The organism is Mesorhizobium sp. ESP7-2, assembly GCF_020164715.1.
GTDB lineage: Bacteria > Pseudomonadota > Alphaproteobacteria > Rhizobiales > Rhizobiaceae > Mesorhizobium.
The window spans coordinates 1-95,188 of record NZ_JAIUGQ010000026.1 but is presented as its reverse complement, the minus strand read 5'-3'; the positions used below and the strand labels follow the sequence as shown (position 1 = coordinate 95,188).

Genomic DNA, 95,188 nt, shown 5'->3' with positions numbered 1-95,188 from the left:
GCAATCAACGACAGGCAGTCGATCAAACTGAGGCGCAAAAAGGCCGGATGGAGCCCCGACTACCTCGCCTCAATCCTGGGTCAACTTCCCCGTTAACCTGGATTCGCAGCCCTGGGCCGCTGCAGGCCGCTGCAGCGGCGGAACATCAAGGGGAATGCGAAGTTTGGGCCTCCAATCAGGAGGATCTTCAATGCCTAGCTATCACTTTCACGTCGATGATGGCGCCCTGGTTCCGGATGTAGAGGGGACGGAATTGCCCGACTTGCATACCGCGCGAACTGAGGCGGTTAGAGCAATGGGCACCATGCTGGCTGACTTGGGCGGCGACCTAGTTGGAGGTGGTCACACGTGGATGATGCATGTAACCGACGCTGCAAACGTGCTGCTTTTCAGTCTGACCTTCTCCTCGATCGTGCCCGCAGGCAAGGTGACGTTTCTGCCAGAGGATCAGGTGTCAGTCGCCCCAGTGCCGGGTGACCTTTGATGTTCCGGATTTCAGGCTAGGAAAAGAACCCGCTCGCGAGGAACGATCGCCGCCTTCCGAACATTCGAGGTGGTCCGCGAACGTTCCGCAAAAAGACGGTACCAATTCAGACCAACTTCGCCCGCTTTATCATTTCTTAATGACTCCAGATGCGCGCAGAGTCATGGTCCAGCATCCAAGGCACATTTGAGGGAGAAAAGGGAGCCATGCTGTTTCCTGGCCAAGTCGTCATGCCCGACGAAGTGGAGATGCTTGCCCGCGTCTGCCGAACCTCCTGCGAAGAGCGGGGAATCCCGCCCAGCAGCCCGCAGGCACGGACACTCGCATCCCACGTCCTAAAGCTTTTCATGAACGGCCTTACCTGTGAGGAAGAGCTTCTAAGCGTCGAGCGAAACCGCATGAACCGTCAGGTTCACATTGACGCTTTGAAGCAGGCGTCTGCGCACCAGTACGTCGGTGCCGATCGCTAGACACACGTCGTCTTTGTCCAAAGTCACTGCTGGTCTCTGTGGTAGGAAATTTCTTTGTAACCCGTTTACAAGTGGGTATCGAGGAAGTTTTCGCGCAGATTGCACGCAATGACAGCCAGGGCTCAAAGTTGGGAGCGCAGCCTGCTGGCCAGCCAGTCCGAAATTTTTTCCCGCAGGGGACGCGCTTCCCATTCGGCCAGGGTGATCTGCCGGGACCGCCCAAGATCCTGGTCGAACAAGTCGATCTGCGTTCTTGCAAAATCCCTGCCGTAGACGTTCAGACTGGCTTCGTCGTTCAGCCGCAAGGAGCGTTCGTCCAGATTGGTGGAACCAAAGCTCGCCCAGACGTCGTCAACAATCAGCAGCTTTGGATGATACATGGTGGGCTGAAACTCGTAGATCCGCACACCCGCCCTAAGCAAGTCGCCCCAGAAATAGCGCGAGCCTTTTCGAACCAGAGGCACGTCGGTCAGCGCATTGGGAACAATCACATCGACCGACACGCCTCGCGTCCTCGCGTCCAGGATCTGCTGGAGGGCGATATCGTCGGGCACGAAATACGCCATTCCGATTCGCAGGTGATCCTTGGCGGCGGCTATCGCCGCCAGCATCATCAGTTCCATGTTCTCCGAGCCATTTGGCTGCGAAGAGATTATCAGCTGGGCGCCAAGCGACCCGGCAGGCTCGGGCGGAGGGTAGAACTTCTCACCTTGCAATGTCTCACCGGTCGTTTCCAACCAATTTTCGGCAAACGCTGCCTGGAAAGCAGGTACGGCAGTCCCTTCGACCCGATAGTGCGTGTCGCGCCATTCATCCGGGTTGCGGGCGTTTCCGCGCCAATTATCCGCGATGCCGACACCACCCGTAAAGGCCACTTGTCCGTCGACAATGAGCAGTTTGCGATGGGTGCGGTTATTCAGACGGTCCAATGTGTACCAATGGATCGGCCGGTAGCGCTGGAACGTCACGCCGGCTCTTGTCATGATGTGGATCAGGTCTTCATCGAAAGGCAGGCTGCCGACCCAGTCGACGAGCACCCGGACCTCGACACCTTCCTGCGCCTTGGCCGCGAATGCCAATGCGAACTCATAGCCAACGGCCCCAGACCAATAGATATAAGTCTCAAAATTGATGGTGGACCGAGCCGCGCCGATCGCTTGAAGCATCGAAGGAAAAATCTCGTCACCGTTCACAAGGGTTTGCACCGCGTTCGCGTCGGACATCTGTCCCAGCGAGTAACTGCTCATCGACCTGGCGAACTGGGGATCCGATGCATCGAAACGATGCGGGACGATCGTCCGCAAAACGCGTGGCTCAGGGGTCAGGTTTATGGCCGCCAATGTGACCAAGCCGGCGAGGGCCGCAACGGCACATAGCTCAGTCCCCTGAGCAGCGGGCTGAACTTCCGATCCAGCCAGATCTGCTTCGCACCTGTCAGCAACGCCACGAAACCGACAGCGCGCATGTCAGTCGCCCTGCTGCTTGCGACTGCGATGTTTCTCGATTTCCTCCGGCTCTTCATCATCAATGCGGGTGATGGTCGAAGCCGAACTGTTTGATCTCAACATTTCGTCCAACTTGGCATGAATGGCCTGGGTGTCGCGATGCTCCGCCCGCTGAATGAACAGCGTCATGGCCCAAGTGAGGAGCGTGGCCGCTCCATGCCAGTTCAAGCTTTGCCGATCGAAAACTATCCAGACGATCGCATATGCCAGCAACACCAGGAATGCTGCTGGCCGAGAGGTCCACGTGCCGATCGAGGTGAGTACGCCGGTAATCGGGTGATTTGCCATGAGCAGGAACTTTCGATGGTAACGCAGGTTCCCGCGCTGCTTGTCGCCGAGGCTTCCGTGCAGCACAGTTATCGGCAGGGAGACCCGTTAGGCGCGGTTGTCCGTCTCGGTTGGCTGTCGCGCGTTAAGCGCCCTGACGTCCACGCCCATCCGGCCCTCATTCCCAAATGGCGGCAACGGTCGAGGAGCCCATCAACCCACTCGGTGTCGGTTCGCTCAAGCAGGGTGGAAGGAAGAAAGAGGGCGGACGCCTCTTTCTCCATGGGGTTACACGCGCGACCGCTTTGGCTGCGAACTCAGCCGGGGGATCGCCGTTGCCGGCCTAGGTGTCCCAATCGCCGGGCTTGGGGTTGGAAATCCCAATGTACTTTTTTGGATCGTCGAACGTCGATGTATGAGTTCAAAGTGACGGACCAAAGGCCCTGAACCCGTTCACGGCTTGGTTTCGGATGGAACTTGCGATGTGGAGCGCGGGAGTATTGAACGTCTCGCCGAACACAAAGCTGTGAATGATCTTGTTCACCACGTCCCCAACCGGAAGGTCCACATTGGCTGGCGCCGAGAAGTCATAGTAGCTCTCGATGCCGTACCTGGTGTGCTTGTTTATCCCCTTAAGTTTGCAGCGATAGAAGTTCGCCGACAAGTTCAGCGAGGCCAGGTTTGAAGAAACCTTTCGCTCTCGATAAGCCTCCGGGTCTTGAAGGCGGCTATAACCACCGTTTCTTCAATCGCGAAACTCTTGGCGCTTCTCCGTTTCTCGGACCAGCTTCTAAGAGCTATGGCATCTCGCAGGAGTCCGTCTTTCCACGGAAATGAGTCCGGAATCGTGGCGTGATTACTTACCGGCAAGCTACCCCACTTCAAAAGACAGCCCGCCTAGCAGCGCAGGGTAACGCCTATCCCGACGAAGCGGTGAGCGGTGATGACCCAATGACCCCGTCCCAAAGGTCTTACTGTGTGAGCAGGCGGAGGACCAGGAAAGCTTTGCAGAGAACCTCAGCAAGGGGAGCATAAAAAAGCTGGGGGTATCGCCGGCTTCGCAGTGTCTTCGACAGCGATTACAAACAGCGGCACGACAAACGACGGCCGAAAAAGGAGAAATTCGCGGCGTGGCACCCCCAGCTTTTTTATGCTCCCCTCAGACACGCCGCCTTGGAGCGTCTGCCACGCCCGCCTGCATGAGAAGCATCGTCGTCGCTGGTCAGATCAGCTATTTATAGCAACAACAAACCATTTCTTAAACAGAGCGCAAGCAGTTTAAGCACTTATTCATTAGCAAGCGCATTTTTCTTAGAAGTGTGTGCCGGCTTCGGAAAAAAATCATGCTGAAGGTCTACACTTGGTCTCCACACTGACTCGCGAAGCAGGGCTGACTGCACCGGACCGGTTCACTGGCGATGTCGTTGAAGCCATCGGAGCAGCAGGAATCTTCCGCCTAAGAGCCGTGCTCGTCGGTACGGTTGCTTTTCAGACGTATGCTGGACACCTCGGCGTAAGATTGCCTGGTGCTTCATTGCAAACCGGCGATGCCGATTTCGCGCAGCATTACTCGATTTCGTCGTCAAAGGGCATGGACAAATCCAAGCGCGTTCGCATCCGCTGTTCGGCCGCGACAGAGAGCGGAATATGCGCTGATCCGAAGACCTTCTATTTGGATACGGTCGAAACTGCAGTTCTGAACGGGCTTACCGCCGAGTTGCGCCATCCCGAAGTGATTGCCCAGTACGTCCAGACCTACCACGAAGAACGGAAGCGCCTGGCCGCCGATACCGATGCCAGGCGCACCCGTTTGGAGCGACGGCTTGAAGAGCTAACTCGGGAGATCGAGCGGTTGGTCAACGCCATTGCCAAAGGCCACGGCGACCCAGCTATATTGGGGCCGCAATCAACAACACTGAATGAAGAGCGCAAGAGCATTTTGGCAGAGTTGGATCGGGCGCCCGCTGCGACCGGAGTGATCGCGCTGCACCCTGCGGTGCTCGCCCGCTACGAGGAACAACTGAACCAACTTCAGACCGGGCTTGCCAAGGGCATTGCTTCTGGCGATTCCGAATGTGCAGAGGCGATGCGTGGCTTGGTCGAAACCGTCACGGTGTTTCGAGATCCGTCGAGAACCGGGGTCGAAGTCGAAATCGCTGGGCGGCTGACGGCACTCTTAGGCGAGCGTGCTTTCCCCCACGGCGTCAAAGGAGTGGGGGGAATGGTGGTAGCGGGAGAGCGCTACCGCCTTTCCCCAGCCAATAGCTGGCCTGTTCAGACTTCGCTGCTACGGCTGAGCACCTAGCCAAGCCGCTTGAATGGTTGAAGCACCTTGCCTGGCGCGTGCGGCAAGGTTGGCAACGACGTGCAATGACAGATTTTGAACCCGACATTCCTGGCTCAACTTGCCGGACGGAAGGGTTTTGCAAGAGATGCCGGGAAATGCAGCGCCAGCATCTGGCGGTTCCGCGAGATGAGCACCAACACGATGATGGTCGCCAGGTAGGGCAGGGCCGACAGCAACTCCGAGGGCACTTCCAGTCCCAAAGCCTGCCCCTGCAGCTGCAGGATTGTCATGCCGCCGAACAGCCAGGCGCCAAGCAGAATGCGCAGCGGCCGCCATGTGGCGAAGACCACCAGCGCCAGCGCGATCCAGCCCTTGCCGGCGGTCATGTTCTCGACCCAAAGCGGCGTGTAGGCGACCGACAGGTAAGCGCCCGCCAGCCCCGCCATCAGCCCGCCAAACAGCACAGCCATATAGCGGATCCTGATCACCCGATAGCCGATCGCATGTGACGTCTGTGGCGACTCGCCGATCGTGCGCAGAACCAGCCCGGCTTTGGTCCTGTAGAGAAACCAGCTGATGGCGACGAACATCAGCAAGCCGAGGTAGACCATCGGGTCGAAGCGGAACAGCAGCGGGCCAATCATGGGCAAATCAGACAAGATAGGTATGTTGACGCGATGCAATGCCTCGATCGGATCGCTGCCGAAACCGCGCCCGAGGAAGGCCGAAACCCCTGAGCCGAAGATCGCAAGCGCCAGGCCGGCGGCATACTGGTTGGTCAGGAAGGTCAGTGCCAGAACGCCGAACAGCAGGGATGCGGCGGCACCCGCCAGCGCGCCGGCCATGATCGCGACAGGCATGGAAAAGCCTGCCGTGACTGCCCAGAATGCAAGGGCTGCTCCCATCAGCATCATGCCTTCGATGCCGAGATTGAGAACCCCGGATTTCTCCACCACGAGTTCGCCGAGCGCCGCGAAGATCAAGGGCGTCGCGGCAATGATGGTGCCCGTGAAGATGGCAATGAACAGATCCATCAGGCTCTCTCCCGAACCAGGCGAATGCGATAGAAAATGAAGAAGTCGGCGGCGAGCAGGAAGAACAGGAGGATGCCCTGGAAAATCCGCGTCAGCGCCGAGGGCAGGCCCAACGTCATCTGCACGCCTTCGCCGCCGAGAAACAGCAGCGACATCAACAGCCCGCCGAGCACGATGCCGAACGCGTTCAGCCGTCCGATGAAGGCGACAATGATGGCCGCAAAACCATAGCCCGGCGATATTTGCGGCGAGAGCTGGCCGAGTGGGCCGGCGGCTTCCGCCATACCCGCGATCCCGGCTGCCGCACCGCCGGCCAGCAGGCCGATCCAAATCGCGGCCGACTGGCGAAATCCCGCATAGCGAGCGGCGAGGGGAGCCGCGCCGCTCACCGACATCTTGTAGCCAAGAAAGCTGCGGTCGGTGAACAGCCACATCGCGATGACGGCGACGACGGTGATGAAGATCGAGGAATTGAGCCGGTAGGCCGGATCAAAGGATTGCAGCAGTGCTGCGGCGGGCAGGAGAGCCGTCTGCGGATAGTTGAACCCGGCCGGATCGCGCCACGGTCCATGCACGAGATAGGACAGGAACAGCGTGGCGATGTACGTCATCATCAGCGTGACGAGGATTTCGTTGGTGTTCATGCGGGCGCGCAGGAAGGCGGGGATCGCGGCCCATGCCATGCCGGCGCCCATGCCGGCCAGGAACATCAGAGGCAACAGCAGCACGCTCTGGGGCTCTGGCCAGAATAGGCCGACGCCGCTGGCGGCGATCGCACCCATCGTGAACTGGCCCTCTGCGCCGATGTTCCAGACATTGGCGCGGAAGCCGACCGCCAGCCCGCAAGCGATGAGGATCAGCGGCGAGGCCTTGAGCAACCACTCCGACAGCCCGTTCATCGAACTGAGCGGCTCGACGAAGAACGCATAGAGCGTGGCCAGCGGATCATGCCCGAGCGAAGCGAAGAAAATCGAGCCAACGATGACCGTCAGTGCCGTCGCCAAAACCGGCGCGGCGACGCGCATCGGCGCGGAAGGCTCCGGTCTCTGTTCAATCCTGAGATGCAACGCTGCCACCTCTGTTCGCCGATACGCCTTCGCTCATGCCTTGGCCGGTCATCAGAAGCCCGATTTCCTCGCGGTCGGCGGTCGTGCAGACAAGTGGTGGAGACACCTTCCCCTGGCAGATGACCAGCAGCCGGTCGCAGATCTCGAACAGCTCGTCGAGTTCCTCGGAGACGACAAACACGGCCGCTCCGGCGCGGCTGAGATCGATGATGGTCTGGCGGATGAAGGCGGATGCGCCGACATCGACCCCCCAGGTCGGCTGCGAAACCAGGAGCAGCTTCGGCGTGATCGCGATCTCGCGTCCGACGATGAATTTCTGCAGATTGCCGCCCGACAGGCTTTGCGCGGTCGCTTGCGCTCCGCTGGCCTTGACCTTGAACCTGTCGATGATGCCGGTGGCGAAAGCCTTCGCCTTGCGTCGGTCGACCAACCCCTTGCGCACCGTGCCGAAGCGATGCGCCGTCAGCACGGTATTCTCCCACAGCGTGTGCGATGGCACGGCACCGCGTCCGAGCCGTTCTTCGGGAACGAAGGCGACGCCGAGTTTGCGGCGTTCCTGGGGGCGCAGGCGGGCGGCGTCGGTTCCGCGAATCCTGATCGCATCGGCGCGCTCATGGGTGCGTTCGCCGCTGAGCAGGGCGATCAGCTCGGCCTGGCCATTTCCGGAAACGCCGGCGAGGCCGACGATCTCCCCGCCATGCACATTGAACGAAACGTCCTTCAGGTCGACGCCGAAATGATCCCGGGCCTTGACCGAGAGGCCCCTGACCTCAAGCACGGGTCTGTCGCTTGGGACCGGCGGGCCGACGTGCATTTCAGGCAGCCTGGAGCCGACCATCATGCGGGCGAGCTCCAGCGATGTCGTCTCCTTGGGGCGGGCGGTGCCGGTGACCTTGCCGTTGCGCAACACCGTTGCGGTGTCGCAGAGCTCCTGCACCTCGTCGAGCTTGTGGCTGATATAGACGATGCTGCAGCCTTCAGCGGCCAATTGCCGGAGCGTCTCGAACAGCTTGACCACAGCCTGCGGCGTCAACACGGAAGTTGGTTCGTCGAGGATCAGGAGTTTTGGCGCCTGCAGCAGGCAGCGAACGATCTCGACGCGCTGACGCTCGCCGACCGACAGATCGTGCACCTGGCGATGTGGATCGATGGGCATGCCGTAGCGGAGCGAGAGGTCGCGGATCTTTTCGGCAAGCGAGGGAAGATGAAATCCGCTGCTTGCCGACAGCGCAATGTTCTCGACCACAGAGACCGATTCAAACAATGCGAAGTGCTGGTAGACCATCTCGATGCCGAGCGAGCGCGACACCGCCGGGTTGTGGGCGACGATCGCATTGCCATCGCTGTAGATCTCCCCGGAATCGGCCTGCGCCGCGCCGTAGATGATCTTCATCAGCGTGGATTTGCCGGCGCCATTCTCGCCGAGCACGGCGTGGATCTCGCCGGGTTGGATCGACAGTGAAACGTCGTCATTGGCGACGACGCCCGGATAGCGTTTGCAGATGTTGCACAGTTTTAGACGCGGGTGCATGGCGGGTCCTGCCGTGACGTGAAGCGAGGTTGGACGAGGCGCAAGCCGGCTGGCGCCGAAGCATATCGGCTTCGGCGCCAAGGCTCTTTGACGGACGATCAGCTCAGCTTGCCGATCATCCCCTTCACGAACCAGTTCATACCGCGAATGTCGTCATCGGCCAGAACGGAACCGGCGGCGACCTTGACGTTGCCGGCCTGGTCCTTCAATTCGCCGGCATAGGGGTGGACCTTGCCGCTACCGATGTCGGCCTCGAGCTGTTTCAGCTTGGCCCGGGAATCGGCGGGAATGCCTTCATTGTAGGGCGCCATCTTGACCACGCCGGCCGCCAGCCCGTCCCAACGCACCTCCGGCTTCCACGTGCCGGCAGCGACTGCCTTGGCAGCGCCGACATAGTCGCTGGTCCAGTCGAGGACGAACGACGTCAGCTGCTTACCCGAACCGAACTTCGCCATGTCGCTGGCGTAGCCGATCGACCAGGCGCCGCCTTCGCCTGCGACCTGAACGCCGGTCGCCGTGTCCGTCATCGAGCAGATGACGTCGCAGCCTTGCGAAATCAGCGTCTTGGCGGCCTCCTTTTCCTTGCCAGGATCGAACCAGGAGTTGAGGAAGATCGCGTTACAGGTGGCATTCGGATTGACGCTTTGCGCGCCAAGCAGCAGCGCATTGGCCGGGCCGACGATGTCGGGGATCGGGAAGCCGCCGATGAAGCCGATCTTGCCCGCTTTCGACATGTAGCCGCCGGCAGCGCCGGCGACGAAAGTACCCTCGTAATATTTGGCTTCGAAGGTGCCGAGATTGGCGAGATGGACAATGCCGGAGCAATGTTCGAAGGCCACCTTGGGGAACCGCGGCGCCACTTTCTGCATCGGTGTTCCGTGCGAGAAGCTGGTGCCGAAGATCAGCTTGTTGCCGGCGGTGGCCAATTCGCGAAAAATGCGTTCGGCGTCCTGCGGCATGAAGATGTTGTCGATGACGGTAAGTTCGACCTTGTCGCCGAACTCGGCCTTGATGGCCTCGACGCCGAGGCTGTGCTGCTTGGTCCAGCCGATTTCAGCGACCGGGGAGACATAGACGGCGCCGATTTTCAGCACCTCCTGCGCTTGCGCGACGGTGCTCAATCCCCCGGTGCCAAGTGCTGCGCCGAGCGCACCGCTGTATTTCAGGAAATTCCGTCTTGTTACGTCGTTCATGATTGTAACCCTCTGTTGGTTTTTTTCGTTGATGCCCGGCTTGCGGGTGCCGGATCTTTTTTTGGAAGATGGATGTGTAGATGCGTCGCCGCGTCGCCCGGTGCTTTCGCTGGCCTTGCGAGCGGAACCGCCGTTGTTGCCCCATCGGCCTTGCCGTCGAGATAGGGTGCGAGGGCCTCGGCCGGCGTCAGCTCGGGAAACACCTCACGGTCCATGATGTAGCCGCGCACCACGGTCCGATGGTGGGTGTCGATGAGGTCCATCGCCTGCTTCAGGCGGCCTTTCTCCAGGAGGTCGACCACCCGCGAGTGGTCGTCGAGCAGGTTACAATAGTCGAAATCGGCGGTAATGAGCGACCGAAGCAGCGTCGTACGGCGCACAAGCTGAGCATGGATTTCCTGCATCACCTTGTTGCGGCTGAGGCGCACGAAGACGGTATGGAATTCCTGACCGAGCACGTCGGCCAGCGCATCGTTGCCAGCGGCGACAGCCTGGCGCTGGCGTTCGACATGGTGGCGCAGTTCGGCCCAGCCGGCGGGGCCGAGGCGGTCGCTCAGCTGCGCGGCGACGCCCTGTTCGACCAGGGTCAGCGCGTCGTAGATCTCCAGCGCTTCCTGCATACTGGGCCGGGCGACGAAGGCGCCGCGGTTGCGCTCGATCTGGGCCAGGCCGTCATCGGCGAGGCGGATCAGCGCCTGTCGCACAACGATGCGGCTGACGTCGAATATCTCCGCGAGCTCGCGTTCGCCAAGTTTGCAGCCCGGCACCAGTCGATGATCGATGATCGCGCGCGTCAGCGTTTCCGCGATCGTTTGGGAGCGACCGCTCACGACATGGCTCTCCGCCGTTTGCAAGACATGATTGGGATATCGTCCATATCGAACACATGCCCCTCGAGGTGCAACATATCTCGAATTCAGAATTCCATATCGGAGTGCAATCGTCGCAATCTGTCAATAAAAAATCGTGTTTTGCCACACAAAAACTTATTGATTGATATCCAATCTTATGGTTCTTTGATTTCGAAACGCTGAGCTAGGTTCATGATGAAGGGCTAGCCGAGTGAGAGGGGATGCCGATGGCAACCCGTTGCAATGACCGCGAACTTTTGAACGACTGGCATATCGTTGCCGACCGCGCGGCACTGGCTAGCGATACACCGTTCCCGACCCGCTTGCTCGGGGTCGACCTTGCCATCGATTGCAGGGATCTTCGCAAGATAGAGGTTGTGCGAACGGATACCGGGGCGACGCTCAAGAGCGCCGAGCGATACGGCTTCGTTTGGACGTGCCTCGATACACCCTGGCGCGACATCATCTATATCCCGGAGGCCAACGAGGCGGATCGTCATCTGGTCAGTGGCGGCTCCATAGCGGTCAAGGTGTCCGGCCTGCGCGCCGTCGAGAATTTTCTGGACATGGGGCATTTCCCCTTCATCCACGCTGGCTGGCTTGGCGAGGAGCCGCATACCGAGGTGGCGCCCTACAAGGTGGAAATCACCGACAAGGGCGAGGTTCTGGCAACGGAATGCAAATTCTATCAGCCGGTGGCTTCGCCGACCGCCAGGCACGGGTTTGTCGTCGACTACATCTACAAGGTCATACGGCCCTATACGGTGGCGCTTTACAAGAGCAACCCGATCCAGAAGGAGCGGCTCGACGTGATCACCTTGTTCGTGCAGCCGGTCGACGAGGAAAATTGCATCGCCCATCCTTATCTTTGTTATCTGAAGGAGGGCATGGAGGCGGCGACCGTGCGCAGCTTCATGCAGCTGATCTTCGGCCAGGACAAACCGATCCTGGAGAACCAGTTGCCCAAGCGCCTGCCGCTCGATCCGCGCGCTGAGACGCCGATCCGGGCCGACGCCGTCTCGGTCTACTACCGGCGTTGGCTGCGCGACCGCGCTGTCACCTACGGCGCCATACCGGCGCAATCCTGATTTCGGCAACGACGGTCTCGGGCGCATTGAAGGAATAGAACGATGGCAAAATGCACGGATACGGTAATCCTGAATCTCTGGCATCCGATCGGCGCGATTGCCGAGACGCCTCCGTTCGCCGTCGAGGAGACGGTGTTGCTTGAGGAGCGTGTCAGTTTTGCCGTCAGCGAGAACGGTGAACCCGTCGTGTGGCGATCGCGGCCGGGTTTGCGGCCGGGAGACCGGGCGCCGGTCATCGACATCGATGAAAGACTGCCGGCAAAGAGCGCTTATGGCTATGTCTGGACCTCGCTCGGGTCGCCGCCCGAGGATCTGTTTCCGATCCCGGAATATGCGGAAGCGGATCGACGCAAGCTCAACGCCGCGACTTTCGGCGTGAATGTTTCAGCGCCGCGCGCCATCGAGAACTTTCTCGACATGGGCCATTTCCCATACGTCCATACCGACATTCTCGGCGTCGAACCGCACACCGAGGTCAAGGAATACGATGTCGAGATTTCGGCCGACCGCGACGAGATCCTGGCGACGCGCTGCCGCTTCTTCCAGCCGATGGCTTCGACCACCTCGGACGGCGGTGCGGATGTGGACTATGTCTATCGCGTGCCGCATCCCTATTGCTCGGTGCTCTACAAATCGAGCCCCCTCGATGAAACGCGGCGCGATGTCATCGCCGTCTTTCTGCAACCGGTCGACCAGGAGCACGTGCGGGCCCACATGCTGCTGTGTGTGCTCGACGAGGACAATGAAGACAAGGTGATCAAGCGATTTCAGCAGACCATCTTCGGCCAGGACAAGCCGATCCTCGAGAACCAGGTGCCGAAGCGTCTCCCGCTCGATCCTCGTGCGGAAACACCGATACGGGCCGACAAGTCGGCCATCGCCTACCGGCGCTGGCTCAGCCAGAAGGGCGTCACCTATGGCGTCATTCCAGTAGCGGCCTGACGAGACATTTTTGGAGACGATGAATGTTGGAAGAAGCCAGGAACAAGTGGCATCCGATCGCCGCTGCCTATGATTTGCCGTACCGCCACGTCTTCCATGGCCAGTTGCTCGGCCGGGAGTTTGCCGTCTGGCGCGCCGATGACGGCTACGTCAACATTTGGGAAAACCGTTGCCTGCATCGCGGCGTCAGGCTGTCGATCGGCATCAATGATGGTCGCGAGCTGAAGTGCCAGTACCATGGCTGGCGCTATTCCAACCGCACCGCCGGCTGCACCTATATTCCGGCACATCCGGCCGACGCGCCGGCCCGCACCATCACCAACCGTACCTTTCCAGCCGTGGAACGCTATGGCCTCGTCTGGTCGTCCGAAGAGCCGCGAGGCGAGGTTCCGGACGTCTCCGGCTTGCCGGAAGGCAAGTTGCTCGTGTTGCGTGGAATCCCCGTCAACGCGCCGGCCGGCAAGGTCATCGAGAGACTGAAGGCCTATCGTTTCCAACCCAGCGCCAGGATCGACGGCGACGGCGCCGAAATCCAGGCTGAAGCCGTGCAGGATTTTGCCGTGGCGCTGCGCTCAGTGGACGGCAGCGCGCGGACACAGGGGGTCTTCTTCGTCCAGCCGGTCGATTCCAACCGTTCGGTCATTCGTGGCGTGCTGGATCAGGACGCCGATGGGGCCGTGCGCATCACCATCCTGCGCCATCACAACGAGCTTCTGTCGAAGCTGCGCGATGAGGCGGAGCGGGAGGCTGCGAACGCATCGGCGCCGGCACCGATCGAGCCGATCTACGAAAAGGTGTCCGCCGAACTCGCGGAGATGCCGGAATTGATGACGCAAGGCCGCAAGGCCGCACTGCGCGTTACGGTGGCGAGGAAATGGCAGGCGGCCGACGGCATAGCCGGATTCGAGCTTCGCCCGATCAAGGGCCTTCTGCCGACCTTCCAGCCAGGCGCTCATATCGATATCCACATGCCCAACGGCGAGGTCCGGCAATATTCGATCACCAACGGACCTGGCGAAACCGACAGCTTCGTCATCGGCGTGAAGCTGGAAAGGGATTCGAAGGGCGGTTCGAAATGCATGCACGAGACCGTTCGCGAAGGCGACGTGCTGGCGATTTCGGAGCCGCGCAACAATTTCCCGCTGCGCCGCGATGCGATCAAGACGCTGTTCATTGCCGGCGGTGTCGGCATCACACCACTGCTGGCCATGGCGCAGGCCTTGAAAAATCAGGAGCTGACGCACGAACTTCACTATTTCGCGCAAGGAAAACAGCATCTCGCCTTCTCCGATCGCCTGCAACGCCTCGGTGGTTCGCTCGTGCCGCACCTCGGCCTCACCCCGGAGCAAACAGGCGCCAAACTGCGTGAGCTGCTTTCCCCGTACCAGAACGGCATGCATCTTTACGTCTGTGGTCCCGGCCCGATGCTGGAAGCTGCCCGAAGGACAGCGGCCGAGCAGGGCTGGCCGGAGACCGCGGTACATTTCGAATATTTCAAGAACACCAACAAGATCGACGACAGTTCCAGCTTCGAGGTGGCCCTGGCGCGCTCCTGCGTCACGCTCAAGGTGCCCGCCGGCAAGACCATCATGCAGGTGATGCGCGAGAACGGCATCGATGTGCCGTCATCATGCGAGCAAGGCGCCTGCGGCACCTGCATGGCGACGGTGATCGAAGGGGAGCCGGACCACCAGGACGTCTACCTTAACGATGCCGAGAAAAAGGCCGGGACCAGGATCATGACCTGTGTGTCGCGCGCCAAAACGGCGCGCCTCGTACTGGACATATAGGAGCTGCCGATGATCACGCTTTACGACTACGAACTGTCTGGCAATTGTTACAAGTTGCGCTTGCTGATGAGCTTCCTCGGCGTCGACCACAAAACCGTGCCGATCGACTTCTATCCCGGCCGCGAACACAAATCGGAATGGTTCCTGAAGCTCAATCCGCTCGGGCAGCTGCCGGTCATCGATGATGACGGGCTGATCCTGCGCGATGCTCAGGCGATCCTGGTCTACCTCGCGTCGAAATACGATCCCTCGGGTACCTGGTATCCCCGGGACAGCCCAGCCCAACTGGGTGAAGTGAGCCAGTGGCTGGCGTTTGCCGACGGCATCACCGCAACCTCGTCGGCGGCCCGCCTGCACGATGCGCTGTTCTACGATTTCGATGTCGATGCCGCTCGTGCGGGCGCGCACCGGCTGTTTCGCATTCTCGACGAGCATCTGTGGTTCGGCGAACAGCAAGGCCGCAACTGGATCTGTTCTTCCAGCCACCCGACCATCGCCGACATCGCCTGCTTTCCCTACATCATCCTGTCGGAGGAGGGCGGAATACCCCGGCAGGACTATCCGGCCATCCGGCGCTGGTGCGATCGGGTCAAGCGCATCAAGGGCTTCACCGTCATGTCGGGCGTGTTCCCGGCCGGACCAGCCAAGGTCGCCGCCTAGTCATTTCCAATCACAAGCGAGGCCACGCCTTGCAAACGAATTTCGGGGAGAAGAAAGAATGAAAACCCGCGCCGCTGTCGCAGTCGCTGCCGGAAAGCCGCTGGAGATCATGGAGGTCGACCTCGAGGGACCGCGCGATGGCGAGGTACTGGTCGAGATCAAGGCGACCGGCATCTGCCACACCGATGAATTCACGCTGTCGGGCGCCGATCCCGAAGGCATCTTCCCGGCCATTCTCGGCCATGAAGGCGCCGGCGTCGTCGTCGATGTCGGCAAGGGCGTCACCTCGGTCAAGAAGGGTGACCACGTCATTCCGCTCTATACGCCGGAATGCCGGCAGTGCCCGTCCTGCCTGTCCAGAAAGACCAATTTGTGCACCGCCATCCGTGCCACGCAAGGCCAAGGCCTGATGCCGGACGGCTCGTCGCGCTTTTCGATCGGCAAGGACAAGATCTTCCATTACATGGGCTGCTCGACCTTCTCCAATTTCACCGTGCTGCCCGAGATCGCGGTCGCGAAGGTCAATCCCGACGCCCCCTTCGACAAGATCTGCTACATCGGCTGCGGCGTCACCACCGGCATCGGCGCCGTCATCAACACCGCCAAGGTCGAGCAAGGTGCTACATCAGTGGTCTTCGGCCTCGGCGGCATTGGCCTCAACGTCATCCAGGGCCTGAAGCTTGCCGGCGCCGACATGATCATCGGCGTCGATTTGAACAACGACAAGAAGGAATGGGGCGAGCGCTTCGGAATGACGCATTTCGTCAATCCGAAGGAGATCGAGGGCGACATCGTCCCCCACCTCGTCAACATGACCAAGCGCGGTGCCGACCAGATCGGCGGCGCCGACTACACGTTCGATTGCACCGGCAACACCAAGGTGATGCGCCAGGCGCTGGAGGCTTCGCATCGCGGTTGGGGCAAGTCGGTGGTCATCGGCGTCGCCGGCGCCGGCCAGGAGATTTCGACCAGGCCGTTCCAGCTCGTCACCGGCCGCAGCTGGATGGGCACCGCCTTCGGCGGCGCACGCGGTCGCACCGACGTGCCAAAAATCGTCGATTGGTACATGGACGGCAAGATCCAGATCGACCCGATGATCACCCACACGCTGAATCTCGAGGACATCAACAGGGGATTCGACCTCATGCATGAGGGCAAGTCGATCCGGAGTGTCGTGGTCTACTGAAGACGGCCACACGCCGCCGACTGCGGTTCGACGCAACCCTGCTGATCGCGCCACGCGCCAGGTTCAGTTCACCGGCCGCATTCGTGAAGCTCAGATGACGTGCCGCTGCATCGAAGGACGGCAGCGTCGTGAGGGATGGCAGTTTGCGGGGCACTGTCTCTCTGCTCACGTATTATCGATCATTACTCGTTTGTTGCCGACGACGCGCGCCTATCGCGGCTGAGCCGCCCTAACTCTCATTCACACTCAAATTTGATGGAGAACTCCGTGGCATCGCTTACCGGCGAGAAAATCGTCGTCGTTGGCGGCAGCTCCGGCATCGGCGTCGGCGTCGCCGCTGCGGCCCTGGCTCGCGGCGCAGAACTTGTGATCATTGGCCGCTCGCAGGACAAGCTCCTCAAGGCGCGCAGCGCCAGCGTTGCTAGCCGATTTTAATGATGACCTTGCCTTTGGCGCGTCCTGTCTCGACATAAGCTAGAGCCTCATTGGTCGCTTCAAATGGAAAGATCCGATCCGCAACCGGGCGGATGACGCCGGATTCGATGAGGGATGTGATCTTGCTCAGCTGATCACCCTGTGCGCACATGAACAGGAACGAATAGCTCACGCCACGCCGTCTGGCTTTGGCCCGGATACCGCGGCTGAGGAAGCGCAGCACCAGCCTAAGCATCAAGTTCAGTCCCTGTGCCTTGGCAAATTCGGGATCCGGCGGACCGGAGATGGAAATGAGCTTGCCGCCCGGTTTCAGCACATTCAGGGATTTTTCAAGCGTTTTTGCGTCCTGACTGTTCAGGACGACGTCGTAGCCCGACAAGACTTTCTCGAAGTCGTCTTTCCTATAGTCGACGATGATGTCGGCGCCGAGAGCTTTAAGAAGATCGGCGCCCGCCGCGCTCGCCGTCGTCGCGACGGTTGCGCCAAGATGCTTGGCAAGCTGGATAGCGAACATGCCCACTCCGCCGGAACCGGCCTGGATGAAGACTTTTTGGCCTTTATTCAGATTGGCCGTTTCGACCAGCACCTGCCAAGCCGTCAGGCCGACCAGAGGAATGGACGCGGCCTCCTCCATGGTGAGATTTTTCGGCTTCAACGCTACGTCGGCTTCGTGGATGGCAATGTATTCGGCCAACCCACCTATCCGGCCATCGCGTGGCCGCGAATAGATTTCGTCGCCCGGCTTGTACTTGCGGACTTTTGACCCAACCCGCACGACGGTTCCCGCTACGTCGTGCCCCAGGACGAAGGGTGGGTGATAGGGCAAAATGAGTTTGAATTCCCCATCCCGGATTTTGGAATCTAGAGGGTTGAGGCCTGCGGCATGAATCTCGACCAAGACATCATTGTCCTGGAGAACTGGTTCCGGCATCTCTGCCAGCCGCAGAATGCCCTTCTTGCTGTACTTATCAACGACGAAAGCCTTCATGGCAGTTGCCTTCCAAAAACGTGTTAGCCGCGCGAGGTAGCCGCGGGCGGGGTGACCTGTCGTGTGCGTCCGTTCAGCCGCCGTTGAGTGCTTCGTCAAGTGCCGTCGTCTGGGCCTCGACGAAGGCCTGGGAGATGGCGGCTTTCGCTTCAATGGAGTCGAAGTTGTGGTAGGCACCGGGCACTACGTGCAAGGTACTGGCGACGCCGGCCTGCTGCAGCCGCCGGGCGTATGTGACGTCCTCGTCGTGGAACAGGTCATTGGTGCCGACGCCTATCCATGCGGGCGGCAGGCCGGAGAGGTCGCCGTAGCGGGCTGGTGCGGCCAGCGGGGGCACGTTACCTCCCGCGGTGGCGGGGCCGAGGTAGGAGCGCCAGCCGAACCGGTTGCTAGCCGGGCTCCAGAGGCGGAGCCGCCGCGGATCGATATCGGTGCGGGTTGTAGTCCGGTCATCCAGCATTGGATAGGACAGCAGTTGCAGGACCGGACGGATCTCGCCGCGTTCCTTCGCTAGCAGCGCCAACGCCGCGGCCAGACCGCCTCCGGCGCTGGCGCCGCCGATGGCAATACGAGCGGGGTCGACGTTGGGTTGGCGGGCGAGCCATTGCAGCGCGGTGTAGCAGTCTTCCAGCGGCGCCGGGAACGGGTGCTCGGGCGCCAGCCGGTACTCCACCGAGACGACGACGATGTTGAGCTGATCGGCGATCCGGCGGCAGAAGCCGCTGTCCTGGGCCGCGTCGCCGAGCACCATTCCGCCGCCGTGTATCCACAACAGGGCCGGGGTCCGAGGCTGGGCCGACGCCGGGCGGAAGATGTGTACCGACACGTCGGCGTCCACGGACACGATCTGCGCGTCCGGCCGCCGAGTGATCCTGGTGAGCTTGGTGAGGACCCGGAGCGCGGGAAGCGTTCCGGCGGTGATGATGGTGCGGGGAAGGAACCGCGCGGCCGGCAGCTGTGGGTTGAAGGGTAGCTCGGTCATCGTGTTTCCCTGCCTGATCGAGGGCGAGGTGCCGGGTGTGCGGGGGCTTGTCGCGGAACTGAGGGTCATGGTCAGAGCTCGGTGTCCACGAGGGCCAGGGCGTTGCGCAGACCCTGCTCGAGGAGGTCGTCGGAAAGCTGCCGGTCGGTCAGGGCGCGGGAGAGTTGTAGCGTCCCGGCCATGAGGCCGAGGAGGCTGAGCGCCTTCACGCGGGCCGAGGGCGGATCTTCGGGTGCGATGCGGGCGGCGAGGCCGTCGATGACGACCAGCACGCCGTCGGTGTACGCTTGCCTGATTGCATCTGGGCTGCGCCCGATCTCGTCGAGCAAGGCAGCGTTGGGGCAGCCGTCGCCTAGGTTGTCACGGTGGTGGGCCGATAGGTACCAGCGCACGATCTGCTCAAGGCCGGCCACGCCGGGCTCCGCCTGTTCGACGATGTTGGCGTGCAGTGTGTGCAGTTGGTCGGCGACTGCCTCCGCGACGAGGCTGTCCTTGGATTCGAAGTGGGCGTAGAAGGCGCCGTTGGTCAGGTCCGCGTCCTTCATGAGTGTCGCGACTCCGGAGCCGTCGATACCGTCCCGCTTGAGCCGTCGACCGGCCGTCGCAATGATCCGCTGCCTCGTCTCCTGCTTGTGTTCTTTCGTGTAACGCACCATGCGTTCCTCCATCTCAGCCGGGCTTGCGCTCCGGATAGGGTATGACTGGTTAGTGGATCTCGGCGGCGATCAGGTCGGCATCCGGTTGAACCTGCGGATGACGCGGTCGAAGATCCGGGCCGGGGCGACGCGGTACACCGCGTTGATGGTCCAGGCGGTCGTACCGGCGGTGCGCCGTAGTTTCGGGTTCCGGTCGGTGGCCGCCGCGACGATCACCTTGGCGACGACGGCGGGGTCGTCGCCGTTGCTGAGGTTCTTCTCCAGCAGCTCGTCGTAGTTGCGCCGTCCCGCCGCATAGAGCGGCATGGGAATGTCGGCCTCCACGCTGTGGCCTGCGAACGGAGTGTTGATCGGGCCAGGCTCGACGAGCAGGACCCGGACGCCGTATTCGCGAACCTCGTGGTCCAGCGACTGGGAGTAGCCATTGACCGCGTGCTTGGTCGAGACGTAGAGGGCCATGAACGGGCTGGGGACGAACCCGCTGAGGGAGGAGACATTGATGATGCGTCCGCGCCCTAGGGCGCGCATGTGCGGCAGCACCGCCTTGGTCGTGCGCATGACGCCGTAGACGTTGATGTCGAAGATGTCCTTCGTCCGGGCGATCGAGAACTCCTCGGCTGCGCCGGTTGACCCAACGCCGGCGTTGTTGACCAGGACGTCGATGTGCCCGAACCGGTCGATCACCTGCTTGACCGCTGAGGCGACGGATTCGTCGCTGGTCACGTCGAGGTCGAGGTAGGTCACCCCGGCAGGCGCGGTGAGTTGCGCGGTGTTGCGGCCGGTTCCGATCACCTGGAAACCTGCGGCGGCCAAGGCGGTCGCTGCGGCCTTGCCGATGCCTGAGGTGGCGCCTGTTACGAGCGCAACCTGCGAAATTGATGTCATTACGAGCTCCTATTTAGAATTATGATCATACGACAATAGCCTTTCAGTGATCGCAATGCAAGGATTAACTTATGTTCGTACTCTCATGGAGCACGAGACGAGAATCACAGCGGGCCGGGCGGGTGACGGTGAGCCGGTCTCGCATGGGCCGGCCTTCTTGGTCGACGTGGAAGCTGCGATCGCGCGCCGGAACGACGCCGAGATCCGCAACAAGAAGCCCGGCGTGCCGATGCGATTCCTGTGGGCACGCACGCCGGGAGGTGGCACGGATGGTTAGCCAAGTCCCTTCGGGTCGAGCCGACGCCGGTGGTCTCGGTTCGTCCCATGTCTTGGCTCATGGTGACACAGTCGCTTGAGAACGCGTGCCCGACAACTTTGCCACTTGGAATCTCTGCGTGCCGCCTGATCGCTGCACTTGTTAAGCTCGCGTGATATCGATAACATTTCCGAGATCCGATTGGGTTCGTACTCTACCCCTGCTTGGAACATCGGGTCATACGGGTGGTAGGAGCTTGCCCACATTGTTGGGCCTTCGGGCTCGGTCATTGGGCTCGACTGCTGTGAGGCCTTTTTCGACTATGGCCGCAACGAAGCGGCAGGCGCGGGCATGCGCAACGTCGTCTTTCTCGAAGCGGATGCGGAAACCTATGCGTTCGAACCGATCCATGACTTCCGCTTCTCACGCTTCGGCATGAAGTTCTTCGAAGATCCGGTTGCCGGCCTCGGCAACATGCACGCCAGCCTAAGGCCCGGCGGCACCATGACAATGATCGGGCGCGAACTGGCCGAAAATCCGTGGCTGTCGATCCCGAGGATGTCGCTCTCCGCTTCTTGCCGTGGTCGAGCGAAAATGGTGATTGTACATTTGACAAACCCAGCCTCGGTTAAGGACGGGCCGCATCGCCGAATTGTCTGGTTTGTACCATTTCACCTAAGCTGGCTTGCGAGCTACTTTCACAAGGATTACGTTTCGTTTTCGACATGGCGCATTTGCCATGAACGAACTCGATGAATCGAAAATGCTCATCCAGGTCGCCAAGGAAAAGCACGGACAAAACCGGGATCACCCTCAGCCAAGAACGCGAGCTTATCGACTTGCTAGGTCCAGCCAGTCTGCCCTCGCTATTGCGCGAAGCCCTTTTGCTAAAAAATAGCACTCAGCCCTAGGCACCGGGTGTCAGGCAAATGCCGTGGCAGCCACCAGGATGATCCCGATAGCCGCCGAAGTCATGACGACGACCATAGCTATCTCGAACGGGCCGCCGCCGTTCCGTAAGCGTCCTGCCATTTTTGGCGCTCCCCAGTCGTTCCCGACCTATTGTTTTTCCGTTCCCCAAAGGAAAGACCAGAAGCGGCATACAGCGGAATCACGTATGTTAATGGCGGGTAAAATGGTGCTAAGGCGCGCATGGAGCCGTACCGGACGCCCGACGGCATCTTGATTGGCTCCAGCTCGTGGAAGGTGACTGCGACGAGGGATCGGTGATTGAACTCATTCGGGTCACCTCCCGATTCCGACCCGGCAGGTTGAGCGTCTGACATCTTCGTTATGAAGCCAAAAGCTGCCATTCCGTTGAGCCCTTTTTCTGCTGTGCGTGGCAGCATCGGAGCGGGCTTAGCTGAACCGATGATGTGAGATGAGGCCGCGATTGCCCACAACGTTTCCAGCATCAACCTAGTTGGCATGGCAGAAGCAGGGATATGTCCTTGCGAAGGGATGATCGCGCCGCGCCCGCGCCTCCCTAAGCGATTACGTTACCGAATTCCTCCAACGCGACGGCGGTACCAAAGCGACCTTGAGGATAGCCTCGATCGGCGCGTGTGACGGCGAGACGCCGGCCGCATGGATCAGGCCCATCACGACGCCGGCCGATCGCTCGATGGCCGAGACGTCTATTGGATGGTGCATGTCCGCGACGAGGATCATCTCGCCGGGGAGGTATAGAAATGAGCAATTCATTGTTGTGATCGCGGCAGGTCCGATCGGCCAGGCCGCGTCGTTAGGTTCGTCCGCTTGCCCGGGTTGACAAATGGACCGAGTAGTCTAGACTGAACGGTCTAGGCGCTCATTATGGAGGAGCAGTTATGCGTGTTGCCAAAGATGAAGTGGACAAAAAGCTGGAGCTTCCTGGTGCCGTCATTCGTCAGCGGACCGGGTTCGGCGACGTCACCGGATACGGAAAAATCAGTGGCGAGTACTTCAGTCTCGCAACTGGCGTCGACACGACGCCCCTTTTTCAGGGACTCCACGGCAATGCCTGCCAGTGTCCCCACTGGGGCTTTGTGTTGAAGGGACAGATTACGACCACCGACGTGTCTGGGAACAAGGAGACAGTTGCTGCGAATGACCTGTTCTACTGGCCGCCTGGGCACAACGTGAAGGTGGACGCCGATGCGGAGATCGTGATGTTCAGTCCGCAGCACGAACATACCCATGTAATCAATCACATGATCGACAAGGTGAGCGGCCACGCTTGACCAAACTGATTTGTGCCCCCATTCGCGACGCCCGACCGGAGAGGTTTGGGCGCCGCGAACGTGTTTTCGTGCAAAGCTAGGTTCCTGATCTGATGCATTCAACGAAGCAACACCTAATTCAGGCGGGACTGAGAATGCTCCTGGAGCAAGGCTATAATGGCCTCGGAATTCAAGCCCTGTTGGACGCGACGGATACGCCCAAGGGATCGTTCTATCATCACTTCAGGGACAAAGAGGATTTCGCCCTGCAGGTATTGGACACCTACATGGCCGGCGTGCACGCAGGCCTCGATGCAAGCCTGCTCGACGAGGCGCTGCCCCCGCTCGCGCGCATCCGACGCTTTTTTGATAGGACCCAGGAAAGCTATCGACAGGAGGGTTATCTCGGCTGCCTCATGGGCGGGCTCGGACAGGAACTGTCCGGTGTGAGCGAGGTGTTCCGGCGCAAGATCGACTGGTGCTTGTCATCGGTCTCCGAGCGGATCGCGAAGTGCCTGAGCGAGGGGCAGCGGAAAGGCGACGTCCCGGCAGCCTGCGACGTGCACGAGATGGCAGACTTGTTGGTGAATTGTTGGGAGGGCGCAGCCCTGCGCAGTCGCCTGCGGCGAGACCCAGCCTCGCTGGCAGCGATGCTCGATTTCTACATCAATGCCGTCGCCAGTACGACGAGAGCGCCGTAGCGTTTCGCTGTGCGCCCGTATTCGTCCGACAACCAGTTCGAAGCGCGACTTTTCCGAAAACACTCATTCAAAGAGCGATGGAACGTCGTGGGACCTATGCCGATGCTGCCATATCTGGTGCAAGGATCATCAGTCGACCATGCATTCAGCGGGATCGTGTCCCTCTGGGTGGTGTAGCTGGTGGCATTTGTTGCGACCTCGACGGTGAAATGTTGCGATCTGCCCGGACCGCAATCGAACCAGCATTGGACGCCATCGTTCGAAATGCGAAAGCTGCGCCGAAGCGGGCGACCATCGCGGGCCGTCACAACACTAAACCGCAGCGTCATGAGCGGGAACGTCCGCAACCGCCGGCAGGGAAGGCGCCAGCTCCAAGTCGTCAAAAAAAGCTCGAGCGGTCCGGGAGGCGGCCTGCAGTAGCGGTCGACCGGCAAAAAAACCGCGCGCTATCGACGAGTTCCCACAACCTCTTTTCGAGGAAGCGCTTGATCACCCGAGCTTCCAGGCGGCGCTGGATTTCCAGATGCGCCGCCATGGCGACAGTTATTGGCATCTCCATCGTGCTGTTGTGCGAGACGACGAGAGTCTAGACCGCTCGACAATTCGTCACTGGCTCCAGGGATCAAAATCGCCGCGCAGCGTGGCGAGCATGGAAGTACTAGCTCGGAGCGAGCGTCGTATCGTCTTTCGTCGGGGTATTTTAAAGCGAAACTCCCGCTTCAGACGCGCTCCGCCTCCGGCCACATTCTCGATGACATCGGCTCGGCTGAACGCCGTCGGCTTGCGTGGCACTTGCCTGACTGGAATGGGTTCGGCGCGTGATTATCAGCGGGTCAACTGATTACCGGAAATTCCAGGCGGCCGCGTTGAAACAGCGTTACGCCATCCGTTTCCCCGGTATCACCTATGGTCAGTCGGATGCTGCAAATGACGGCTATCGAGTTCAGCGCGAGCAACAGGACGATGGTGGCGCCCAGTTCATCGACCCCGACCTGATGTCCGGCGTCATCGACCCACCTGTGCTTGCGATGGAAATGGCGGATCTGATCCGCTTCAAGACTGCGACGCTTACTGCGTTCGGTTTGCAGCGCAACGGCGTTTGGGGCGAGGAGACGGCATCGCAGAAGGTCGAGCATCTCGGGTTGATGTACGGTGCGTTGGCCGCGCACCCGCACGGACCGGCACGCTGCTATGGCGTTCCGACGCAGCATTTGACCTTTGCCCTGCTCGTCTTCCCCTCTGTCTGGGACTGGTATGTGCAATGGCGCGAGAGGCGGCGCGGGTTCTACACTTCATGGGAGGTGGACATGCTGCGAATTTCTCTCGCGCTCACCCGCAGGGACACGGGCTGGCTAAGGCAGCAACCTCATCTGGCGTCGCGGATTCGTCCCATCAATGGACTGGTGCCGATAGGGTGGCCTGCTATGACGCGCTGAAGCCGGCTGATGTGCCGGCACCTGCTACGCCTAAAGTTGAGCCGACGGCGACAATAGAAGCGCGCGCCGAACGGGCATGCGATATGCTCGCCCTGGGCGCGATGCTCTCCGGCGTCGAGAATTGCCAAGATGGCGATGTCGCCATATACCAGCGCACGGGACCTGCCCAGCATAATAGTAACGCTCTGTGATTTCAGCGATCAAATCCTCACTCTGCCTGATCCAATCTCACATGGTTTGGCCGGAGAACCGGAATATGTCGTGCTGTGCAAATTTCACCATCGCGACAGAGAGCCGGAGAAAAAGCCTTAAGGACGAGCACTCAACGGCATTCTCACCCCCCTCCGGCGGAGGTTCGAAATGGCGAACAAGAAATGGGACAACTCCCTCCCGAGCGTAGCGGTGGCGGCTTGGGAGAGCGCCACCGAGAGTGAACGCAAAGAAGCCTTGGCGCATGCAACTGAATTCCTCGACACTTTACCGTTCAAGGGAAAACGGGTCACTAAGAGTCAATCGCTTTCGTGGCCACGAAAAGGCGTTTACCGAGATGATGGCTCGCCAATAAGGGGAATCCCAGACGAGATCAAAAGAGTCACGGTGCTTGTTGCCGGCTTTATCTTGGCAAAGGTTCCCTTCGACACCCCCGCTGTCGCTTGGATCTTCCATGACATCGGCCAGCTGTTGAAAGATGAGATCCCCCTCGGTGACGGTGACATAGGTTGGCATTAAAGCCCAACTCGCGATGACCATCAGCCGGCAACCAGCTAAGAGCGTTGCTGGATCAGGTGTCAGAGCGTCGTATTCCTGTGAGAGCTTGATGATGTGCTCGACGTCCGATGTGACGGCCCGAGAAATCGGCAGGAGTGACATCGTAGCTGAGGGCATTTGCCGAACACCGAAGCATAGGCTGCAAAGTTATCCGGGCCACAATGCTGCCGTCCCGAAGATCACGGCAATTCCGAGTGCCGCCAATGCCATAACCGCAACCATGGCGGCCTCGAACGGGCCACCGCCATTCCCTTTGTCCGACATTATGGATGATCCTCAACACGCACACATCACCGTCTGTGCCCCGCCTCGTGAGGTCACTTACATATGTTAATCCTCTTCCCGAAAATCCTGCAACGAGGCGTGCCGCAAATCCTCTTCGCCGCGCAAGTGCTTCACGCGGCCGATAATCCCGGGCTTCACCCATTGCGTCGCCGGCCGCTTCATGCCCTTCGGCGCCAGGCCTGCGTGCTCCTGAACACGTTTCCACAGCCGATCGCGGATTGCCCGGCTGGAATTGATGAATGCGGAGCCGACATATTGGCCCGTCTTGCGATCGGCCATCAGGGCGAAAGCTGGCTTGCCGGGTTCTCGTTCAACGCCTAGCAGCTCGTACTCCTCGACCGTATAGCATTTCGCTTTCAGCCAGTTCGTCGACGGGCCGCTGCGATATTTGCTGTCGCGTCGCTTCGAGACCATGCCTTCCATGCCGGCCAGGTCGATCAGGTGGAAGATGGCGCTCGCCTCGCCCGGTAGCGCCTGGCTGAATTGGATGCGCCGCCCCTCGGGGATCATCTCGGCAAGGATCTCGCGCCGGTCCTCCAGCGGCATGTCGCGAAGATCGTAGCCGTTGACGTGCAACAGGTCGAAGGCAACGAAATACAGGTCATGCTGCCGGTTGGTGATTGCCTTGCGCAGTGCGCCGAAGTCCGACAGCCCGGCCTCGTTCAACACGATGATCTCGCCGTCAATGATGGCGCTTTCGACATCGAGGTCAGCGGCGGCTTTGGCGAGGTCTCGGTATTTGGCCGTCCAGTCGAGTCCGCGCCGCGTGAAGATCCGCACACCGCCGTCATCCTTGATGATCTGCGAACGGTAGCCGTCGAACTTGACCTCGTGAATCCATCCTTCGCCCTCGGGAGGCTTCTCAACCAAGGTCGGCATCAGCGGATCGATGAACTTCAAACGCATGCCCTGAGCGTCATTCCGGAAACCCATCGTCATGATGCACGATGGCATCGAATACCGTCTCATAAACGCTGCCGGTCTCTTCTTCGATTTCGGTGCTACTGATTCCGATCGCCTTCGCCTCCGCAAAAAGCCTCTGGATTGCCTCAGCAACCGAAATCACGTCGGAGCTTGCGAGCCCTGAAAGATTCCTCGCGATCCACTGGTCCAGGAAATTGATGCCGCGCGTGCTCATTGCCAGCCTCTGAAAACCATGGCCCGCGCCTGCCCACACCCCCTGGCGCGGGCCGACCAAGGTCTTGAAGGGACTTTGGTCAGCAGCAGTCAATACCGGCTGCCGGTGATTCAATTAGCTTTAGCTAAAATTGTTCCGAAACTGCAAATGCCTGATGCAACAAAGCAAGGCGCATCACGTTCCCCACCACACCATCGGATTGAGGCGACGATGACGAAGTACCAGGTGGAAGAGATTTACGGCGAGACGGTCGTGTCATCTGGCACCGTCGTGGAGAACGATCCCAGGAAGGCCGCCGAAGCGACGGCGGGTCAAAGGGTCTTGCCGAGGACACGACAGGATCATTGGTTCCGGGTGGTCGATGAAGACCAGGCTGCCGTATACGAATACAGCTTGGCCGGACCTGACGAGCGTCCAGAAGATTGGACGAAACTCTCCGATCTCGGCTCACCGATCGTGGGGCACGAGCGTGAATCAGATGCCGCCGACGAGCAAGATGTCTACAATTGCCCCATCTGCGGACAGCCGGTCGATATGCACGATCTGCGTCAGGCGATGTGGCACGAGCAGCCGAGGCATGAGCGGCTGAAGCCCGAAGTCGTCAAGGGTCCCTAAAACGCAAAAAGCCCGCCGGCCGGAGCCAGCGGCTCAACGACAGAATGGGTTGGGAAATGAGATGGCGCCAAGGTTCATAGCAAAACAGCTTTCCTGGCCGGCTGGTATCGTCGGCTGGCTCATCCGAGAGGGTATGAACCGGGGCAACGCCCGGCTGAACAACTTCGCTCTCGATCAATTGCAGCTGGTTCCTGAGGATCGAGTGTTGGAAGTCGGTTTCGGCGGCGGCGCAGCAGTGCCGGGCCTTGTCCGTGGTGCGTCATTCGTCTGCGGTGTTGATCGCTCCCCTGATGTGGTGAGCGCCGCCGCTCGCCGGTTTGCCAATGTGGTGCGCGCCGGACGCGCCGAGTTTCACGTCGGAGCGGTTGAAAAGCTGCCCTTGCGGGATGCGACATTCGACAAAGCCCTCAGCGTCCACACAGTATACTTCTGGCAAAGCCTGAAAGCCGGATCTGCTGAGTTGGCACGAGTTCTCAGGCCTGGCGGGCGAATCGTTTTGGGCTTCCTTCCCAAGGCGCATATGGACCGGATGAACATGCCAGCAGATATCTTCACCCCACGTGATCCGGACGAGATCACAGCTGCTCTGCAAGGTGTCGGGTTCAGCGAGACGGAGGTTCGAAAACCGAACTCGGAGACGGCATGGGCCGTCGCGACAGGTATACGAAACTAAGCTGTCCGCGTGCGGAATGTTGCGGCAACAAAAAGCCCGCCGGCCCGAGCCAGCGGGCAGCTGACAGAGTGGAGGGCCGCCCGGAGTAGACGGCCAGCTCCCGAACATCTGTCTGCGACACATGTTCCACTGAGGCCCGCGCCCCCCGCAAAGGAGGGCGCGGGCCGGCCATCGTCGCGAAAAGACCGGACGCGCCGCGCCGCCTTCGCCCGAACTTGCGACTAGTCGAGCTGTTCCCGACCCGAACACTAAAAAGCCCGCCGGCCGGAGCCAGCGGGCAGGTCACAAAGGGAGGACCGCCGGGAGTGTAAAGCGGCCCGCTCCCAAACCTTTGTCTGTGACACATGTTCCAGCCCGCAATAAAAAGCCCGCCAGGGTGGGACCTGGCGGGCAAGGCTCTGGAGTACACTGGCATCAACCAGCATAGGTCAATGTTCCGCTCCGGTTGGGCACTTCTGGACTCTTCGTCGCGACGGACGCATTCTGCCCCTTGGGGAGCATGGGGCGTGGACAAAAATCGGTACGACAACCGGTCTGATCAGTGGCGAAGGCGAACTGGCGCCAGGCGCTCGCGCGCACGCAGATGGGCGAACGTCCCGCTTCGCCTGATCGTTGTCACGGTTACTGCGGCCGGCGCATTGGCCGCGCAGACGCTCCTGCAGCACAGCGACCGTTTGCCGGAGCTCAACCTGTCGAACTTGCTCGAGCCGAAGCCGGAACTGATCGCCGGCGTGGCGTCGGTGATCGACGGCGACACGATCGAGATCCACGGGCAGCGTATCCGCTTCAACGGCATCGACGCGCCCGAGAGCCGGCAGTATTGCGACGACGCCAGGGGATTCGAATATCCATGTGGCCGGCGGTCGGCCGAAGCGCTCGACAGCTTCCTGGCAGCCTCCAAGCCGGTGCAATGCACCTTTGTCGATTGGGACCGCTATCACCGCTTCGTCGGGGAGTGCTGGCGCGCTGATGGCGCCAGCGTCGCCGCCTGGATGGTCGAGCACGGCCAGGCTCTGGATTGGCCGCGCTACAGCCATGGCGCCTACGCCGCCCAACGGGCAACGGCCGGGGCGGCCAAGGTAGGTGTGTGGGCTGGCAAGTTTCAGGCGCCTTGGGAGTGGCGCGCGGAGCACGCCGACGGCGCGGCGCCGTCGCGCCAGCCGCTCGGCATCGTCAGCCGCAAGCTTGTCGCGCAGAGCGGCTATTCGTGCGAGCCGCGGCGGACGTGCAAGCAGATCGGTTCGTGCGACGAAGCCCAATGGTATCTGCAGAACTGCTCATGGGGCGGAAAGCTGGACCGGGACGGCGACGGCGTGGCGTGTGAGACGCTCTGCTGATGAAGACGCAGTCAGATCGCAGACCTTGCCCCTTAAGCGAGGATTCGTGGGAGATGGCGGGCGTTTAACACCTCCGCTTGGCAAACGCTTGAAGGAGGGCTTCACATACCGCCGTCCGGCAAACACGACGTTCGCGATCCCTCTTGCCGTGGCCAGGGCTCCATCTTCGGCATTCGGTCGATACCGGGATTCGCGGCGCGTCACGAGCAGGCAGAGGCAACCTTGCAAGCGGTCGCAGCCCCGCCTACGCATCATCGATGATGTCCCGCACCTACGAGCAGTGGATACCAAGGCGCCTACGCGATCCGTTCGAAAAGGCACTCGCTATGGATGCTGGCCATGTCCTCGATTTCAGCGACCGAACATTTGCAGACTTCTTCTTCGAAGTGATGAGTATAGATACTTCCATTACGAACCATTTCGACGCCAGGGGAAGGTCCAAGGCGAAGCGGCTCCGATCGTTCATCGAAAAGGCGCCTGCGGGAGTAGTTGCGAAGTTGCTGCGCGAGCTTTGGGAATATCGCGAGTCCTTGTCGTGGCCGAGCGTCGGCATCAGAGATAACTACTTTTCCGTTGTCGCGATCTTTGAAGGCGCGCCCGATCACATTTGACTCATCAGTATTTGAGGCGTTCGAGCCAAGTCAGACACTGGACGAGCTGATTGCGGCGATCCGTCGTGATCTCGATTCAAAGAAGCCCCAGGCGGCTTTGGACCGTCTGCACACCTACTGCATGAAGCAGTTCGCTTCGCTCGTGCGCAACCATGGCGGTGAGTGCGCGGCGAACGATGCGCTGCACGCCAGGGCTGGTCGGTACGTTAAGCTGCTGACTGTGCAGCGCAACCTTACTGAGATGTCGGAGCACATAATCAAAAGCTCAATCAGCGTTTTCGAGTCGTTCAAATACGATCAGGAACAACGAACATGCTGGCAGATCTGCGTGCGGTGAAGGCGTCGATAGAGTTGGAGCCGGCGAAAATGATAGAGGGCTGAGAATCGGCGGCCTTGGCAAACGCGACGTTTTCGTATCCTCGCTTCTCTTCCTCCGACGCCCCCGGGCATGGGCAACGAGCGTTATCGGCACGGGCGGGTTTGCCACGCTTTCTTATTCGAACTGACCACGATTTGGAGGCGGCAGCTAGACAGTCTGCCGATCCTCGCACATCCTCTACGCCAGTTGTCCGACCCGCTGGGCGGCATTCCGGTCGTCGCGGCGGCTGCCCCGCACCCCGCCCGCCAGCTTCGCAAGGGGCACCAACAACCTGTGGCTGTTGCATGCCAAAGACGCCGGTCTGGGACGAAAACTACCTCTTCTCGACGCGCGAGCCCGCCGAGGCGGTGTGGATGGATGCCCAACGCATTGGGGTAGCGAGCCACGTCGTCTAATCTCTACAACGGGCTGATCGAGGAAAAGGGGCCGCCCGAGCAGCTATTCGGCGCCCAGCGAGCAGCGCCTTTGGGTCCGGCAAGTCACGCGCCCTTCCGTGAACCACTCATGGGCAAGCAAAAGACGAAACTCGTCGCTACCAAGTGAGCAACACGCTGACGGTCCGAGTGCGTGACCTGTCCAAAGCCGGTGAACTCCTAGACAACGCGGGCCGAGGTCAGTACAAAATAGCCGTCGGATTAAGGTCCGATTCTGAAATAGGTCTCTTGCGCGCGCCCATGGCTACCGGAACCTCGAACAGCCGGCCCTCGGCGTATCGGGGCCAAATCGGGCGAAGCGCAGGTGCGAGGACGCGGACGACGGTTGGCGCATCGTCGCGGGACAAGCACACAACGAACAGGTCAACGGCCTTTGACCTGAGTTTGCCAAGAACGTCCTCCGGCCCGGCGTGCTCACGGCGATGGTCAAGCCGACCTGAGGGCGTCAAATGGCGGTTTCGTCGCAACGACGCGGCAGCAGCCCAAGCGACGAAATTCGGTGGGATCGCCTGCCTGGCGGCAGACATCGGCCGTGCGAAATTGGCGGAAAGCATGAACTGGCAGACCTCTCCCAGAGCACCCTCAATGGCCTGATGCAGATCCGGGCCAGCAGCGGAACCAAACCAGAATCCTTTGCCATCCTCGCCGTATGCCAGCGCGGCGACAACCGGGATCTCAAGATCATTGGTCAGGTCAATCAAATGAAGCTTCCGACGAAGTGTCCGCAACCAGCTACGAAACAACCTCACCAACTCTTCCTGACTTTGCGGTATCGTGACTTCCGGCAATTTAAGGCGATTATACCACCATATGGATACCGCATCGCGTTCAACAAGCTCGAGAACCGCACGTAGCGTCGCCTCTTCTCTATTTAGGCCAGCGGCAAGCCCCGAACTGTCTGCCAAACAAAATCCGATATCGTAACAATTCGGGTATGAAAGCAGACAATACGCTGCCGGCGCATATCCTCGATTTCCTGTTGAGACATGCTCGATCTCCAACCATGATATCGCTCGCCCAGTGTTGAAAGGCCCGGGGATCCATTGGTCTCGATCAGCGCTGGAGTTCCAAACCTCCGCATGGTCCAACTGTCGGGGCGAATACTTCAAGAGGTCCCGAGGATCTATTGCCGAACCTTGGATCTCATCGAAAGTGGCCACGACGACCTGTTCGCGGCCGGTATATACGGCACTGCTGCGCTCGATGCCTTCCATCACCGTCCGATTGAAGGCCCCGTCTGCGGTCCGGGCGCGCCCAGAAACCAGGCGTCGGCGGCCGGTGTGGTCCGGTGCCAATACGGCGGCGGCGACGTGAAAGGGACATCCCGTGGGCAGCGGCAGTACTGCAGGCGGGCTGGCGAACGTGAGCAAAGGGAACCTCTGCGCCTTTCGCGACCTCATGTGGAGCTTCGCCGGCGATGTCCCGGCCATGCCGAAGCTGCATTCCAACTGGCTAACACGCCGATTTGTAGGTAGGATGACTTCTGCGGTGCAACATAACCAACAATTCGGGCTGACGTGCAAACGATAGTATCTGGCGAGGCCGCCTCGGGTGGAACTCTGGCCCAGCCCACGGCGTCCGATACGATCGTGGCCGAGACGCGGAAAGAACTCTTCATCCTGGCCGGTGACATGGTCGGATACAGCGAGTCCGTCTTCCGGAACCCCGAGACGGGCGTCCGTAATCTCGTCATGTCGCGCAACGCGTTTGTGAAGGCGCTCAAGGCAAATGGCGGACGGATAGTTTCAACTCCGGGTGACTTCGTCTTGGCAGCTTTCGAGTCTGCTTCGGATGCAGCGGTTGCTGGCATAGCAGCACAATCAGCGCTTCTCGAAAATAGGCTGCAAGATAGTCGCTGGCGGGTTGGAATTGCGTTCGGAGAGGTTTTTGAAATCGATGGCGACATCTATGGACATGCAGTCAACGTTGCGTCCCGCATTCAGGGAGTAGCGGCGCCCGGCCAGATACTTATGTCCGACGAGGTCGTTCGGCGATTTCCTGATGGGTTTTCAGTGGTTACCGAAAGTATTGGTTCTAAGCGCCTGAAGAATATTAGCGAGAGCATTAGCATATACCGTGTTGCAAGTTCCAAATCGGAGGAGTATAACTCAGACTTTCTAAAGGACATTCAGCAATATAGAGAGAATATTGTAAAGCCGATTGTTGAAATTCAACCGTTTGAGCCGCAAGACGACTCGCAATCGGCGCGGTTCGTCGCGTCATCTCTGCAAGATGAGATTCATCTTGTCTTGGCGCGGCTCACCAATTCGATCTCGGTTCGAGATACGACCGCCGTGGTGCGAGGCAAGGCCCATTATGTCTTGCGATCGAGCATCAGCACGCGGGGCCAGCATCTCCGGATCATGCCTCGGCTGATTTCGGTGTCTGACGGCGCGACCATCTGGGCCGAGCGATATGACTACGATCTTCGCGACAGCTTCGATGCCCAGGACCAGATTGCCTCGGAAGTCGTATCTGCCTTGCAATTGGCGCTGACCGACGGGGAACAGGCGCAGATTTGGAAACGTGGAACACGCAGTGGTTTGGCGTGGGAGACCTTTCAGCGAGGTCATGACGAGGAGCGCCGATACACACGGGAGGGGCATCGGCGGGCGAAGGAGTTCTATTCCAGTGCACTGACCATGGATCCCACCTACCTGTGCGCCCTGGTGGCTTTCGGGTTCTGCTATCTCGACGAGGTGCGTCTGGGCTGGGCAGAGAACGACCAGGAAGCGATCCAAGAGGCCCAACTTCTATACGAGCGTGCCTCGCGCATTGACGCCGGCCATTCGGACGTGCTGGCTCTGCTGGCATTCTTGCGATTGCTTCAGCGGAAGCCTCAGGAGGCGCAGCGGGCCATGGATGATGCCGTCGCGATCGCGGGTCACAGTCCAGAAATCGTAGGATACCAGGGCGCGCTCATGGATCTGCTCGGCAACTACCCTGCCGCCATTCGGGCCTATAATCGCGCCGCTTCGCTGAGCCACCATGTCTCGCCTTGGATATCGGCCAATCTTGCACTCTCCAATCTGGCGGTGGGGAGAGCCAAAGAGGCTGAACTGATTTGCCGCGAGGTCGTCGCATCGCATCCCGGTTACGTTAGAGCGTGGCTTGCTTTAACGGTCGCGTTGGTACGTCAGGACAAGGTCAGTGAAGCGCTTCGGGCGGCGAGCCGTATGCTGGACCTAGACCCGAAATTCACGGTGACGGAGTGGTCGCACGGCAGGCCATTTGCGGATGAAGCCCTGCTGGCCGCGTTCGCGAGAGACATGGAGAAGGCCGGCCTTCCCAGATAGAAGCCGGTCTCACAGGGTATCCGCGCTCTATCGACCGCAGCCGAAGAGGGCTGCCGCGCTCATTCCGACAACGAAATCCTGATTGCGTGCAAGGTAGTCCCTGAGTTGGTCACGCGTTGCAATGCCCGCCGGGGGCAGCGGCACGACTATCTTCACGACGGTCGGATCATCGATTATGGCCAGTGCTGGCCTGTCAAGAATGTCATTAAAGGCCGCAGTGAGTGAGTAGTCGTCCATGGCTCCGATGAACCCGGAACTTTCCGGCAGTACTCGAAACCACTCCGCGATTATGGCCTGCGCGATTTCCGTCTGCTGCCGATTACGCTTTGCCCTGGCCCGTGCCATCAAATCCCCCTATCTGTAACCGGCAGACACCATGAGCCCGTCAAACGAGCAACCCGCTGAAATGTCTCCCAAGCCGCCGCTTGAGAAATCGGGCAAGGACGGTGAGACATTATTGCCACGCCCACCTTTTCAAATTACTCTATTGCGAATTGGCGACTTGGGCAATCGGCCCGGTGGGAGTTTGGCATGCGCTGCTTACCGACTCTGTTCGTCGCATGCCTGATCCTTGCAAACGCGCCGCTTGCGAACGCAGGTGAGGAGTCATCTGGCGCGACCCCGCTGGAGCCTATCCCTGGCAACGTGATTTCCGAGATGCAGGCCAAGGCTGACAACACGTCAATCATATGGCTCAAAAGCGGAAAGGATTACACCGAGGCTGACGTCAACCAGATAGCGCGAACAATTCTCGGGGAAGCCTTCATCGGTCAAAACGGAGGGGATAAGTATTTCTCCGATAACGTAGGCAATCTGTATTCGCTCAGCGCGCTCACACTTCCCATATCAGCCGCGACCGCGCGCGCTCGGGTGGCTGAAGAGAAAATCCTCGAAATAGGCGAGATCAGCTCAAATTCGCTGATTTTCGGCATGGGCTCCGAGTGCGGGGACGAAGACGATCAAAAAGCCATCTCCACTACGGAGTCTCTCCCTAAGAACATCAAGCGGGTCAACCCCAGTCCTGAGGATGCGAGCGCGCTGACGAAAACCGTTTGGATTGTCGACAGCGGCGTCGGCCCTGGGTCAGATATCGCCAACGAATTGCAGATCGTCGAGCAGCGACTTTGCACAACGAGTTGCGTTTCCGAAACGGCCACCGATCCAATCGGACACGGAACCATGGTGGCCGGGATAATCGGCGCAAAAAAAGGAAACAATCTAGAACTGATTGGAGTGGCTCCGGGGATCAAGATACGCGCGCTGCGAATATTTACCGCATCATATCCGGTCGACCTGTTAAGCAATGCGCTCACGGCCCTTCAGTATGTCAAGACATACGCCGCCGCAGGCGATGTTGTGAACGTGAGCTTTGGAGCCTATTACAATCCGCTGTATGTACCCGGGGCTACGTCTGGAACGACAGAGCCCAGTCCGGAATCGAAGATTGAAGCCCTTCTGCGGGATCTTGCGCAAAGCAAGCAGCTTTTTGTTTCGGTTGCTGCCGGAAATACGGACGTCATTGGCGGTTCGGGATACGTGCAGACCATCTCTCCCGCTCGTGTTGGCGGATACCGGTTTCCTTCCACTGGCACTCCGACTGGCGCAGTGATCACCGTTTCTGCGGTGAAGAAGACGGACGTGTTCTGGAACTTTTCCGCTTATGGAAACGGCAACATCGACATGACTAGCGGCATCCAGATAGGACCGCCTGATTTCGCTGCGCCCGGCGTGAAGATCCGATCGCTATGGCCGGGCAACGTCGCGAACCCGAATGGCCAGACAAACGTTTGCTCGGGAACCTCATTTGCAGCCGCACACGTTTCGGGCTTGCTGGTGTACGGAATTCCAAAGCCCGACAAGAGCGCCCTTTTCGATCCGTCTGCGCTTATTCCTGGCAAGCTTCCGGGGAGCGATAAGCCGAGTGACTACAGCGTTGCCAGGCAAGATCCAATCGCTACGAAGCCCTAAGCTATTGGTGACTGGACGCGTGTCGCCTCGGTCGCAGTGATGTGGACATAGCTGTTGCACAACGGGCAGAGTGCGGTCCGCACATTGTTTGGCGACATCGGATCATCCGAATTTTGCAGGCTCGAACGAACGCCGACGACGAATGAGCAGTCCTCGGCCCAGGACACAGGTGCCTGGAGGGCAGCTCCAACGCGCAACCGGGGTCGCGAGCCGGCGAGTGCGGAAGCAACCGCCCCGAAATTGATAACCGATATGGCTCCGAGACCCCGAAGAAACCGTGAGAATAAGTCGCGCCGACTGAGCATTGCCGGTCTCCGCCCGTTAAGCCCATGCTAGGCCCGCGCCACACGGTTGTCGAGGGTGTTCCACAGAGCGAGGTGACTCTCGAATGTCCACTTCAGGGGCGCAGAACTGATTTTCCGAGGGCCGAACTCAACGCGACACGCGGCGCAACCACGACCTCCAGCCTTGTCGCCGTCGAGGTCGGCTTTCAGGCGTCGGCAGAGCTCACTTCAACGGCCGACTTTTGGGCGCAAAGCCGCCGATTTCTCGAGCCGGTTCGCGTCAAGAGCCAATCTTTGCCGGCGGACATCGATCTCAACATTTTTGTGCGGATTAAATAGCTAGCCGTTGCGACCCCGAAGATCCGACCGGGGTTCTTGATTTTGGTGGATCTGTGGTACTTATGAACGCGTGTGGTGGCCCATCCATCATCAGGGTAGACTTATATGGCTGCCAATAGGGCAATCGCGCCCGCGATCGAGGATTGCTACGACGCCGCTTTCGAATTCGGGCGGTGGCCAGAGGCGCTTCAAAACCTTGCCGATGCCCTAGGCGCTACGAGTTGTGTCATCCGCGCATGTGACGACACCCACCCTTTCCGGAGCGACCAGCGCAAGCGGACCACACCGACACCGGATTCGACGGAACATGCTGAATTTTCGGAGCTCTGGCTCAACAACATCGGAGGTGCTCCCGATCCCCGTTGCGAGAGGTTGAAGCTGCTGGCGAAACCCGCAATCTGCTTCACCGTCGAGGACGAACTCACCACCCCCGAGGAGAGAAGCTTTCTACCCTACTATCAGGAAATAGCACGCCCTGGGCACCGCGAGTGGTGGGCAGCCGTCTACTTTGTGGTGAAGAGACACAAGTGGTTCCTGTCGATGTTCCGTGATGCCCCCAGCGGGGCCTTCGATTTGTCCGAGGCGGGCCATTTCCTGCGGGTGGTACCGGATCTGAGGCGGATCATCAGCCTTGCCGAGAAGATATGGCAAGTTTCGTTGGACCCGACGCTGGCTGTTCTTGACCAGTTCAATTTTGGCGCCGCGCTGCTTGATCGTCGTGGCTGCCTGATGCGTTGCAACGAGCATGCGGATGCTTTGTTCGGCTCCGGTCTTGTGGTCCGCCACGGCCGCATCCACGCTGCGGATCGGGAGAGCGATACTCGTCTGCAGCGCATGATCGGGGCTGCCGTCTCAAGCGCACTGGAGGGCCCGTTACTGGTTGAGCCTGAAGTCATCGCCCGCGACGGATCGTTCTGGCTTCTAGCCGAGGTCGTGCCGATGACTTCATTCGTGCGCGACCTTTTCAATGGCGGGGACTTTCTGCTTTGCTTCACCGACCTTGTGAGGGAACGGGTGCCATCGGAACGGTTGCTCGGTCAAACATTTCAACTCACGGCGGCCGAAGCGCGACTGGCCGCAAGCCTGAGCTCGGGCGATGGTATCGATGCGGCGAGCGCCCGATTGGCGATTGGTCGCGAAACGGCGCGAACCCAACTCCGGGCGATCCTCACCAAAACGGGAACGCATCGCCAGGCCGAGCTCACTGCGCTGCTATCACGCCTGCGAACGCCTTCACGACCCTGAATGGCGTTCCTCACCCCATCGGGTGAAGCGCGCAGACGCTAGCCAACGCACACTCCCCATTGGATTACGAAGATCGCACCTGTGGCGCCGGGAGGATCCCGAATGACAACGTTGTTTGGCCAGAAATTTCGACGGCATCGGCCGAAGACACAGCGGCTGACAAGGGCATTCTTCATGGCACTGACGCTGCTTGCCAGCTATCCCTGCTCACCATCGGCGGGGGTCGAACCCGAAACGCTCGGCGTCGACCTTGAACTGGTCCTTGCCGTGGACGTCTCATCCTCGATGAGCCTGTCGGAGCAACGGATTCAGCGCGACGGTTACGTCAATGCATTTCGGCACGCGGACCTTGCGAGAGCCATAGGATTGGGCGCTCGTGGGACGATCGCGGTTTCGTATCTCGAATGGGCTGGGCCGAACTATCAGCGCGTTCTCGTGCCCTGGACGACTATCGGTAGCTACGCAGACGCAAGACAGTTCGCCGACGCCTTAGCGATCCAGCCTATTAATAACGCGCAACCTGGGACCTCCATTTCGGGCGCGATTCTGTTGGCCGGCGAGCTTTTTTCGCAGAGCCGAACCGTAGCCGCACGCCGGGTGATCGACATTTCGGGAGATGGTCCCAACAATGCCGGTCTGCCGGTCGCACCGATACGGGACCGACTGACAGGCTCCGGCATCACTATCAACGGCCTGCCCGTGTCGCTGCGGCGCGGTGGGTCCAACGCCTTTCAATCCTATGGCGCGCGCTATCTCGATCATTACTACGAGCACTGCGTCATTGGTGGCCCAGACGCATTCGTGATCGGGATTGACGACCTCAACCTGATCGAAGTCGCAATTCGGCAAAAACTGGTTCGGGAAATCGCTGGCCTTGCCTCGCGACCCAAGCTCGCCTCCTATTTGGCAGGCGGCCAGGTGTTCGACTGCTCCATGATTGGAACCACCGCCCGGTAGCCCACGGCCGTCCCTCGATAGTTTAAATAGCCTCTCTCCGTTCTCGTCGATGCACCACCCGATCGGCACCTGGGAGAGACGGCCATCTGCCGCCAGCCTGAGCAGCTCTAGCGCCCACGCTCGTCATTTTAGGGACCCCGCAAGCGCCCTCCGCCCCTACCGCCGACAAACCCCGGCCTGCCGCGATGGGGGGCGCTCGGAGATACCTTTATCGGCGACCGTCTCGGCTCATAGCAGGAAAAGAGCAGACGGCCAGCAGCGCCTTTCGCTCGAGCCTATCGGCACGCTCGGGGTCCCTACCTCCTGCTCATCGCGCGATGAAAATGGGCGTGATAGTCAGCCTGCGATCTGTGCGTGCAGCTTCGGCGAGGGCGTTGCATCAACGCCGGTTCAAAGGCAACTACTGCTCCACTTAACGCGAGAAGCGTGCGGCAGTTGATTATGGCATGGACAATCTCCTGCTTGCCATTCCGGGTTATCACAGGAGGTGTTCGGATGCTGTCAGTTGAAACCGCCCTCGGTGACGTTCGAACACAAAGAGCGCCCCGCATGTGGGACCCCACAATCGCCCCCACCCCCGTCGTCGATAGACGTCGGCGGGCGGTGCCGGTCGCCACCAGCCCGAATTGCCGAATGGTTGGAGTGGCTCAGCTTGAGCGTTTACAGCTCGTTTCTCGGATAGAGCCGAGCGATCTCGGCAGGCGTGAGATCGTCGAGCAGGGCGGGCGTGGGGCCGTCGTGACGAAATACCATCAACGTCCGCCTGCCGTCGACTGTGCCCTTAAAGTCGGCGTGGGTGCGCCGCCACACTGCGTAAGTCGCGACTTATGCAATATCCGCGGCCATGCGCGATTGTGATCTGACCCAGCGGCCCGGAAGGGATGGACGCCGTGGAAAGAGGGCGCCGTCGACCTCGAGATCGACAAAATCTGGTGGGCGGCGAGGTGCCTGCACTTCGCCAAGCTCAACGTCACATGCTGGTTCGACGGCTCCGATCTCGTCGGGATTGAACATTGGGGCTTCCGTCGGCCGCAATGGTGCATGAAGCTGAAGCCGGCCGACTGGCAGCCCCTGCCCGAGGTCATCCGCCATGGTCGCATCCCCTAGGTATCCGCGCGGCGAAAAACATCGCGCAACGGTCATGCACAAGCAAGTCAGTTTCCCAACCGGGATGTGCTTGACGACTTGGGCGAACGAGCGGCCTGAAAGTTTCTCCTCCACCAAGGCCAGGCGGCTTCGGCTTCCCGGCCTTTCTATTGCGCTCTCGCTTGAACCCGGTCCAGGCAGTGAACAGGAATATCGGGCCATGTAGCCTTGGCGCATGCCGTGTCTGTGACGGCGACAGCGGGCTTGCCTTGCACACTGGCCGCTTGCGTGGCCGTCGACCCAAGGAGGAATGTCTGTGTAAGGAGAGCCGAGAAGGCAGCGACTTGAAGCAGCACGGCGGCAAAGGCGATTTTCTTGAGCATGCGACAGAACGTTTGTTGATGGCCGCCGGTTCCGTCAGGCAACGCTCTTGCCAATCATTCACCCATAGGAACATATTCCCGGCGCGGCGATTTCTTAATTCTGAGGCCGCACAATGTCCAAGACCATCGCCGACGCCATTCGCGCCCGTGAGACGTTCTACGTCACTTGCGGTCATCCCATGTGTAATCATTCCACCCAGCTCGAGCTTGAGGCCCTGGGCGCCCGCCTGGGGCTCGACCACGGCGCCATGCACAATGACTTGGTGAAGGTGTTCCGCTGCGATCGCTGCAAGCAGGCGGGGAGGGACCAACGACCTGTGTTCTTCACTTGCATTCCTAACTACGGAACGATTGATCGAAAGAGAATTGAGCGAAAAGGCTGACCGTCTTGCCATGCCGTTCTATGTCGCGCCATGTCGCGTTCCATGTTGCGTGGAGTTGCCTACAGTGAGCGGGAAGCGTTGGAAATCAACGGTAGGGCTTGCAACATGAGCGCGACATGAAAAGGCAGGCAACAAGCCTTTGCGCTGACTAATGGCCTGATAACATTCGAGAATTAAGTGACTGGGGTTCCTGGAAGCTTTTCGAACTTTCTGGCTCTCGTCCCAGCCCGAGTTGCGGATGCTCATGGACAAAGTGGGACACGAGATTCGGGTTTAGAGTAGGCTAAGGCATCGACCTTCTGGCACGTGCGCCTTCGTTCAACGTGAATCGGCGCACCCCTACACCTTCTGAACGGCAGCTTGGCGCTTTGTTTGAGCCGTTCGAAGTAGCATCCGCTCCCCCCAACCGGGCGAGCCCTACAGCATCATTTGTCGCGTTTGGGACTGGTGTCTTGTGGTTGCAGCTGCCGGACGATAAGCGCCGATAGCCAATTTGATTGCAATTGCGGTCTGAGCGATAATGACGATGTCGCTCCCGCCTCGAGTGGAATCGATGGCGCAATGACTACGGCGCGCGGGAAGGGGTGTCCCGATGACGACGGCTACGGCCGATCAGATCTTCCGATTCGGCGGGTTCACGCTCGACCTTGCCATGGGCACGCTGCGCGGCGTCAACGAGCCGCTGTTCCTGCGACCAAAAGCCTATGCGCTGCTTTCGCACCTGGCGCGCAATATGGGCCGCGTCGTGCCAAAATCGGAACTGATGGATGTCGTGTGGCCGGGCGTCTACGTCACCGAGGATTCGCTGACCCAGTCGGTGCGCGAAATCCGCAAGGTGCTGGGCGACGAAATGGTGCGTACCGTCTCCAAGCGCGGCTATATGCTGGCCGCCGAGGCCGAGGCAGCGCCCGAGATCAACGCCCAACCGATCGTCGCCGTGGTGCGCTTCCGCAATGAGAGTGGCGATCCGGCCGACGAGGCGATGGTCGACGGATTCGCCGAGGACCTGATCAACGGCGTCGCCCGCTTCGGCACGGTTACGGTGCTCGCGCGGAACTCAAGCTTCTCCTTCGCTTCCTTCGGCCGCGCCGAGTGGCCGCAGATCCGAGCCCGCATCGGCGCCGACTATCTGGTCGAAGGGTCGCTGCGCCGCCAGGGCGAGCATGTGGTGGTCGCGGTCAGCCTGGTCGACATAGCCACCGCCAGCCAGCTCTGGGGCGACCGCTTCCAATCACAGGGCGACGGCCTGTTCGCGATCGAGCGCGAGATCGTCGAGCAGATCGTCAGCCGGCTGGTCACGCGTGTCGCCAATGCCGGGCTGGAGCAGGCGTCGCGCAAGCCGGTCACCAGCCTCGCGGCCTATGAGCTTTTGTTGCGCGGCTTCGCGATGCTGCGCGATCCAGCCCAGACCGACCAGCGAGGCGCCGAAGCACTGTTCGAAGCGGCGATCGCCAAGGACCCGAACTATGGCCTCGCCTATACCTATCTCGCGCTTGTGCGGGCATTGGACGGCGAATTCGGGCGTGCCAGCGACGCCGTGTTGGAAAACGCGCGCGATCTTGCCGACAAGGGCCTGGCGCTGTCGCCGGACCAGCCGACGGGACACCGGGTGCAGTCGCTGATCCGCCTCTATATGCGTGATCACGAGGCGGCCGAGCATCACATGCGCATCGCGCTCCAACTCAATCCCTACGATGCCGACAGTATCGAGCAGATGGGTATGCTGCTGACCATGCGCGGCCGGCCACTGGAGGCGCTGACCTGGCTGGCGCGCGGCATCCGCATCGATCCCTTGCACCCACACTGGTACCAGTTCGACCGCGCGCTGGCGCTCTACATGATGGGGGAATACCGGCAGGCGGCCGATGCGCTGGAACTGGCGACGCGTCCGGCGCCATGGATTCGCACCCGGCTGGCGGCCTGCTATGCCCAGATGGGCGAAATGGAGAAGGCGCGGCGCCAGATCGCCCTGATCGGGGAGGGCGATCCGTTCTCGCCGCTTGATTATGCCTTGCGCGGCGTGCCGTTCGAAAACCGGGCCGATGCCGAGCATCTCGCCGAGGGCGTTAGGCTTGCCCTCGGCGAGATTCCGCCCGAGGCCGATCAATCGGCCACGACCACGATGTAGCGGCCCTGATAGAGCCGGTAGTAAGTGCCGCCGCAGCGCCAGACATCGAAGCCGTTGACCTTGGTGCGGACGCAGCCAGCAGGCAGTGTCGCGACCCAGGCCGTGGTGTGTCGCAACACGCGCCACGTGGCGGTGCGGCGGGCAACACCGGCCGCGCTGCGTGGCGTCCACGGCGCTCCGATTCGGGCCTCGGCGGTGCTGACGAGTGACAGCGCCGGCACGGAGGTGCCGGCGATCTCGACGGCGGTGATTGCAAGGGCGAGCAGGGCTGCGGCCGAGCGGCATTTCTTTCCGGATTTCAAAGCCATGTTGGTTTCTCCAGACGTTGAAGTCTAGTGGGAGGATGCGGCGGCAAGCCGGGCCGAGCCCGTCAGCGCCGCCAGGTGAGCAACCACGAACAGAAAGTGTGCCGCGGTTGTGACGTAGCCGACGACGAGCACGTCGGCGGTGATGAAGAACTCCCAGAACAGAAGGTTCGCCGTTCCAAGCAGCATGTGCACGGCAGCCAGCACGGCGTGCCAGGTGCGGGAGTAGGCGTTGCGCCAGAGCGTCACGCCGATGATCAGCGCGAGCCCGTGCGCCTCGGTGAAGCCGATACCGGCGCCGGGCGCATCGCCGAGCAGAATCGCTTCCGGGCCGCGCCCGAAGAAGGAGCCGGCGATATCGGTGAAAAGCCCGCCGGCCGAGGCCAGCATCAGGAAGCCGGCGTTGAAGCGGACAAGGAGATTTCCGTAGAAAGGGGACATGGGCGTTCCTTTTGGGGTGCGGTTGCCACGGCGGTGCTGCCGCCGTGACCAGTCGGATTGCGTTGTAGGCTCAGGCCGCTATGGCCTGCGGTTCGGCCGCGACTGTCGCCTGGTCGGCCGCAGCGATGGTCTCGGTCGGCGTCCTGATGCCGAACCAGGCGACGTAGAGCGTCGGCAGGAACACCAGCGTCAGCACGGTCGCCACCATCAGTCCGCCCATCACGGCGTATGCCATCGGCCCCCAGAATACGGTCGGCGCGATCGGGATCATGCCGAGTATGGCGGCTGCGGCGGTCAGCAGGATCGGCCGCAGCCGATGCGTGGTGGCGCTGATCACCGCGGCCCAAGGCTCTTCGCCTGCGGCAATGTGCTGGTCGATCTGCGCGATCAGGATGACCGAGTTGCGGATCACCATGCCGATAAGCGACATCACGCCGAGGATGGCGACGAAGCCCATCGGAGCCCCTGACAGAAGCAGCGCGCCGGCCACGCCGATGATCGCCAGCGGCGCGGTGAGCAGCACCAGCACTATGCGCTGGAAGCTCATAAGCTGGATCATCAGCACCGTCGCCATGATGAACAGCATCAGCGGGAAGACCACGAAGATGCTGGCCTGCGCCTTGGCGCTGTTCTCGATGACGCCCCCCTGTTCGACGCTGTAGCGCGCCGGCAGCTCGGCCTTGAAGGTGGCGATGGCGCTCCCCAGCCGCTTAGACACGGCGGTGGCGTTCTCGCCCGGCGCGACGTCGGCCTGGACGGTGACGGTCGGCAGGCGGCCGCGGCGCCAGATCAGCGGGGGCTCGGTCTGGTAGCTGAGCTTCGCCACCTGTTCGAGAGGGACGCGCCGTCCGCCCGAAGCGGTGAGCGTCAGGCCGCGCAGCGTGTCGATGCTGGCGCGTTCCGTATCCACGGCGCGGGCAACGATGTCGACGAGATAGATGTCGTCGCGCATCTGCGTGATCTTCGAGCCGGACAGGATCGCGTTGATCGTCTCTGACAACTGCTGCGAGGAGATGCCCAGCGCGCGCGCCCGGTCCTGGTCGACCTCGACCTTGATCACCTTGGCCGGCTCGTTCCAGTCGTAATTGATGTTGCGCACCGCTGCGTCGCTGCCGAGCACTTGCGCGAACTGCTGCGCGAGGCTCCGCGTCTTGTCCGGGTCCGGACCCGAGACGCGGAACTTCAGCGGCCAGCCGACCGGCGGGCCAAGCTCCAGCGGCGTGACGCGGGCCATGACGTCGTCGAAGCCGGTTGAGAGTTCCTTCTCCAGCCGGTCGATGACCGCCTGGCGCACGGCGTGGCCCTTGGTGACCACGACGGCCTGGGCGAAGAAGTCGTTGGCGAGCTGCGCGTCGAGCGGCAGGTAGAAGCGCACCGCGCCCTGGCCGACATAGAAGCTCCAGTGGTCGATATCCGGATCGGAAGCGAGCAGCTTTTCGACGCGCTCAACGACGGCGTCGGTCGCCTTGATCGAGGCTGTGCGCGGCAAGGTGAGGTCGAGCATCACCTCGGGCCGGTCGGACTTCGGGAAGAACTCCTGGCCGACGAAGCCCATGGCCACGACCGAGAGCGCGAACAGACCGGCGGTCGCCGACAGCACCAGCCACTTCGCCCGCATGGCGGCTTCGAGGAGCGCCTGGAAGCCGCGGGCGATGCGCGACGGCTGATGGCTGCCGCCATGGCCCTTGATGCGATCGGGCAGCAGGAAGACGCCGGTGAGCGGTGTGAACAGCACCGCCACCACCCAGGAGACGACGAGCGCGATCGCCACCACGGCGAACAGCGAGAAGCAGTATTCGCCGGCGCCGCTCTTGGCGAAGCCCACCGGCACGAAACCGGCGATCGTCACCACCGTGCCGGTCAGCATCGGGAAGGCGGTCGACGTATAGGCATAGGTGGCGGCCGAGATCTTGTCGTAGCCGTCCTCCATGCGGGCAATCATCATCTCGACCGCGATCATGGCGTCGTCGACCAGCAGGCCGAGCGCGATGATCAGCGCGCCGAGCGAGATGCGCTGCAGCGATATGCCGAAATACTCCATGGTGACGAAGGTGATCGCCAGCACCAGCGGGATGGCGACGGCCACAACGACGCCCGGACGCCAGCCGAGCGCCAGCAGCGAGACGGCAAGCACGATGGCGATCGCCTCCCCGAGGCTCTTGGTGAACTCGCCGACGGATTCTTCCACGACATGCGACTGGTCGGCGACCAGGCCGAGTTCGGCGCCGAGCGGCAGCTCGGCCTCCATCTCGTGCATCTTCTCCTTGACGGTCTCGCCGAGCGCCAGGGCGTCGCCGCCGGCCGTCATCGACACCGCGATGCCCACGGCGGGCTTGCCGCTGAAGCGGAACATCGGCTGCGGCGGGTCGGAATAGGCGCGCTTGACCTCGGCGACGTCACCCAGTCGGAAGTAATGGCCGTTGGCGTAGAAGTTGATCGCCTTGAGGCTCTCTTCCGATGTGAAGGAACCCGACACGCGGATGGCAATGCGCTCTGGGCCGGCATCGACCGTGCCACTCGGCGTCAGCGCGTTCTGCGCTTGCAGCGCCTGCGTCAGCGTGCCGACGTCGAGACCGAGCGCCGCGACCTTCTGCGTCGAGAATTCGAGATAGATCTTCTCGTCCTGCTGGCCGATCAGGTCGACCTTGGCGACGTCCTTCACGGTGAGCAGCCCGGCGCGCAGGCTGGTTGCCATATCCTTCAGCTCACGATGGCTGAGACCGTCGGAGGTGAGCGCGTAGATCAGCGAATAGGTGTCGCCGAACTCGTCGTTGAAGAACGGGCCCTGCACGCCGGACGGCAGCGTCGGCTTGATGTCGTTGAGCTTCTTGCGCACCTGGTACCAGAGCGGCTGCACCTGGTCGCCGGCGACGGTATCCTTCAGGTTGATGAAGACGACGGATTCGCCGGGCTTGGTGTAGCTCTTGACGTAGTCGAGGTCGGGCAGTTCCTCGAGCTTCTTCTCGACGCGGTCGGTGATCTGCTCGACCGTCTCGCTCGTGCTGGCGCCCGGCCACATCGTCTTCACCACCATGGTCTTGATGGTGAAGGGCGGGTCCTCCTCGCGGCCGAGGCCCCGATAGGCGTAGAGGCCAGCGAGTGCCGCCGCGATCATCAGGTAGACGATGAAGCTGCGGTGGCGCAGCGCCCATTCGGAAAGATTGAAGCTGCTCATGACAAAAATCCTTCTCAGCGCGCGCGAAGGCCCGTTCCGCCGGCGGTTGCCGGCTGGCGAAAACAATGGCAGTTGGGGTCAGTCAGCGTCCGCCGCAGGCGGGCGCTGGAATTCAGGCCAGGCTGTGCATGGTGCCCGGTACTCGGTATGGCGCCCGCTCGGCCGTCCTTGGCCTGATGGCGAGGCCGGCGAGATAGCGCTGGAAGCTGGCCGCCTCCTGCATCGGCAAGGCGAGGGCGACATGGCCATCTGGCCTTACCAGATAGGCCGCGTCCTTTTGCAGGCCGGCTTTCGCGGCGATGTGGGACCAGGCGAAGGCGTGGATCGGAATTCCTGTCGAGGCGATCATCGTCCGGAACTCGGAATTGATCTCGCCATAGACATGCACCTGCCAGTCCAGCGAGCGCAGCGGTTCGAAATTGTCGCTGCTTGCGGTTGGCACGTAGGGCAGGCGGTCGCCGCCACTGATCTTGCCGGCGGTGCCCCAGCTGATCGGGCCGGCGCGATACTGGATAGCGGCTTGCGAGATCACGCCGAAGAAGGCGCGCGAGCCGACCGAAGTGTGCAGTGCGATGTTCAGGATCTTCGGCATCAGATAGCGCCGGAACAGGCCGATGAGCCTGGAGCGGCTGGTGGCGATGCGGAAGGCTTGGTCGGTGCTCTCGATCAGCTTGCGGGCAAAGGCGATGCGCTCCGGCTCGTAGCTGTCGAGCAGGCGCGGATCGGCGCGGCCCTGGACGACGGCGGCGAGCTTCCAGGCGAGGTTCACCGCATCGCCCATGCCGGTGTTCATGCCTTGGCCGCCGGCCGGGCTGTGGATGTGCCCGGCATCGCCGCAGAGGAACACGCGGCCGACGCGGAAGCGCTCGGCGACGCGATGGTGGACGCGGTAGGTCGAGAACCAGTTCACCTCGTCGACCGTGACGCCGGTGTCGCGCTCGACATCGGCGCGGATCACCTCGAAGCTGATTGTCTCGTCGGCCTCATGCGCCTTCGGCACGATGCCGATCAATCGAACCGAACCCGATTGCCGGACCGGCATGACGATGGCGAAGCCATAGGCGCTGACCGCCGTGTCCATGCCGTTGCGAGTGATTTCGCCGCGCCCCTTCACGTCGGCGACGTAGAAGGACTGCTCGTATGCGCCGCCGGGAAAGCCGACCCTCAGCCCATGGCGCACGGCGCTGTGGGCACCGTCGCAACCGGCAAGGTAGGCGGCGCCGACGGTTTCGGCCCGGCCTTCCTTGCTCAAGGTCGCGACGACCGCATCACCTCTGTCCTGGAAGGCGACGAGCTCGGTGCTCCGCTCGACCGTGACGCCGGCATGCTCCAGATGCGCGATCAGCACGCGCTCGTGGATATCCTGCGGCAGCGCGAAGGCGAAGGAGTAGGGGCTGATGCCGCGGCCGAAATCCGACAGCGGCAGCTTCGCGGCGACGCCGGCCGGCGTGTGCACGGTGAGCTGTTCGATCTTCACGCCCGCGGCAAGCACGTCGTCGACGATGCCGATCTGGCGGTGGAACTCCAGCGTGCGCGCCTGGACGGCCAGCGCCCGCGATGTCTCGCCGGGAGCGGCGGCCTTGTCGAAGATGCGCACCGGCACGCCGAGCTTGGTCAGCCATAGCGCGAGCGTCAGCCCGGTCGGGCCGGCGCCGGCGATCAGCACTCTTGTCTTGGACATGGTCATTTTTCTTCTCCCTCAACGATACGGACTTTTTCGTGTTCCCGCAGCCGGTTTACGCCGGCGGTGACGACCCGGTCGCCTTTGGCGAGCCCGTCGCTGACGACGACCCGGTCGGTTTCGTAGCGGGCTATGGCGACAGGCTTCAGCTCCACCGCCGAACTGGCGCCGACCACCCAGACGGCGGGCTGGCCGTTTTTGTCGAACAGCGCGCTGCCGGGCAGGGTCACGACCGGCGCGCCCGCTATCTCGACGCGGCCGGCGACACTTGCGCCGAAGCGCATGTCGTCCGGCGCGTTCTCGAGCGAGACCTTCACCTGGAAGGTGCGGGTCGCAGCGTCGGCCATCGGCGCGATCTCGCGCACCGTGCCGGTCGTCGAGATCGCCGGATTGCTGAGCAGCGAGACGGTGACGGCGGGAATCTGCTTGCCGCGCTGGTCGCTGGCAAAGGCGGCTTCCGCGATCGAGAACACCGCGTCGCGGCTTTTCGGATCGGCGACGCGCACCACCATCTGCCCGACATTGACCGACTGGCCGGCTTCGGCGCCGGTGGCGGTGACGATGCCGTCGAACTCCGCATGCAACTCGGTATAGCCGAGCTGGTCCTTGGCCATTACGAAGGCGATGTTGGCCGATTTCAGCTTGGCTTGGGCCGAGCGCAGGTTCTTCAGCGTCGCGTCATGGTTGGCGCGTGTCGTTGGCGAGCAGGGCGCTGATGCGTGCTTCGGCGGCGCGGGCTTCGACCACAACGGCCTCGGCCGCCGCCACGTCCGTCTCGGCGCTGGCCAGCCGGTTGCGGTAGTCCTGGTCGTCGACGCGGGCGAGAACCTCGCCCTTCTTCACCGTTGCGCCAACCTCGGCGATACGCTGGATGAGCTTGCCGGAAACGCGAAAGGCGAGATCACTCTCCAGTCTCGGCTTGATCTCGCCGACGGCGACGCGGTTATCCATGGCGGATGCCGGCGAGACCGAAACTGCCTTGACCAGCTTGGTTTCGGGCGTACCCGGCGCGCCGTTCGAAGCCTCGCTTCTGGCGCCATGCCAGACCAGGGCGGCGCCGCAGGCGAGGGCGGCGATCGAGCCGGCGACCAGGCGGCGCCTCGGCGGCTTGTTACGAAAGAGTGCGGCAATCATGTTGTCTCCATGCCCAAATTTGCGGCCGCGCTTGGGAGGACGCGGCAGGCTGAAAATCGTGCTGGCTGCGGGAGAAACCGGTGGTTTGGCTCTCTTATGCGCCGGCCAGAACGTTTTGCGATTTCGGCCGCGCGAAATCCCGAACGGTTTCTGAAAATTTTCCGATGTTTGGCCGATGACGAGTTCCGAGCTCTATTGAGCTCAAGGCTGTCAGCTATTCTGTCGGTCTATCCCTCGAGCCAACGTTCCGCTTGCGGCCAAAAGCGTCAGAGAGTTCTACAATTGACCATCGACTGGGGTTCTTGGAAGCTTTTCGAACTTTCTGCCTTGCCCCTTCGGTCGAATTGCGCGTGCTCCTAAGGGACGGTGAAGTATCTCGATCCGCGCTGATGCAAACTTGATCCGAGCTCTCATTCTGGGGTTCGAGACGGTAGTTAGCAGGAGCGGAGAAAAGGCGAGGATGCCGCTTGGTCGCGCCCGCTGCGTCGGGCTAGATAGTCCCGATGGACCGCGGTAGACCTTCGGCGATGGGGCGGTGGGACAAAGACGGAAACTGGGCGGTTGGGAGCTGCATCGCGATCTTCTTCGCGATCGGCTTTTGGATGTGGTGGTCCTACCACTGGGACTTCGGCGATATCTGCCCAGCGAACGAGCAGACGGAATTGGCGCTTTGTGCTCGAAGCTGGATTGGCGCGCTGGCGGGCTACTTCGCTACGGTTTTCGGCGCGCTAACGATTTTGATGCTGCTAAAGCAGATCAACCAGAGCGAACGGCACCGCGAGGCCGCGTTGCAACGTGAGGGCCGCCTCGTTGCCGACATGCTGCTGATCGACCTTCTGGTAACGGCCGAGCGTCTCAGAGAGCTTGCGAGAAAGATAGACCTAGACCCACCGATAGCGGAGATCTCGAGAAAGATGATCCCCGACGCTGTTAAGGTTACGCCGGTCCTGGCTATCGCTCTGCAAAAGCATTGCCTTGAGGTTTCTGATTTCGTGAACCGTGCCCTGCAGAATTTTCAGCTGGCGGGCCAACTCTTGTCCACGATGGGTGCGCGGACGGGAAGATCCCCAGAGGCTGGAAACCCCAAAGCAGCAAAAGCCTTGGAAGGATGTTGGCTGGGCCGTCGTAGAAGCTTTTGGAACTTTTGGGTTGCCAGCCCGAATTGCGTGCGCTTGTCGAAGAAATTCGGATATCAGAATCGGTCATTTGGGAAAGATTGACAAGTACATCGATCCCTCCACAGCGCCGGACCGGGCGATCGAGGTTTCGTAATTCAATCGGGATTGGCAACCACGATGCGGCACGAAATTCCGGAAGGTCGCGGATCAATTTGGGCACTGCCGAACTCTACAGGCAAGACATCCAAAATCAGTCTGAGCCCGAAGCCGTGTTCAAGCCTTGGAGGAACAGGAGGTCCGCCGCGCTCTCGCCAGTGCAGTTCAAGCCCGGTCGGCGTGATTTCCCACCGAATGCCGACCGTCCCGTTGGGGTTTGAAAGCGCGCCAAATTTGGCCGCATTCGAGCAGAGTTCGTTGAGCACGAGTGCAAGCGGTACGTTTAGCCGCGCTGGCAATCTTACTGCGTCCCCTTGAAGTTCGAACCTGTTTGGGGACCAAAAGGGTTCGGTAACGCTGCCGATCAGTTCCATCAATCCGAAGGGTTGACCCTGCTGCGCTACAGTTAAATCAGTAGCCTTCGCCAGGGCAGCAAGTCTACCAAGGAAGCTCTTCAGGGCATCCGGATCGGCGGCACCACGCCCAAACGTTTGAGTGGCCAGCGCCTGAATTACGGCGAGCGAGTTCTTCACGCGATGATGCACCTCACGGAGCAGCAGGTGCTTCTGTTCGTCAGCGCGCTTGCGCTCGTCGATATCCATCAGGACGCCAATGATGCGCTTTGGCTCTCCAGTAGGGGAGGTCTTTATCTCTGCGCGGAGCAGTCGCCAGCGCAATGATCCATCGGGAAACCTGCAACGGAATTCCGCTTCAAAATGCGGATCAGTCCCCATCGCCGCTTCTGCGCGAATTTCCATGATCCTCTCTAGGTCGCCCGGAGCCAAGAGCATCCGCAGTTCCGCAACGGAGGGACATGAATCGGCGGCCAAACCGAACATACGATTGAGCTCGGGGCTGACGTTCAGACGATCCGTGGGGACGTCGAGCTCCCACACAGCCATTCTGGCTGCATCGATGGCCAGTCGCTGCCTGAGTTCTGCCTCTCGCAAAGCGTTTTCCGCCAGCTTGCGACCGGTGATATCCTGGATGGTGCCGAGGAAGCGCACCGCCTTCACTGTGTCGCTGACGCGTTGAAAGACCGCCTCCCCATGCGCCAGAGCCCAGCGAACCTCGCCCGTATCAGCGCGCACGATCCGGTACTCGTAAGGGTCGGTGTTCCTGATCGCAGGATCCAACGCCATGCCGGCCAGTTTCCAGGTGCGCGGCAAATCCTCTGGGTGAGTGACGGCGCGAACCTTCTCGAGAGTGATAGGCTCGTCGGGAGAGAAACCAGAGATCGCCCGAGCCCGTGGCGAATAATTCATCTCGTTCGTTTCGAGATTCCAGTCCCAAATCCCTATAGGGGCGGCCCGAAGGGCCAGCCTAAGCTTTAAGTTATCTTCCCGAAACTTATCTATCGGTCGACGCACGATTCACCCGGCACAGAATTGCAGATTGGAATGGTGGTTCTCTTCGACTCACTCGTCCACTCCGCCGGCACTATGGAGAGCCGATTGCAACGCCGTGGCCAGCTTGTCCTTGGAATAGGGCTTGTCGATGATCGGGGCTCCTCTGGCGAACTCAGCCGCTCCCTCGCCGTAGCCGGTGGCGCACACCATCGGGATGCGACGAAGCCTCAGGGCATCGGCAACGCGCTCGCTCAATTCCCCCCTTATGTTCAGGTCCAGGACGGCCGCGTCGATCTGAGCTGTAGATACCAGTTCCAACGCGGCGTTGATCGAAGTGGCGGGACCGATGACCGTGACGCCGAGGTCGGTCAGAAAATCCTCCACCATCATGGCAATTACGGATTCGTCCTCGACCAGGAGCACCCGCGTTCCGGACAGTGTCGTCATTGGGCGAGCATCCCCTCTCGCAACGGCGCGTCGATCCTGCAAACCAATCCTTGCGGCTGGAACTCCAAGGCGACCTCCGCCTCAAGATCTGCCGCGAGGCCCCCAGTAATCAGACGGGAGCCAAACCCCCGCCGCGACGGACACGAGACCGCAGGGCCGCCCAATTCGCTCCAGATGAGTTTCAATCGCGGCCGGGGCAGGGCGGTGCGAGACCACTCGACCGAAACTTTGCCCGCCTCGTTGGAAAGGGCCCCATACTTCACCGCGTTTGTCAGCAGCTCATGGAGGGCGAGGGCGACAGCGAGCGCCTGGTTGGGTTGGAGAAGTATTGCGGGCCCGCTTGCTGATACCCGATTGGAAAACGTGCCCCTGATATGAAGGCTGTCGGCAACAAGCTGGTCCAGGGATGCATGTTCCCAACTCGTCTGTGTCAGAATGTTATGCGCGGCCGAAAGGGCCATGAGCCGGCCTTCAAAGGCGGCACGAGCTTCGGTGGCGGGTGTTCCCCTGAATGTCTGGTGTGCAATGCCCTGGACCACTGCCAGCGTATTTTTCACACGATGGTTGAGTTCCGCCATCAGCAGTTCTCGTTGCGCTTCGGATCGCTTGCGCTCGCTGATGTCCACGACCGAGGCGAGGATCATCAGCCCTTCGCTTGTCTGGATCGGGCTGAGCCCAATCTCCACCGGCACTTCGCTGCCATCCTTGCGCCGTGCATAGAGGTCCCGGCCTTCGCCCATGGGACGTGCAAGAGGGCGACTATCATAGGTCCCGCGGAACACCGGGTGTGAGCTGCGGAACCTGTCCGGGACCAGCATTTCAATCCCTTGGCCGATCATTTCCTCTCGTTCGTAGCCGAATACGGCCTCGGCATGCAGGTTGACCAGGATAATGCGGCCGCTCCCGTCCGTCATGACCATGCCACTTGGAGCCGCTTCCACTGCTGATCGAAATCGCTCCTCGCTGTGGCGTAGCGCTGCTTCCGCCTGATCGCTTTCCGTCACGTCGACATTGACCCCGATCAGCCCCCGAAATTGCCCCTTGGCCGAGAAATGGGGTCGAGCGACCGTGAGCAGGACGCGGAACTCGCCCTTGCTGTTTTTGTAGCGACCCTGGACCGAAACCGTTGATTGGGTCGCCAGCGCTTCCGCCATCCGGGCTCCGATCTCGTCGGCGTCGTCCGGATGGATGGTGGAATGCCAACTGAAGGTCGGAACCGCCTCAACGGGGACACCCCAGAACTCGCGAAGCATGCTGTTAAGGTTCGTACACTTACCGGATGCGTCACAGGTCCAGATCATGACTGGTGCATGCTCCGACATCAGGCGGAATTGTTGTTCGGATGAGCGCAACTCCTCTTCTGCGGCTTTCCGAGCTTCTTCCGCTCGGGTCCTTTCAAGATAGAAGCCGATCTGTCGCGCGATTGTGGTGGCAAGATTAAGCTCGTGGCTGGCGAAGGAGTGCTTTTGTTCGTAGTAGGTCATGAACTTGCCTACGACTTCGCCTTGCGCGATGAGGGGGATGAACGCCAGACCGACGATGCCTTCGCTGGCGATCCTGTCTTTTACGGCTGCGGGTTCGTCCGTCTCGGCAATATCCGATACGAAAATCGGCTCTGCGTTACGCTCCCCTACTTTCCAGGGGGAATGCCCTGCAAGAGCCTGCCGGTAGCCGTCCGATAAACCCCGCCAGGCCACAAAGCTCATCACGCCGACGTCGTCGAACAACAACATGGACGCCCGCCGGCACCCTAGACCGTCGCGGATGGCGTCGAGGCCCGCCTCGAATGCTTCGTGGTTGGATTTTGCCCTGTAAAGGCGGTCTGTCAGCACGTAAAGTGCGCTTAGTTCGTCAAGCCGTTCCGTGAGTTTCTCGCCCCCCGGCATTTGCATCGCCTGCTCTCCCTGGCGAATTGATTAGCAGAACAGCATATAACGGCGACACTGCCGAAAAGGTTGCGTGCTCACAGGTTATCTAACCTGCAAGGGTGATCGCCCGGTCTCGGCGCTCTCCTGGGCGAGCATGTCCTGCATCCAATGCAGGGCTTGGGACCCGCATCCCCGGCCGGCCAGACAAAAGAGGCGGCTTGGCGCCGCGTATTGAAGTGAATTTCCTGGGTGCCCAGCTTAATCGGTTTCAATCGCGCGTCGACCAACACCTCGATGTTTGCCGGCACGGCCGTGGTAAGGCTCAAATCGTCTGCTGCCGTCATGCCATCGATGACGGCGCGCGGGTTGTCGCGCCGGGTCACGGCCCGGATCAAGATCCGATAATCGGGCACAGTCGCTCGCCCGGTCAGGCTGTTCGTCCGGGTCGATCGTAGAGGCCACGATCGATCCGGCGCAGCTCATGGGCTACCGCCAGCCGCTGAAGCGTCTTGGCGATCGCCGCACCGCGCCCCCAGATCGGCGAAGTCCCCAGCGCCCACACCTCGTCGGGCTTGGACTGGATGCGTGCAAGCACGCGCGTGCGAGTGTTGGTCTCAGGTGCCGCTGAAGTCCGAAGAATGCCACAAGTTTCGGACAAGACACTCGAGCTGCGCCAAGGCTGCGAGGTCGCCCGAATCGCTCCGTTTGCGGAAATGGCGCAGGAGGAGCATCACCCAGACCGACGGTGGCGCACCGTGCCGCTTGCGCGCTGCGCCCGGCAAGGGAGGCTGCGCCGCGGCGCAACCCGTCACTATCATCGCGTTGCATGCCGCGCCCTTGCCCGCCTTGCTCTTCGCGGCCTCCTGTTCGTGCCCAATTGTTTGGGCGAGAACCGAATAGAAAGGAAGCGCTGCAAAGGCGCGCGGGCGAAAATGGAAAAAGCAGAACTTGAAGAGCTGAAGGACAAGGTACCCTGCGCTGCGGTGCTGGAGCGCGCGGGGTTCGCCCTCGACGTCAAGGAGAGCACGCGCAAGGCGATGAAGTATCGGCGTGAGGCGTCGATCATCATCGTCATCCATGACGGCAAGGGCTGGTTCGACCCGCTTGGCGACGACAAGGGAGATGTCTTTCGCCTGGTCGAACATCTAGAGGGGGTGCCGTTCGTCGAAGCCATGAACGACGTCGCCAGCCTAATCGGGTTCGTGCCGTCCGAGCCGGTCTGGCAGCGGGTGTCCCGCGAGCGGGAGCCTGACCTGTCGATAGCGGAGCGCTGGCACGCACGGCGCAGGCCATGGCGCGGATCGGCGACCTGGCGCTATCTCACCGAGGCCCGCCATCTTCCCGACTGCATCGTCCGCGCCGCAATCAGCACCGGCGTTCTGCGCGAAGGCCCGCATGGCTCGATGTGGGGTGCCCATGTCGGCACCGACGGCACCGTCACCGGCTGGGAAGAACGCGGACCGGACTGGCGCGGCTTTGCCACCGCCGGCGCCAAGGTGCTGTTCCGCCTCGGCCGTCCTGATGCGCTGCGCCTTTGCATGACCGAAGCGGCGATCGACGCCATGAGTCTTGCCGCGCTAGAGGGCCTTCGCGCCGACACGCTCTATCTCAGCACCGGCGGCGGCTGGTCGCCGGCCACCGATGCGGCGCTCCGCGCGCTTGCCGCACGGACCACCGTCCGGCTCGTTGCCGCAACGGATAACAACAAGCAGGGCGACATATATGCCGGCCGGCTGATCGCTCTCGCGGGCGAGAAGGGCTGCGGTTGCCAGCGTCTGCGCCCGGTCGCTGACGACTGGAACGCCGATCTGAAGACGAGGAATGGGGAAAGGAGAAGAGGAGGAGGCAAACCGAGTGCCGCATGCCCGCCGGGCGCCTCAAGGGTGAAGCTTCGCCCGGCTCGCGCCGGCCCTTGACCCCCCGGGCGGAGAGGCGGCCGCAGGGGAGGCGTCCGGAAGGGCCGAAGAAGATGGTGATCCATAAGGGATGAACCGCGCTCCGGCCCGCACAAGGCCAGGAGCCGCCCCATGACCCAATCCTCCATCCGCAAAATCTACTTCGGCGTCGCCGATCGCCGGCAGATGTTCCGCCTCTTCGACCGCCACGCCCAGCGGCCCAATCGCTGGGAGAATGACGACAGCGCCCTGTTCGCCGGCGAGTGGTTCGAGATCGCGCGCGCCGAGCACGACTACATGCTCGACCTGCTGCCGCCGCTCTGGATGCGCAGCGGGATGTTCGCCCTGCGCGAGTTCCTCACCGAGAGCGTGACCAGCGTCTTCTACACACTGCGCATCGACGGCAAGACGCGCTACTTCCACGCCTATTGCGACCTCGCGCGGCCCCGCTTGCCGGTCGAAATGCGCGACGCCATCGTCGAACGCGAATCCTGGCCGGTGAAGGCGATGACGCGTGCGGAGCGCCTCGAGCATGTCTGGAGCGCGACCCATGACGAGTATCGCGGCTACGACGGAGAGCGCTTCGGAGCCCAGCATCGCGGCAAGCCCACCATCCTCGTCTATGGCCTGGACACTACCGAGTTGAAGCTGCTCGGCGACCTGACCGATGACGAGATCGCGGCCAAGCTGCCGGTGAATCTCAGGCACCTCCCCGTTCGCGCAGCGGCGTGAGGGAGGCGGCGATGTTTACCTTCCCGATCATATCGGTGCGCAAGGTCATCGAGCGCGGAATCGACGACGCCGCTGCCAATGGCGGCTTCCGCAATCCCTACTATGGCACCCGTCCCGGCGAGGGCGAGAAGCCCGGCCTGTGGCTGGTCGGCGACGAGGGCGTATACATCATGTCCAACGGCAGGCACTCCGAAGGGACACGCGCGCTCGTCATCTATGCCGAGCAATGCCACCCCAGGGGCGACATTGACTGGTGGGACTACAAGCGCCGCCACTTCGGCGCCGATGATGGCATCGAATTCATCGAGGCCGAGCGCCTGCTTTCGCTGTTCGACCGGAACCTGCGGGCTACCCACCTCAACATCGAACTCACCGAGACCGAAATCGCGCTCTCGCTGATCAGCCGCTGACTTCCCAACCCTGCGACGCCGATCCCCCGGCCGACCCGCTCGGCCGGCGCATCGCGTTCGCCCTCTCACAAGGATTTTTACCATGTCGAACGACGATTCCTTCACGCTCGATCTGTTCAACAGCACTGCGCTCTCTTCGGCCCTCGGTCTCGGCGTCACCGCCTTCGGCGCTGGCGACCCCGAAGCTGAAGAGACTACGACGCCCGCCGTGCCGGAGTCACAGCCGGCCTCCCCACGGGTCCACTCGCCGCGTCGCGCGGCCAAGGCCGGGCTGGGTGGCGACAACTTCGTCCTCGAGACCGATCGCGGTCTTGGCCGGGGGTGGAAGCAGCGCGCCCGCGACAATCTCGATGCCATCCGGCTCGCCGCCGAAATCGAGAGCGCCGATCGACCGGCGACGCGCGAGGAACAGGCGCGGCTGATCCGCTTCACCGGCTTCGGCGCTTCCGAGCTCGCCAATGCCGTGTTCCGCGGTCCGGGCGAAAATGGCTTTCGCGCCGGCTGGGACGCGATGGGCGCCGAGCTCGAGGAGGTGGTGTCGAGCGCCGACTACGCCTCGCTCGCGCGCTGCACGCAGTATGCGCACTTCACGCCGGAGTTCATTGTCCGCGCCATGTGGGCAGGCCTCGTGCGTCTCGGCTGGCGTGGCGGCAGGGTGCTCGAGCCCGGTATCGGCACGGGATTGTTTCCGGCCCTGACGCCGGCGAAGTTGCGCGACCAGGTGCACGTCACCGGCGTGGAGCTAGATCCGGTGACCGCGCGCATTGCCAGGCTACTCCAGCCTCGGGCACGCATTCTCAACTCCGACTTCGCCCGCACCGACTTGCCGGCTGGCTTCGATCTCGCCATCGGCAACCCACCCTTTTCGAACCGTATCGTCCGCTCGGATCGCGCCTATCGGTCGATGGGGCTGCGCCTGCATGATTACTTCATCGCCCGCTCGATCGATCTGTTGAAGCCCGGCGGTCTCGCGGCGTTCGTCACCAGCTCGGGCACCATGGACAAGACGGATTGTTCGGTACGCGAGCACATCGGCAAGACCGCCGATCTCGTCGCCGCCATCCGCCTTCCCGAGGGCAGTTTCCGGGCCGACGCCGGCACCGATGTGGTGGTGGACCTCCTCTTCTTCCGCAAGCGAGGGCAGGGCGAGGCCGAAGGCGATCTGTCGTGGCTCGATACCGACGAGGTCCGTCCTGCCGATGGCGACGATGGCGCGATCTGGGTCAACCGCTGGTTCGCGCGGCATCCCGATTTCGTGCTCGGTACCCACGCCACGACGTCGGGACCGTTCGGCGACGCCTACGCCTGCCTGCCGCATCCCGGGCTCGATCTCGCGCAGGCCCTGTCGGCCGCCATCTCGCTGCTTCCGGCAGCTGTCTATGACGGTGAGCCCGAAGCGATCGCTCCCGACGCCGGCATCGCCGAGAATGCGGAATCGCCTTCCGACGCGCCGGCTGTTCGCGAAGGCAGCTATTTCATCGCGCAGAACAACGCACTGATGCAGATGGTCGACGCCGTGCCTGTTGCCATCACGGTGCGCAAGGGGCGCAGTCCCGACGGGGTTCCGGAGAAGCACGCGCGCATCGTCCGCAAGCTGATCCCGATCCGCAATGCGGTCCGCGAGGTCCTGAAAGCGCAGGAACTCGATCGGCCGTGGAAGCAGGCGCAGGTGAAGCTGCGCATCGCCTGGTCGAACTTCGTCCGTTCCTTCGGACCGATCAACACGACGGTGGTCTCCACCAGTGAGGACCGAGAGACGGGCGAGGTCCGCGAGACGCATCGCAGGCCGAACCTGCAACCCTTCCTCGACGATCCCGATTGCTGGCTCGTCGCGTCCATCGAGGATTACGACCTCGAGGCCGACACGGCGCGGCCTGGCCCGATCTTCACCGAGCGGGTGATCGCACCGCCCTCGGCGCCGATCATCACTTGCGCCGCCGATGCTCTCGCCGTCGTGCTCAACGAGCGCGGTCATGTCGATGTCGATCACATCGGCGAGCTGCTGCATGACGATGCGGATGCCGTCATCGCCGAGCTGGGGGAGGCGGTCTTCTGCGATCCGGAGAGCGGCGCCTGGCAGAGCGCCGACGCCTATCTCTCCGGCCATGTCCGCGACAAGCTCAAGGCCGCTGAAGCCGCCGCGGCTCTCGATCCCGCCTTCGAGCGCAACGTTAGCGCTCTCGTCGCTGTCCAGCCCGCCGATCTCGGCCCATCCGACATTACCGCGCGTCTCGGCGCGCCCTGGATTCCCGCCGCCGATGTGGTCGCCTTCATCAAGGAGACGATGGGCGCCGAGATCCGCATCCACCACATGCCCGAGCTCGCTTCATGGACGGTCGACGCCCGCCAGCTCGGCTACATGGCGGCCGGCACGTCCGAATGGGGCACGGAGCGTCGGCACGCTGGTGAGCTCGTCACCGACGCGCTTAACAGCCGCATGCCGCAGATCTTCGACACCATCAGGGACGGGGACAGCGAACGGCGCGTACTCAATGTCGTCGATACCGAGGCGGCCAAGGAGAAGCTCACCAAGATCAAAACGGCCTTCCAAACCTGGATCTGGTCCGATCCCGACCGCACCGACCGGCTGGCGCGGGTCTATAATGACCGGTTCAACAACATCGCCCCGCGAAAGTTCAACGGGGATCATCTGCGACTTCCCGGCGCCTCAGGCGCCTTTTCTCTTTATGGGCACCAGAAGCGCGGCATCTGGCGCATCATCTCTGCCGGTTCGACCTATCTCGCGCACGCCGTCGGCGCCGGCAAGACCATGACCATGGCGGCCGCCATCATGGAGCAGAAGCGGCTCGGGCTGATCGCTAAGGCCATGATGGTCGTCCCTGGACATTGCCTGGCGCAGGCCGCGCGCGAGTTCCTGGCGCTCTATCCGATGGCCCGCATCCTCGTCGCCGACGAGACCAATTTCACTTTAGCCAAGCGGCGCCGCTTCCTCAGCCGCGCTGCCATGGCGAACTGGGACGCCATCATCATTACGCATTCGGCTTTCCGCTTCATCGGCGTTACGTCAGCGTTCGAACAGCAGATGATTCAGGACGAGCTCGAGCTCTATGAGGTCCTGCTCACCAAGGTCGAAAACGGCGATCGCGTGTCGCGCAAGCGCCTCGAGCGGCTGAAGGAAGGCCTCAAAGAACGTCTGGAGGCCCTCGCCACCCGCAAGGACGACCTGCTCACCATCTCCGAGATCGGCGTCGATCAGATCATCGTCGACGAGGCGCAGGAGTTCAGGAAGCTCAGCTTCGCGACCAACATGTCGACCCTGAAGGGGATCGATCCGAACGGCTCGCAGCGCGCCTGGGACCTCTATGTAAAATCCCGCTTCATCGAGACCAGGAACCCTGGCCGGGCGCTCGTGCTGGCCTCCGGCACACCGATCACCAACACGCTGGGCGAGATGTTCTCGGTGCAGCGCTACCTCGGCTATGCGGCGTTGTCGGAGCGTGGCCTCCACGAGTTCGATGCCTGGGCTTCGACCTTCGGCGACGTCACTACCGAGCTCGAGCTGCAGCCCAACGGCAAATACAAGCCGGTCACCCGCTTCGCCACCTTCGTCAATGTCCCTGAGCTGATCGCCATGTTCCGCACCTTCGCGGATGTGGTCATGCCCGAGGATCTGCGCGACTATGTCAAGGTGCCGACGCTTTCGACCGGCACGCGGCAGATCAGGACCTCCAAACCATCGGCCGCGTTCAAGCGCTACCAGGCTCTCCTCGATGCCCGCATCAAGGCGATCGAACAGCGCGAAGGCCCACCCGAGCCCGGCGACGATATCCTGCTCTCGGTCATCACCGACGGCCGCCATGCCGCGATCGACCTGCGCCTTGTCAATCCGCACAATGACAATGAGCCGGGCAACAAGCTCAACGATCTGGTCGCCAATTCCTACCGCATCTGGCGGGACACCGCAGACGCAGCCTATGTCCGGCCCGACGGCAAGTCGTTCGAACTGACTGGCGCCGCGCAGATGATCTTCTCCGATCTCGGCACGCTCAATGTTGAGCGGACGCGGGGCTTCTCGGCCTATCGCTGGATTCGCGACGAGCTGGTGCGCATGGGCGTGCCGGCGGCCGAAATCGCCTTCATGCAGGATTTCAAGAAGTCGGAGGCCAAGCAGCGGCTGTTCGGCGATGTCCGCGCGGGCAAAGTCCGCTTCCTCATAGGCTCGTCCGACACGATGGGCACCGGCGTCAATGCCCAGCTCCGGCTCAAGGCGCTGCATCATCTCGACGTGCCCTGGCTCCCCTCGCAGATCGAGCAGCGCGAGGGCCGCATCCTGCGGCAGGGCAACCAGCACGACATCGTCGACATCTTCGCCTATGCCACCGAAGGCTCGATGGACGCTCAGATGTGGCAGAACAACGAGCGCAAGGCTCGCTTCATCGCCGCTGCACTCTCGGGCGACACTTCGGTGCGCCGGCTTGACGACCTCGGCGAAGGGCAGGCCAACCAGTTCGCCATGGCCAAGGCGATTGCCTCGGGCGACCCGCGCCTGATGCAGAAGGCCGCCCTCGAAGCTGACATGGCCCGGCTTGAGCGGCTCCGGTCCGCGCATCAGGACGACCAGTTAGCCATTCGCCGGCAGATCCGTGATGCCGAGCGCGACATCGAACACTCGACACGCCGCATTGGCGAGATCGGCCAGGACCTCGCGCGGCTGGTTCCAACAACCGGCGAGGCGTTCCGCATGAGCATGGGCGACGCGACCTACGTCGAGCGCAAGCTCGCCGGCCGCGCCCTGATGACCGAGATCCTGACCCTCGTGCAGCTTCAGCACGACGGCGCCCGCGCCATGGCCGCGATCGGTGGGTTCGAGCTCGAATATTGCGGCGAGCGCTTTGGCCAGGACGGCTATCGCTACGCCACCATGTTGCTGCGCACCGGCGCGGCGACGGAAGTCGAGTTGCCCGTCACCACCACGCCGCTCGGTGCGATCGCAAAGCTCGAACATATCCTTGGCAATCTCGACGGAGAGCAGGACCGCGCACGCCACCGGCTCGCGCAGGCTGAGCGGCGGCTCGCGTCCTATCGCTCTCGCGAGGGCAGCACCTTCGCCTTCTCGGACGAGTTGGCCGTCAAGCGCCGCCAGCTCTCCGAAATCGAAAGTTCGCTGTCGCAAGACATCGACGGCGTACGGCCCGCCGAGGTGCAGGCGGTGTAACCTGCACCCACGTTCTGAGCGGCCTTCGCCAGCTCGGTGGAGGGGCGTTCCAGAAGGGAGCAGGGAAGCGAAAAGGCAAGGAGGCCGCTCGCAGATCGGGTGGTCCGCCGACGCTGACGCTCAATCGCGCCCGTCGCATCCCGGCCCATCATCCTGCGCAGGGCTGAAGAAGCCCCGCTTGGCCAGCCGGGCAGGGATGCTCCAGCGCAATTGCCCCGTTCCGCACGCTCCGCGGGCCGGGGGGTGTCTTCGGGAAGAAGACGAGAAAGGACCGGCGACGGGCCTGTCCATAACCCTCCAAGGAGCATTCCCATGGAACTAAAGTTTGTCGATCCACGCTCGCTCAAGGACAATCCTGACAAGGCACGGCGCTCCAAGTCCAGCCCTCAGGCCGACGCCCTGCTGCTGGCGACGATCAAGGCCATCGGCGTTGTCGAGCCGCTGATCGTCTTCGCTGAAGCCGATGGCGGCAATGGCTTCGTCATCGATCAGGGTCATAGGCGCGCAAGGCAGGCGGTCGCTGCCGGTCTCGAAGAAATCGCCGTTCTGGTCGTGCCTCGTGCCGAGGACGGCGGCGCGATGCGTTCGCTGGCCACGTCGATCACGCACGAGCAGCTCAACCCGGTCGATCTGTGGCGCGCCATCGAGCGTCTCGTCGCGCTGAACTGGACCGAGGAGTCCATTGCGATTGCGCTTGCGCAGTCGGTGCGCCAGGTCAAGAAGCTGCGTCTGCTGGCCAACGTGCTGCCCGCGATGCTCGACGCCATGGCCAAGGGCGATATGCCGAACGAGCAGCAGCTCCGGACTATCGCGGCGGCTTCGCTCGAGGAGCAGAAGGAGGTCTGGAAGGCCAAAAAGCCCAGTAAGGGCGATCCGCAGGTCTCGTGGTGGGGCGTCGCCAACGGCCTCACCAAGCGGCGCATGTACGCGCGCGACGCAAGCTTTGGCGACGAGCTGCGCGAGGCCTACGGCATCGCCTGGATGGAAGATCTGTTCGCACCGGCCGACCAGGACAGCCGGTACACCACCGACGTCGACGCCTTCCTCGGAGCCCAGCAGGAATGGATGACGCAGAACCTGCCCAAGAAGGGCGTCATCACCGAGCCGAACACTTATGGCGAGGTGAAGCTGCCGCCAAAGGCGGAACGCGTCTATGGCACGCCGAAGAAGTCGGACCACGCGGCGATGTATCTTGACCGCGACGGAAAGGTGAAGACCGTCCACTTCCGACTGCCCGAGGCCAAGAAGAAGGCCAACGCGACGGAAGCTGACGAGGCGGTCGACAGGCCGAAGTCGCGTCCCGATGTGACCCGTAAGGGCATTGAGATGATCGGCGACCTGCGCACCGATGCTCTCCATGAGGCGCTGTCGCGGGCGCCGATCGAGGACGACACGCTGCTGGCGTTGCTCGTTCTCGCCTTCGCCGGGCAGAACGTGCGCGTCGAATCCGGGGCCGGCGGCGATCATGGATATGGTCGCCGCATGCCCCGGCACGCCGCCACCCTCTTCGATGCCGAGGGCAAGTTCGCCTTCGACGCCGAGACTTTGCGCATCGCGGCCCGGGGCGTCCTCATCGAGGCCTTCTCCTGCCGCGAGGGCATGAGCAAGTCGGGCGTGGTGGCGCTCGTCGCCGGTCGCGCGATCGGGGCAGACGGCTTCCTCGCCAATATGGGCACCGAGGACTTCCTCTCGTGTCTGTCGCGTCCGGCGCTCGAGGGCTCCTGCTCCGACACGCCGGTTCTGCCGCGGGCGCGAGTCAAGGACACGCGCGCCGCGCTCGTCGAGCACTTCAAGGAGGGCCATTTCGTCCACCCGGCCGCGCTATTTGCTCACGAGACGACGAGCCTGACCGAATGGCTCTCCAAGAGCACCGTCACCGAGGTCGAGGACGACGATGGGCCTCAGGTCGACGGTCTGAGTGGAGAGGACCGGCCTTCCGGGGATGACGGGTTCGAGGAGGGCTATCGCGAGGCCGCCGAATAGACCTTGCCTCCCTTTCGATCCCTCCGCCGCCGCCAGGTTCGCCTGGCGGCGGCTTCGTTTTCAACCGCAGCAAACGGAGGACACCATGTCCCCACACACGATCTTCGAATACGCCCCCATCGGCGCAATCGTCGCCTGGAGCGACGGAAGTTCGCGGCCGCCGCAGCGGCACCGCCGAAAGCTCGGCGCCTGGAAAAACAGCAACAGCCAGGGGCGTCTGATCCGCAAGCAGGGCGCGCTTGGCACCGGCGTGGTTGACCCGCACGCGAGCTTCACCCTGCACGAGGCCGACTATGGCGCCGGCGGCGTCATAGCAATCCGCGTGCATCGGACCTTCTCGCTGAACTCGGGCCTGCGCTTCACCATCATCGAGCCTCCGTCGGTCGGCTCGGTCCGGGTGTTCGATCGGCCGGGCGACGATTCCGAACTCGTTCACCTGGCGCCGCACCGGGCCGCCGCCGAACAGTGGCTCTCGGAGCACGGCTATCCCAACGCCGTGATCGAGGGGGTGACGGCCGGCGAGGCGGCCGCCGATGCCGTCGAGGGGAGGGCCGCGGGATGAGCCAGACACAAAAAACCTCGGCCCCCGCTGTCGCCCCTTACTCGTCGGGAGCTTCGTTCGGGTGGAGCGCTGACGGCTTGCTGGTCGCGCTTGTCGGCGAGACCGCCTATGCAATGATGCCAGTGCGCGAAGGTAGCCACATTCTAGCCACCGGCTGGCGCATCGCCCGGCCAATGGCCGAGTGGACCCGCTCGGATTTCTGTGGCCATCTCGGCGATCTCGCTGGTGAGACCGCTTTCCGAGCGAAAGTCCTCGATCAGGCCCAACATCATCGGCAAATGCTCGTGCTCGGCTGCCGCGAAATTGCCGGCGGTGCAAACACCCCTTGGGGACCGTCGCACGGCGCGACCGTCTATGCCGAAGGCGTCATCTCCCACTCGAGTGCGGGGCACGGCGGTTTCAAGCTCTCGGCCGAGCAGAACCGCGAAGTCCATCCGATGCTTCGTGCCGTCGGCGGGTGGTACGAGGAAGACGAAGCATGGGCCATCGTCGCCCTCTCGTTTCCGCACCTCTTCACTTCACTTGAGCGCCGGCATGCCGAACGAACCATCAAGGACTCATGGCCGGACGCGTGGGAAGCAATTTCCGGGACGATCCTCGCTCCGGGCGAATCCCGCACGAAGGACCAGCGTACCTTCGAAGCCCAGCATGCCACCGACTGGGTCGTCGTTTCAGCAATCACTTCACAGCAGCATACGGGTTTTGTCGAATGCGTCGCCACGCCGGGCGGCAAGCGCGGGGCCGGGACCGAGGACCGCCGCTTTCTGGTCCCGACCGATGAATACGATATCGGCCGGTTCGGCTTCGTCATCGACCCTGACCGACATGCCGTCTATGCCGGCCCGTCCACTTTCGTCAGCTGGCAGAGCAGGGCGTCGCGATGATCCTTTTGCCCGAATTGCGCCGCGAACTCTCGCGCAACGAGGAGGCGCGGTGCCAAACGCAGCGGCAGTTGGTGATAGTGAACCGGCAGATCAGGCGCCGCATGACCACACTGATCCCGGGCCTGCTGCCGCTGCGCAAGACGCCCGATCCTCAGGCGTTCCTCGATCGCTACCGGTGCCAGCTTGCCGCCCTGACCGCGGAGCGGCACCCGAGGATCGACGCCCTGTCGCGCAAGCTGCGCGGCACGAGCAGGCGATTGCCAGATTCCTGGATGGGAACGGCGAAGCCGCCGATATGGGCCTGGGGGGTCTGGCGATGCCGGTGTACGGCCGCGAACGCGAACGCGAGCACTGCCGAGAACGGGACCTCTGGCCTGGGCTATGATGGGGGTGACCGTGGTGTGCGTGCCGAGATACTCCGGTCGATGAATCGGCAGGTGGTCATGATCACCTGTCCTTCGGTTCCCATGTCGAAGTCGAGGTCGTGCCGGTCCTCACTCGGGCTTCATGCGGTCCTGAACCGGCGGCCGGCCGCTTCAAGGCCGCGTTCCGCGCCGCGGGGCGGCCGGATCGGTCCGGTCTCGACATGGCAGGCCCGCGTCCCGCGCGAGGGCTGAATAAAGCCGTGCTTGGCCGCAAACCTTCCATGCTCGTCTCGGTCCGCCCGGACCCTGAAGCGCCCGTCATTCCACCGGTTCTTTTGGTCCGCGCCCGAGGGAGGGCCGGCACGGAGCCGGTCCTGGCCTCGAGAACCTGAAGAAAGGACATGCCAATGACCAAGAAAGCCGCCAATTCCCGCACAGCCGCCCGCGTCACTCCGCTCCGCAAGGGCACTACCCTCCAAATGGTCCGGCTCGCCTGTCCCGATGCCGCGCAGTGCTCGCTCATCTCCGAGAGTTTTGGCCTCCCGGTGCTCGACAGCGACGGCATCCGCGACCTGCACGAAAAGCTCATCGTGGATACGGCCGCAGCGCTCGACGAGGGGCTTGGGGAACGCGCCATGCAGATACACCTGCAACGCGTCGTCGGTGCCTTTGTCGGGTCCGCGTACGGTGCCGGCCAGTTCTACAGCCGGGCGGTGTCCGAAGCACGAGACGCGACGGCCAAGTCGGCCTGCGACGATCGGGACGAAGACGTCGGGGGACCAGTCGGCTTCGACAGCGCTGCCCAGCGCAAGCGTGAGTTCGCCGCCGATATGTCGCTCCAGGCCCATGCGCTGCGCATGGCCGCCGAGGGGGCCGTCGCCGCTTACGAGCGGGTTCTAGGCGAGGTCTGGAAGCCCTTCGAGCGCCCGGTCGAAAACCCCGGCCAATCCGCCGACCGCAAGGCGGCCGAATTGCAGATGGCGGCTCTCGGATGAGCGCCAAGGGCGGGGCTGCGGTCCCGCCCTCCTTCCATGTGGGGCACGGTCGGCTCATTCGTCAGTCGCATCAACTGCGCAGGGCGGAGCCGATTTTCATGGGCCGAACATGCCGCTTTCCATCATCGCCAAGTGAACCTTCATCGCGAGTGCCGTCTCCTGGCTGACGAAGAGAGACAACCTGATACCTGCGGTGCGCCGGAGCGAATATGGCCGCATCCGTCTCCCAATTTTCCCCCCGTGGCGACCACATCGACACGGCAAGTTCTTATTCCAGCGATTTCATGTGCGCAGATTCGCGCCACGGTTCGGACGCCACTCCCGGCGCACGGTCCGGGGACGGCCGCCGCGGTGCCAGCTCCTTCGCCCGCCTCGGCCCAATCGACACGCTGGGCTCCTTCACGACCCAATCCCGCTCTCTCGTGATGGCTTTCCTGGTGCGGCTGCGGATCTTCCCCGATCAACCCGCAGGGGTCCGCTAGCATGCTGCGGCCGCTCGGCTGACGCCTTCGGGTGATCGCGCCCGCCTCCGCACACTGACGGAGCCATCGAGCGGGAATTGGCCCGCTCCAAGATGGAGCCCTCGGATGTCCCACGATCTCATACTCGCCCAAAAAGCCGCCTGGTCCCTTGCCCGCACTCTCATGGTCCCGGTCATCCTCTTCCAGGTCGACAACGAGTTTGGCGTCATGCCCGCCGACGAGCTCGACGACGCCGACGTCGAAATCCTCTTCGAATACGATCCCTATAGCGGTGGCCGGTCGGTTCATTGAACCGACCTTCTCCCGACTGCATTCAGGCGGCGCCCAGCGCCGCCTTTCTACGCTGACGCCCGCTCGCGCCCCGTCCTGCCCCGAGGTCCTGGCGGAGCCGGGCAGTCAGCGCAACGGCTTCGCCGTCCTCCGCTGTCGCTGCGGCCCATGACCACCCATCGTGCGAGCACGACGGGGCCCCGGTCGGGTGCGCGGCCCGCCTTCGTGCTCAGCCCAAGCGGACCCCGTGACGGGGCCGCGATCGGCGCGACCTCAGAACTGGAGGTTTGTGAATGACCAGGAAAGAAAATGCAAAGCGCATCGACATCTATGCGCGCATCACCGACCGCATCGTGGCCGAGCTGGAGAAGGGTATCCGTCCTTGGATACGGCCGTGGCAGTCGAGCAATGCCACCGGCCGCGTCACCCGGCCGCTCAGGCACAATGGCCTGCCCTATAACGGCATGAATGTGCTGCTGCTTTGGTCGGAGGCTGTCGCACGCGGCTTTTCCAACCCGATGTGGATGACATTCAAGCAGGCGCTCGAACTCGGCGGCGGGGTTCGCAAGGGTGAGACCGGCTCGATGGTCGTCTTCGCCAGCCGCTTCACCAGGACGGAGACGGACACCAGGGGCGAGGAAATCGACCGCGAGATCCCCTTCCTCAAGGCGTATTCGGTTTTCAACACGGCGCAAATCGATGGCCTGCCGGACCAGCTTTATCGACGGCAGGCAGAGCCGGTGCGCGATCCGATCGCCCGGATCGAGCATGCCGACCAGTTCTTTGCCAATACCGGGGCGCTAATCCGGCATGGCGGGGATCGGGCCTACTTTGCCCCGGCGACCGACCACATCCAGATGCCGCCGTTCCAGACGTTCCGGGACGCCGCGTCATACATTGCCACGCTCAGTCACGAGGCCACCCATTGGACTTCGGCGCCGCATCGCGTGAACCGCGACCTTAGCCGCTACGCCAAGGATCGTAGCGAGCGAGCGCGCGAGGAACTGATCGCCGAGCTCGGAAGCTGCTTCCTCTGCGCCGATCTTGGTATCGCGCCGGAGCTCGAGCCCCGGCCGGACCATGCGAGCTACCTCGGCTCGTGGTTGAAAGTGCTTGCCGACGACAAGCGCGCGATCTTCTCGGCCGCCGCCCATGCGCAACGCGCCGTCGCCTTCCTGCATGGCCTTCAGCCGCAGGCCGCAGAAGAACGCGAGGCCGCCTGACGTTTTCACGCATCAACCTTCGGAGGGGGAGGCCATGCGCCTTCCCCTCTGCTTCGCTCTGCCGTGCCGTTAGACGAACATGACGGAAAAGCCTCCCCGATAGTCGCGAAATCGATCCCCACGCGGGCTGATCCGGAGAACCGGCGGCCGAATTCCTTCTCGCGGCCAACCTAAAGTTCGAACCGAAGTTGCCGTTGTTCCGGCGGCAAGACATCGCCAAGCGACGAAAGCGTCACGCCCAACAGCCGGATTCCCTTCTGTACCGGAAACACCGACCTCAGGAGGTCGGCTGCGAGACGTTCGAAGTCAGAGAACTCGATTGGCACCGGCACGGTGCGACTGCGCGTGATCTGCTGGAAATCGGCAAATTTGACCTTCAGCGTGATTGTCCTGCCCCGGATGCCCTTGCCTTCACAGTATCCCCAGACTTTGGCGACCAGCGGCTTGAGTTCGGCGAGCGATACTTCGAGATCGACGATGTCGGCTGCGAATGTGTCCTCGGCGCCGATCGATTTGCGCGGCCGATCCGGCTCGACCGCGCGCTCGTCGATGGCGCGCGCGATCTGATAGTACCAGAGCCCTGACTTGCCGAAATGCTGCCGCAGGAAGGGAAGCGTGCGGTCCTTGAGATCGGCGCCGGTCTCAATGCCCAGCGCCTCCATCTTGGCGGCCGTCGCGGGACCGACACCATGAAATTTCTTCACGGGCAAGGTCTCCACGAAGGCGGGTCCATCGCGCGGCGTGATAACGAACTGGCCGTTTGGCTTGTTCTGGTCGGACGCCATCTTGGCCAGGAATTTGTTGTACGAAATGCCCGCGGAAGCGGTGAGACCGGTCACCAGCAGGATTTTCGCCCTGATCATTTCGGCGATCGTCGTTGCGGACGAAATGTTGAGCCGATTCTGGGTGACGTCCAGGTAGGCCTCGTCGAGCGAGAGGGGTTCGATGAGATCGGTATGTTCGGCGAACACCTCTCGGATCTGAGCCGAGACGGACCGGTAGACGTCGAAGCGAGGCGGCACGAAGATCAGCTCGGGACATTTGCGCTTTGCCGTGACCGAAGGCATGGCCGAGCGAACACCGAAGGCGCGCGCCTCGTAGCTTGCGGCAGCGACCACACCGCGCGCAGCGGCCCTGCCAACGGCAAGCGGCTTGCCGCGCAGGTCCGGGTTGTCGCGCTGTTCGACCGAAGCGTAGAACGCATCCATGTCGACATGGATGATCTTGCGCGGGTCCGCGCCGCAGTCAGGGGCCATTTGCCTGCAATGCCATCTCGCCAAGGTCTGAGATTCGTACTGAACGATCCTATAATCTTCAGATTGCGAATTCAGCCTGTGTGCGATCCTGACGGAGACGCGAAATCGCAAAACTTCTCCCGGGAAGTGGACGAAGGAGCTTCGTTTTCCGGAAGATTCATGTCAGCCACGCCGAGCGCTCTTCCCGGCGCAGCACTGCCATCTTGCGGTTGTGGTAAGGCGCGATGTCATCGTTGGCCTGGATCGTGAGGATTGCCATAGGCTTGCGGCCAATCGCACGTCGCCGGCCGCCAGATTCCGGCGAAATAGAACCAGTCGCCGTCTGCGAGGCGAAAGCTGTAGTTCTTCCCCTGGCTGCGGTGCCGGAATTCGGACGCCGGCACGAGGCAGCGATGGCTCGGGAATGATCGATCCTCCGCGCGCACCACAGTGAAGGGGCGGCCACCATCTCTCGGTTGGAGTCCCCATGGGAGCTCGACCATTTCAATATCGCCGCCGTAGCGTCTTATGACGATGCGGCGTTCGTCGAGCGGTGCGTCGGAATCGAAAGCTCTTGCGCTCATGATCAAAAGAACATAACAGGAACACAATTGCTGCGCAACGCCGAAGAGACAGGTGACACATGTGCAATGATTATCGGCTGATAGTGGATGTCGCCTCGATCGTGGAGGACTTCGCCGATCTCAAGATCAAGATCCGCTTCAGCGAAGGCGCGCCGAACATTGAGGCACGCGAGGATATCAAGATAACGGATATCGGTCCTATCATCCGCCCGATCGACGGCGCGAGCGGCGAGGGCGATCTGGTTCAGCGCCGGTGGAGCTGGCCCGGACAGAACAAGCGGCCGGTCTACAATTTTCGCTCGGACGGTCGCGAGTTCGCCTCGAACCGCTGCCTGATTCCGGCCGACGGCTTTTACGAGTTCACCGATCCCAACGAGAAGGTAAGAAGCGCAAGGACAAGTGGCTCTTCACCAAGCGCGACGAGCCGATCTTCTGCATCGCCGGGATCTGGCGCGAGACCAATGATGTCGGTGAGGCGTTCACCATGCTCACGATGGAACCCGGTCCGGACTCGCTCCGTATCACGATCGGCAGATCGTGATCCTGGAGCGCAAGGATTGGGCGACCTGGCCTGATCCCCCGGTGTCCGCCAAATCCCTGATCAAGCCGCTTCAGGCGGGGACGCTGGTCGTGGAACAGGTCGGGTGATGTGAGGCGGCGCGCTGCTGACCGCGATTTGGGCGTAGGTATTTTAAGCGCACGAAGCCTGTCGGCGCCGCAGCCATACGGCGGGAAGGTTTGATCATTGGCGAGTAGCCCAAGCTCTAGCCGCGACCGGGGCTGCTTCGTTGGTCAGGCATCGAACGGCCGCGAGGCGGTGCCTTTTCCGAGAGCTCGACCCAGACCGCTGCTCTTTTCCCAGCCGCGCACCTCGACATCGACTTGGGCGTCGATCAGTCGGTTCTTGAGCGAGGGGCTCAGCAGAAGGTGGTCGATCCGCAGGCCTGCGTTACGGCCGAAGGGTGGCGGAAATAGTCCCAGAAGGTGTCAAGTATCCCGCTTGGTCGGGTTAATTTCCTTCGTCGCGACACTCTGCATCCACCGGAGGCGGGCGGCAGCTTTTGCGCCACTAATCAGACGTTGAGATCTCCATGTCCGGGCAGCCGAGTCGCCGCTGAGGATGCGAGGCTGACGTTCGAATTTGACCTTTCTCGGCGGTAGCCGCCATCAATCAGGACTGACAAACCTCGAGTGGGTTACATTCCGCTCTAGCTGACCCTGTGTTCTTCTTGTCGCCGATTGGGGGATTGCAGCGCAGAAATGCAGCGCTCCAGCCGCTTCAGCCGCGCCTTGTGGGTCCGCAATTGATAGCCGACCTCGATGAGCCTTCTTGGCTTCGAGGCACTTCCCGCAACAAGTAGCTCCTGTTCCAGCCGGGCGATTTCCTCCCGGACTTGTTGGGCGTCAGCGAGCCGCTGTTGTCGGATCCAGCTTCGACCACGCATTCCTCCAGAACCGCCTGGTCGTCTATTCAAATGCTTGGGGATGTTGCAGCTGTTCGATGGAATCGGCCCGGCGCATTTCCAAGTCTCGCAACGTCGCATCACCTTCGCTAGTGTCTGTCGGCTCACGCGCCGAACGCAATTCCTTGCCAAACCCGTGCCGGAATATGTCGCCGAAGCCGGGCGAGGCAACCCCTGCGCTGCACCTTTTCTGACTATCTCGGTCGCTGAACCGCACATTTTCTGGCGTCAAGCGTCATGGGTTATATTAGCTATGTGAAATGTTAAGGCAGACATTCTGTTCAACGTGAAGAGCGCCTCGGCCGTTATTCCGTTGCTGCAGCTGCCTAGCCTGTTCCTGCGCAGATAAAATGAGCGTCAGCTAAAGTATACACTGTGGCGTTATGGATACGGTAACTACACGCATCGCCATCCGATGCTTTTTTCATTGATAATTAGTCTGCTTTGGGTAACCCTAGGTGTAGCGGTGAATCGGGGAGGCTCATGCGACAGGATGTATCTGCCGTTCGAGCGGGACAACAGTTCCGCGGCAACTCCCGATCCACTCAAGACTTGGGCCATCTGGGCGGAGCGCCTTTCTCTTGATGGCAAGCCGGCAAACATCATTCTCGAATGGAGCCTGTTCGGACCGTGAGGCCGGCGGGGGCGATTGACCATGCAGCAGACGACCAGGCACCAGGCAAGCCGGACCCAGCGCCAGTCGAGCAAAAATGAACGGGAAAGCGAAGCGCCAGACGGTCGGCCGGCGGCCGCCTCTTCGCACCTTCTGCGTGGCGGCCGCATGACCAAATGGAAGGGGCAGGCCGCCAGCTTCGCGCCCAACGCCGCCGAACTGGTCTCTGTGCTGGCGCACCCTGTCGCGGTACTCGCCCTGCCGCTGGCGCTTGCCGCCGCGCTCGCTGCCGGCCCGGCCGATGCGGGGACCCGCTACTGGGACGCCAATGGAAGCGGCTCCGGCTGGGGCGGTTCTGGCACGTGGAATACAACCAATCTCAACTGGAGCGCCAATAATGATGGCGTCAGCGGCCCCTACAACCAGCCGTGGAACAACGGCGCCGGCGATGACGCCTATTTCGGCAGCACCGCCGGCACGATTACGCTGGGCGCGCCGGTCAGCGTCCACGACATGACCTTCCAGAGCAGCGGCTGGGTGTTCAATGGCAGCACGCTGACGCTCATGGGCGCGACGCCGACGATCACCGTCATCAATGACAATCACGCCGTTACCATAAACTCGGTCGTCGCCGGCACGGCGGGGCTGACGCTCGCCGGCTCGGGCGACCTTTATCTCTACAACACCGCCAACACCTTCTCGGGCGGCATCGTCGTTGCAGGCGGCGGCTGGCTCACCGTCCAGGGCAACGGCTCGCTCGGCGCGGCCACCAACACCATCACGCTCAACAGCGGCGGCTTTTCCAGCAACACGGCCCTCGACGCCAGTTGGAATGTCATTCTTGCCGGCACCGCCACGATAGGCGGCCAGGCCGGCTCGGCGCTTATCACGGGCGCGGGAAAGCTCTTCGTCAACGACGGCGTCACCCTGAGCAACGACAACAACACCTATGTGGGCGACACGCAGTTTTCCGGCACCGGCGGCCAGGCGCACCGCTATTTCACGTCGGTCCGCAACACCGGGGAGGCCAGTTCGCTCGGCAGCGGCGGCGACATCATCATCACTGGCAACGCCCAATATACCGACAATGTGCACTACACTGGCGACGGCGATACCTCCGACCGTACGTTCCGGTTTTCCTCCAACAACACAGCCGCCGTACTTCGCAATGACGGCACGGGCACGCTGGCGCTCACCGGGTCGATCATCGTCGCCGGCTCGGCCACCAGCTTCACGGCCACCAGCGGCGATCTTGCGCTCACCGGCACCATCAGCGCGGACGTCGCCGACACGTCGAGTGTCGGCTTCAGCGGCGGAGCAGGGCGCACAATCACGCTGGGCGACGCCAACTCCTATAACGGCTTTACCGGCGTCACGACCGTCACGGTCGTCGCCTCCACCCTGGCGAACATTGGCAGCAACAGCTCCTTCGGCACAGGCAACGCGAACAGCCAGATTCAGATCAACGGCGGCACGCTCAGCTATACGGGCGGCGCTGCCGGCACCGACCGCACCTGGCTGTTCTCCAACAATGCCTCATTTTCGAACAACGGCTCGGGCGGACTGACCCTCACCGGCGCGGTGCAGTTCGACGCTGCGGCTAGCTTGGACGTGCTCAATCTCGGCGGCTCCTACGGGGGCGTGAACACGATCTCGAGCAATATCACCGGCTCCGGCAGCATCGCCATGAACGGCGCCGGCACCTGGGTGCTCTCCGGCAACAACAGCTATACGGGCACCACGACCGTCACCGCTGGCACGCTGGTGGCCGGCGGCGCCACGGCCTTCAACCAGCTGAGTGGTGCCACGGTCGATGGCGGCATGCTGGACCTTGGCGGCTTCGACTACGGCTTCACCAAGCTTGAGGGCGCGGGCGGCCAGGTCGATATCGACAGCGGCAGCCTGACGCTCAACGTCGCCAACGGCACCACCGCCACCTATTCTGGAACGATCGTCGGCGCCGGCGACTTCACCAAGACCGGCGCGGGCACGCAGGTGCTGAAGGGCGCCAACACCTATACGGGCAATACGACCATATCCGGCGGCACGCTGGAGCTCAGCTTCGCCGGGGCCGGCGGCCCGACAAGCGATATCATTTCGTCCTCCTCCACGCTCAACATGGGTGGCGGCACCTTGGTTGTGACGGGCGTCTCGGGAGAAGGCAACAGCCAGACCTTCGATGGCCTCAACATCACCGGCGGCAGCAACAAGATCGACGCCACCGACGCCACCGTCAACTTCGGCGCCGTCAACCGCACCGCCGGCCTCGTCGATTTCGGCATCGGCACGGGCGCGGTCATGACGGTCGATTCGGGCACGGTGCTCGGCGGCTGGGCCACGGTCAACGGCTCCGACTATGCCACCGTGAACGGCAGCAACCAGATCGTCGCCTTCACGGACTACGATCTCAAGGACGACGCGGCGAGCTGGCTCGACGGCGACATCGTCGCCGACACGGACGGCCTCGCCAACTCGCCGTTCTACGGAACAGCCAGCGATGCCGGCGGCGACAATATCGTCCAGCTCGGCGGCCTGCGCTACGCGGCGGCCGCAAATTCCATCGTTACCGTCGGGCTCAACCAGACGCTCGGCGTCGACGGCGCCATCATCATAGGCTCCAGTGTTCTCGGCACCAGTCAGACCATCAATGGCGGCTCGGTGCGGGGCAGCGCCGGCGGGGTGCTCGGCGTCCAGCAGAGCAGCGCCGGCACCTTCACCATCAATTCCACCATCGTCGACAATGGCGCGGCGACCGGGTTCACCATGGCCGGCACCGGGACGGGCGCCGGCACCGGCAAGGTGGTGCTCGGCAACGACGCCAACACCTATACCGGCGCCACCTGGGTGACGCGCGGCACGCTGGAGGTCGGCACGCTCGCCGATGGCGGCTCCGCCAGCAGCATCGGCGCCTCCGGAGCGGGCTCGGAAAATCTCGTCCTCGAAGCGGCCAGGCTCCGTTACACCGGCGGTACGGCAAGCACCGACCGCGGCCTGACGCTGATGCGCTCGGGCGCCGTCACCGGCAGCATCGTCGACGTTTCGCAGGCCGCGACGGAGCTTACGGTCGGCGGCGAGATCGTCAGCCCCGACGGGGCGGGTCTCACCAAGGAAGGCGCCGGAACGCTGATCCTGACCAATGCCAACAGCAGCTATGCCGGCGTCACCACCGTCAGCGCCGGCACGCTGGTCGTCACCAGCCTCGGCGACGGCGGCGCCAACAGCACTATCGGCGCCTCCGGCAGCGAATCGGCCAATCTCGTCATCGCGAACGGCGCGACGTTCCGCTACGACGGCGCGACCGCCGCCAGCGACCGCGGCTTCACCGTCGGCACCGGCGGCGGCAGGATCGGTGTCGTCGGCGGCACCACGCTGACCCTGAGCGGCACGGCCGCCGGCGCCGGCGGCTTCACCAAGACCGGAACCGGCACGCTGGTTCTCTCCGGCACCAACACCTATACGGGCGGCACCCGGGTTTCGGAGGGCACCCTGCGCGCCGGCTCCACAGACGCCTTCAACCCCGGCGCCAATTTCATGGATGTGCTGGCAGGCGCGACGCTCGATCTCGGTGGCTTCGATATCACCACCGGCGTGTTGACCGGCGGCGGCCAGGTCAATCTCGGCGCCAACACGCTCACCTCCACCAACGGAACCGGAATTTTTACGGGCACCATCAGCGGCACCGGGGGCTTCACGCGCAGCGGCGTCGGCACGATGACGGTCTCGGGCTGCAACAACGACTATACCGGTGCCACCACCATCGATGGCGGCGCGCTGAGCGTCGGCTGCCTGGCCGATGGCGGCATCGCCAGCGACATCGGCGCCTCCAGCGCCGATTCGGCAAACCTGGCGATCCTCAATTCCGGCGTGCTGCAATACACCGGCGACGACGTGGCGATCGACCGGGGAATCACGCTTTCAAACAGTTGGGGCTATATCGACGTTTTCAAGGCTTCCACCGTGCTGGAATTCGAGGGCGATGTCGTCGGCGGCGGCGCGCTGCGCAAGCGAGGCGACGGCACGCTGATATTGTCCGGCACCAACTCCTACACGGGCGGGACCTATATCGATGCGGGCATCCTGTCCGCTGGGTCGACCGATGCCTTCGGCAGCGGACCCATCACGGTGACTGACGTTGCCGGCGTAACCGTCAGGCTCAACGACTTCGACAACACAATCGGATATCTCAGCGGCGGCGGTGCCACCGGCGGCGATGTCGAAATGGGTAGCGCAACGCTGACGCTCAATTGGGCCAGCGGCAACGCCACCTATGGCGGCACGATCAGCGGCACCGGTGGCCTCGTCAAGAATGGCGGCATCAACCAGGGCCTGAGTGCCTGCGACAGCAGCTATACGGGCGGCACTACGATCGGCGGCGGCCGGATCACCGCCACCTGCCTTGCGGATGGCGGGCTGAACAGCTCCATCGGCGCTTCCAGCAGCGACGCGGCGAATCTCGTCATAGGGGGGCCGTCCGATGCAGTTCTCAGCTATGTCGGCGACGGCGACACCACGGATCGGCGTTTCACGCTGCGAGGGACGAACAGCTACATCCGCAACTATGGCACCGGCGCGCTGGAGTTCACCAACACGGCCGCCGTCACCTACGATTATTCCGGCGCCGGTAACCGCAACTTCCGCCTCGGCGGTACGAACACCGACACCAATATCATGGCCGCCGAGATCGACGATGCGGCTTCGAACGGCGTTTCCCTCCTCAAGGAGGAAGCCGGCACCTGGCGCCTGACCAACGCCAATAGCAGCTATACCGGCGTCACCCAGATCAACGCGGGCGTGCTGGAGGTGACGAAGCTTGCCGATGGCGGCTCCGACAGCAGCATCGGCGCCTCGAGCTCGGTCTACACCAATCTGCTGATCCTCGACGAGGGGCATCTGCGTTATGTCGGCACCGGCGACAGCACCGACCGCCTGTTCCGGCTCGGCACCGGCACAACCTATATCGAATCCTCCGGCACTGGCGCCGTCAACTTCACCGGACCGGGCTCCATGGGCTTCTACACTCCTGGCGCGCGCACACTGGCGCTGGGCGGCACCTATACCGGCGACAACATCATGGGCGTCGTCATCTCGGACCAGGCCGCCAACAAGACGACGCTGGCCAAGAACGATGCCGGCACCTGGATCCTGACCGGCAACAACACCTATACCGGCAACACCGTCATCAATGACGGCAAGCTGATCATCGGCAATGGCGGCACCGCCGGCAATGTCGGCACGGGCGAGGTGATCCTCGCCTTCGATACCGGCGTCCTCGGCTTCAACCGCAGCGACACGTTCAATTTCGCGGGCGTGATCAGCGGCCCCGGCACCATCGAGCAGATGGGCGAGGGAACGACCGTGCTCACCGCGACCAACAGCGTCGGCACGACGAAGATCTCCAAGGGCACGCTGCAGGTGAATGGCGCCCTGACGACGCCGACAATCGCCATGGCCGGCACCTCGGCGCTCACCGTCAACGGGACGGTCGGCGCGACCGCCGGCGGCACCTCGACGATCACCGGCGGCGCGGGCGCCAGCACGATCACCGTTGGTGCGGCCGGCACGCTGCGGGCCAATGGCGACCTCGGCGGCGGCAGCGATACCGTCAATCTTACCGGCGCGCTGAACACAGGCGCCGGGGTTCTCAATCTCGGCGCCGGCAACGACACCTTCGTTCTCAACTACGACACGGCCACGCTCAGCGGCGCGGGTATCAACGGCGGCACCGGTGGGGAGACCGGCAGTGGCGATACGTTGCGGGTCTCGAACTCTCTGCTGCGGACTCTCGATGGCAGCGGCATCGCCGGTTTCGAGAGCCTCGACAAGCAGAATGCGGGCACATTAATCCTGACCGGCAGCCACAGCTATAGTGCCGGCGTTACGATCGAGGCCGGCGTGCTGCAGGTCGGCCAAGGCACGCCTGGCGCAACGCTCGATACCCCCAGCATCCTTGACAACGCCACTCTCACCTTCACGCTGGACGACGACTACACATTTGCTGGCACGATCTCTGGCACGGGACAGTTAATCAAGTCGGGCACGGGCACGACGACGCTCACCGGGACCAACACATATGCCGGGCTCACCAGGGTGCTTCACGGCACTTTGCTAATCGATGGCGACCAAGCCGGCGCTACCGGACAGACCTCCGTTGGCGTCGGCGCGACGCTCGGCGGCACGGGTATCATCGGAGGGAACGTCACGGTCGCGAACGGTGGCGCGCTGAGCCCCGGCGATGCGGGCAATGCGCCGGGAGTGCTCACCATCAATGGCGGGCTCAACCTCAACAACACCTCGGCGCTCAACGTCAATTTCGGCCAGGCGGGCGTGCCGGGCGGTGCGTTCAACGACCTCATCGATGTCGGCGGCAACCTGACGCTCGACGGCACGCTGAACATCACGCAGAGCGCGGGCGGTAGCTTCGGGCCGGGCGTCTACCGCGTCATGAACTATGGCGGTACGCTGACCGACAATACCCTCGACGTCAGCGACCCGAACTATTTCGTGCAGACCTCGGTGGCCAAGCAGGTCAATCTGGTCAATTCGGCGGGCCTGGCGCTCAGCTTCTGGGACGGCAACGCCGGCCCGCATTCCAACAGCGCGGTCGATGGCGGCAATGGCACGTGGCGCGCCGCCGGCGACCAGAACTGGACGGATTCGACCGGCGTCTTCGCCGCGCCCTTCGCCAATGCCAGCTTCGCCATTTTCCAGGGCGCCGCCGGCACGGTGACCGTCGACGGCACCAACGGCCCGGTCCAGGCCGCCGGCATGCAGTTCGCCACCAACGGCTACCTGGTCCAGGGAGCTGATATCGCGCTGGTCGGCCCGCAGTCGATCATCCGCGTCGGTGACGGCACGTTGGCGGGCGCTGCCTATGTCGCGACGATCGCCTCCAACCTGACGGGCGCCACCCAGTTGGTGAAGACCGATCTCGGCACGCTGGTGCTGTCGGGCGCCAACAGCTACACGGGCGGCACGGCGATCAACGGCGGCACGGTGCAGGTCGCGTCCGACGGCAATCTCGGCGATGCTTCCGGCGGCCTTTCGCTCGATGGCGGCAGGCTGCACACCACGGCCGATATCACTTCCGCCCGCGCCGTGACGCTCAACGCCGGCGGCGGCACTTTCGACACCGACAGCGCGACCAGCCTGGCGCTGAACGGCATCGTTTCAGGGGCAGGCACGCTGACCAAGACGGATGCCGGCACGCTGGTCTTGACCGGCGCCAACAGCTATCAGGGCGGCACGGTCATCAATGGCGGCACGGTCGAGGTCTCGGCCGATGCCAATCTCGGCGATGCGGCCGGGGCGCTCACCTTCGACAACGGCACCCTGCACACGACCGGCACATTCACCGCAGGGCGGAACGCGACGCTCAATGCCGGCGGCGGCACCTTCGACACCGACAATTCGACGGTACTGACGCTGACCGGCGCGGTCGGCGGGGCAGGCGCGCTGACCAAGGACGGCGCCGGCACGCTGGTGCTCACCGCCGACAGCACCTATGGCGGCGGCACCACGATTTCGGCCGGCACCTTGCAGCTTGGCAATGGCGGCGCGACGGGCTCGATCACCGGCGACGTGCTCGACAATGGCCTGCTCAGCTTCAACCGCTCCAACCTCTATACCTTCGACGGCACCATCTCCGGCAGCGGCGGCGTCAGCCAGGACGGAACCGGCAACACCGTGCTGACGGCCGACAACAGCTACTCCGGCGGCACGCTGATCGCCGGTGGCGGCGGGCTCTACATCAATGGCGATCAGAGCGCCGCGACCGGGCCGACCAATGTCAACAGCGGCACACTCGGCGGCACCGGCATCATCGGCGGCGATGTGTTCGTCGACGTGGCGGGCCGACTGGCCCCCGGCGACCTCGGCGCCGCGCCCGGCACGCTCACCATCAACGGCAGTCTTCAACTGGCCGCTGGCTCCAACCTCGACTACAGCTTCGGCCAGGCCGGTGTGGTCGGCGGCGCCTACAACGACCTGACTGTCGTGCATGGCGATCTCACGCTCGACGGTACCATCAATGTCACCGAAGCCCCCGGCGGCAATTTCGGACCGGGCATCTATCGCGTGATCAGCTATGACGGAACGCGGACCGACAACGGGCTGGACAGCAACTCGCCCACTCACATCGTCCAGACCTCGATAGCCGGCCAGGTCAACCTCGTCGACATCAGCGCCATGACGCTCAACTTCTGGGACGGCGATGCCGGCCCCAAGAGCAATGACGCCGTCAATGGCGGCAACGGCACCTGGCGGGCGGCCGGCGACGACAACTGGACCGGTCCGGACGGCGACATCAACGCCGCGTTCTCGAACGGCAGCTTCGCGATCTTCGCCGGCACTGCCGGGACGGTCGATGTCGACAACACCAACGGCCAGGTGCAGGCCGCGGGCATGCAGTTCGCCACCGACGGCTACCTGATCCAAGGGCAGTCCATCGAGCTGCTCGGGCCGCAGGCGACCATCAGGGTCGGTGACGGGACCGTGCCGGGTGCAGGGTATGTCGCGACCATCGCCGCCACCCTTGAAGGGACGTCGCAGCTGGTCAAGACCGATCTCGGCACGCTGGTGCTTGGCGGCAGCAATACTTATAGCGGCGGCACCGCCATCGGGGGCGGCACGCTGCAGGTCTCTGCCGATACCAATCTCGGCGATGCGGCGGGCGCGCTGTCGTTCGACAATGGCGCCACGCTGCAAAACACCGCTGCCTTCAGCTCGGCGCGTGGCGTCACGCTCGATGCCGGCGGCGGCACCTTCCAGACCGATGCCGACCTCACGCTGTCGGGCCTGATCGGCGGCGCCGGCGGCTTCACCAAGACCGGCAACACGGCACTGAAGCTGACCGGCGCCAACAGCTATGCCGGGCCGACCACGGTCGCGGCGGGCGGGCTCTATGTCGACGGCGACCAGAGTGCGGCAACCGGGCTGACCTCGGTGCAGATCGGCGCCACGCTTGGCGGCAAGGGCACGATCGGCGGCAATGTCAGCGTTGCCGATGGCGCGACGCTGTCGCCGGGATCCGCGGACGGCACGCCGGGCACGCTGGCGATCGCCGGCGACCTGACGCTCTCCGGCGGCTCGATCCTGAACTATTCCTTCGGCCAGGCCAATGTCGCCGGCGGCACGCTCAACGACCTCACCACGGTCGGCGGCAATCTCGTTCTCGACGGCACGCTCAATGTCACTGTCTCGCCGGGCGGCAGCTTCGGTCCCGGCATCTACCGCGTCTTCGATTACAGCGGCACGCTGACCAACAACGGGCTTGCGATCGGCTCCATCCCGTCGTCGAACACCTTCGTCCAGACCTCGGTCGACCATCAGGTCAACCTCGTCAACACGGCTGGGCTCGACCTGAACTATTGGGATGGTGACGCCGGTCCGAAGTTCGACGGCACCGTCAATGGCGGCAACGGCACCTGGCAGGGTTCGTCGGGCAACGACAACTGGACCGAACAGACAGGCGTCGTCAACGCGGCCTATTCCGACGGCGCCTTCGCCATCTTCGCCGGCACCGCAGGCACGGTGACGGTGGACAACAGCCTCGACCAGGTGACGGCCGCCGGCATGCAGTTCGCCACCAATGGTTATATCATCCAGGGCGGCGATATCGGGCTCGTCGGGCCACAGTCGACCATCCGGGTCGGCGACGGCACCAGCGCCGGCGCCGGCTATACGGCAACGATCGCCTCGGCGCTCAGCGGCGACACCCAGATCGTCAAGACGGATGCCGGCACGCTGGTGCTGACCGGCACCAACAGCTACACCGGTACCGCCATCAATGGCGGCACGCTGCGGGTCGCGGCCGATGCCAATCTCGGCGATGCGGCGGGCGGGCTCTCCTTCAACGGCGGCACGCTCGACACCACCGCCAGCTTCGCCAGCGGCCGCGCCGTCGACGTTCTCGGCCAGGGCACGCTCTCGACCGACGCCGGCACGACGCTGACGCTGAACGGGGTGCTGTCCGGTGCCGGCGCCTTGACCAAGAGCGGCGCCGGCACGCTGGCGCTGACGGCAGACTCGTCCGGCTTCACCGGCACCACCGCGATCGGCGGCGGCACGCTCAATGTCTCTGGCAGCCTGTGCGGCACGGTCAACGTGCTTGCCGGCGGGCGGCTCGAAGGCACGGGCACGGTCTGCGACACCACCAACGCGACAGGCGCCATCATCGCCGCCGGCAATCCGGGCGTGCCCGGCACGCTCACCATCGCCGGCGACTATACCGGCAATGGCGGCACGCTGGAGATCGAGACCGTGCTCGGCGGCGATGCCTCCGCCACCGACCGGCTGGTCGTCACCGGCGACACCGCCGGCACCACGACGCTTAAAGTGGCCAATCTCGGCGGCGGCGGCGCGCAGACGGTCGAAGGCATCAAGATCATCGATGTCGGCGGCACCTCGGCCGGCACCTTCTCGCTTGCCGGCGACTATGTCTTCCAGGGCGACCAGGCCGTGGTCGGCGGCGCCTATGCCTACCGGCTCTACCAGAATGGCGTCAGCACGCCTGCGGACGGCGACTGGTATTTGCGCTCGGCGCTGATCAACGGATCGCCGCAGCCGCTCTATTCGCCGGCCGTGCCGATCTACGAGGCCTATGCCGGCGTGCTGCAGAGCCTGAACGAGCTCGGCACACTGCAGCAGCGCATCGGCAACAGAACCTGGGGCGAGGGCGCGACGCCCGAAGGGGCCGACGTGCCGGGACAGGGGCCGGTCGACGGCAAGGCCATCTGGGCCCGCATCGAGGCAGCGCATACGAAGCTCGACCCGAAGACGTCGACCTCCGGCACCGACTATGACGTGACGACCTGGAAGTTTCAGGCAGGTGTCGACGGCCAGCTTCACGAGAGCGAGGCCGGCGTCCTGATCGGCGGGATCGTGGTCAATTACGGCACCGCCTCATCCGATGTCTCGTCGACCTTCGGCGTCGGCTCGATCAAGGCCACCGGCTACGGCGTCGGCGGCTCGCTGACCTGGTTTGGCGACAGCGGCTTCTATGTCGACACGCAGGCGCAGGCGACCTGGTATGACAGCGACATCCGCTCCGCCACGCTGGGCACCACGCTTGCCGACGGCAACAACGGCTTCGGCTATGCGCTGAGCGTCGAGACCGGACAGAAGGTTGCACTCACCGGCAAGTGGTCGTTGACCCCACAGGCGCAACTCGCCTACTCGTCGGTTCGCTTCGACACCTTCACCGACAAGTTCGGCGCGGTCGTATCGCATGGCAGCGACGACAGCCTGATCGGCCGCCTCGGTGTCTCCGCCGACTATGAGGACCAGTGGGCCGACAGCGCCGGGCAGGTCAGCCGCACACACATCTATGGCATCGCCAACCTCTACTACGATTTCCTCGACGGAACCGATGTCGATGTCTCCGGCGTGCGGCTGATCAGCCAGAACCAGACGCTGTGGGGGGGTGTCGGCCTTGGCGGCTCGCTGGACTTTGGCGACGGGAAATACGCGGTCTTCGGCGAGGCGATCGCCAAGACCAGTCTGCAGAAGTTCGGCGACAGCAATTCCATCGGCGCCAAGCTCGGCTTCAGCGTGCGCTGGTAGATGCGAGCCTCACTGCAAGGCAGAGATATCGGACCATCCGGGAGCAATGCTCACTTCCGGATGGAGGCTTGAATGAAACGGACAAGAACATGAATCGGAAGCATTGGGGCAGCAGCCTCCTATTGGTAGCCACCGCGCTGCTGGTCATGGGCTTTGCCATCTCGGCGTTTGCCCAGGACGCCGGCCTGCCGGGCGGTGCGACCTCCCTGAGGGAGGGGCATGGCGACTGGACGGTGTCCTGCAACGTCACGACACAGAATGGGGCTACCGGCAAAGCCTGCGCACTCTCGCAGGAGCAGGCCGACGCGCAGTCGCGCCAGCGGCTGCTGGCCATGGAATTGCGCCCCAATGGCGAGGTGGTCCAAGGAACGCTGGTGCTGCCATTCGGCCTGGCGCTAGACCAGGGCGCGACGCTGCAGATCGACGACGGCGTGGTGCTTCCGGCGCTCCGCTTCCGCACCTGCCTGCCCGGCGGTTGCCTGGTCGACCTGAGCTTCGAGGGAGACACCTTGGCGGCTCTGCGCAACGGAACCAGCCTGAAGGTCAAGGTGGTCGCCGACGGCGGCAAGGAAACGAACCTTGCTTTGTCGCTGAAAGGCTTCGGAAGCGCGCTCGACAGGACGGCGGCGCTGCTGCAGTAAGATTAGGATGCCGGTGAAGGCAGGCCGGCACTGGCGGCGGTCCGAAGCCAAATCAGCTAAATGACGCTTGGCTGGTGTGCCCCTGGAGCGTGCGTCTGCCATCAGATCGAATTTGTCAAATATCCCTGTCTTGATTTGGACGCCGGTAGCTCCTGTCCGCTTGCGGCCATATTAAGATACTCGTGGTGTGTCGCCGTGTGCGCAGGCACCGGATGAGCAAAGGCTTTGATGCATCGGCAAGCCATTGTAGGCTGACATCCTGGCGAACCAATCCGCGTTGGCTCTGAGCCACCGATGCTGCCATGGGCTCCGTCCTCATTTCGCGGAGCGCACCAACGATCTCTCGAACGGGCTGATCTGGCCGAAGGACAGCTGACGCCTCGATCGCCTTTGCCGCAATGGCGCGTCGCGGGTTTCTTCCCCTGGGCCAAGCCCATTCCTCTCGCAACCAAGAAACACGCGCCTGCGCCATCCTCCGCTCTGCTGCGGTCGCAAGCGATGCGGCGGCGGTCGCCTTCGGCCTCACGATCGCCATCGAGGTCGCATGGTGCGGGCTCGGAAACGAAGAAAACGGAGACTGAAAATGGCTACCATCGGCACTTTCAAGAAGACCAATGCGAACGAATTCACCGGCGAGATCGTCACCCTCAGCGTCCAGGCCAAGGGCGTGCGCATCGTCCCCGACACCCGGGCCAGCGGCGAGAACGCTCCAAGCCACCGCGTGGTGGTCGGCAAGGCCGAGATCGGCGCCGCCTGGTCCAAGCGCTCCAACGAGGGCCGCGACTATCTCGGGCTCAAGCTCGACGATCCGAGCTTCACCGCTCCGATCTACGCCAACCTCTTCGCCGACGAGGAAGGCGAGGGCCACAGCCTCATCTGGTCCCGCCCCAACCGCCGCAACGGCGAATAAGGTCGCAGACGCCTCGCCCGGTACCGGGCGAGGCATCTTCTGATGGTGACGGAAGCTCGCTTATGATTGATCGGAACGGCTGGCGAGGCGGACGCCCGCGCCGCCACCATTCTCCGGGATAAACTGTATACCTGCGGATTCAAATGCGCGTCGCAACGCGTCAATAGTGACTCTGTTTGCTCTTAGCGGACCCGGCAGAGGCTCTAATCGTTTGATTGTAGCGAGGGATACTTTCGATCGTTCCGCAAGCGCTTTCTGATCCCATTGAAGCAAAGCGCGTGCGGCTCGAATTTGCCCGCTTGTAAGTTCATCTATACCAAAAGTATCATTTGATGCCATAGGGCTTGATTTTTTGTCCGCGTTCATCTAAATCGCCACTGTTACCGACGCATCCGGCCGGGGATGACCCAAGGTCGGCTATGCTGCGGTGAAGCGGCCGAGCAGGGTGCAGCAACACCTTGCCCGACCTGACCAAAGCCAAGCTGTGTGGAGCTCGGATCATGGCTGATTCCGACAATACCACGACTTTGTCTTCCGTCACGTCTGGACGGGAGCCGCAATCTTCGTTGACCAAGGACGATCCGCAGGCTTTCACGACTCCGGTCACCGATGATCAGCAGCTAGCCGATCCCGCACTTGTCCGGTCCCTTGCCTGGGTTGATGCGCACGTTGCGATGCTCGCCTCCTGTATCAGACAACAGCAGACGGAGGAGCGGCTCTTGGACCGCGGCGCGCTCTTGTCCGTCGACGGAGCATTCGAGCGCGGGGAGGGGGCTGACGCTGACGTCGGCTATCTCGATTTGCGGACGGCGGAGCAGGATGATGCTGACAGGGCCGACGCCCTGTTGGCTGAGATCGCGGCCACACCTGCCCAATCGCTGGCGGGTGTGATCGCCAAGCTTGCGGTCATCGTTCGGGAAGCACACGATAATAGTGACCTTGGTGAATTTCCGCTGCCGCACATCCGCTCTGCGTTGGCCGATCTGCGGCGTCTCACGCAGGACGCGATATGCGACCCGCCGGCCGGCTGGCCCGCTGGCGACCAGTCGATCGGCTCGCTGTTCGAACAGCCCGCCTCGTCTTTCGCGGCCTGGCGCGCCTTCGATGCGTGGAGCCAGGGCGATGACGACGCCTATCGCGCCTGGACGGACACATTCAAGACACTGCAAGGCACAAGCCAGTAGGCATCGCTAACCTCCCGGCCTGATCGCTAGGCGCTGGGATCACTCCTCGTCCATTCGTCAATGACGGAATCCAAGGATTTCGCTCGACTCCGCATCCCCCTATCAAATCCTTGAGAAGGGAAGGATGCGCATGAAGCCGGATACATCGCAGTGGCGTGACCCACAGGCATATGCGTTCGTCAAAGGCGCAGCCGCCGATGTGATTGCCTGGGAGTTCCTGCGACGCAATCCGCAGTATCAGCAGGACTTCGCAGCCTCCCGCTCAGCCAAGGCGGTGCACGTGTTACGCAAGCGCTGGGGTTTGCAGTTTCGCAGCCCGGCCTGACCAGTCCGCTGTCGAGCAGCCTGTCTATTGGGCGCCTCAAATCGACCCTGGGGTCATCAATCTTGTCGAGGTTCCGCCCGGTCTGCGCCCGCGGCAGGGAACCTCCCACCTTCCACTTGCTGCGGGCCTGCATGACGAGGTCGGCCTTCACATGCGTTCTGGCGGTACGCAAGTGGCGCTTCTCGGCGATGCGCAGCCAGGTGTACCGCTGGCCGCCATAATTCCGCTCGACGACATGGCGCACGACCGGCTCCAGGCGATTGAGCGATTCATCCGCTCGATCCACAGGCAATACCTTCCCGACACCCGCTTGACGGCGGCTCAGCGCCGCCGCCTAGGCCATATGCTGAGATGCCTGGATGGCCGCGACCAGAAGGCATCCCACTTCGAAGTCGCGACCGCCTTGTTCGGCCGGCGGCTGGTCAGCGCCGCCGACTGGCATGACTCGGCTTTTCGCTACCAGACGCATCGCCTCGTGCGCGACGGCCTGAGGATGGTCGAGCGCGGCTATCGCCAATTGCTGCGCGCGCGGCGGCGCCATTCCTGAAAGGGTTCTGGTCCGTTTTCGTGCGCTGTCTGCAGGCCGAAGAGTGCTTTCGATCCTTAAGACTGATCGGTCATCCGTGACGGCTCGCAGAACCTTTAGGTTTGGGGAGGGGGAATCATATCATGCTGACATAACGGCGCGAGCCGTCGTGTTACACTCCCCGGTAATGTACTCAACACCCGGGGATGCCTTGGCATGAAAGGAAGAGAGATCACCACGACCAAGATCAATCGCCGCGTCTTGCTCGTCCATTCCAGCGCCATCGCCTTCGCGTCGACAGTGGCGGAAACAGCATGCACCGCAGAGCCGCCGCCCAGCAAAATACGGGCGCTGATCGAAGCTCACATGACGGCATACGCGGCGTTCGGCAAGGCTGTCCATGAGATGGGTGCCAGCAGCAGAAGCTACGACCGAGCCAGTCGGGAGGAGGAGAGGGCGCTGCTGGCTATCTGTGCATGTCCCGCGGCCAGCGCGGGCGATCGCCTAGCGAAGGCCCGATATCTTCTGGAGATCGAGGCGCGCGGCGAACTGGACCTGCCAGAGCACATGCAGGCTCTTCTTTGCTCGACGATCTCAAAGGCGTGAGACAACAGCCCGCCAGCCTCCTTTAGATCATCCGCGGTCAACTGGCGGAAGGGCAATCGACGCCTAGCGACGTCCGCTTTGCGCCGTACAGGCGGGCTTAACCTTTGATTGGGAGCATGCGACGCTTAACTCCGCAGCGGCTAACGCGCCGCCTCGGCTAGACCACGTGGTGGTCGACGACTTACGCAAAACTGTCCCACAAGGCAGAAGCAGATAGACCATGCCTCCGCCGAGCAGAAGCGCCAGCATCGGCTCCCGAATGACCTCAAAGGCTATTCTCGACGGTGTGCGTCGATTGGACCTGGGCAACTCGTTCGGGCCCTCGGCGACAAGTCTGGCCTGCGCCTCGGTTTCACTGAGGCCGCGCGGGCTTTCTCCAATTGCCGAAGCGCCGGCCGGACTTTGCGTTTTCTCGAAACTAAGGGGCATCAACTGCTGCATCTAATCGCCCGGGGCAGCAAGTGCTCGCTGCATTTGCCTGATGATTTTGGCTCGACCTCGTTCGTCCGCTGCCGAGTTCACCGCCTCACTTACGTCCAGCAAGAGCCTGGAGAGATCGTTGTGCCAGTCGAGACGGCCAACACTTTCAGGCTTCAGCCTGCGCGTCGCGTTGACATCGACTGGGAAGCAACCGCCTGGGGCCAATCGGAACGCGTCATCAAGCTGCGGCTTGATGATTTTGCTTTCAGGAAACGATCCCTTGAGACGCTCTCCAAGCCCTGCAAGACCTTCTTCCTCACCATGAGTGAGAAACACCGATTGCCCAATGGGGCCGCGAGCCAATATCCAGGCCACGAGCTCTGCAGCATCCGCATGACCGGAGTATAGATCGAACAGGGTGATGGTCGCCCTGACTTCGATTTCCTCGCCCTGGATGCGCACACGCCGGGCGCCATCCAGAAGAATTCTCCCGAGGGAACCCTGGACCTGATATCCGGCCATCATGACGGTGGCGTTCCTGCGCCAAAGGTTGGCCTTGAGATGATGGCGTATGCGCCCCGCATCGCACATGCCGCTGGCGGCTATCACCACGAAGAAGCCTGTCAGGCGATTGATCGCCTTGCTCTGCTCCACGGTATCGGTGAACCGCAGTTCGGCTGAAGTCAGAGCCTTACGCAGCGCGTCGCCGTTCTCGATTTCACTGGCATGTCTCTCGAATATGGCGCTTGCGCGCGTTGCCAACGGCGAGTCGACGAACACCGGAGCACTCGGAACCTCTTCCGCCTTCATCAGCAGATAAAGATCAACTAGCAATTCCTGCGTCCGCTCCACTGCGAAGGAGGGAATGATCAGGGGGCCGTTCGCCCGTGCCGCGCCGCGCACGACGTCGCCGAGCATCGAGCGTCGCTGTTCAGGCGAAACGTCGGGGCGGTCCCGGTTGCCATAGGTCGCTTCGCAGATGAGATAGTCGACCCCGGCAGGACCCTGCGGATCGGTTTGCAGCAGTTTGTGCCCCGGACCTATGTCCCCCGAGAACACAAAGCGCATCGGCGGCTGCCCACCTCTATCGATCTCCAGCTCAACCGACGAGGAACCGAGCAGATGGCCTGCATTCCAGAAGCGGACCCGTAGGCCGTTGGCTACGGTCGTCCAATCGCCATATGCCGCATTGCGAAACAGAGGCATGCATGCAGCCGCATCTACCTGGCGGTAGATCGGTTCAACTGGCGGCCTGCCGCGCTGAGCATTGCGGTGATTGAGATGATCCACTTCCGTTTCCTGGATATGCGCGGCGTCCGGCAACATGACGGAGCAAAGATCGATTGTTGCGGCCGTTGCGTAGATCGGTCTCCGGAAGCCTTGCCTGACCAGCTTGGGCAGGAGACCGCTGTGATCGATATGCGCGTGGGTAAGGATGACGGCATCGATCGCATCCGGTGGAAATGGGAATGCACCGTAGTTCAGTTCCCGCTCGGATTTCGAGCCCTGAAACAAACCGCAATCGATCAAGATCCGCCAGTGCGCGGTTTCGATCTCGTAGCAGGATCCGGTTACGCAACGCGTCGCGCCATGGAAGCGCAAGACGGGATGCTGAACGCGATCCAAGATCGTAGGCCTAGTGCGACATCAGGACCGGCAAGCGCAGATCCGACAGAATGCCTTCTGTGGCTCCGCCGAGCACAAAGTCCCGGAGGCGAGAGTGGCCCCATCCGCCCATAACCAGCAAATTGCCGCCGATCTTAAGGGCGTGCTCCTGAAGTGCCGCGCCGATCGGATTGTCGCCGGCATGAACGACTCGACTTTGGCCGTGAGGCCCCGTGCCCGTAGAACATGCGCCAGACGATCGGCCACATCCTCGCGCGGCAGGACCTTTTCGTCCGTCACGGTGATGATCGATATCGCCGATGCCCGTTCCAGGAACGGCTTGGCATCCGCCACGGCCCGCGCGGCAACTCGGCTGCCGTCCCAAGCGATCACTACATGGTCGAGGGGGCCGACATCTTCGTCGCCCGGAAGGATCAAAGTCGGCCTGCCAGAGCTGAACACGACCTCTTCAGCAATCATCTGGGAGGCTTCGTTGTTCGGTGCCCAACCTATCATGCACAAGTCAAAGTAACGGCCCTCCTTGGCGGCCGCCTCTCCCATCAGCGCCGGCTGGGCTTGCAACTCTTGGCTAGTCAAGGTGACACTGCATCGCGACGCTTCGGCCGCGACTGCATCCAGCAAGGTCTTGCCTCTCTGTCGGCTGGCCGCCTCCACCTCCCGAATCTTGGTGGGGAGATCGAGCAGGAGGCGGGACAAGGCGTTCGAGACGTCGGGAATGTCCACATTGACAACCGCAACATCAAGCGCGGCGCTCAGCCACCTCGCCGCTGCGACGGCATTCGACACAACTTTCGGCCCAGGCGGATCCGGATAGGTTGGCAAGAACACAGATGCCAGGAGTTGCATCACCAAGGCTCCTTCCACGGTGGCACAAATGCCAGAGGGTTTTAGCTTGGCTATCGCGGTTTCGGGCCGAATGCCTTGATGCACATCAATTTGCGTGACCCATTTCCCCCAGACCTGGAACAACGAGTCGCGTATCCTGAACTCGGGCGAGACTGCGTGCCGAGGGTCACTTCAATCTGAGGTGCCAGGAGAGGGGCTCGGCGGCAGTATTGGTCTCGACCGCAGCGGCTGCTTGATTTCGCTGGCGATCCGATGCGCTGCTCAGAACCTCCTTAAAGGGCTCGACTTTGTCCAAATTCGTCGATCTCAGCTACCGTCCACGTCCGCCGCTTAGGACGTAGACTCATTACTGCGTAGCCAGATGCGAGTTGAGACGAGTTTGAGGGCAGCAAGGTAGTTTTCTGCCAGCTTGTCGTAGCGTGTCGCGATTCGCCGGAACTGCTTGGCTTTATTGAAGAAGCGCTCTACGAGGTTCCGCGCCTTATAGAGGAAGGGACTGAAGCAGATCGGGTCCTTGCGGTTGGACTTGGGCGGGATGTTGGCCCAAGCCTTTCGCTCGGTGATGGCCGCGCGCAAGGCGTTCGCATCATAGCCCTTGTCGGCGAGCAGCATGGCGCCCTCGGGCAAATCCCTGATCAAGTCGACTGCGGAGGCGATGTCGCTCTTCTGGCCTGCCGTCAGCGTTAGCTTGATCGGCCTCCCTTGGGCGTCGACAAGAGCATGGATTTTGGTTGTTAGCCCGCCTCGAGAACGACCGAGACAATAATCTCGACCCCCCTTTTTGCCGTCGCGCCCTGCTGATGGACGCGAACAATGGAGGTATCGATCATCTGTACCTCGCCGTCATGGGCTTTGGTAATGTCGGCCATGAGGCGGTCCCACACACCTGCTTTCCGCCATCGGACAAAGCGGTTGTAGCAGGTGGTGCGTGGGCCGTATCGCTCTGGCAGATCGCGCCACGGCGCACCGGGTCTCAGCATCCAGAAGATGCCGTTGAGCACCCGCCGGTCATCGACGCGCGGCACTCCTCGCGGCTTGTTGGGCAACAGCGGCTCGATCACGCGCCATTCGAAGTCGGTCAGGTCATATCGGCTCATGCGGAGCCTGAATCAGATTTTGCCGCAATATGAAAGCCGGCCAGTCGGAAAACTGCCCCCATATTGCCATTACTGGCATAGTTCCGCGCGCCATGGTGATCGGCATCCTCGCTGGGATATCCTTGGTAAGGTACCTGATCTACTGCCAGGCTTATTCATTCGTTAGTAAGGCGAAGTTAGACCCAACGAGGAAGATAAAGTGCACGCCCCTAAGATCGGGGATCGCGATATCGTCCGTGAGCTTCGATAGGATCGGATCATGCATTTTCCCGCAGGTTTGGCGCTGGTGCTGCTGCTAGCAATGTTGTCGATCAGCGAAGCAAGGGCGGGAAAGGTGGCCACCTCCGGTTGTGGGGATGGGCACTACGATCCGGTCCCAGCTTTGATGCCGTTGAAGTCCGGTCCATTGGCTCTGGCAAAGATTTTTTGCCTGAAGATTCCTGCAAGCAATTTTCCAGTTTCTCCCCCTCAGCCGTCGCCCGATCACAACAGTGTCTTCGTCTTCGACAGCATCCAAGGGTTATCTATCACTCGAACGGGCACTGCGGCGGGAAGTCAGCAATTCGACGGACGCATTACAGCGGTCTTGCCGTTCATGGGGAATGTTCCATTCGCGTGGTCGAATGACTCCCGATCAGTCCTCGGCGTCCGACAGGAAACGGCAAAGCCAAGCGGCTTCGCCCTTGGATCACTCAGGCCTTTCCGCTTCCACATCAACGGCACCAACGAGAAACTTGCTGAGTTGTCTAGCTCGGCCGGGCCCCTCGACGAGATATATTGGATCGGCCATACCGGGTTGGCGATTGCAGCATTCGGAACGAAAGGGGCCTATTACCGACCAGACCATCCTGATCTCAAGCCGACGATCGCCTTTGTTGACGTGCGTGCGGGCAAAGTGATCCAGTCGGTTGCGATCGCAGATGTGCCCGGCCTAGCTGTCAAGTCCAGGATAAATGGCGTTGCTTCCGGATTGGACGTCCGAGGAAACGCCTATGCTTTGATCACCATTGCGCCAAACCAGTGGCTGCTGTGGAATCAGGGCCAATTGCCTCGCCTCGTTTCGATCGGCGTAAAGCCACGGTGGACGCCTTACGCACTCTCACCTGGCGGCAAAACTGTACTCGTCATGAGAAATCTGAGCGCAACCGGGGTCATATGCGAACTCAATCCGCGATGTCCTGCACCAACCCCACAGAGCGGCGCAATCGCCGAACTCCATGAGCTTCCCAGCGGTAGACTATTGTGGACCCTTACCGGGACGGCAAATACATTCGCTCGGAGTGACGTACCATCGGTAAGCCCGAATAATCGATTTGCACTCATCTCAATGCCAACCGGCACAGTTGCGCTTATATCGATGACGAACGGCGCAGTTCTTCAAGAGCTTCCAAAGCCCTGGACGAGCGAATGTGCGATGGGCTTCTCGGCCGACGGCAAGACGATTTGGATTAGCGGCGGATCCCGCATCGTCTTCTACAAGCTGATTGCATAGCTGCCTCTTCTCGATGTCTGGAGTTCTGTCGTCCCCCAGAGGAAAGGCAGCTATCCGACCTTCTTCGCCGGAAGCTGCCGGTCCACAAACACCACACCTCGGTCATCCAGCATTTATGAGTTTACGGCCTAGCACTACTTTGGCAGATTTTTAGTTCTGGGAGCGTTTTGAGGATTCCCAAGAGCGGTTTTGCGTGATTCATGAGA

The 95,188-nt window shown here is 62.3% G+C and carries 78 protein-coding genes and 3 pseudogenes; 46 read left to right on the top strand and 35 right to left on the bottom strand.

What is annotated here, in order from left to right; all coding sequences use genetic code 11:
* Positions 1 to 190: 190 nt before the first annotated feature.
* The gene (locus tag LB543_RS22495; protein WP_224615564.1) at positions 191 to 484 is read left to right on the top strand and encodes a DUF6894 family protein; all 294 of its coding nucleotides are present in this window, start codon (positions 191 to 193) and stop codon (positions 482 to 484) included.
* 592 nt (positions 485 to 1,076) lie between these two features.
* Here LB543_RS22495 and LB543_RS22490 read toward each other — a convergent pair.
* Positions 1,077 to 2,177 (bottom strand): phospholipase D-like domain-containing protein, encoded by a 1,101-nt coding sequence (locus LB543_RS22490; RefSeq protein WP_224615563.1) that lies wholly within the window; start codon positions 2,175 to 2,177, stop codon positions 1,077 to 1,079.
* Positions 2,178 to 2,420: 243 nt separating this feature from the next.
* Entirely contained in the window at positions 2,421 to 2,747 is a 327-nt protein-coding gene (locus LB543_RS22485) for a low affinity iron permease family protein (RefSeq protein ID WP_140758171.1), read from the bottom strand.
* A 1,339-nt stretch (positions 2,748 to 4,086) separates the two neighbouring features.
* Between LB543_RS22485 and LB543_RS22480 the strand changes: the two genes are divergently transcribed.
* Positions 4,087 to 5,031, top strand: coding sequence for a GSU2403 family nucleotidyltransferase fold protein (locus tag LB543_RS22480; RefSeq protein WP_224597594.1), 945 nt, complete (start codon positions 4,087 to 4,089; stop codon positions 5,029 to 5,031).
* A gap of 95 nt (positions 5,032 to 5,126) precedes the next feature.
* On the opposite strand, the gene LB543_RS22475 is transcribed toward LB543_RS22480, so the two are convergent.
* The 5 genes from LB543_RS22475 to LB543_RS22455 all read right to left on the bottom strand — a co-directional run bounded on the left by LB543_RS22475 (position 5,127) and on the right by LB543_RS22455 (position 10,668).
* A complete protein-coding gene (locus LB543_RS22475; RefSeq protein WP_224597592.1) occupies positions 5,127 to 6,047 on the bottom strand; it encodes an ABC transporter permease in 921 nt (306 codons plus the stop codon).
* The gene (locus LB543_RS22470; RefSeq protein WP_224597590.1) at positions 6,047 to 7,114 is read right to left on the bottom strand and encodes an ABC transporter permease; all 1,068 of its coding nucleotides are present in this window, start codon (positions 7,112 to 7,114) and stop codon (positions 6,047 to 6,049) included. The genes LB543_RS22475 and LB543_RS22470 overlap by 1 nt, the downstream gene beginning before the upstream one ends.
* Entirely contained in the window at positions 7,098 to 8,645 is a 1,548-nt protein-coding gene (locus tag LB543_RS22465; RefSeq protein WP_224597588.1) for an ABC transporter ATP-binding protein, read from the bottom strand. The genes LB543_RS22470 and LB543_RS22465 overlap by 17 nt, the downstream gene beginning before the upstream one ends.
* 98 nt (positions 8,646 to 8,743) lie before the next feature.
* Positions 8,744 to 9,838, bottom strand: coding sequence for a BMP family ABC transporter substrate-binding protein (locus LB543_RS22460; RefSeq protein ID WP_224597586.1), 1,095 nt, complete (start codon positions 9,836 to 9,838; stop codon positions 8,744 to 8,746).
* Positions 9,835 to 10,668: a GntR family transcriptional regulator gene (locus tag LB543_RS22455; RefSeq protein ID WP_224597584.1), complete on the bottom strand. Its 834-nt coding sequence runs from the start codon at positions 10,666 to 10,668 to the stop codon at positions 9,835 to 9,837. The genes LB543_RS22460 and LB543_RS22455 overlap by 4 nt, the downstream gene beginning before the upstream one ends.
* A 248-nt stretch (positions 10,669 to 10,916) precedes the next feature.
* Between LB543_RS22455 and LB543_RS22450 the strand changes: the two genes are divergently transcribed.
* The 6 genes from LB543_RS22450 to LB543_RS22420 all read left to right on the top strand — a co-directional run bounded on the left by LB543_RS22450 (position 10,917) and on the right by LB543_RS22420 (position 16,790).
* The gene (locus LB543_RS22450; protein WP_224597582.1) at positions 10,917 to 11,777 is read left to right on the top strand and encodes an aromatic ring-hydroxylating oxygenase subunit alpha; all 861 of its coding nucleotides are present in this window, start codon (positions 10,917 to 10,919) and stop codon (positions 11,775 to 11,777) included.
* 42 nt (positions 11,778 to 11,819) lie between these two features.
* The gene (locus LB543_RS22445) at positions 11,820 to 12,719 is read left to right on the top strand and encodes an aromatic ring-hydroxylating oxygenase subunit alpha (RefSeq protein ID WP_224597581.1); all 900 of its coding nucleotides are present in this window, start codon (positions 11,820 to 11,822) and stop codon (positions 12,717 to 12,719) included.
* A 23-nt stretch (positions 12,720 to 12,742) separates the two neighbouring features.
* Complete coding sequence (locus tag LB543_RS22440) at positions 12,743 to 14,509, top strand: 2Fe-2S iron-sulfur cluster-binding protein (protein ID WP_224615562.1); 1,767 nt, start codon at positions 12,743 to 12,745, stop codon at positions 14,507 to 14,509.
* 9 nt (positions 14,510 to 14,518) lie between these two features.
* On the top strand, positions 14,519 to 15,169 hold the full coding sequence (locus LB543_RS22435; protein ID WP_224615561.1) for a glutathione S-transferase family protein: 651 nt from the start codon (positions 14,519 to 14,521) through the stop codon (positions 15,167 to 15,169).
* A gap of 58 nt (positions 15,170 to 15,227) precedes the next feature.
* Positions 15,228 to 16,355, top strand: coding sequence for an S-(hydroxymethyl)glutathione dehydrogenase/class III alcohol dehydrogenase (locus LB543_RS22430; RefSeq protein WP_224597577.1), 1,128 nt, complete (start codon positions 15,228 to 15,230; stop codon positions 16,353 to 16,355).
* A gap of 267 nt (positions 16,356 to 16,622) precedes the next feature.
* Entirely contained in the window at positions 16,623 to 16,790 is a 168-nt protein-coding gene (locus LB543_RS22420; protein WP_224597575.1) for an SDR family NAD(P)-dependent oxidoreductase, read from the top strand.
* Here the strand turns inward: LB543_RS22420 and LB543_RS22415 are convergent.
* The 4 genes from LB543_RS22415 to LB543_RS22400 all read right to left on the bottom strand — a co-directional run bounded on the left by LB543_RS22415 (position 16,777) and on the right by LB543_RS22400 (position 20,301).
* Positions 16,777 to 17,778, bottom strand: coding sequence for an NADP-dependent oxidoreductase (locus tag LB543_RS22415; RefSeq protein ID WP_224597573.1), 1,002 nt, complete (start codon positions 17,776 to 17,778; stop codon positions 16,777 to 16,779). The genes LB543_RS22420 and LB543_RS22415 overlap by 14 nt on opposite strands.
* A gap of 73 nt (positions 17,779 to 17,851) precedes the next feature.
* Entirely contained in the window at positions 17,852 to 18,760 is a 909-nt protein-coding gene (locus LB543_RS22410) for an alpha/beta hydrolase (protein ID WP_224597572.1), read from the bottom strand.
* 71 nt (positions 18,761 to 18,831) lie between these two features.
* The gene (locus LB543_RS22405; RefSeq protein WP_224597571.1) at positions 18,832 to 19,416 is read right to left on the bottom strand and encodes a TetR/AcrR family transcriptional regulator; all 585 of its coding nucleotides are present in this window, start codon (positions 19,414 to 19,416) and stop codon (positions 18,832 to 18,834) included.
* A 69-nt stretch (positions 19,417 to 19,485) separates the two neighbouring features.
* Positions 19,486 to 20,301 (bottom strand): oxidoreductase, encoded by an 816-nt coding sequence (locus LB543_RS22400; protein ID WP_224597570.1) that lies wholly within the window; start codon positions 20,299 to 20,301, stop codon positions 19,486 to 19,488.
* 520 nt (positions 20,302 to 20,821) lie between these two features.
* Between LB543_RS22400 and LB543_RS22395 the strand changes: the two genes are divergently transcribed.
* Entirely contained in the window at positions 20,822 to 21,313 is a 492-nt protein-coding gene (locus LB543_RS22395; RefSeq protein ID WP_224597602.1) for a class I SAM-dependent methyltransferase, read from the top strand.
* A 738-nt stretch (positions 21,314 to 22,051) separates the two neighbouring features.
* Here the strand turns inward: LB543_RS22395 and LB543_RS22390 are convergent.
* Positions 22,052 to 22,228, bottom strand: coding sequence for a hypothetical protein (locus tag LB543_RS22390; RefSeq protein WP_224597568.1), 177 nt, complete (start codon positions 22,226 to 22,228; stop codon positions 22,052 to 22,054).
* Positions 22,229 to 22,386: 158 nt separating this feature from the next.
* Between LB543_RS22390 and LB543_RS22385 the strand changes: the two genes are divergently transcribed.
* The 4 genes from LB543_RS22385 (at position 22,387) to LB543_RS22370 (ending at position 25,624) form a co-directional block, all read left to right on the top strand.
* Positions 22,387 to 22,779, top strand: a complete 393-nt coding sequence (locus LB543_RS22385) for a hypothetical protein (protein WP_224597566.1) — start codon at positions 22,387 to 22,389, stop codon at positions 22,777 to 22,779.
* A gap of 92 nt (positions 22,780 to 22,871) precedes the next feature.
* Positions 22,872 to 23,459 carry a TetR/AcrR family transcriptional regulator gene (locus LB543_RS22380; RefSeq protein ID WP_224597565.1) on the top strand — a complete coding sequence of 196 codons (588 nt, stop codon included), beginning with the start codon at positions 22,872 to 22,874 and terminating at the stop codon, positions 23,457 to 23,459.
* Between the two features lie 866 nt (positions 23,460 to 24,325).
* A complete protein-coding gene (locus tag LB543_RS34185; protein ID WP_411908776.1) occupies positions 24,326 to 24,895 on the top strand; it encodes a hypothetical protein in 570 nt (189 codons plus the stop codon).
* 360 nt (positions 24,896 to 25,255) lie between these two features.
* Positions 25,256 to 25,624: a DnaT-like ssDNA-binding protein gene (locus LB543_RS22370; protein ID WP_224597563.1), complete on the top strand. Its 369-nt coding sequence runs from the start codon at positions 25,256 to 25,258 to the stop codon at positions 25,622 to 25,624.
* 369 nt (positions 25,625 to 25,993) lie between these two features.
* On the opposite strand, the gene LB543_RS22365 is transcribed toward LB543_RS22370, so the two are convergent.
* Positions 25,994 to 26,854: an ATP-dependent DNA ligase gene (locus LB543_RS22365; protein ID WP_224615560.1), complete on the bottom strand. Its 861-nt coding sequence runs from the start codon at positions 26,852 to 26,854 to the stop codon at positions 25,994 to 25,996.
* Positions 26,855 to 26,864: 10 nt separating this feature from the next.
* The gene (locus LB543_RS22360) at positions 26,865 to 27,086 is read right to left on the bottom strand and encodes a hypothetical protein (RefSeq protein WP_224615559.1); all 222 of its coding nucleotides are present in this window, start codon (positions 27,084 to 27,086) and stop codon (positions 26,865 to 26,867) included.
* Between the two features lie 18 nt (positions 27,087 to 27,104).
* Between LB543_RS22360 and LB543_RS22355 the strand changes: the two genes are divergently transcribed.
* The 5 genes from LB543_RS22355 (at position 27,105) to LB543_RS22335 (ending at position 30,659) form a co-directional block, all read left to right on the top strand.
* Positions 27,105 to 27,701 (top strand): hypothetical protein, encoded by a 597-nt coding sequence (locus LB543_RS22355; protein WP_224615558.1) that lies wholly within the window; start codon positions 27,105 to 27,107, stop codon positions 27,699 to 27,701.
* Between the two features lie 61 nt (positions 27,702 to 27,762).
* The gene (locus tag LB543_RS22350) at positions 27,763 to 28,374 is read left to right on the top strand and encodes a class I SAM-dependent methyltransferase (protein ID WP_224615557.1); all 612 of its coding nucleotides are present in this window, start codon (positions 27,763 to 27,765) and stop codon (positions 28,372 to 28,374) included.
* Between the two features lie 638 nt (positions 28,375 to 29,012).
* Complete coding sequence (locus LB543_RS22345; protein ID WP_224597549.1) at positions 29,013 to 29,711, top strand: thermonuclease family protein; 699 nt, start codon at positions 29,013 to 29,015, stop codon at positions 29,709 to 29,711.
* Between the two features lie 260 nt (positions 29,712 to 29,971).
* Positions 29,972 to 30,322, top strand: a complete 351-nt coding sequence (locus LB543_RS22340; protein ID WP_224597546.1) for a hypothetical protein — start codon at positions 29,972 to 29,974, stop codon at positions 30,320 to 30,322.
* The gene (locus LB543_RS22335) at positions 30,297 to 30,659 is read left to right on the top strand and encodes a hypothetical protein (RefSeq protein ID WP_224597543.1); all 363 of its coding nucleotides are present in this window, start codon (positions 30,297 to 30,299) and stop codon (positions 30,657 to 30,659) included. The genes LB543_RS22340 and LB543_RS22335 overlap by 26 nt, the downstream gene beginning before the upstream one ends.
* A 655-nt stretch (positions 30,660 to 31,314) precedes the next feature.
* Here the strand turns inward: LB543_RS22335 and LB543_RS22330 are convergent.
* A complete protein-coding gene (locus tag LB543_RS22330; RefSeq protein ID WP_224597599.1) occupies positions 31,315 to 32,535 on the bottom strand; it encodes a YcaO-like family protein in 1,221 nt (406 codons plus the stop codon).
* A gap of 189 nt (positions 32,536 to 32,724) precedes the next feature.
* On the opposite strand from LB543_RS22330, the gene LB543_RS22325 reads away from it, so the two are divergent.
* Positions 32,725 to 34,431 (top strand): adenylate/guanylate cyclase domain-containing protein, encoded by a 1,707-nt coding sequence (locus LB543_RS22325; protein WP_224597541.1) that lies wholly within the window; start codon positions 32,725 to 32,727, stop codon positions 34,429 to 34,431.
* Positions 34,432 to 34,458: 27 nt separating this feature from the next.
* On the opposite strand, the gene LB543_RS22320 is transcribed toward LB543_RS22325, so the two are convergent.
* Positions 34,459 to 34,776 (bottom strand): hypothetical protein, encoded by a 318-nt coding sequence (locus LB543_RS22320; protein WP_224597539.1) that lies wholly within the window; start codon positions 34,774 to 34,776, stop codon positions 34,459 to 34,461.
* A gap of 186 nt (positions 34,777 to 34,962) precedes the next feature.
* Here LB543_RS22320 and LB543_RS22315 point away from each other — a divergent pair, with 186 nt between their 5' ends.
* The 3 genes from LB543_RS22315 (at position 34,963) to LB543_RS22305 (ending at position 39,224) form a co-directional block, all read left to right on the top strand.
* On the top strand, positions 34,963 to 36,399 hold the full coding sequence (locus LB543_RS22315; protein ID WP_224597537.1) for a S8 family peptidase: 1,437 nt from the start codon (positions 34,963 to 34,965) through the stop codon (positions 36,397 to 36,399).
* Between the two features lie 728 nt (positions 36,400 to 37,127).
* Positions 37,128 to 38,267: a helix-turn-helix transcriptional regulator gene (locus LB543_RS22310; protein WP_224597535.1), complete on the top strand. Its 1,140-nt coding sequence runs from the start codon at positions 37,128 to 37,130 to the stop codon at positions 38,265 to 38,267.
* Positions 38,268 to 38,441: 174 nt separating this feature from the next.
* On the top strand, positions 38,442 to 39,224 hold the full coding sequence (locus LB543_RS22305; protein WP_224615556.1) for a DUF1194 domain-containing protein: 783 nt from the start codon (positions 38,442 to 38,444) through the stop codon (positions 39,222 to 39,224).
* 825 nt (positions 39,225 to 40,049) lie between these two features.
* Here the strand turns inward: LB543_RS22305 and LB543_RS22300 are convergent.
* Complete coding sequence (locus LB543_RS22300) at positions 40,050 to 40,238, bottom strand: hypothetical protein (protein ID WP_224615555.1); 189 nt, start codon at positions 40,236 to 40,238, stop codon at positions 40,050 to 40,052.
* 568 nt (positions 40,239 to 40,806) lie between these two features.
* On the opposite strand from LB543_RS22300, the gene LB543_RS22295 reads away from it, so the two are divergent.
* Together LB543_RS22295 and LB543_RS22290 are read left to right on the top strand one after the other, a co-directional pair.
* Positions 40,807 to 41,076: a hypothetical protein gene (locus tag LB543_RS22295; protein WP_224597531.1), complete on the top strand. Its 270-nt coding sequence runs from the start codon at positions 40,807 to 40,809 to the stop codon at positions 41,074 to 41,076.
* Positions 41,077 to 41,668: 592 nt separating this feature from the next.
* Entirely contained in the window at positions 41,669 to 43,204 is a 1,536-nt protein-coding gene (locus LB543_RS22290; RefSeq protein ID WP_224615554.1) for a winged helix-turn-helix domain-containing tetratricopeptide repeat protein, read from the top strand.
* Here the strand turns inward: LB543_RS22290 and LB543_RS22285 are convergent.
* The 6 genes from LB543_RS22285 to LB543_RS22260 all read right to left on the bottom strand — a co-directional run bounded on the left by LB543_RS22285 (position 43,180) and on the right by LB543_RS22260 (position 49,940).
* The gene (locus tag LB543_RS22285; RefSeq protein WP_224597527.1) at positions 43,180 to 43,512 is read right to left on the bottom strand and encodes a hypothetical protein; all 333 of its coding nucleotides are present in this window, start codon (positions 43,510 to 43,512) and stop codon (positions 43,180 to 43,182) included. The two genes, LB543_RS22290 and LB543_RS22285, sit on opposite strands and share 25 nt — an antisense overlap.
* A 24-nt stretch (positions 43,513 to 43,536) precedes the next feature.
* Positions 43,537 to 43,950 (bottom strand): hypothetical protein, encoded by a 414-nt coding sequence (locus LB543_RS22280; RefSeq protein ID WP_224597525.1) that lies wholly within the window; start codon positions 43,948 to 43,950, stop codon positions 43,537 to 43,539.
* Between the two features lie 70 nt (positions 43,951 to 44,020).
* The gene (locus LB543_RS22275) at positions 44,021 to 47,125 is read right to left on the bottom strand and encodes an efflux RND transporter permease subunit (RefSeq protein ID WP_224615553.1); all 3,105 of its coding nucleotides are present in this window, start codon (positions 47,123 to 47,125) and stop codon (positions 44,021 to 44,023) included.
* 112 nt (positions 47,126 to 47,237) lie between these two features.
* Entirely contained in the window at positions 47,238 to 48,812 is a 1,575-nt protein-coding gene (locus LB543_RS22270; RefSeq protein ID WP_224597520.1) for an FAD-dependent monooxygenase, read from the bottom strand.
* Positions 48,809 to 49,555, bottom strand: coding sequence for an efflux RND transporter periplasmic adaptor subunit (locus LB543_RS22265; protein ID WP_224615552.1), 747 nt, complete (start codon positions 49,553 to 49,555; stop codon positions 48,809 to 48,811). The genes LB543_RS22270 and LB543_RS22265 overlap by 4 nt, the downstream gene beginning before the upstream one ends.
* Positions 49,485 to 49,940 carry a biotin/lipoyl-binding protein gene (locus tag LB543_RS22260; protein ID WP_224615551.1) on the bottom strand — a complete coding sequence of 152 codons (456 nt, stop codon included), beginning with the start codon at positions 49,938 to 49,940 and terminating at the stop codon, positions 49,485 to 49,487. The genes LB543_RS22265 and LB543_RS22260 overlap by 71 nt, the downstream gene beginning before the upstream one ends.
* Positions 49,941 to 50,443: 503 nt before the next feature.
* Here LB543_RS22260 and LB543_RS22255 point away from each other — a divergent pair.
* Positions 50,444 to 51,160 carry a hypothetical protein gene (locus LB543_RS22255; protein WP_224597514.1) on the top strand — a complete coding sequence of 239 codons (717 nt, stop codon included), beginning with the start codon at positions 50,444 to 50,446 and terminating at the stop codon, positions 51,158 to 51,160.
* Positions 51,161 to 51,213: 53 nt separating this feature from the next.
* On the opposite strand, the gene LB543_RS22250 is transcribed toward LB543_RS22255, so the two are convergent.
* The 5 genes from LB543_RS22250 to LB543_RS22230 form a co-directional block, all read right to left on the bottom strand.
* On the bottom strand, positions 51,214 to 52,584 hold the full coding sequence (locus tag LB543_RS22250; RefSeq protein WP_224597512.1) for a sensor histidine kinase: 1,371 nt from the start codon (positions 52,582 to 52,584) through the stop codon (positions 51,214 to 51,216).
* Positions 52,585 to 52,632: 48 nt separating this feature from the next.
* A complete protein-coding gene (locus tag LB543_RS22245) occupies positions 52,633 to 53,010 on the bottom strand; it encodes a response regulator (protein ID WP_224597510.1) in 378 nt (125 codons plus the stop codon).
* Positions 53,007 to 54,902, bottom strand: coding sequence for a PAS domain S-box protein (locus LB543_RS22240; RefSeq protein ID WP_224597507.1), 1,896 nt, complete (start codon positions 54,900 to 54,902; stop codon positions 53,007 to 53,009). The genes LB543_RS22245 and LB543_RS22240 overlap by 4 nt, the downstream gene beginning before the upstream one ends.
* A 71-nt stretch (positions 54,903 to 54,973) precedes the next feature.
* Positions 54,974 to 55,261, bottom strand: a complete 288-nt coding sequence (locus LB543_RS22235) for a DUF6088 family protein (RefSeq protein ID WP_318012998.1) — start codon at positions 55,259 to 55,261, stop codon at positions 54,974 to 54,976.
* 44 nt (positions 55,262 to 55,305) lie between these two features.
* Positions 55,306 to 55,473, bottom strand: a complete 168-nt coding sequence (locus LB543_RS22230) for a hypothetical protein (protein ID WP_224597503.1) — start codon at positions 55,471 to 55,473, stop codon at positions 55,306 to 55,308.
* Between the two features lie 337 nt (positions 55,474 to 55,810).
* On the opposite strand from LB543_RS22230, the gene LB543_RS22225 reads away from it, so the two are divergent.
* From LB543_RS22225 to LB543_RS22175, 11 genes are all read left to right on the top strand, one after another.
* Complete coding sequence (locus tag LB543_RS22225; protein ID WP_224615550.1) at positions 55,811 to 56,794, top strand: DUF3991 and TOPRIM domain-containing protein; 984 nt, start codon at positions 55,811 to 55,813, stop codon at positions 56,792 to 56,794.
* A gap of 111 nt (positions 56,795 to 56,905) precedes the next feature.
* Positions 56,906 to 57,505 (top strand): DUF1419 domain-containing protein, encoded by a 600-nt coding sequence (locus tag LB543_RS22220; RefSeq protein WP_224615549.1) that lies wholly within the window; start codon positions 56,906 to 56,908, stop codon positions 57,503 to 57,505.
* An 11-nt stretch (positions 57,506 to 57,516) separates the two neighbouring features.
* Positions 57,517 to 57,915 carry a DUF3085 domain-containing protein gene (locus LB543_RS22215; protein ID WP_224615548.1) on the top strand — a complete coding sequence of 133 codons (399 nt, stop codon included), beginning with the start codon at positions 57,517 to 57,519 and terminating at the stop codon, positions 57,913 to 57,915.
* An 82-nt stretch (positions 57,916 to 57,997) separates the two neighbouring features.
* Entirely contained in the window at positions 57,998 to 63,091 is a 5,094-nt protein-coding gene (locus LB543_RS22210) for an Eco57I restriction-modification methylase domain-containing protein (protein ID WP_224615547.1), read from the top strand.
* 312 nt (positions 63,092 to 63,403) lie between these two features.
* On the top strand, positions 63,404 to 65,074 hold the full coding sequence (locus LB543_RS22205; RefSeq protein WP_224597489.1) for a ParB N-terminal domain-containing protein: 1,671 nt from the start codon (positions 63,404 to 63,406) through the stop codon (positions 65,072 to 65,074).
* A gap of 85 nt (positions 65,075 to 65,159) precedes the next feature.
* A complete protein-coding gene (locus LB543_RS22200; RefSeq protein WP_224615546.1) occupies positions 65,160 to 65,636 on the top strand; it encodes a hypothetical protein in 477 nt (158 codons plus the stop codon).
* The gene (locus LB543_RS22195; protein WP_224597486.1) at positions 65,633 to 66,520 is read left to right on the top strand and encodes a DUF7007 domain-containing protein; all 888 of its coding nucleotides are present in this window, start codon (positions 65,633 to 65,635) and stop codon (positions 66,518 to 66,520) included. Before LB543_RS22200 ends, LB543_RS22195 begins: the two co-directional genes overlap by 4 nt.
* On the top strand, positions 66,517 to 67,137 hold the full coding sequence (locus LB543_RS22190) for a hypothetical protein (protein WP_224597483.1): 621 nt from the start codon (positions 66,517 to 66,519) through the stop codon (positions 67,135 to 67,137). The genes LB543_RS22195 and LB543_RS22190 overlap by 4 nt, the downstream gene beginning before the upstream one ends.
* Positions 67,138 to 67,292: 155 nt before the next feature.
* Positions 67,293 to 67,880 (top strand): hypothetical protein, encoded by a 588-nt coding sequence (locus LB543_RS22185; protein WP_224597482.1) that lies wholly within the window; start codon positions 67,293 to 67,295, stop codon positions 67,878 to 67,880.
* A gap of 587 nt (positions 67,881 to 68,467) precedes the next feature.
* Positions 68,468 to 68,653, top strand: a complete 186-nt coding sequence (locus LB543_RS22180; protein WP_140863388.1) for a hypothetical protein — start codon at positions 68,468 to 68,470, stop codon at positions 68,651 to 68,653.
* Between the two features lie 272 nt (positions 68,654 to 68,925).
* Complete coding sequence (locus LB543_RS22175; protein WP_224597479.1) at positions 68,926 to 69,855, top strand: ArdC family protein; 930 nt, start codon at positions 68,926 to 68,928, stop codon at positions 69,853 to 69,855.
* A 170-nt stretch (positions 69,856 to 70,025) separates the two neighbouring features.
* On the opposite strand, the gene dinB is transcribed toward LB543_RS22175, so the two are convergent.
* On the bottom strand, positions 70,026 to 71,111 hold the full coding sequence (gene dinB / locus LB543_RS22170) for a DNA polymerase IV (protein WP_224597474.1): 1,086 nt from the start codon (positions 71,109 to 71,111) through the stop codon (positions 70,026 to 70,028).
* 58 nt (positions 71,112 to 71,169) lie between these two features.
* Positions 71,170 to 71,677, bottom strand: a pseudogene (locus LB543_RS22165) (SOS response-associated peptidase family protein).
* Positions 71,678 to 71,733: 56 nt separating this feature from the next.
* Here LB543_RS22165 and LB543_RS22160 point away from each other — a divergent pair.
* The 5 genes and pseudogenes from LB543_RS22160 (at position 71,734) to LB543_RS22135 (ending at position 86,860) form a co-directional block, all read left to right on the top strand.
* Positions 71,734 to 72,322: pseudogene (locus tag LB543_RS22160) on the top strand (SOS response-associated peptidase).
* A gap of 1,308 nt (positions 72,323 to 73,630) precedes the next feature.
* Positions 73,631 to 73,771: a hypothetical protein gene (locus tag LB543_RS22150; protein WP_224597471.1), complete on the top strand. Its 141-nt coding sequence runs from the start codon at positions 73,631 to 73,633 to the stop codon at positions 73,769 to 73,771.
* A gap of 147 nt (positions 73,772 to 73,918) precedes the next feature.
* A complete protein-coding gene (locus LB543_RS22145; RefSeq protein ID WP_224615545.1) occupies positions 73,919 to 85,309 on the top strand; it encodes an autotransporter-associated beta strand repeat-containing protein in 11,391 nt (3,796 codons plus the stop codon).
* A gap of 89 nt (positions 85,310 to 85,398) precedes the next feature.
* The gene (locus tag LB543_RS22140) at positions 85,399 to 85,950 is read left to right on the top strand and encodes an invasion associated locus B family protein (protein ID WP_224597464.1); all 552 of its coding nucleotides are present in this window, start codon (positions 85,399 to 85,401) and stop codon (positions 85,948 to 85,950) included.
* Between the two features lie 583 nt (positions 85,951 to 86,533).
* Positions 86,534 to 86,860 (top strand): DUF736 domain-containing protein, encoded by a 327-nt coding sequence (locus tag LB543_RS22135; RefSeq protein WP_113190782.1) that lies wholly within the window; start codon positions 86,534 to 86,536, stop codon positions 86,858 to 86,860.
* Between the two features lie 60 nt (positions 86,861 to 86,920).
* On the opposite strand, the gene LB543_RS22130 is transcribed toward LB543_RS22135, so the two are convergent.
* Positions 86,921 to 87,226 (bottom strand): helix-turn-helix transcriptional regulator, encoded by a 306-nt coding sequence (locus LB543_RS22130; protein ID WP_318012997.1) that lies wholly within the window; start codon positions 87,224 to 87,226, stop codon positions 86,921 to 86,923.
* 134 nt (positions 87,227 to 87,360) lie between these two features.
* On the opposite strand from LB543_RS22130, the gene LB543_RS22125 reads away from it, so the two are divergent.
* The 4 genes from LB543_RS22125 (at position 87,361) to LB543_RS22110 (ending at position 89,501) form a co-directional block, all read left to right on the top strand.
* Complete coding sequence (locus LB543_RS22125) at positions 87,361 to 88,044, top strand: hypothetical protein (protein ID WP_224597461.1); 684 nt, start codon at positions 87,361 to 87,363, stop codon at positions 88,042 to 88,044.
* 130 nt (positions 88,045 to 88,174) lie between these two features.
* Positions 88,175 to 88,369, top strand: coding sequence for a transcriptional regulator domain-containing protein (locus tag LB543_RS22120; protein ID WP_224597458.1), 195 nt, complete (start codon positions 88,175 to 88,177; stop codon positions 88,367 to 88,369).
* Between the two features lie 151 nt (positions 88,370 to 88,520).
* Positions 88,521 to 88,916, top strand: a complete 396-nt coding sequence (locus tag LB543_RS22115) for a DUF2285 domain-containing protein (protein ID WP_224597455.1) — start codon at positions 88,521 to 88,523, stop codon at positions 88,914 to 88,916.
* 195 nt (positions 88,917 to 89,111) lie between these two features.
* Entirely contained in the window at positions 89,112 to 89,501 is a 390-nt protein-coding gene (locus tag LB543_RS22110) for a hypothetical protein (RefSeq protein ID WP_224597452.1), read from the top strand.
* Between the two features lie 63 nt (positions 89,502 to 89,564).
* On the opposite strand, the gene LB543_RS34180 is transcribed toward LB543_RS22110, so the two are convergent.
* From LB543_RS34180 to LB543_RS22090, 4 genes and pseudogenes are all read right to left on the bottom strand, one after another.
* Positions 89,565 to 89,930 carry a cation-transporting P-type ATPase gene (locus tag LB543_RS34180; protein ID WP_411908777.1) on the bottom strand — a complete coding sequence of 122 codons (366 nt, stop codon included), beginning with the start codon at positions 89,928 to 89,930 and terminating at the stop codon, positions 89,565 to 89,567.
* 12 nt (positions 89,931 to 89,942) lie between these two features.
* Positions 89,943 to 91,547 carry an MBL fold metallo-hydrolase gene (locus tag LB543_RS22100; RefSeq protein WP_224597450.1) on the bottom strand — a complete coding sequence of 535 codons (1,605 nt, stop codon included), beginning with the start codon at positions 91,545 to 91,547 and terminating at the stop codon, positions 89,943 to 89,945.
* Positions 91,548 to 91,568: 21 nt separating this feature from the next.
* Positions 91,569 to 92,516: a universal stress protein gene (locus tag LB543_RS22095; RefSeq protein ID WP_224615544.1), complete on the bottom strand. Its 948-nt coding sequence runs from the start codon at positions 92,514 to 92,516 to the stop codon at positions 91,569 to 91,571.
* A 207-nt stretch (positions 92,517 to 92,723) separates the two neighbouring features.
* A pseudogene (locus tag LB543_RS22090) lies at positions 92,724 to 93,490 on the bottom strand (IS5 family transposase).
* A gap of 259 nt (positions 93,491 to 93,749) precedes the next feature.
* Between LB543_RS22090 and LB543_RS22085 the strand changes: the two are divergent.
* Entirely contained in the window at positions 93,750 to 94,982 is a 1,233-nt protein-coding gene (locus LB543_RS22085; protein ID WP_224597445.1) for a hypothetical protein, read from the top strand.
* Positions 94,983 to 95,188 lie beyond the last annotated feature (206 nt).

Coding starts and splice junctions, on each gene's coding strand:
- LB543_RS22210 (WP_224615547.1), top strand. CDS start 57,998: ATGTCGAACGACGATTCCTTCACGCTCGATCTGTTCAACAGCACTGCG.
- LB543_RS22385 (WP_224597566.1), top strand. CDS start 22,387: ATGCGTGTTGCCAAAGATGAAGTGGACAAAAAGCTGGAGCTTCCTGGT.
- LB543_RS22110 (WP_224597452.1), top strand. CDS start 89,112: ATGAAAGGAAGAGAGATCACCACGACCAAGATCAATCGCCGCGTCTTG.
- LB543_RS22440 (WP_224615562.1), top strand. CDS start 12,743: ATGTTGGAAGAAGCCAGGAACAAGTGGCATCCGATCGCCGCTGCCTAT.
- LB543_RS22350 (WP_224615557.1), top strand. CDS start 27,763: ATGGCGCCAAGGTTCATAGCAAAACAGCTTTCCTGGCCGGCTGGTATC.
- LB543_RS22310 (WP_224597535.1), top strand. CDS start 37,128: ATGGCTGCCAATAGGGCAATCGCGCCCGCGATCGAGGATTGCTACGAC.
- LB543_RS22225 (WP_224615550.1), top strand. CDS start 55,811: ATGGAAAAAGCAGAACTTGAAGAGCTGAAGGACAAGGTACCCTGCGCT.
- LB543_RS22355 (WP_224615558.1), top strand. CDS start 27,105: ATGGCCCGCGCCTGCCCACACCCCCTGGCGCGGGCCGACCAAGGTCTT.
- LB543_RS22185 (WP_224597482.1), top strand. CDS start 67,293: ATGACCAAGAAAGCCGCCAATTCCCGCACAGCCGCCCGCGTCACTCCG.
- LB543_RS22145 (WP_224615545.1), top strand. CDS start 73,919: ATGACCAAATGGAAGGGGCAGGCCGCCAGCTTCGCGCCCAACGCCGCC.
- dinB (WP_224597474.1), bottom strand. CDS start 71,111: ATGGCCCCTGACTGCGGCGCGGACCCGCGCAAGATCATCCATGTCGAC.
- LB543_RS22305 (WP_224615556.1), top strand. CDS start 38,442: ATGGCACTGACGCTGCTTGCCAGCTATCCCTGCTCACCATCGGCGGGG.
- LB543_RS22410 (WP_224597572.1), bottom strand. CDS start 18,760: ATGACCGAGCTACCCTTCAACCCACAGCTGCCGGCCGCGCGGTTCCTT.
- LB543_RS22330 (WP_224597599.1), bottom strand. CDS start 32,535: ATGAGGTCGCGAAAGGCGCAGAGGTTCCCTTTGCTCACGTTCGCCAGC.
- LB543_RS22315 (WP_224597537.1), top strand. CDS start 34,963: ATGCGCTGCTTACCGACTCTGTTCGTCGCATGCCTGATCCTTGCAAAC.
- LB543_RS22445 (WP_224597581.1), top strand. CDS start 11,820: ATGGCAAAATGCACGGATACGGTAATCCTGAATCTCTGGCATCCGATC.
- LB543_RS22450 (WP_224597582.1), top strand. CDS start 10,917: ATGGCAACCCGTTGCAATGACCGCGAACTTTTGAACGACTGGCATATC.
- LB543_RS22175 (WP_224597479.1), top strand. CDS start 68,926: ATGACCAGGAAAGAAAATGCAAAGCGCATCGACATCTATGCGCGCATC.
- LB543_RS22125 (WP_224597461.1), top strand. CDS start 87,361: ATGGCTGATTCCGACAATACCACGACTTTGTCTTCCGTCACGTCTGGA.
- LB543_RS22465 (WP_224597588.1), bottom strand. CDS start 8,645: ATGCACCCGCGTCTAAAACTGTGCAACATCTGCAAACGCTATCCGGGC.
- LB543_RS22370 (WP_224597563.1), top strand. CDS start 25,256: ATGGCGAACAAGAAATGGGACAACTCCCTCCCGAGCGTAGCGGTGGCG.
- LB543_RS22140 (WP_224597464.1), top strand. CDS start 85,399: ATGAATCGGAAGCATTGGGGCAGCAGCCTCCTATTGGTAGCCACCGCG.
- LB543_RS22475 (WP_224597592.1), bottom strand. CDS start 6,047: ATGGATCTGTTCATTGCCATCTTCACGGGCACCATCATTGCCGCGACG.
- LB543_RS22405 (WP_224597571.1), bottom strand. CDS start 19,416: ATGGTGCGTTACACGAAAGAACACAAGCAGGAGACGAGGCAGCGGATC.
- LB543_RS22320 (WP_224597539.1), bottom strand. CDS start 34,776: ATGGCACGGGCCAGGGCAAAGCGTAATCGGCAGCAGACGGAAATCGCG.
- LB543_RS22180 (WP_140863388.1), top strand. CDS start 68,468: ATGTCCCACGATCTCATACTCGCCCAAAAAGCCGCCTGGTCCCTTGCC.
- LB543_RS22295 (WP_224597531.1), top strand. CDS start 40,807: ATGTCCAAGACCATCGCCGACGCCATTCGCGCCCGTGAGACGTTCTAC.
- LB543_RS22400 (WP_224597570.1), bottom strand. CDS start 20,301: ATGACATCAATTTCGCAGGTTGCGCTCGTAACAGGCGCCACCTCAGGC.
- LB543_RS22150 (WP_224597471.1), top strand. CDS start 73,631: ATGTATCTGCCGTTCGAGCGGGACAACAGTTCCGCGGCAACTCCCGAT.
- LB543_RS22285 (WP_224597527.1), bottom strand. CDS start 43,512: ATGGCTTTGAAATCCGGAAAGAAATGCCGCTCGGCCGCAGCCCTGCTC.
- LB543_RS22460 (WP_224597586.1), bottom strand. CDS start 9,838: ATGAACGACGTAACAAGACGGAATTTCCTGAAATACAGCGGTGCGCTC.
- LB543_RS22270 (WP_224597520.1), bottom strand. CDS start 48,812: ATGACCATGTCCAAGACAAGAGTGCTGATCGCCGGCGCCGGCCCGACC.
- LB543_RS22365 (WP_224615560.1), bottom strand. CDS start 26,854: ATGCGTTTGAAGTTCATCGATCCGCTGATGCCGACCTTGGTTGAGAAG.
- LB543_RS22135 (WP_113190782.1), top strand. CDS start 86,534: ATGGCTACCATCGGCACTTTCAAGAAGACCAATGCGAACGAATTCACC.
- LB543_RS22220 (WP_224615549.1), top strand. CDS start 56,906: ATGACCCAATCCTCCATCCGCAAAATCTACTTCGGCGTCGCCGATCGC.
- LB543_RS22245 (WP_224597510.1), bottom strand. CDS start 53,010: ATGACGACACTGTCCGGAACGCGGGTGCTCCTGGTCGAGGACGAATCC.
- LB543_RS22490 (WP_224615563.1), bottom strand. CDS start 2,177: ATGTCCGACGCGAACGCGGTGCAAACCCTTGTGAACGGTGACGAGATT.
- LB543_RS22290 (WP_224615554.1), top strand. CDS start 41,669: ATGACGACGGCTACGGCCGATCAGATCTTCCGATTCGGCGGGTTCACG.
- LB543_RS22495 (WP_224615564.1), top strand. CDS start 191: ATGCCTAGCTATCACTTTCACGTCGATGATGGCGCCCTGGTTCCGGAT.
- LB543_RS22085 (WP_224597445.1), top strand. CDS start 93,750: ATGCATTTTCCCGCAGGTTTGGCGCTGGTGCTGCTGCTAGCAATGTTG.
- LB543_RS22260 (WP_224615551.1), bottom strand. CDS start 49,940: ATGATTGCCGCACTCTTTCGTAACAAGCCGCCGAGGCGCCGCCTGGTC.
- LB543_RS22485 (WP_140758171.1), bottom strand. CDS start 2,747: ATGGCAAATCACCCGATTACCGGCGTACTCACCTCGATCGGCACGTGG.
- LB543_RS22380 (WP_224597565.1), top strand. CDS start 22,872: ATGCATTCAACGAAGCAACACCTAATTCAGGCGGGACTGAGAATGCTC.
- LB543_RS22360 (WP_224615559.1), bottom strand. CDS start 27,086: ATGAGCACGCGCGGCATCAATTTCCTGGACCAGTGGATCGCGAGGAAT.
- LB543_RS22195 (WP_224597486.1), top strand. CDS start 65,633: ATGAGCCAGACACAAAAAACCTCGGCCCCCGCTGTCGCCCCTTACTCG.
- LB543_RS22215 (WP_224615548.1), top strand. CDS start 57,517: ATGTTTACCTTCCCGATCATATCGGTGCGCAAGGTCATCGAGCGCGGA.
- LB543_RS22430 (WP_224597577.1), top strand. CDS start 15,228: ATGAAAACCCGCGCCGCTGTCGCAGTCGCTGCCGGAAAGCCGCTGGAG.
- LB543_RS22200 (WP_224615546.1), top strand. CDS start 65,160: ATGTCCCCACACACGATCTTCGAATACGCCCCCATCGGCGCAATCGTC.
- LB543_RS22280 (WP_224597525.1), bottom strand. CDS start 43,950: ATGTCCCCTTTCTACGGAAATCTCCTTGTCCGCTTCAACGCCGGCTTC.
- LB543_RS22340 (WP_224597546.1), top strand. CDS start 29,972: ATGTCCCGCACCTACGAGCAGTGGATACCAAGGCGCCTACGCGATCCG.
- LB543_RS22300 (WP_224615555.1), bottom strand. CDS start 40,238: ATGTTCAATCCCGACGAGATCGGAGCCGTCGAACCAGCATGTGACGTT.
- LB543_RS22120 (WP_224597458.1), top strand. CDS start 88,175: ATGAAGCCGGATACATCGCAGTGGCGTGACCCACAGGCATATGCGTTC.
- LB543_RS22255 (WP_224597514.1), top strand. CDS start 50,444: ATGGACCGCGGTAGACCTTCGGCGATGGGGCGGTGGGACAAAGACGGA.
- LB543_RS22415 (WP_224597573.1), bottom strand. CDS start 17,778: ATGAAGGCTTTCGTCGTTGATAAGTACAGCAAGAAGGGCATTCTGCGG.
- LB543_RS22390 (WP_224597568.1), bottom strand. CDS start 22,228: ATGATCCTCGTCGCGGACATGCACCATCCAATAGACGTCTCGGCCATC.
- LB543_RS22190 (WP_224597483.1), top strand. CDS start 66,517: ATGATCCTTTTGCCCGAATTGCGCCGCGAACTCTCGCGCAACGAGGAG.
- LB543_RS34180 (WP_411908777.1), bottom strand. CDS start 89,930: ATGCCCCTTAGTTTCGAGAAAACGCAAAGTCCGGCCGGCGCTTCGGCA.
- LB543_RS22435 (WP_224615561.1), top strand. CDS start 14,519: ATGATCACGCTTTACGACTACGAACTGTCTGGCAATTGTTACAAGTTG.
- LB543_RS22115 (WP_224597455.1), top strand. CDS start 88,521: ATGCGTTCTGGCGGTACGCAAGTGGCGCTTCTCGGCGATGCGCAGCCA.
- LB543_RS22275 (WP_224615553.1), bottom strand. CDS start 47,125: ATGAGCAGCTTCAATCTTTCCGAATGGGCGCTGCGCCACCGCAGCTTC.
- LB543_RS22130 (WP_318012997.1), bottom strand. CDS start 87,226: ATGAACGCGGACAAAAAATCAAGCCCTATGGCATCAAATGATACTTTT.
- LB543_RS22205 (WP_224597489.1), top strand. CDS start 63,404: ATGGAACTAAAGTTTGTCGATCCACGCTCGCTCAAGGACAATCCTGAC.
- LB543_RS22240 (WP_224597507.1), bottom strand. CDS start 54,902: ATGCAAATGCCGGGGGGCGAGAAACTCACGGAACGGCTTGACGAACTA.